This is a genomic window from Actinoplanes sp. URMC 104 (assembly GCF_051386375.1).
Classification (GTDB): Bacteria; Actinomycetota; Actinomycetes; order Mycobacteriales; family Micromonosporaceae; genus Actinoplanes.
The window spans coordinates 222,967-333,638 of record NZ_JBPQTO010000012.1; the positions used below are offsets into that span (position 1 = coordinate 222,967).

Below are 110,672 nucleotides of genomic sequence, written 5' to 3' on the forward strand. Positions count from 1 at the left end.
TCGCCGGCCTGCTGCGCGTGCTGCCCCGCACGTCCACGGGCCTCGCCGCGACCGCGTTCATCGCCTCGGTCGTGTCGGTGGTCGTCGCCTCACAGGGGTTCGTGCTCGAGTACGCGCTGGGCGGCACGACCGACCTGTCGCTGCCCGCGATCTCGGGCACCATGGCCGGCGTCCACGTGCTGATCGGCATCGGCGAGGGCCTGATCGCCGCCACCACGGTCGCGACCGTCGCCAAGGTCCGGCCCGACCTGGTGTACGCCCTGCGGCGCTTCCGCAAGCCGGCGCCGGACGTCAAGACGGGAGTCAACGCGTGAGCAAGCGACTCGGCTGGTTCCTCGCCGGCGGGCTGCTCGTGGCCCTGCTGCTGGCCGGCGTGGTGAGCAACTTCGCCTCCAGCAGCCCCGACGGGCTCGACTACGCCGCCCGCGAGGGCTGCACGTTCAACGCCGACGGCGAGATCACCGGCGGCACCTGCATGGCGCAGCGGGAAGGCGAGCACCAGCTGGGCGGCTCGCCGCTGGCCGACTACGGCATCCGGGGCGTCGGCAACAGCTTCCTGTCCACGGCGCTCGCGGGCACGGCGGGCGTGCTGATCACCTTCGGCGTCGGAGCCGGCCTGTTCTGGGTCGCGCGCCGCCGCCGTCAGGACGCCTGAGGTGGGCGCCGGGCACGCCCACCCGTTGCACCTGGACCGGCCGAGCCCGGTGCACCGCCTCGCCCCCGAGGTGAAGATCGCCGCGGTCCTGCTCTTCACGATCATCGTGGTGGTGACCCCGCGGACGGAGTTCTGGGCCTTCGGCGGGTACGCCCTGCTGCTCGCCGGCGTCGCGGCCGCGGCCCGCGTGCCGGCCCTGTGGCTGGGCAAGCGCGCCACGATCGAGCTGCCGTTCGTGCTGCTCGCAGTCGCGCTGCCGTTCGCCGGCCACGGCCCGCGCACCGAGTGGCTCGGCCTGTCGCTGTCGATCGACGGCCTGCACGGCGCGTGGAACATCTTCGCCAAGGGCACGCTCGGCGTGCTCGCGTCGCTGCTGCTCGCGGCGACGACAACGATGCGCGACCTGATCGTCGGGCTCGACCGGCTGCACTGCCCCGCCGTGTTCACCCAGATCGCCACGTTCATGCTGCGCTACCTCGACGTGCTCGCCGACGACGCCCGCCGGATGCGGATCGCCCGGCTGGCCCGCGGGTACGATCCCCGCTTCCTGTGGCAGGTCAAGGCGTTCGCGGTCAGCGTGGGCGCCCTGTTCCTGCGGGCGTACGAGCGGGGCGAGCGCGTCTACCTCGCGATGGTGTCGCGCGGCTACACGGGCCGGCTGCCGCGCGCGCAGGGCGAGCGGGCCCCGGCCGGGCAGTGGGTGGCCGCCGCCGCGCTGCCGGTCGCCACCGCCGGGATCGCGCTGGCCGCGGCCCTAGGATGATGGGATCATGAGCGACCCCTCCGAGCCGGCCCTGCGCGTGCGCGACCTGCACTTCGCCTACCCCGACGGCACCCCGGTCCTGCACGGCGTCGACCTCACCCTGGCCCGCGGCGAGCGCGTCGCCCTGCTCGGCCCGAACGGCGCCGGCAAGACCACCCTGGTGCTGCACCTCAACGGCATCCTGCACGGCGGCCCCGGCACGATCGACGTCGCGGGCGCCCGGGTGAACCCCGCCGACCGCGCCGCGCTGGCCGAGATCCGCCGCCGCGTCGGCATCGTCTTCCAGGACCCCGACGACCAGCTGTTCATGCCCACGGTCGGCGAGGACGTCGCCTTCGGCCCGCAGAACCTGGGCGTCCGCGGCGACGAGCTGCGCCACCGCGTCGACGAGGCGCTGGCCGCCGTACGGATGAGCGAGCACCGCGACCAGGTGCCGCAGCACCTGTCGTTCGGCCAGCGCCGCCGGGTCGCGGTCGCCACCGTCCTCGCGATGCGCCCCGAGATCCTGGTCCTGGACGAGCCGTCCTCCAACCTCGACCCCGCCAGCCGCCGCGAGCTGGCCGAGATCCTCGAGCCGCTGCCCGTCACCGTCCTGATGGTGACCCACGACCTGCCGTACGCCCTGCAACTCTGCCCCCGCGCCGTGATCCTCGACGCCGGCCGCATCGTCGCCGACGCCCCCACCCCCGAGGTGCTCGCCGACGAGGCGCTGCTGCGGGCCCACCGTCTCGAGCTGCCTTTCGGCTTCGACCCGACCGCCGCCGCAGCCCGAGCCGCCCGCTGACCGCACCGCCCACCACACCCCACCGCCCGCCGGATCGCGCCCGCCTGCAGCCCGCGCCGCCCACCGCACCTCATCGCCCGCGCACCGCACCGCGCCACCCGCCGCACCGCCCGCCCGCGCCCGCGCCGCCCGGCGGCTGACATGCGTCCGCCCGGCGGCTGACATGCGTCCGCCCGGCGGCTGGCACGCGCCGCTAGCGCTGCGCCGAGCCGGCGAGCCGTGCCGCGCCCGGCCCCTTAGAAGCGGCAGCGCCGCGCCCGGCCGGTCGGTGAGCAGCAGCAACAGCGCCGAGATCGGGCCCGACAAAGCCGCGCCGGAGCGGTCCGCCGGGAGACGTCGGTGGCGCTCAGTTCGAGCCCGCGCAACCGCCGCCGCGCGAAGACCGGCCAGCCCATCGACCACACCCGCTCGGCGCCCGCCCGCGCGGCCTCGACCGGCATCGGGTGCTCCAGGCCGAGCGGCAGCGCGATGTCCTGACCGTGCACCAGGACGTCGAAAACGATGTTGCGGTAGTTCGTCACGAACGGAAGCCGGCGCGACCCGGCGTCTCGGCGCAGCACGGCGACGATCTGCGCCGGCCCGGCGAACGACCGGATCGCCAGCTCGCGGTTGACGCGGTCGAAGCTGCCCCGCGCCCGCACGGAGTCGCGCGCCAGCCCTGGTCGACCAGCTCGAACGCGCCGGCTACGTCGAACGCGTGCCCGGCCCCCACGGACGCGCGGGCGCGGCTGGTCCGCATCGCCGAGCGCGGCGCCCGGGCCGTCCCGATCGCCGCCGCGGCCGTGGCCGAGGTGGAGGCCGAGTGGACCGCGCACCTGGGCGCCGGCCGCACCGACATGCTGCGTGTGATCCTGGCCGACCTGCGGACGATCACCGACCCGTACGATGGGTGACCTCGACGGCCGCCGGAGGACCTGACCCGTGGACCTGCCCACCGATGACGAGATCCGCGCGCTGCACGAGCGGCTCGCGCCCGACGAGGACGCGTTCGAGCGGGTCTGGACCCACAGCCTGATCGTGAGCGAGATGGCCACGGGCCTGCTGGACACCGACCTGGTCCGCGCGGGCGCGCTGCTGCACGACGTCGGCGTCCATCGGCTGCGCCCCGGGGAGTCGTACCTGCGCCACGGCATCCTCGGCCACGAGCTGCTGCTCGCCGAGGGCTACCCCGAGCACCTGGCCCGCTTCTGCTCGCACCACACCGGCGTGGGCCTCACCCGCGACGACATCACGCGTCAGCATCTGCCGCTGCCGCCCGCGGACTACCTCGCCGAGACTCCCGAGGAGACCGTGGTCATGTACGCGGACAAGTTCCACAGCAAGACGACTCCGCCGCGGTTCTACACGGCCGCCTCGTACGCCGCCCGGATCGCCCGCTTCGGCGCCGACAAGGCCGCCGCGTTCGCCGCCCTGGTGGACCGCTACGGCGAGCCCGACCTGGAGACCCTGGCCCGCCGCCACGGTCACGAGCTGCACTGAGGCCGTACGGGAGGTCGTCAGCTCAGCGTGAACGTGACGTCGTCCAGGTCGTACGTCGTGACGCCGCCCCCGGCCATCTCACTGCTCACGAAGGAGATGATCGCCGTGCGCTCCGCGGCGCCCGCGCCGGACGAGGTGCTGTACTGGTACCAGTACGCCGGACCGTCGGAGTGCAGCGCGTGCCGGGTCTTCGGCGGCTCCCCCGAGACGGCCATCCCCATGTTGAGGTAGTCGCTGGTGCCGCCCGCGGTGGTGGTCGTCCGGACCCAGAACCGCACCGTGAGGTTGCAGCCGGCCGGCACGGTCACCTCCGTGCGCAGCAGGTCGGTCCGGCTCACGTCGAGGCCGCCGAAGGTGGCGTACGCCCGGCCGCGGTGCGCGGGCCGGGTCTCGTCGCCGAGCACGACCATGCGGGGCCCGGCGGTCCAGCCGGTGGCGCCCCGCTCGAAGCCCGGGTTGGGGTGGATCTGCCCGGCGCACGGCGCGTCGGCCCGGGCCTGGTCGGCGTGAAAGGCGCTGCCCGCGGCGAGCAGCAGGGCGGCGGCGGCAAGAGTCTTCATGGATTCAAGACTATCGATGCATGCCGGTCGGCGTGGCCCGGCAAATGGGGCTATTACGCGGCCGGTCCGACGTGGACGTCGAGCCACTCGCGCAACGGCCGGCTCGCCCGCAGGAACTCCTCGACGCGCTTGCGGGCGGCGGCCGTGCCGAGCCACGGCGCGGGCTCCCACTGCCGCCACGTGGTCAGCCCCTTGTGGCGCAGCAGGTCCGCGTGCGGATGGTCCCTGGGAAAGCCGCGCGGCACGGTCTTGAGCGACCCGTGCCCGTGCACGCCGATCCCCTGCTTCTCGATCGCCGCGATGACCTCGAGCAGCTCCGTGCCCGACAGGTCCCCCGCGACCGCCTTGCGGTACCGCTCGAGCTGGTCGGGCGCGAGCTGCCACATCCCGCACCCCGCCGCGAGGCCCTCGGCGGACAGCTGCACGTAGCCGCCGCGTTCGAACCAGGCGCCGAGGTGCGTCTTGTACGGCGACTTGTCCTTGCTGAACCGCACGTCGCGGTAGGGCCGGAAGACCTTGCCCGGCCCGAACTCCGGCTCGAGCTCGGCCAGCAGCTCGAGCATCGGCCCCCGCACCCGCTCCTCGTAGAACGCGAGGTGCCCGGTCCAGTACGTCTTGGAGTTGTCGGCCTCGAGCCCCTCGTAGAACTCGAGCGCCTCGCTGGGCCAGCCACGAAACGTCATACCGCGGACCCTATTCGCCGGGCTTCTTGAACTCCACGGGTTCGGTGCCCTCGAGGTAGTCGGCGAGCGTGCGGTACACGACCGGGTTGACGATGTCGTGGCGCATGTCGTCGCTGTGGTTGGCCCAGTCGGGGTTGACCATGTAGCCGGCCACCACCAGGCTGGTCGCGCCCACCACCAGCGACGCGGTGCGGTTCGCGTCGGTCGTGCCGGTCTTGCCGAAGATCGGGTGCCGGATGGTGGCGTACGCGTCCGGCTCGGTGGCGCCCGAGCAATTGCCCAGTTGGGCCCGGTCGCCGACCGGGCAGCGCGCGGCGTCGAGCGCCTTGCGGGCCACGTCGGGGTCGGTGGCCCGCCGGCACGACGGCTGACCGGCCTTGATCTTCGTGCCGTCCGCCTCGGTGATCTGCTTGATCGGGGTCGGGGCGCAGTACATGCCGTCGCCGGCCAGGGTGGCGTACGCGTTGGCGATGTCCAGCGGCGTGGACGAGGTCACGCCGAGCGTGAACGCGCCGAACTGGTGCGCCGCCTCCTCGGTCTTCATCAGGTCGCGGTCGCTGGAGGAGCGGTAGACCATGCCGAACCGCTTGGAGACGTCGATGACCTTCTCGGCGCCGACCTGCTCCTGCAACGGCACGAAGTACGTGTTCACCGACTTGCCGAAGCCCGACCACATATTGAAGGTGCCCTTGGTGTTGGGCGAGGAGTTCGACGGGCAGTAGTTGGTCGTGCCGGGGCACGCCGCGGGCGATCCGGCCGCGACCGGATAGTTCGACTTGTACGTCGATCCGGACGTGATCGGGTGGTCCAGCTCGAAGCCGTTCTCGAGCGCGGCGACCATGGTGAACATCTTGAACACCGAGCCGGCCTGGTAGCCGTCGATGTCGCCGCCGCCGGTGATGATCGGGTTGGTGGTGTTCGGATAGGTGGCCCGGGCGCCGGCCCGGCGCGCGGCCGGGTTGGAGCTGGGCGGGTTGCTGCCGTCGTCGAGCTTGAACTTGCGGTTGGTCGCCAGCGTCTTGACGTGGCCGGTGCCCGGCTCGACCCCGGCGAGCACGACGGCGTTGCGGTTGGTGTCCTTGATCTTGCGGGTGATCTCGTGCCGGGCGGCGTTCTGCGCCTTCACGTCCAGCGAGGTGACGATCTTGTAGCCGCCCGTCTTGAGCCGGCGTTCCCGCTCGTACGCGTTGGCGCCGAACGCGGGCTGCTCCAGCCACCAGCGATAGAAGTAGTCGCAGAAGAAGCCCCAGCTGTTGGTCGCCACGGACGTGCAGCCGTTGCCGGGCCGGTTGGCCGTGCGGCCCAGCTTCACCTTCTTGGCCGCCTCGCCCTCGGCCTTGGTGATCTGCCCGAGCGCGACCATGTTGTCGATGATCCAGTTGCGCCGGTCGAGCGCCTGCGGATAGCCGCCCGGCGTGGTCGGGTCGAACGCCGTCGGCGCCTTGACCATGCCGGCCAGCAGCGCGGCCTCGGCGATCGTCAGGTCCTTGGGCGACTTGCGGAAGTACACCTGGCTGCCGGCGTAGACGCCGTACGCCCCGTTGCCGAACGGCGCCAGGTTGAGGTAGCGCCGCAGGATCTCCTTCTTGTCGAGGTCCTTCTCGACCTGGAGCGCGTACTTCATCTCGGCGATCTTGCGCTCGGGGCTGTCCTTGGTGGCGTCGATCACCTCCTGCGCCGTGCGGGCGCCGTAGGCCTGCGCCATCCGCACGTACTGCATGGTCAGCGTCGAGGCGCCCTGCTGGTCGCCGCCCTGGCTGTTGTTGACGAACGCACGGGCGATGCCCTTCACGTCGACGCCGTTGTGCTCGTAGAACTTGTGGTCCTCGGCGGCGACGATCGCGTTCTGCATGTTGACCGAGATCTGCTTGATCGGCACGTCGCTGCGGAACTCGTCGTAGATCACGGCGATCGGCGTCTTGCCGTCGGCGGCGAACACCCGCGTCACCTGCGGCGCCGACTGCTGCACGATGGTGCTGGGCAGCGACGCGAACTCCTCGGCGCCCGCCTTGGCCACCAGGCCGCCCAGCGCGACCGCCGGGAACGCCGCGGCGGAGAGCACCAAGGCGGTCAGCAGACCGCACATCAGCAGCAGGCCGGATTTCGTGACGAAAGATCGGTTACCGCTGGGCACGGGTCGCCGGACCACCTTCCTGGACGCCTTTTTGGGACGCCGAGGAACGTACCCGATCGGACTGTGGCATACCTGAATGCCCTCACCCGATGCGATAGCCGACACCCGGCAGCGTCGCGAGGACGGACGGGTCGCCCAGCTTGCGCCGGAGCCGGCCGACGGTCACGGTCACCGTGTTGGTGAACGGGTCGGCGTTCTCGTCCCAGACCTGCTCCAGCAGCGCCTCGCTGCTCAGGTAGCCCGGCGCCGCCCGCAGCAGCGCCTCCAGCACGGCGAACTCCTTGACCGACAGCGGCAGCGGCACCCCGCCGCGCGTAGCGACCCGGGTCACCGGGTCCAGCTCGACGCCGCCCGCGCGCAGGACCCGCGGCCGCGCCGACGGGCGGCGCCGCGCCAGCGCCCGGACCCGCAGCACGAGCTCGGGGAAGTGGAACGGCTTGGCCAGATAGTCGTCGGCGCCCAGGGTCAGCCCGCGCACCCGGTCGTCCGCGCTGCCCGAGGCGGTGAGCATGAGCACCATGGCGCGGTCCTCGCGGGCGGTGATCATCTGGCAGAGCGTGTCGCCGTGCAGGCCCGGCAGGTCCCGGTCGAGGACCACCACCTCGTACGGGGTGAGATCGAGCTTCGCCGCGGCGCTGAGCCCGTCGAGCGCGACGTCGACGGCCATCCCCTGGTCGCGCAGACCCTCCGCGACCACCTCGGCGAGCGCGGTCGCGTCCTCCACCACGAGCACCCTCACGGCCGCTCCCCGTCCGCGGGCAGCGACACGGTCAGCCGCAGCCCGCCGCCCGGGCGGGGCTGCAGGTCGAGGGCGCCGCCGTGCGCGGCGGTGACGGCGGCGACGATGGCCAGGCCGAGCCCGGTGCCGGGTCCCGTGCGGGCCGGGGCGACCCGCTGGAACGGGCGGCCCAGCCGGGACAGCGACGCCGGGTCCAGCACCGGGCCGTCCGACTCGACGGTCAGCACGGCCGCGGACGCCGAGGCCGCGCCGGACACCCAGATGCCACCGCCGGGCACGTTGTGCGTGACGGCGTTGTCGACGACGTTGTCGACCAGCCGGGCGAGCAGGACCGCGTTGCCCGGCGCGAGCAGCGTCGCGGGCGGGTCGGCGTACACCCGCAAGCCTTTGACCTCGATGGCCGGCCCGCGGGCGCTCAGCGCGGCGGCGGTCAGCGACGACAACGAGACGACGGTGCGGTCGTCGAGCGCGCCGTGCTGCGCCCGGGCCAGCATCAGCAGGCCGTCGAGCAGACCGTCCATGTGGTCGAGGGAGCCGCGCAGCCGCTCGGCCAGCGGCGCCGGCACGGGTTCGGGCTTGGCCATCGCCACGTCCAGCGAGGCGCGCATCGTAGCCAGCGGGGTACGCAGCTCGTGCGAGGCGTCCGCGACGAACCGGCGCTGCGCGGCGAACGACTCCTCGAGCCGGGCGAGCAGGTCGTCGATGGTGTCCGCCAGGTCCTTCACCTCGTCGGCGGGCCCGGCCACCGCCAGCCGCGAGTGCAGGCTGTCCGCGGTGATCCGCCGGGTCGCCGAGGTGATCGTGCGCAGCGGACGCAGCACCCGGCCGGCGGCCGCGCGGCCCAGCACCAGCGAGAACAGCAGCATGACCAGGAACGCGACGACGGCGCCGAGCAGCAGCCGGCGCGAGGCGGACGCGTCCGCTTCGGCGAGCTGACGTTCCAGCTCGGCGACCCGCGCCTGGCCCACCGACGTGACCGGCGTGCTCTGCCGCGTGTTCTGCAGCCCCAGCACGGCCACGATGGCGATCAGCCCCGCGCCGGACAGCAGGAACATGACCCCGTAGAGAAGCGTGTAGCGCATGCGGACGCCCATGCGGACAGCATGCCCGCCGCGACCTAACAGCGGGGTGACGGCCGCCGTGCCGCCCGCGTTAGACGCCGGTCCGTAGAACTGCGGCCATGGATGCCACCATCGAAGTCCGCGGGCTGCGCAAGCGCTACGGCCCCACCGTCGCCCTCGACGGCATGACGTTCACGGCCGGGCCCGGACGGGTCACCGGCTTCGTCGGGCCCAACGGGGCCGGCAAGTCGACCACGCTGCGGGTGCTGCTCGGTCTCGACCGCCCCGACGCGGGAACGGCCCTGGTCGGCGGCCGACGGTACGCCACTCTGGACCGCCCGCTGACCGGCGTCGGCGCGCTGCTCGACGCCGGCGCCCTGCACCCCGGCCGGTCGGGCCGCGACCACCTGCTCTGGATGGCCCGCTCGCAGCGGATCGCCGCCGGGCGGGTGGACGAGCTGCTCGACGAGGTGGGGCTGCACGATCAGGCGCGGCGCCGGGCGGGCGGCTACTCGCTGGGCATGCGGGTGCGTCTCGGCGTGGCCGCGGCCCTGCTGGGCGACCCGCCGATCCTGCTGCTGGACGAGCCGTTCAACGGCCTCGACCCGGCGGGCTTCGTCTGGATGCGCGAGCTGCTGCGCGGCCGGGCGGAGAGCGGCCGTACGGTGCTGGTCTCCAGCCACCTCATGGGCGAGCTCCAGGACCTCGCGGGCCAGGTGATCGTCGTGGCCGGCGGGCGGGTCGTCGCCGACGTCGCGACCCGCGACCTGCGCGACCGGTACGGCTCGCTCGAGTCCGCCTATCTGGAGCTGGTCCGATGATCCGCGCCGAGCTCACCAAGCTGCGCACCGTCCGCGGCTGGACGCTGGGCCTCGCCGCCGCCGTCGTCGCCTTCGTCGGGCTGGGTCTGCTGATCGCGAGCGGCACGGTCATGTCCTGCGGCGACCGGGCCTGCGAGCCCGCGCCGGTGGGTCCGGAGGGTCAGGGCGTGGAGGACCGGTTCGCCTTCGCCCACCAGCGCCTGGACGGCGACGGCAGCCTCACCGCCCGGGTCGCGGACCTCTCCGGCATCATCACCTATCCGCCGCCGGACCACGACCGGATCGTCGAGGGGCTGGTGCCCTGGGCCAAGGCCGGCCTGATCGTCAAGGACGGCACCCGGCCCGGTTCGGCGTACGCCTCGGTGCTGCTCACCCCCGCCCACGGCGTGCGCCTGCAGCACAACTACGTGCACGACAAGGCCGGCCCGGCCGGCGCCCGGTGGCTGCGGCTGACCCGCTCCGGGGACGCCGTCACCGGGTACGCCTCCCCCGACGGCACGACGTGGACGGCGGTGGGGACCGCCGAGCTGCCGGACCTGCCGCGCACGGTCGAGATCGGCTTCCTGGTCGCCTCGCCCGGCGACGTCACGGTGAAGGAGAGCTCGACCGCCGGCCACGCCGTGCAGTCCCGCTTCACCCAGGCGACCGCCGTGTTCGACCGCATCGACAGCAGCGTGTCCGGCGCGTGGCGCTACGACGCGGTCGGCGCCGACGGCACGCAGTCCGACTGGGAGAGGTTCCACCGCCCGGCCGGCCTGCGCGTCGCGGACGGCACGCTGACGCTCACCGGCAGCGGCGACGTCGCCCCCGCCACCGGCATGGTGCTGGGCCCCGTGCCGGCCGGCTCCGTCCCCGCGCTGCTGCTGTTCGTCGTGGTGGCGGTCCTGTATGTCACGACCGAGTTCCGCAGCGGCCTGATCCGCACGACCCTGCTCGCCGCCCCGCGCCGCGGTCGCCTGCTGGCCGCCAAGGCGCTGGTGATCGGCGCCGTCACGTTCGCCGCCGGCCTGCTCGCGGTCGCGGTCGCCCGGCTGGTCGTGGTGCCGGTGCTGCGCGGCAACGGCAACGTGCTGCTCCCGATCGGCCTCGCCACCGAGCTGCGCGTCGAGGCCGGCACCGCCGCACTGCTCGCCGTGTCGGCCGTGCTCGCGTACGCCCTGGGAGCCCTTCTCAGACGCGGGCTGCCCGCCGTCCTGCTGGCCGTGACGCTGATCGTGGTGCCGTACGTGGTCGCCGTCCTGTCCGTGCTGCCCGCCGGGGCGGGTGAGTGGCTGCTGCGGATCACGCCGGCCGCGGGCTTCGCCATCCAGCAGACCCTTCCCGCGTACGCCCAGGTGCTGCTCCCCTACCACCCGGCGGAGGGCTACTTCCCGCTCCCGCCGGTGGCCGGCCTCGCCGTGACGGCCGGCTGGGCGCTGGCGGTCCTGGCGCTGGCCGGACTGCGCCTGCGGAGGTCAGGCGCATGATGGCCGCCGCCCTGCGCGCCGAGTGGGCGAAGGCGCGCACCGTGCCCGACCTCGCCGCATACCTCGTGGCGGCCGTCGTGCTGACCGTGGCCGCCGGAGCAGCCGGCGTCGGCCTCCTGGGCGTCCACCTGGGTCAGGCGGTCGTCGCCGTGGCGGGCGTTCAGCTCCTCGCCGGCGAACACGGCACCGGCCTGATCCGGCCTACGCTGCTCGCCGTCCCACGCCGGGTCACCGTGCTGGCCGCCAAGGCCGTCCTGCTGACCGCCGGCACCGCCGTCGCCGCCACCGCCTCACTGCTCGTCGCCCACCCACCGCTCGACGGCGCCGCCGTGCGGGCCGCCACCGGCTCGGTCCTCCACCTGTGCCTGATCGCCCTGCTGTCGCTGGGCGCCGGCGCCCTGCTCCGCAGCGCAACCGCAGCCGCCGGCGTCGTGCTGGGCCTGCTCTACGCGGTGCCGCTGCTCGCGATCTGGCTTCCCGACCCCGACTGGATCCGCACCCTGCACCGGATCGCGCCGTCGACCGCCGGCCTGACCATCCAGTCCACAGCCGACGCCGCCGCCCTGCCGATGGTCCCCTGGCCGGGCCTGGCCGTCACCGCAGCCTGGACAGCTGTCTCCCTCGCCGCCGGCGCCTACGCCCTCACCCGCCGCGACGTCACCGTCTGACTCCGCCGGCATTCCCCGTCGCCGGCAAGTCGTCCCCGGCCCGGCAGCACGCCACCCGTCCACCGCACTTGCCGGCGTGACGTTGCCGGGACAGCTCACCCTGGGACGGGTCCCTAGGATCGCGTCGGCCTCGATGCCGGCAAGCACGGCCACCACGCCGTCGCGCTCGACCCGGTTCACAAGCCAGCCGGGCCGTGTTGTTGCAGCACAGCGAGCAAGGCGCAGCCGGCCGAGTTCGGTCAAGGGTGCATCAGCGTGGGGGCGCGAGGACCTCCTGGGTGGTGCGGAACCTTCGACAAGCTCCAGCTCACCCGGAGGTCCTCACCCATTTCAAGATCTGACCGGCGCTACCAACGTCCATGCACACAACGGCTAGGGCTTGCGGGCGACGCCGCCGTACGAGTCCTGGTGGGTGGGCTCGCCGTCGGCGCCGGGGCGCCAGTGGGACACCGACACCACGCCGGGGTCGACGAGCTCGAGGCCGTCGAAGAAGCGGCTGATGCGTTCGGGGCTGCGCAGGTGGTAGGTGTGGCCGCCCTCGCTGGAGATGCGCGCGCCCTCGACGATCTTCTCGCTGGTGTCGGTGCCGTCGTAGAAGGCCAGGTAGCTGCCGGACGGCAGGAGGTCGAGCAGGCTTTTGACGATCCCCTGGGCCTCGTCGTCGGACTCGACGTGGCCGAGGATGCCCATCAGCATCAGCGCGATCGGCTTGCCGAAGTCGAGCGTGCGGGCGGCCTCGCGCCGGATCGTCGCCGTGTCGCGCAGGTCGGCGTCGATGAAGTCGGTGGCGCCCTCGGGGCCGCTGCTGAGCAGGGCCCGGGCGTGCACCAGCACGAGCGGGTCGTTGTCGACGTAGACGATGCGGGACTCGGGCGCCAGCCGCTGAGCGACCTCGTGGGTGTTGTCGGCGGTGGGCAGCCCGGTGCCGATGTCGAGGAACTGCCGGATGCCCGCCTCGACCGCGAGGTAGCTCACCGTGCGGCCGATGAAGGCGCGGCACGCGCGGGCGTTCTCGGCGATGGCCGGGAACACTTGGAGCACCGAGTCGCCGACCTCGCGGTCGACGGCGTAGTTGTCCTTGCCGCCCAGCCAGTAGTTCCACACCCGGGCGCTGTGCGGCACGGTGGTGTCGAGCTTGGGGGCGCCGGCGTCCGGCGAGGCGCTGGTCATGGCTGGTGCCTCTCGTCGGCGGGCGGCGGGACGATCATGGTCGTCCAGTGTAGACACCGGACGACCACGATATCGACCCCGGTCAGTCGAGCCAGCGCAGCGGCACGGCTCGCGCGATCGCCCCGTACCCGGCCGGGTTGAGGTGCAGGTGGTCGCCGGTGTCGTACGCCGGGAGCAGCTGCCGCGGCTGCGCCGGGTCGCGCACCGCGGCGTCGAAGTCCGCCACGCCGTCGAAGATCCGCCCGTGCCGCACGGCCTCGTTGACCGCGAGCCGGGTGGCCTCGCGCAGCCCCGACGGGTCGTCGTACGACGTGTTGCCGCCGAACGGCGTGATCGTGGCGCCGTACACCCGGAGGTCGACGGCCCGGGCGCGCAGCGCGATCTGCTCGTACGCGATGAGCAGGTCGGTCAGCACGGCCTTCTGGTCGGCCGCGGTGGCGGGCGCGGTGCCGATGTCGTTGACCCCCTCGAACAGCAGCATCCGGTCGACGCCGCTGGTGGCGAGCACGTCGCGGTCGAGCCGCGCGAGCACGTTGGGGCCCAGCCCGTCGTTGAGGACCCGGTTGCCGCCCGCGGCCTGGTTGAGGATCGCGGCGCGCGGGCCCCGCGCGAACAGCTGGTCGGGCCAGCGGTCGTTGCCGTCGGTGGTCGAGCCCCGCCCGTCGGTCAGCGAGTCGCCGACGACGGCGAGCGCGGGCACGTCCGCCTCGACCTCGACCCCGCTGATCAGGTACCAGTGCGCGACGCCCACGGCGCCCGGCAGCGACGCGTCGGCGTGGTGGTCGCCGCCCAGCAGGTACGAGGTGGTCCGCGACCCCGGGTGCGAGGTGAGCGACAGCGAGGCCTGACCGGTCGCCAGGTACGTGGTGACGGTCAGGTTCTCGCCGCGGGCCACCGGCAGCGGCACCGGGTCGGACACGATCTGCGCGCCGACCGGCACCGTCACCGAGCGCCGCCCGCCGAAGGTGAGCGGCCGGCTCGACCCCGGCACGATGTCCGCCACGCCGGCCCGCCCACCGGCCGGGCGGCCCAGCGCCGCCGCGGTCAGGGGCAGGGCCGAGCCGCCGAAGGCGTTGGAAAACCGCACCCGTACGCGGGGACCGCCTGCAGTCACGTGGAGGGTCTGGCGCAGCGTGGTGTCCACCAGCACCGCCGCCTCCCCGGTGAACGGCGGCGGCGGCAGGTTGCCCGGCTCGGTGAGCTGCGGCATCGCCGTCCACGTGTGGATCCACCGCTTGCGGCCCCGCGGGAGGGCCGACGCCGCGGGCACCCCGGGGACCAGGGCGGCGGCGCCCAGCAGCGTCCGGCGCCTCATCGCGACCACCGGCTCTCGGGCGGCCCGAGGTAGCTGTCCTTCACGCCGCCGGTGTCGACGACCAGCCGCTGCACGATCACGGTGGGGTCGACGGCGTGGAACGTCAGCGTGTGCGTGCCCGGCCCGGCGACCGTGTGCGTGGTCGTGGTGCGGTTGATGTTGTCGGACGTGTTGCGCGCCCACTGCCGGTTCATCGTGGTGTCGTTCGCGCCGGTCGCCTTGGTGATGTTGACGACCTGCGGCGTCTGCCCGTCGATCGACACGGCGTACCGCAGGCCGTCGCCGGGCAGCACGTTGTTGCGCGGCGACAGGTACGCGGTGACCCGCACCGGCCCGCTGCTGGTGAGCGTCATCCGGTAGTCGAGCCGTGCGCCCTCGCCGAGCGGCGTGAGCCCGTTGCCGGTCCTGCCGATGCCCGGCAGCAGCTGCCACCGGCCGGTCTTGCGCGTGTAGTGGTCGGCCTCCACGGCCACGTACCCGTTGGCCTCGAGGAAGCCCTCGGGCCGCTGGACGGGGTTGCGGACGGGCGCCTGCACCACGACCGACGAGCCGGCGCCGGTGACCGTGATCGGCACCGTGGTGGTGCCCTTCGGCGCACGCCGCCAGTCGACGGTGACGGTGGCCCGCACCTCGTCGCCGACCACGCCCGAGGCCGGCGCCACGCGCACCCACGAAGCGCCCGTGGTGATCCGGTACGGGAACGGCGTGGTGCCCTTGTTGTAGACGTCGATGTACTGCGGCCGCTGCGCCTGCCACGGGCTGAACTCGGGCAGCCGCTGAGCGTCGCCGCCGTCGAGCGCCACCCCCATCGCCGCCTGCTCGGGCACGGTGATGCGCCTGAGGTGCGGGTAGATCGCGTCGGGCAGCGCGACGTTGTCGAGCTCGGGCTGCTGCCAGGGCGCGTTGGGGCCGTAGCGCTCCACGTCGCCGTACCCGATCTTGGGTTGCAGCTGCCAGTTCTTCCACTTCCCGCCGGCGAGCACGGTGTTGTAGTAGTCGCTCATCGCCTGGTCCTCGGCGAACAGCCGCTCGGCGGTGTCGGCGAGCCCGTTGGTGGAGGCGCGCCCCTGGGCCGCGTACGCGAGGTTGGTGAACTGCGCGCGACGCAGCTCGTAGATGATCGCCGTGTCCTTGATCTGGTAGTAGGCGAGCTGGTAGAACGCGTCCTGCCAGGCCCGCGGGACCTTCTGGCGCAGCCGGTCCGCCCGGCGGGCCAGGTCGATCCACTGCTCGGTGACGCGGTCCATCTCGGCGTAGTCGGTGAGGCTGAACGGGGTGGCCCGGTCGTCGTAGACCACCGCCGCCGGGTCGGTCGCGAGGTCCTTGGCCGGGTCGACGGTGATGCGCCGGTTGAGCAGCTCCGGCTTGCGGCGCGACTGCAGGAACCCGTACTCGTCGAGCAGGTCCGCCAACGCCGGGGCGAGCTCGTCGCCGAAGTTCTGCGCCGCGTACTGCTCGGTCCACTCCCCCAGCCGCTCGACCGGCCAGGCGTCCGGGTTCCACGCGTAGTCGAGGAAGAACTGGGTGGGCAGCTCCTCGTTCTTCAGGTCGCCCACGTTGACCATCCAGAGCCGGTCGACCCCCCTGCCGTACGCCAGATGCAGTTGCTCCCAGGTGTTGGTGAGGTTGACCGTGTCGGCCCACTTGTAGTTGCGGCCGTCGCCGACGTAGTCGAAGTGGTAGTACATCCCGTAGCCCCCGCTGCGGGCCGGCAACGACGGGTCGGGCAGCTTGCGCAGGTTGCCCCAGTTGTCGTCGCAGAACACGACCGTGACGTCGTCCGGCGGCCGGTAACCGTTGTCCCAGTAGCGCTGCACCTCCTTGTAGAGGGTCTGCACCTGGGGCCGGTCGATGAGCCCGGTCTCGCGCAGGATCTGCCGCTGGCTGTCGATGATGGACGACATCAGGTCGATGCCGTCGCCGTCGGGCAGCGAGACGTCGCCGTTGCCGCGCATGCCCAGCGTGATGACGCCCTCGATGTTCTGATCGCGCATGCGTTCCGCGCCGTCGCGCCAGTACGCCTTGATCGCGTCGGCGTTGCGGCGGAAGCTCCACTCGCCCGTGCCGGTGGGGTGGCGGTTCCACTCCTCGATGCCGCGCATCATCGGCGCCTCGTGCGAGGTGCCCATGACGACGCCGTAGAAGCTCGCGGTGGCGTGGTTCTGCGGGTCGTCCTCGGCGAACGCGCGGCCCCACACGGCGGGCCACAGGTAGTTGGCCTTGAGCCGCAGCATGGTCTCGAACACCTTGGCGTAGTAGGCCGCGTTGAGCCCGCCCGGATAGCCGGGCGCCTTGCCCGGGCCGAAGTAGCCGGGCGCCCACGTGCCGGTCGCGGGGTTCTCGTCGTTGATGAAGAACCCGCGGTACTTCACCTTGGGCGTGCCCTGGGTGTGCCGGCCGGGCAGCACGTACAGCTCGGCCTTGCGCTGCACCGGCACGTCGTCCCAGAAGTACCAGGGCGAGACGCCGATGGCGCGCGACAGGTCGTAGGCGCCGTAGATGCTGCCCCGCTGGTCGCTTCCGGCGATGACGAAGGCACGGCGTACGCCCGGGAGCGGATCGGTGACGACCTGCTCGACCGTGGTCTCCCACTTGCCGCGCAGGCCGCGCACGTCGAGCTTGCCGCGCGCGACGATCCGGTCGATCAGCGGGCTCTTGCCCAGCGTGCCGACGATGACCGGGTCGCGGCCCGCGGGGATCGTGTCGTGGCCGACCGCGGGGCGCACGCCGGTCACCTTCTCGATGTCGGTCTGCAGGTCGTCGACGACCCGGATGACGCCCGCGTGGTCGTCCTTGCTGACCACGACGGGAGCGGCCCGGCCGCCGGCGACCAGCGGGAACCGGCCGGGGCCGGGCTCCGTGGCGACGTACCCCCGGGTCTCGCCCCTGCGGTCGGCGGCCGCCTGCGCGGGGACCGGCGCGACGACCAGCAACGCGGCCGCGGCCACCGAGGCGAGCACGGCTTTCATCGGAACAGGCCCAGCGGTACGGCCTCGGCCATCGCGGCCATCCCGGCGTCGTTGGGGTGCAGGTGGTCGCCGCTGTCGTACGCCGGGTTGAGGCGCAGCGGATCGGCCGGGTCGCGCATCGCCCGGTCGAAGTCGACGACCGCGTCGTACTCGCCGCCGGCCCGGATCCAGCGGTTGAGCACGTCGCGCTTGCGCTCGTTGGCCTCGGAGAAGAAGCCGAGCGTGTCGCCCTTGAACGGCAGGATCGTGCCGCCGATCGCCTTGAGCCCGCTCGTGTGCGCGCGGGCGATGAGCTGGCGGTGCCCGGCGATCAGGTCGTCCGCCGAGACGGTCTCGGAGACGGGCGCGACCGTGCCCGGGTGGCCCAGGTCGTTGACGCCGAGCAGCACCACGAGGTAGCGGGCGCCGGGCTGGGCGATCACGTCGCGGTCGAAGCGCCGCAGGCCGCTGTGGCCGAAGTACGCGGCGAACGTCTCGGCGTCGCTGCCGGGCGCGGGGTTGGGGTCGTGCAGCAGGCGGTTGCCGGAGATGCCGACGTTGGCCACACCGCGGTGCAGCCCGGCCGCGCGCAGCCGCGCGGCGAGCAGGTCGGGCCAGCGGTGGTTCAGGTTGTTCTGGGTGTTCGCGCCGTTGGTGATCGAGTTGCCGAGCGTGACGATCGCGGCGGCGCGCGCGTAGACCGAGACGCCGGAGAGGAACAGGTACTGCCCGATCGTCGCGGTGGGGGTGATCGTGCGCGCGGCGGTGACGTCGCCGTCGGCGATGACGTTGTCCTGGAACGCGAACGCGGCGACCGTCGTCACGGGCGTGCGCGCGGGCAGGTAGAGGCTGATCGCCAGGTCGCTGCCGGGCGGGACGTGCAGCCGCACCGGGTCGCTGACCAGCGGCGAGCCGGCCGGCACGGTGACCGCGGCGCGGTTGCTGAACGTGACCCGGCGGTCGGTGCCGGGAACGATCGCGGTGCTGGCGCCGTCGCCCGCACGCAGGGCCACGCGGACCGCGCCGAGGCGCAGCGGGCCGTTGCCGAACTCGTTGGTGACGCGGATGCGGACCTGGTCGCCGCCGGCGCTGCAGTGGACGATCTGGCGCACGGTCTGGGCGGTCAGCACGGTGGGCGTGGTGGGCGGGATGGTGGTGGGGGCGGCTGCCCAGGTGGCGACCCAGCCCGGGGCGACGTAGTCGCCGTCGGAGTCGCGACCGGCCTCCTGCGGGGCGCCGGCCTGGGCGGGGGTGGGGGAGGCGAGACCGGCCGCGGCCGCGGTGACCGCGGCCCCGGAGGTGAGTAGCTCGCGACGGGTGGGCATGGGGAGCTCCTTCTCGACCGCCGGGTCAGCAGACGCCGAAACTCCGTGGTGGCCGGAAGTTTCGGAAACACATCGGACGGACCCTCGTAACGTAAAGGCGACGATCTATGTCGTCAAGAACGCATCCCTTGATCGATACCGCTTTCCGTACGGGGTTCGGCGTGAGAAACATCGGAACTTTCGGTTGTGCCGATCGGAAGGTTCATCTTGGCCGTGCGGTCAAATTCCTGCTAGGTTGTTGACTATGCAACTAAGTGACACCGGGCGGGACGACGGCCTCGCCGATCCCGTGCCCTCGCCGCAGCTCACTGCGCCTCCGGACGTGCCCTCCCCCACTTCTTTGATCATTCTGGAGCCGGCGGACGACTCCGGTGTGTGCGGCCCCGACGGGTGGTGCAACTGATGAGCGCCGGCGCCTTCGGCCCCGCCGCCGAGCCGATCGTGGTGGACGTCTGGAGCGACGTCGTCTGCCCGTTCTGCTATCTCGGCCACGCCGTCCTGCACGAGGCCATCGAGCAGTTCCCGTACGGCTCCTCGGTGCAGGTCCGCTACCACAGCTTCCAGCTCAACCCCGGCTTCCCCCCGGGCGAGGCCGTGCTCGCCGACGACTACCTCGCCCAGCAGCACGGCATGCCGAAGGCGCAGATCGAGGCCTCCCACGCGCAGCTGACCGCGCGCGGCGCCCGGTCCGGCCTCGACTACCGCTTCGCGTCCTCGCTGATGATCAACACCCTGGACGCCCACCGGATGATCCACCTGGCCCGCGAGCACGGCCAGGAGCTGCCCATGGTCGAGCGCCTGTTCCGCGCCGAGTTCACCGACGGACTCAACCTCGCCGACCACGCGGTGCTCGCCGACCTCGCCACGTCGCTGGGCCTGGACCGCGCCGACGCCGTCAAGGCCCTCGAGACCCGGGCGTACGAGGACGCCATCAACGCCGACCTCGCCCAGGCCCGCGGGTTGGGCATCAGCGGCGTCCCGTTCTTCGTCTTCGACAACAAGCGCGCCGTCTCGGGCGCCCAGCCGGTCGAGCTCTTCCGCCGCGCCTTGGACGTGACCTGGCAGGACCGGACGGCCGCCCCGGCATGACCCCACCCCCGGCGCGTCCGGTGCCGCGCCCCCAGCCGGGCGCGGCAACGGCTGCGGAACCGGGCGCGGCACCGCCCGCGCATCGGCTGCGCGCGGACGCCCGGCGCAACGTCGAGGGCATCCGCCGCGCCGCCCTGGACGTCTTCCGCGCCGGCGGCCTCACCACCCCGCTCGACGAGGTGGCCCGGGCCGCCGGCGTCAGCAAGGGCACGATCTACCACCGTTTCGGCAGCCGCCGCGCCCTCATCGACGCCGTGGTGGACGACCTGGTCGCCGCCCGCCTCGACGACATCGTCGACGCCGTCGACGCCCTCGAGGGCCCGCTCGTGCGCTTCGAGGAGTACCTGCTGCGCACCTGGCTCCTCCAGTACGACGAGCCCGCCGCCAACGACGTCCTGATGCGCGCCCTCCCCGACTCCGAGCCCCTCACCACCCTGTTCGACCGCGCCTGCTCCTTCGGCCGCCGCCTGCTCACCGACGCCCAGTCCGCCGGCGCGGTCCGCCCCGACCTCACCCCCGACGACCTCGTCCACCTGATCCTCGAGCGCGGCGTGATCGTGCGTTCCTGCCCCCACCAGTCCCGCCCCGACTACCTCCGCCGTCTCGGCTTCGTCCTGCACGGCCTCCGGGCGTGAGCGCGCAGCGTGGGCAGGTTGCCCGGCAGCAAGAGGTAGACCGCCGGCGCCACCGTAGCCACGACGAGAAGCATCCCTCAGCAGGGGTAGCGGTTGACGGCGCCCGCAGCACGGCCGCGGGGTGCGGCGAAGGCGGGCACGAGCCGGCGGCGGCGCGGAACAGGCGCGCCGCCGCCGGGTTTCTCGGAGCGGGTCAGGTCAGGTGGTGGTGCAGGCGAGGTTGTTGACCGACGGGGGTGGTGTGCCGTTGCCCAGCAGGCCGAAGGTGACGTGGTTGCCGGCGGCCACCGTGCCGTTCCAGGAGACGTTCTTGACGGTCACCAGGGAACCGGTGGCGCTGGCGGTGCCGTTCCACGCCTGTTGCAGGGTCTGCGAACCGGGCCAGGTCCAGGACACGGACCAGTTGCTGATCGCCCTGGTGTCGGCGTGCACCATCACCTCGGCCTGGAAGCCGCCGTTCCACGTGCTCGTGATGTTGTACATCGCGTAGCAGGCGCTCGTGCCGGGCGCCGGGGTCGTGGGCGGGGTGGTGGGAGGCGTCGTCGGCGGGGTGGTGGGCGGCGTCGTCGGCGGCGTGGTGGGTGGCGTCGTCGGGGGCGTGGTCGTGCCGCCTCCGCCGATGCCGGTCACCTGGCCGTTGCCGCCGTCGAAGACGACGTCGGAGCAGCCGTAGAACGTCTCGTTGCTGTCCGAGCGCTGCCACACCGAGTAGATCAGGTGACGGCCGCTCTTGCCGGACGGCAGCGTGGCGTTCCAGTAGTAGTGACCCTCGTCGGTGCCGGGGCCGCCGTTGGCGGGCGGGTTGGTCACCGTGTCGAACGGCGTGGACTCCAGGTCGCTCCAGGCGAGCGGACGGGTCGGGCTCCAGCTGTCCTTGGTGATGTAGAGCCGGAACGTGCCCGGGTGCTTGGCCCAGTTGTTGTACTGGATGCCGAGCTGCGCGCCCGAGGTCAGGTGGGTGACCGGCCAGTCGTTGCGGGCCAGGTTGAAGCCGGTGAAGTTGTACGGGCCGCCGGTGCCGCCGGAGCAGAGCTGGCCGTCGGGGATGTACCCGGCCATCCGGCCCGCGCCGTCGGAGCGCAGCACGGCGAACCAGTTGTAGAGCGAGGTCGTCCCGCTCTGCGCCACCGCGGCGGCGCAGGCCGGGTTCTTCGGCTCGATCGCGCCCGTGCTCGGGTTGCGGCCGTCCTTGTAGCAGAGCCACGTGCGGCTGCCCGGCACCATGATGGCGCCGTGTGCCTGGGCCGCGCTCGGCGGCATCGCCACCACGGCCACACCGGCAGCAACGAGCGCGCTGACGGCGTACATCAGGAACTTTTTCCTCATCGATTGACCCTTCAGCCGTTCGGGAACAGGCGCGCGAAGTCGGCGTAGCCGGTGGCCACATCGACCTGCGCCCAGAAGCGGTGGTAGTTGAACGTCGGGGCCGGACCGCCCTTGAGATAGGCGTCGACCTTCGGGTAGTCCGGGTCGTTCTTGTAGAAGGAACGGATGTCCAGGAAGGACACTCCCGGCTTGATGACGTCGCCGTTGGGCATCTTGCCGGTCCAGCCCGGCGGGATGTAGATGCCCTGGCCGGTCGACGCGTCGTAGGTGTCGTCCATCCGGCTGTAGTCGGCGCGCGTCTCGGTGACCGACACGCCCTTGGCGTCCTTCTTGGTCCAGATCGCGTCGAGCAGGTTCTTCGCCGCGGTCTTGGCCGCGGTGCTGCCGGACTTGGCCGCGTAGTAGGTGAGCAGCTTGGCCAGCGAGCCCGCCACGCCGAGATCCTGGCCCTTGCTGGTGACCGTGACGTGCAGGTTGGTGTTCGCCGCGGGGGCGGACGGGTTCCAGGTGGCGGGCGCGCCCGACCACTCCATGTCCGACGGGATCGAGAACTCGGTCGCCGTGATGGTGCTGTTGGCCAGCGCCCACGGGACCCACTTGTCGAGCACCGCCTTGGCCTTGGCGTCACCGGTCGTGTAGTAGTACTCGGCCAGCCGCTCGAGCGACCAGGTCTGCATGCCGAACCAGCGGTTGGACGGCGGGTCCTCGTACACCGGAGCCTCGACGTACGCGAGCCCGTAGAACGTGGGCACACCGGCCGGCCGGGCCGAGTAGTTGCCGTTCCAGCTGTTCGTCGCGCCGCCGGCGATCGCGCCCTCGGAGGACTGCAGCCACTGGTAGAACTCGAGCTGCCGGTTCAGGCTGGCCTGCCAGTCGGCCTTCGCGGTCGGCGACTTCGGCGCGAACGCGCTCACGTTGGACAGCACGTACGCGGCCATCGGGTTCTGGTAGCCGAAGTGGCTGGTGCTCGAGCCGATGCGCCACGCCCAGCCCGCGCTGGTGTCGTAGGCGCCGCCCCACGCGTAGTACCACGACATGAGGTTGTTCGAGCTGCTCTTGCCGCTGCCCGCCGCGCACGACGTGGACGCGCAGCCCGGGTTCTTGAAGTACTTGTCGTAGAACGAGTAGCGCAGGTAGTCGCCCATCTTGGCGGCGTTGGCCACCGCGGACGAGATCTGCGACTGCTTGCCCTGCTCGGTGGCCCAGGTGTACGCCCAGTACGCCGCCTGCACCGCACGCGAGTCCGCGTCGGGCGCGTTGGTGTACTTCCACTGCCGGGCGTAGCTCGAGTCCTTGGTGAACAGGTCGAGGAACCCGTTGGGGCCGCCGTGCTTGAACGTGTCGCAGGCCGGCTGCGGCACGGTCTCGAACGTGGACTCCTGCGGGCCGCGCTGGAAGGTGTTGATGTAGACGTTGCGCGAGGTGCCGTCGCCGCACCGGCCGAAGCCGTACGTGTTGTCGACGTCGAGCAGCCAGTGCATGCCGTAGATGTCGTCGGTGCCGTACGCGCTCTTCAGCTCCGATGCCAGCGGGTCGCTGCCGACCGACACGCTCTGGTCGAGCTGCGACGGGTACTGCGAGGGCAGCGGGTACTCCGCCGCGTAGGTCGCCGGCTTGGACGCGTTGTAGTTGGCGTTGGTCGGCTGGTCGGCGTGCGAGGGGATGATGTACTTCTCCATCGTCGCCCAGGCGCTGTTGAACGGCGCCCAGTCACCCGACGCGTGGCCGTGCTCCGCCTCGAGCCACAGCCAGTAGCTGAACGCCTCGGAGGTCGTCTCGTGGCCGTGGTCGGGCGCCTCGTCGATCAGCGTCTCGATCGAGTGGTAGGGCACGCCGTCGGGGCTGAAGTAGCCGTTCGCCGGGTTCTTGATGTCGTTGTAGAGCTGGGTGAACCGGGCGTCGGCCGCACCCTCGCGGACGACGGTCGCGTTGACCGTGGCCGCGGTGTGCCCGCTCGCGGTCGCCGAGAATGCGGCCGTGGCGCCGATCGCCGCCGACTCGGCCGCCGCGATCGTGACGGTCTGACCGGTGTTCCAGTTCGACGGCGTGAACGTCAGCGACGCCGGGGTGGCCGTCACCGCCGTCGAGCCGCTGCTGCGGGCCACCGCCACGGTCACGTTCGCCGCCGGGGCCTTGGACAGCGCCAGCTTGACGGAGGCCGAGGCGCCGGGCGACACGCTCACCGAGGTGGCGTCGGTGACGATCGCCGGCGTGGTGGCCGCGTCGACGAAGACCGGCACGTCCGCGGTGTTGCTCTTGGTGCCCGCAGCGTCGTACGCGATGGCCTGCAGGTGGTAGGCCGCGGTCTGGGTCGGGACCCCGGTCCAGGTGTACGTGTACGGCGCGGCCGTGTCGGTGTTGAGCAGCAGCCCGTCGTGGTAGAACTCGACCTTGGCGACCGTGCCGCCCGGCACCGCGGTGATCGGGATCGACGCCGGGGCGGTGTAGCGGGTGTTGGCCGCCGGACTGGTGATCTCGACCGTCGGCGCGGTGGCGGGGCCGTTGCAGCGGGTGCCGTTGAGCGTGAACGCGGTGGGCACCGGGTTGGCCGAGCCGAACGTGCCGTTGAAGCCGGTGCCGACGGTCGCGTTGGTCGCGAGGTTGCCGTTCCAGGCCGCGTTGCTGACGGTGACGTGCTGGCCGCTCTGCGCGTACGTGCCGTTCCAGCCCTGCGCGACCCGCTGCGAGCCGTCGGGGAAGTCGTATTCGAGCTTCCAGCTGGAGACGGGGTCGCCGGTGTTGGTGATGGCGATGTCGCCGGTGAAGCCGCCGGACCACTGGCTCTGCACCTTGTAGACCACGGTGCAGCCCGCCGCGGCGAGGGCCGGGACGCCGGCCGCGAGAGCCGCGCCGGCGCCGAGGACGGCGGCGCCGGTGACGGCCAGCCCGCGACGCAGTCGGCGTCTCGTTCTGGGTCTCACTTGCACGTCGGTGTTCCTTTCTGTGGGGAGGGCGCGCTACGCCGGGGCGCAGGTGACCGGGGAGGGGACGGGGTTGCTGCCGCTGGAGCTCCCGAGGAAGCCGAACGTGGTGCTCGCGCCCGCGGCCAGGGCGCCGTTCCAGGAGGCGTTGCGCACGCCGACCGCGGTGCCGGTCTGCGTGAGGGCGCCGCCCCACAGCTGGGTCACGCTCTGGCCGGCGGCGAGCGTCCAGCCGACCGTCCAGGCCGTGGTCGGGGTGGAGCCGGTGTTGGTGACGGTCACCTCGCCCTGGAAGCCGCCGCTCCACGAGCCGGTCAGCTTGTAGGTGGCCGTGCAGCTCCGGCCCGGACTGCCGGTGGGCGTCGGAGTCGTCGGCGTCGGAGTTGTCGGCGTCGGAGTTGTCGGCGTCGGGGAGGTCGGCGACGGCGTCGCGGTGGGCGAGCTCGTCGGGGCGCCGCCCGCCCGGTCGGCGTACAGGATGCCGCGGCCGTTGGTGCCGAGGTAGACGCGGCCGTACACCCGCGGGTCACCGGCCAGGGCGTCGCCGGCGTTGCCGTACTGGTGCTGGTCGTCGTTGATCCGCACCCAGGAGGCGCCGCTGTCGTCGGAGCGGAACACGCCCGTGACCCCGTCGACCGTGCCTACCAGGAAGACCGTGGGGCGGGTGGCTCCCGGCGCGGCCCTGCCGAACGCCACGTTGATGCCGGAGGTCACCGACGCCACCTTCGTGAACGTCGCCCCGTGGTCGGTGGAGCGCAGCAGCCCGCTCTCCCCCGCGAACCACACCTCCCCCGCCGCGCCCGGGACCGCCTTGAAGTGCAGCCGCCCGCTCGTGGGCAGGGTGGCCGCCGACGCCGCGAAGGAGGCTCCGCCGTCGCGGCTGGTGTAGAGCTTCCCCGCGGCGTACGCGTAGAAGGTCCTGGGGTCGACGCGGTCGGACTCCACGATCGCGCCCGCCGGGACGCCGCTCGACGCCGTCCACGAGCTCCCGCGGGTGGTCGAGAAGTGCACGCCCGCGCCGGCCGGCGACCACACCATCGCGTTCGCGTCGGCGCCGACCGCGATCGTGCCGCCGCCGGTCACGCCCGCCGGCTCCTGGCCCGCGTACCAGTTCTTGCCGCCGTCGGACGAGATGCCGAGGTGCGGGGCCGCGTCCGCGTTGCCCACCCGGGCGAACACGGCGGGGCTGAGCTCGGCGAAGTCGAGGCTGGTGTTGCTGCCCAGGGCGGGCGTGTCGTGGAAGCCCGGCGGCACGGCGTCGAGGGCGGCGTGGTGGAAGCCGCCGATGTCGCCCAGGGCACTGACCAGCGGCGCGCCCGAGGGTGGGCTGGCGAGGTCGAGGACGGCGGTCTCCTCGAGCCCCTTGGCGTACGGCCGGATCGTGAACGTGGTGTTCCGGTCCCAGTTGGTCAGCTGGGTGGTGCCGTAGATGGTGGCGCCGGTGCCGTAGAACAGGCGGTCGGAGTCGAACGGGTCGATCTCGAGCGACTCGTTCATCCAGCCCAGTTTGGGTGTGGACTCCGGCGGCTGCGGGTTGGTGTTGAAGTCCAGCCACGGGTCGGCCGAGATGTCCATGGTGTAGCGCCGGGAGACCGACGGGTAGCCGGCGAAGTCCCAGATGCGGGTCCAGGTGGCGCCGTTGTCGGTGCTGCGGAAGAAGATCGCGTCGGGCCACCAGGAGATCTGGGTGGCCACCATGAGCGTGCCCGGGTGCTGCCGGTCGACGGTGAGCCCGGAGTAGCCGTAGTAGGCGTCGGCGGCCGGGGTGGGCGAGATGTCGGTCCAGGCGCCGGTGGTGAGGTCGAGGCGCTGCACCTGCCCGGAGCCACCGTCGTACGGGCCGCCGGTGTCGCTGGTCGCGACGAACAGGTAGTTGCCGGCGACCACGCCCTTGTGCGGGAGGTAGCCGGTCGGCTGGCCGGGGATGCGCTCCCAGGTCGCGCCGCCGTCGAGCGAGCGGTAGAGCGGGTTCTCCTTGTCGGCCACGCCGACGTAGATCTGGTTCGCCGCGCCGAAGGTGACCCAGGTCAGGCCCTGATTCCGGTCGAGGTAGCCGTTGGGGTCGGCCGGGTCCTGCACGTAGTTGCCGGCGTTCGGGAAGTTCGTGACCTTGGCCCAGGTGGCGCCGTGGTCGGTGCTGCGCCACAGCCCGTTCCCGCCCTCGGCCGCGAAGTAGACGTTCCGGTTGTCGTGCGGGTCGACGGCCAGCCGCTCCCCCATGCCACGGCCCGGCATGTTGCCGCCGTTCTTGAACGGCAGCTCGGTGACCTGCCAGGTGGCGCCCTTGTCGGACGAGCGCAGGATCGCGCCGTTGTTCGGGTCCCAGGAGTTGGTGTACATCCCGACCGCCGCGTACACCCGCTCGGTGTCGACGGGGTCGGGCGCGATGCTCAGCACGCCGTTGTAGCCCCAGTCGTCCTGGCCGACCCAGTCGAGCAGCGGCATCCAGCTCTGGGAGCCCTCGTTCCAGCGGTACGCGCCGCCGATGTCGGTGCGGGCGTAGACCAGGTTGCGCTCGCCGGGGTTGAACACGATGCCGGGCACGAAGCCCCCGCCGTCGATGCGCACGTTCTTCCACACGTACGGATCGGCGGCCGCGGCGACGGCCTCCGGCGACCGGGCCAGGGTCAGTCCGGTGGCGCCGAGCACGGCAGCGGTGACGACCGCCACCAGGGAGAACCTTCGCATCCGGGGCCTTCCATCGATGAGCTTCCACATGGGAGCGCTCCCAGAAGGGTCGGGTTTGCGTCACACCGTTGTCAAGCCCCGGCAACGAGGAGTTGACAATCGCGCATATCGGGACGCGTTCACGGAGGACCGGACCGCCGGCGCGCGCGGCCGAGGTTGATCACCCGGCGACGCGGGTACTCGCGATGCGGATCAACAGCCCGCGGTATAGAAAGATGCGAATAGCAGAAAACGCTCGGCAACTCTATGGAATGAACCCATAACCGTACGTCAAGGATTTGCCCGGTGTTTTTCTACGCTGTGTATCATCTGGCGGTGCTTAAGGGAGCGGCGCGACGGACCCCCGGTCGCCTGCGGCGGAGGAGCGTTTGATGAAGGTTTGCGTTGTCGGCACGGGATACGTCGGGCTGACCACCGGGGTGAGCCTGGCCTTCCTGGGACACCAGGTCACCTGTGTCGACCTCGACCAGGAGAAGGTCGACATGCTCCGCGGCGGGCGCTGCCCGATCTACGAGCCGGGCATGGAGGAGCTGCTCGCCGAGGCCGCGCAGAACCTGACGTTCACCACCAGCTATGCCGAGGGTGTGCCCGGCGCCGACGTCGTGTTCGTCGCGGTGCAGACGCCGTCCGCCGCCGACGGCAGCCCGGACCTGCGCTACCTGCGCTCGGCGGCCGAGAGCGTCGCGCAGAATCTCGACCACGACTTCACCGTCGTGGTGAACAAGTCGACCGTTCCGATCGGCAGCGGTAACTGGGTCGACGCCATTCTGCGCGATTCGTTCGCCCAGCGCGCCGACCGCCCCGGGAAATGTGAATTCTCGGTGGCCTCGAATCCGGAGTTCCTGCGCGAGGGCAATGCCATCCACGACACGCTCTTTCCCGACCGCATCGTCATCGGTTCGGACAATCCGCGCAGCCTCGAGGTGCTCAACCAGCTCTATCGGCCGCTGATCAACCAGACCTTCACGCCGCCGTCGTTCTCGCCGCGGCCGGACGACACCACGGCCGTGCCGCTGGTCTCCACCGACCTGGCGTCGGCCGAGCTGATCAAGTACGCGGCCAACGCGTTCCTGGCCCTCAAGATCAGTTACGTGAACGAGATCGGCCAGCTCGCCGGCAAGGTGGGCGCCGACATCACCGAGGTGGCCCGGGGCATCGGCCTCGACCAGCGCATCGGCTCGCGGTTCCTGGAGCCCGGCGTGGGCTGGGGCGGCTCCTGCTTCGGCAAGGACACCAAGGCCCTGATCGCGACCGCGTCGGAGTACAACTACGACATGCCGATCGTGCGGGCCGCGCGCGACGTCAACGACCGGCAGCGCGCCATCGCCGTCGAGCGCCTGCAGGACGAGCTGCGCATCCTCAAGGGCCGCAAGATCGGCCTGCTCGGCGTCGCGTTCAAGCCCAACACCGACGACCTGCGCGACTCGCCGGCGCTGGACATCGCGGGGCTGCTGATCGCCCGCGGCGCCCGGGTGCGGCTGCACGACCCGATCGCGGGCGAGCGCTTCCGCCGCGAGTACCCCGACATGGCCCCGTTCCTGAGCGAGACGCTCGACGGCGTCTTCGACGACTGCGACGCGGTCGTGCTGGTCACCAAGTGGGCGCAGTACCTCGAGCTCGACTGGGGCAAGTTCGTCGGCCTCATGCGCACGCCGATCGTCCTGGACGGGCGCAACGTGCTCGACGCCGACCGCATGGCGCGGCTGGGCTACAAGTACCTCTCCATGGCCGGCTGACGCCTCCGGCCGCTCCGCGCGCACGCGCGCATCCACCGATCAGGCCACCCCGCCTCGGATATTCGCCGATATCCCGGGCGGGGTTGCCTGTTCGACGCTAGGGTCGTTTCGAAGCGCTTTTCGCCGCCTGACCAGGGGCTCCGGCTTAACCGGTTAAGGTCATCGGAGCAGCGACGCCGTATCGTTATCTAGGCTCTTCCGCGGAAATCATTGCGCAACGTGCCGGTTACCTCTTGACTGTGATCCAAGTAGCGCTTCGGACGGCGACGTCTCCGGACGTCGGAAGCGCGATTTGACATAGGGAGCGGTATGTTCGGTCAACCTACGAGCCCGCGTCTTCGGGCGGCGCTCGCCGGCACGCTGAGCGCCGGGCTTGTGCTCGGTCTCGCAGCCTGCGGCGGCGACGACTCGGACAGCGGCGCGAGCACCGACGCCTCGGCGTCGGCCATCGACTGTGCGCCATACACCAAGTTCGGCGACCTCAAGGGCAAGACGGTCACGATCTACACGGGCATCGTGACGCCGGAGGACACTCCGCACATCGAGTCCTACAAGCCGTTCGAGAACTGCACCGGCGCCAAGATCAAGTACGAGGGCGACAAGTCGTTCGAGACCCAGATCCTCGTGCGTGCCCGCGCCGGCAACCCGCCGGACCTCGCGATCGTGCCGCAGCCGGGCCTGGTCAAGCAGCTGGTCGCCACCGGCAAGGCCGTGCCGGCGCCCGAGGACACGGCGGCCAACGTCGACAAGTTCTGGGACAAGGCCTGGAAGGCCTACACCACAGTCAACGGCAAGTTCTACGGCGCCCCGCTGGGCGCCAGCGTGAAGTCGCTGGTGTGGTACTCGCCGTCGGAGTTCAAGGACAGCAACTACACCGTCCCCACGACGCTGGACGAGCTCAAGGCGCTGAGCGACAAGATGGTGGCCGACGGCAAGAAGCCGTGGTGCGCCGGCATCAGCAGCGGTGACGCGACCGGTTGGCCGACCACCGACTGGATGGAAGACATGATGCTCCGGACGAGCGACCCGGAGACGTACGACAAGTGGGTCAGCCACGAGATCCCGTTCAACGGTCCCCAGGCGACGGCCGCGCTGGACGCCGTCGGCGCGTACCTGAAGAACGACAAGTACGTCAACGGCGGTCTCGGCGACGTCAAGAGCATCGCGACCACCACCTTCCAGGACGCGGGTCTGCCGATCCTGGAGGGCACCTGCTCGCTGCACCGCCAGGCCAGCTTCTACGCGGCCAACTTCCCCAAGGGCACCAAGGTGGCCGAGGACGGCGACGTCTTCGCGTTCTACCTGCCCGGCAAGGACGCCGCCACCAAGCCGGTCCTCGGCGCCGGTGAGTTCGTGGTCGCGTTCGCCGACCGTCCCGAGGTGCAGGCGTTCCAGACCTACCTGTCCTCGGACGTGTGGGCGAACACCAAGGCGAAGCTGTCGTCGGGCTGGGTCAGCGCCAACAAGGGCCTCGACCCCAACAACCTGACCAACCCGATCGACAAGCTCGCCGGCACGATCCTGCTCGACCCGAAGGCCACGTTCCGCTTCGACGGCTCCGACCAGATGCCGGCCGCGGTGGGCTCCGACGCGTTCTGGAAGCAGGCGACCGCCTGGATCACCGGTCAGGACACGAAGACCACGCTGGACAACATCGAAAAGGCATGGCCCAAGTGATCTGAGCACCATCCGGGGCCGGTCGGGTTTTCGAACCTGACCGGCCCCGAACCTCTCTCCACTCCAGCGCACCAAGGAGGTCCGGGCCGCGTGTTCAACACCGCCTCCACCACCCCCGAAAAAATCCTGCAGATGCTCTCGGCGTTGCTGCTGTTCGCCGCCATCATGGGCCTGATCCTGTTCATCGCCGGACGGTTCGGCGGCCGGCGCGGTGACAAGGTCGTCGCGTATCTCTACCTGCTGCCCGTCGTCCTGATGCTGGGCGTCGGCCTGGTCTACCCCGGCCTGCGCACCATCTACGAGTCGTTCTTCGACGCCGCCGGCAAGGCGTTCATCGGGTTCGACAACTACGGCACCATCTTCAGCGACCCCGACCAGCTCACCGTGCTGCGGAACACCGTGATCTGGGTCGTGCTCGTGCCGTTCCTGGCCACCGCGATCGGCCTGGTCTACGCGATCCTGGTCGACAAGTCGCGGTTCGAGTCGTTCGCCAAGACACTCATCTTCCTGCCCATGGCGATCTCGATGGTGGCCGCGGGCGTCATCTGGAAGTTCGTCTACGAGTTCCGGCCGGACCAGGGCAACGTCAAGCAGATCGGCCTGATCAACCAGCTCCTCGTGTGGCTCGGCGGGAAGCCGCAGCAGCTGCTGATCGACTCCCCGCTCAACACGCTGCTGCTCATCGTCGTGCTGATCTGGATCCAGGCCGGCTTCGCGATGACGATCCTGTCCGCCTCGATCAAGGCGATCCCGGACGACATCATCGAGGCCGCCCGCCTCGACGGCGTGAACGCGTGGCAGATGTTCCGCAGCATCACGCTGCCCAGCGTGCAGCCCACGGTCGTGGTCGTGCTGACCACCGTCGGCATCGCCACGCTGAAGGTCTTCGACATCGTCCGCACGATGACCGGCGGCAACTTCAAGACCAGCGTCGTCGCCAACGAGTTCTACCGGCAGACGTTCAACGCCGACAACCAGGGTCTCGGCGCGGCGCTGGCGACCCTGCTGTTCGTCCTGGTCATTCCGATCGTCTGGTACAACGTCCGTCAGCTGCGTCGATCGGAGGCTCGATGACCGCCGTCACTCCGGTAACCAGCACACCCCCGCTGGTCGCCGACAAGCCTTCGGCCGCGAAGATCGCCAAGAAGCGGCTCAGCTCGCCCTGGGCGTCCCTGGCCGCGATCGTCCTGGCCGTGCTGTGGACGCTGCCGACGTTCGGCCTGCTGGTCTCCTCGTTCCGCCCCGAGCGGGCGATCAAGACGACCGGCTGGTGGACGTTCTTCAGCAACCCGACGCTGACGCTGGACAACTACCGCGGCGTGTTCGGCGGCGACGGAGGCGTCAACCTCGCCAACTTCTTCGTCAACTCGCTGATCATCTGCATCCCCTCGGTGCTGATCCCGCTGACGCTGGCGGCGCTGGCGGCGTACGCCTTCGCCTGGATCAACTTCCCCGGCAAGAACATCCTGTTCCTGGCGGTGTTCGCGCTGCAGATCGTCCCGCTGCAGGTCACCCTGATCCCGCTGCTCGAGATCTTCGTGAACGTGAAGCTGACCGGCACGTTCTGGACGCTGTGGCTGTCGCACTCCGCGTTCGCGCTGCCGCTGGCGATCTACCTGCTGCACAACTTCATGCGGGAGGTCCCCGCCGGCCTGATCGAGGCGGCCCGCATCGACGGCGCCGGCCACGTGTCGATCTTCTTCAAGGTCATGCTGCCGCTGCTCACCCCCGCGCTGGCGGCGTTCGGCATCTTCCAGTTCCTCTGGGTCTGGAACGACCTGCTCGTGGCCCTGGTCTTCGCCGGCGGCGGCGACGAGGTGGCCCCGATCACCCTGCAGCTGGCCAACCTCAGCGGAACGCGCGGAACGGCGTGGCAGCTGCTGTCGGCCGGGGCGTTCGTGTCCATCGTGGTGCCGGTGACCGTGTTCCTGCTGCTGCAGCGCTACTTCGTGCGCGGCCTGCTGGCGGGCAGCGTCAAGGGCTGAGCCCGCTCCCACCTCGAGGGGCCGCGTCCACGTCCGGGCGCGGCCCTTCGCCTTCCCCCCGCCGCGCCGCCCCGCACACGCAGCCCGCCCTCCCAGGGGGCCCCCACCTTATAAGGAAAGCGGGCGCGGAAACTCGGCGTCGTCCACAGGCTCCCGTCCGCGGCCGCCGGCAGTTGTCCACAGGCCCGTCCGCGGCGTCCCGGCGCGGGCAGGATGGACGCCATGACGAGCCCCGCCCTCGAGCACACCTACCGGTCGTACCTGCAGGCCCTCAACGACCGCCGCCTCGACGACCTGGTCCACTTCGTCCACGACGAGCTCACCTACAACGGCGAGCCGATGACCCGGGCCGACTACCGCGACCTGCTCGCAGCCGACGCCGCCGCGATCCCGGATCTCGTCTACGACGCCCGCATCGTCGTCGCCACCGCCGACCGCGTCGCCTGCCGGCTGGTCTTCGACTGCACGCCGCAGCGCGAGTTCCTGGGCTTCACTCCCAACGGCGCGCGGCTCACCTTCGCCGAGCACGTCTTCTACGACTTCCGCGACGGCCGCATCGCCGCCGTCACCTCGATGATCGACCGCTACGCCATCGAGCGGCAGCTCACATGAGCCGCTCCAGGACCCGCAACACGCCGGCGGCGCCGTCCTCCGCGGCGAGGCCGGCGGCGACCTGGCCGGCCCGGCGCCGATAGGAGGGATCATGGACGGCTCGGGTCAGCCCGGCGGCGAGGCGATCCGCGGTCAGGCGCCGGAACGGGATGGCGTCCGGAGCGGCGCCCAGGGCCTGCAGGCGGCGGGCCCAGAACGGCTGGTCGACCATGAGCGGCACCGGGACGGCGGGCACGCCGGCGCGCAGACCGGCGGCCGTGGTGCCCGCGCCGGCGTGGTGGACCACCGCCGCCATGCGGGGGAACAGCCACTCGTGCGGCACCTCCGCGACGGTGAGGATGTCGTCGCCGGAGGCGTGCAGCCCGGCCCAGCCCTCGCTGACGACCGCGCGTACGCCGGCCCGCCGCACGGCCTGCGCGACGAGCTCCGAGAGCGCCTCGCCGTCGGCGGCGGGCATGCTGCCGAAGCCGACGTAGACCGGCGGCGGCCCGGCGGCGAGGAAGGCGGCCAGCTCCTCGGACGGCGTGAAGCCCGGCTCGGGAGCGGCCCACCAGTAGCCGACCGTCGTGCACGAGGACGGCCAGTCCGCGGGCTGCGGAACGACGCTCGCGCTGTAGCCGTAACAGATCGGCCAGCCGGACGCGTCCAGGTTGCGCAGCCACGTGCGGTGGCCGACCGGTGGCAGGCCCAGCTCGGCGCGGATCGCGCGTACGGCGCGCCGGTACGGCACCTGGCCGAGCTCGAGTACCGCCCGGGCGGCGGCCCGGTTGCCCCGGGCGCCCAGCGAGCGGGTCGTGACCGTGGACGGCGGAAACTCGCGCGTGGGCGTCATCGGCTGCAGGTAGGCGCCCATACTCGGCAGCCGGAGCCCCTCGGCCACGTGCCCGCCGATCCAGCCGGCGGGCGTGAGCAGCAGCACGTCCGCCGGCCGGGCCGCCTCGACCATGGCGCGGGCCAGCGGCAGCGCCTGCGCCGCCACCGACCGGTTGACCGCCAGGATCCCGGCCATCGGGCCGCCACCGGCGGCGGCGCTCAGCTCCTCGCGCGTGTCCAGCGGCAGCAGCGCGTACCCGAGGCCGTGCCCGGTCACCAGCTTCTCGAACACCGCGTGCGTGGCCACCGTGACCTCGTGACCCGCCTGCTCGAGCCGCACACCCAGCCCCACGTAGGGCACGACGTCGCCGCGGCTGCCCACCGCCATGATCGCGATCCGCATGTCCGATCCCCCCGTTCTCCGCCACCCATTGACACACGTACCCGCTGTCAGGACGCTGAGGCCCCGCGGGCAGGCACACTGCGGCGGTCACTGCGGGCTGCCATCAGGACGACCCCGACCGCGTACGCCCACCCGGCCGCGCGACGGCGAGACCGGTCCACACGGCTGCTGCGCGGGTGCGGGGCGCGGGACGCGGGCGCGGGGTGCCGGGCGCGGGACGCGGCGCGGGGTGCGGGACGCGGCGCGGGGTGCGGGGTGCCGGGTGCGCGGCGCGGGACACGGGCGCGGGGTGCCGGGTGCGCGGCGCGCGACACCGGCGCGAGGTGCCGGGGGCGGGATGCCGGGGGCGGGGTGCGAGTGCGGGGCGGGTGCGGAGGTCGTGCCCCGGGCGGCAGGCGTTCGGGCGCGCGCCCGTGCGAGATCAGTCCCGCAGGTTGGTGGGGTCGTCGATCGTCGTGCGCTCGTGCCGCACGTTGCGGTTGTAGAGGTAGGTGATCAGCCAGAGCACGAGGCCGATGATCAGCAGGACGCCCGCGATGCGGTAGTCGGCGGCGGCCCGGCCGGACAGCGGGCTGGCCAGGTACGCGCAGGCGACCGCGCCGATGATCGGGATGACCGTGGGCGCCTTGAAGTGGTCGTGGTCGACGCGGTCGCGGCGCAGCACCAGCACGGCGATGTTGACGACCGTGAAGACGCACAGCAGCAGCAGCGACGTGGTGCCGCCCAGCGCGGACAGGTCGGCGAACCAGATCAGCCCGAAGGCGATCACCGTGGTGAAGACGATGCCGACCCACGGCGTACGCCTGCCGGGGTGGACCTTTCCGAGCACGCGCGGCAGCACGCGCTCGTTGGCCATGCCGTAGAGCAGCCGCGAGGCCATCAGCATGTTGATCAGGGCGGAGTTGGCGACCGCGAACATCGTGATGAACGCGAAGATCCACAGCGGGAACGCGGAAGCGCCGGCCTCGACGACCTTGAGCAGCGGCGCGTCGCCCTCGCCCAGGTCCGCCGGCGCCACCAGCGCGACCGACGAGATCGAGACCAGCACGTAGATGAGCCCGGTGATGCACAGGCCGGTCAGCATGACCTTCGGGAAGATCCGTACCGGGTCCTTGGTCTCCTCGGCCATGTTGACCGAGTCCTCGAAGCCCACCATCGCGAAGAACGCCAGGGCGGTGGCCGCGGTGACCGAGAAGAACGCGGACTCGCCCTCGGCCGCCGTGAAGTCGGTGAGCCGCGACAGGTCGCCGTTGCCGCCGCCGAGCGCCCACGCGCCGATGCAGATGACGATCAGCAGACCGCTCAGCTCGACGCAGGTGAGCACCACGTTGAGCTTGACGCTCTCGCCGACCCCCCGGAAGTTGATCAGGCCGACCAGCAGGATGAAGCCGAGCGCGATGGCGGTCAGCGCGGCGCCGTCGCCCAGCGACAGGTCGAACGCCTCGTCGAAGTTCGACGCGAACGCCTTGGACGCGCTGGACGCCGAGGTGAGGCCCGAGCACATCACGGCGAACGTGACGATGAACGTCAGGAAGTGGATGCCGAACGCCTTGTGCGTGTACAGCGCGGCGCCGGCCGCCCGCGGGTACTTGGTCACGAGCTCGAGATAGCTGAACGCGGTCAGCAGGGCGACCGCGAACGCGATGAGGAACGGCAGCCACACCGCACCGCCCACTTCGGACGCCACCCGGCCGGTCAGCGCGTACACGCCCGTACCGAGGATGTCGCCGACCACGAAGAGCAGGAGCAGGCCGGGCCCCATGACCCGCTTGAGTTCGGGTTCGCTTCGCGTCCCGTTCAGCACCGCGTCGTCCGCCATAACCGCGAGCATGGGACAGATCGGCGCATCTGTCGAGGGGAAGCTATCGACGAGTCGCGATCACGGCTACCGTGCAGTGATGCGCATCGTCGTCGCCGCCAAGCCCGAAACCGACCAGCCGTGGCTCGCCGACGCCGTGGTGGGCCTCGCCCGGCAGACCGGCGCATCGGTCGCGGTGGTCGCCGCCGACGAGGTGGAGCTGGAGCGTCTCGCCGCCGTGCCGCGCCAGGTGTTCGCCGACAAGGCGTACGCGGCCGCCGCCTCCCTGGCCCGCCGCCTCGCCGAGGCCGGCATCGAGGCGAGCACGACGGTCCTGCCGGGCCGCCCGGTGCAGGCCATCCTCGACTTCGCCCGCCAGCACAACGCCGACCTCATCGTGGTGGGTTCGAGCACCCGCCCGAAGGTGGCCGAGCGGCTGCTGGGCAGCGTGCCGCTCGACCTGATCAAACAGTCCCTCAAGCCGGTCCTGGTGATCACCCATCCGGGTCACCCCGCCTGAGGACGGTCATCCGACGGGAACGCCGACGCGCTTCTCCTCCAGCGCCAGGCGCAGCGCGGCGAGGGTCGCCGCCGCGGCGTCGAGCTGGTCGGCGCTGACAGCGGGCGAGGTCAGTTCGCGCAGGTGGTCGGTGAAGGTCCGCTCGGCCCGGGCCACCAGGGCGGCGCCCTCGGGGGTGAGGCTCAGCAGCGACGACCTCCGGTCGGCGGGGTTCGGCAGCCGGGTGGCCCACCCACGGGCCTGCAGCCGATCCATCATCTTGCTGATGGCGCCGATCCCGGCGGCGAAGGTCGTGGCGACGTCGGCCACGCGCGACCCGGGGTGGTCGCGTAGGTGACGCAGCAGCTCGAACTGGGACGTGACGATGCCGTGTTCGGCCCGCAGCTTCTCGCCGAGGGCGTTGTAGAGGCGGGTCTCACAGCGGACCAGGTCGTCGAAGAAGCCGGCGAGCCCGTCGCTTGCCGAAGTATATGCCATGGCATACATTCTACGAGAAACATGCCATGGCATGTAGTTGCCCCAGAGCCTCGGGAGAGCGCGTGAGCCGGAAACAACGAGAAGCGCTGGACTCGGTCCTGCGCCAAGCCCCACGGCCGGCCGGGCCGGAGTCCGTCGAACAGATGCGGGAGGGCTTCGCCGCGTTCATGGGGTCGTTCCCCGTTCCGGCCGACGTGCGCCGGACGCCGATCGAGGTCGCCGGACGGCCGGCGGTCCTGGTGGAACCCGCGGCCGATTCCCGGCCGGGGACCATCCTGTACTTCCACGGCGGCTCGTTCTCGCTGGGATCGCCGCGGACGGCGATGACCGTGACCGCCAACCTGGTCCGGCGGACCGGGGTCCGCGCGATCTCGCTGGACTACCGGCTCGCCCCCGAGCATCCGTTCCCCGCCGCGATCGAGGACTGCGTTGCCGCGTACCGCGCCCTGCTGGACGCCGGCATCGACCCGGGAACGGTCGTGCTCGCCGGCGACTCGGCCGGTGGCGGGCTCACGGTGACGACGTGCCTCGCCGCCCGCGATGCCGGACTGCCGATGCCGGCGGCGATCGTGGCGTTCTCGCCCGGCCTCGACCACACGCGCACCGGCAGGACGATGGACACCAAGCAGGGCGTGGACCCGTTCTTCACCAAGCAGGCCATGGAGCGCACCGGGGAGATGTATCTCGCCGGCCAGGATCCGCACCGGCCGCTGCTGGCTCCCGCGGTCTACGCGGACCTGACCGGGTTCCCGCCGATCCTGCTGCAGGCCGGCACCAACGAGCTGCTCCTGGACGATGCGGTACGGCTGGCCGACCGGGCGCGGGAGGCGGACGTCGACGTGATCCTCGACGTCACCGCGGGGGTGCCGCACGTGTTCCCGGCCTTCGTGGGCACCCTCGACGAGGCGGAGCAGGCGCTCGACCGGGCAGCCCTGTTCGTCACGCAGCACCTCCGGGCGCGCTGATCCGGAAGCGACCGTGGCCGACGGGTCTCGTCCGGTCCGGACGGACATCCGCGGCACCGTCCACTGTCGGCTTCCGGTCAGCAACGGGGCGATCATGTCCGGGATGGTGCAGTCTTCCCTTCGAGATGGTTGAAAGCAACACCAAATCCGGAAATTGGCCGTCCGGTGGGCACGGAAGGGACCGATCGCGCTCGATGCGGGTGGATCGTCCGGTCACTCATCCATAACAGCGGATATGCAGATGGTGACGGAAGCGTTTAGGTAGATCTCGCTCGGGGACATCGAGAATCATGACAGGCGAGGGGGACAGCCCGGTGATCAACGCGGTGATCTACGTGCGGCCGGAGAACTACAGCGCCAGCGCTGCCCGATGTCTGGACTACTGCGCCGCCCGGCAGTACGAGGTGGTCGGGCTGATCCCGGGCGACTGGGAGGCCGCGATGCGGCTGCTGGGCGAGGGTGTCGCGCAGGTGGTCGTGGTGTCCTCGGCGGAGCAGGTGGAGCCGCAGCCGGGTGTGGAGATCGCCCCCAAGCCGTCCTCGCGCCGCCGCGCCGGAGCCAACGCCGCGCGCAACCGCTGGCAGAGCAAACCGTCCACGCCGTCCTCCGAGCCGGCCGCCGCGCGCCACTACCGCTACTGAGGCCCGCGCGGGGCGATACTGGGGCGCATGACTGAACCCGTCGGCGAGCTTGACGCACGTTTCAGCGACCCGGACGCCACGGCACGACCGTGGTCCGATGTGGACGACGTCCTGACCTCGGGCAAGATCTTCTGGCTGTCGACGGTACGCGCCGACGGCCGCCCGCACGTCACTCCCCTGCCGGCCGTCTGGAGAGGCGGCGCGCTGCACTTCTGCACCGGCGCCCGCGAGCAGAAGGCCCGCAACCTCGAGCAGAATCCGCACGTGGCCGTCACCACCGGCACCGACCGGCAGGACGCGGGCCTGGACGTGGTCGTCGAGGGCACCGTCGCGCGGGTGACCGACGCCCCGCTGCTGCACGAGCTGGCCGCCCTCTGGAAACAGCGCCACGGCTGGGACTTCAAGGTGCGCGGCGACGTCTTCACACAGGACGACGAGCACGAGGCGCTCGTCTTCGCGGTCACCCCGGCCAAGATCCTCGCGTTCGGCAAGGGCGACCCGTACACCCAGACGCGCTTCCGCTTCGCCTGATCGCCGGCAGCCCGGTCCGGGCCGCGCGGGATGCCGATAGGGTCGCGGCATGACGTTCTCGATCGTGGCCCGCTCCGCCGACGGCAAGGCGCTCGGCGTGGCCGTGGCCAGCAAGTTCCTGGGGGTCGGCGCCGCCGTGCCGGCCGCGCTCGCCGAGGTCGGGGCGGTGGCCACCCAGTCGTACGCGAACCTCGCCTACCGGCCGCAGGCGCTGGCGCTGCTGGGCACGGGCGTGGCGGCGACCGAGACCGTACGGGCGCTGATCGCCGGGGACGCCGGGCCGGTCGAGCACCGGCAGGTCGGCGTGGTGGGGCCGGAGGGGCCGGGTGCGACGTTCACCGGCGAGCAGTGCCACGACTGGGCCGGCGGCGCGGCCGGCGACGGGTACGCGATCCAGGGCAACATGCTGGCCGGGCCCGACGTGGTGGGCGACATGGAGAAGGCGTGGCTGGCGGGCGCCGACCACACGCGGCTGGCCTACCGGCTGCTGGCCGCGCTGCGCGCCGGGGACCTGGCCGGCGGCGACCGGCGCGGGCGGCAGAGCGCGGCGCTGCTGGTGGTGGCCAAGGGCATGGGGTACGGCGGCACCAGCGACGTGTGGGTGGACCTGCGCGTCGACGACCACCCTGACCCGGTCGCCGAGCTGGGCCGGCTGCTGGAGATGCACAGCCTCTACTTCGAGTTCCCCGACCCCGCGACGCTGCTGCCGCTGACCGGCGAGCTCGCCGACGAGGTGGCCGCGCTGCTGGCCGCCGCCGGGCACACCGGGCCCGACCTGGACGAGTCGCTGGCCTCGTGGGCGGGCGTGGCGAACCTGGAGATGCGGATCGTGGCGGGCAGCATCGACCCGCTGGTGCTGGCGGAGCTGCGCTCAAGCGGCGGCGCGGCCGGCTGAGGCGCACAGCTGCGCGAGCCCGGCGGCGCTCAGGTCCCGTACGTCCGCGGGATCCAGGGGCGGCGTGGGCACGTGCGCGATGAGCGGGTGGTGCGGGCGGTGGTCGCGCTCGCCGGCGCCGAACAGCACCTCGGCGAGGCGTTCGCCGGGGCGCAGGCCGGTGAACACGACGTCGATGTCCCGGCCGTCGAGCTGCACCATCTGGGCGGCCACCTCGGCGATCCGCACCGGCTCGCCGAGCTGGAGCACCAGCGTCTCGCCGCCGGCGCCGACGGCCGCGGCGTGCAGCACCAGCCCGACCGCCTCCTGCGCGGTCATCAGGTAGCGGCTGACCTCGGGGTGGGTGACGGTGACCGGGCCGCCGTCGGCGATCTGCGCGGCGAACGTGGCCAGCACCGAGCCGCGGCCGGAGAGCACGTTGCCGAAGCGGACGTTGACGTGGGCGCCGGGCCGGTCGCGGTCGAAGCCGGCGGTGAGCCGCTCGGCGATGCGCTTGGTGCGGCCCGCGACGCCGACCGGGTCGGCGGCCTTGTCGGTGGAGATGTGCACGAACCGCTCGACGTCCGCGGCGGCCTCCAGCACGGCCAGCGTGCCGAGCACGTTGGTCTTCACCGCCTCGTCCGGGTGCCGTTCGAGCAGCGGCTGGTTCTTGAGCGCGGCCGCGTGGAAGACCACGTCGGGCCGGTGCGTACGGAAGATCTCGCGCACCCGTCCGGCGTCGCGCACGTCGGCGAGCAGCACGTTCGGGTCGTGCAGCTCGGCGCGCGGGTCGACGGCCAGCTGCACGGCCTGCAGCGCCGCCTCGTCGTGGTCGAGCATCAGCAGCTCGGCCGGCTCCCGGCGGTGGATCTGCCGGCACAGCTCCGAGCCGATGGTGCCGCCCGCACCGGTGACCAGCACCCGCTTGCCGGTGACCAGCGCGCCGGCCACGGCCGGGTCGGTCCGGATGCGGTGCCGCCCGAGCAGGTCGGTCACCTGCACGTCGCGGATGTCCCCGGCGCCCAGCTCGTGGTCGAGCACCTCCCCCGGCTCGGGCACGACGAGGAACCGCACGCCGCAGGCCACGGCGAGCGCCCGGATCTCGCGCACGAGCACGGCCTCGGCGTTGCTCACCGCGAAGACGACCGCCTCCGCCTTCGTCTGCTCGACCGCTCGCGGCATGTCGTCGCGCCCGCCCAGCACCGCGACGCCGGCCAGCCGGGTGCGCCGCTTGCCCGGGTCGTCGTCGAGGATCCCGACCGGCTCGTACGGGCTGGCCGGGTCGAACACCATGCTGTGCAGCAGCGTGCTCGCCGCGCTGCCCGCGCCGAACACCAGCGCCGGCGCCCGCCGCGGCCCGGCCCCGCCGCGGGCGCGCCGGAACCGCTCGTAGCGCAGCGCCAGCAGATACAGCAGGCTCTCGCTCCGCGTGTCCCCCTGCCCGCGCATGCCTTGGATTCTGCCCCCTCCGCGGCGCCCGCCGGAGCCGATGGGCACTATCGGACGTCCGGCTCTCCCGATCGGCACGCCGGCCTGGTGTACTGCGACACGTGATCATGCAACGTGCGGACGGCACGGACTTCCGCGCGAACGTCCCCCTGGCGCTCCTGGCGCCGCCGCTCGCCGCGGCGGCCGGGGTGGCGACGCTCCGGCTGCTGCTCGCCGCGGTGACCGGCCGCGGCCCGCAGTGGGCGGATCTGGCCGGGTCCGTAGGCCCCGCCGCGCTCGGCGCGTTCCTGGGGTGTGCCGTGGTGGCGGCGGCGAAGGGCTGGCATCGCGGCCGGGTGACCGTCTCGGACGCCGGACTGCTGCTGGCGGCGGCGCGCTCCCGCGGCGTGCTGATCGGCTGGGACGACGTCGTCGCGGCCCGGGTGCGCCGCCGGGGGCTGCTGGCCGTGCTCGAAGTCGTGCCGCGCGACCTGCACGCCCTGCGCGCCGAACTGCCCAGCCGGGATCTGCCCCGGATCCGGCAGGCCGGTGGCCGGCCCGTGCTGAGCATGGACGTGGGCTTCCTGCGCCCCGGCCCCGCCGAGCTGCGCGCCGCGCTGCGGCGGCACGCCCGGTAGCACGGGAGCGAAACACGACCGAAACGGAGGGTTTCTCAGGTCGGCGGGGCGTGCTGGGATGAGACGGCAGTCACGCCGACGCCGCGAAGGGGAACGACCGCATGCTCAACCTCTCGATCCTGCTCGAGGACAGCGCCCGTAACCACCCGGAGCGGGCGGCCGTCGTCCTCGGTGACCGGCGCCTGACCTACGCGCAGGTCGACGCGGCCGCCAACCAGGTGGCCAACCTGCTCGTCGAGCGTGGGATCCGCCCCGGCGACAAGGTGGCGCTGTCGTGCCCCAACCTGCCGTACTTCCCGGTGGTCTACTACGGCATCCTCAAGGCGGGCGCCGTCGTGGTGCCGCTCAACGTGCTGCTCAAGGGCCGCGAGATCGCCTACCACCTGCGCGACTCGCAGGCCAAGGCGTACCTGTGCTTCCAGGGCACCCCGGAGCTGCCGATGGGCGCCGAGGGGTTCACGGGCTTCCAGCAGACCGACGGCTGCGAGACGTTCCTGCTGATCACCGCGGACCCGGCCGCGCCGTCGCCGATCGAGGGCGCCGAGACGCTCGGGTCCGCGCTGGCGGGGAAGGCGCCGGTGTTCGAGGCGGTGCTGCTGCCCGAGACCGACCCGGCGGTCATCCTCTACACCAGCGGCACCACCGGGCAGGCCAAGGGCGCCGAGCTGTCGCACGCGAACCTGCTGTTCAACGCGCTGACCTGCAACCGGCTGTTCGGCGGCGAGCCGGGCACCGACACCCACCTGCTGGTGCTGCCGCTGTTCCACTCGTTCGGCTCGACGGTCAACATGAACGCGGGCTTCGCCACCGCGGCGACGCTCGTGCTGCTGCCCCGCTTCGACGCCGCCGCGGCGGTCAAGCTGCTGCAGGACGAGGACGTCACGTTCTTCGCCGGCGTGCCGACGATGTGGTGGGGGCTGCTCAACGCGCTCACCGAGGGCGTCGACGTCGAGCGGATCGCGCGCAACATGCGCGTGGCCGTGTCCGGCGGCTCCAGCCTGCCGGTCGAGATCATCAAGGAGGTCCGGGAGCGGCTCGGGGTGACGATCCTCGAGGGGTACGGGCTCTCGGAGACCTCGCCGGTCGCCACGTTCAGCAAGCCGGGCGCCGAGCCGCGGCCGGGCTCGATCGGCGTACCCATCTGGGGTGTCGAGCTCAAGCTGATCGACCCGGAGTGGAACACCGTCGAGGGCGCCGACGAGATCGGCGAGATCGCGATCCGCGGCCACAACATCATGCGCGGCTACTACAACCGGCCCGAGGCGACCGCCGAGGTGGTGCGCGACGGCTGGTTCCGCAGCGGCGACCTGGGCCGGCGCGACAAGGACGGCTACTACTACATCGTCGACCGGGCCAAAGACATGATCATCCGCGGCGGCTTCAACGTGTACCCGCGCGAGATCGAGGAGGTCCTGCTGACCCACGAGGCGGTGTCGCTGGCCGCGGTCATCGGCGTGCCGCACCCCAGCCACGGCGAGGAGGTCAAGGCGTTCGTGATCCTCAAGCCGGGCGCCACCGTCACCGAGGCCGAGCTGGTCGAGTGGGGCAAACAGCAGATGGCCGCCTACAAGTACCCGCGGCTGGTCAGCATCGTGGAGTCGCTGCCGATGACCGCGACCGGCAAGCTGCTCAAGCGCGAGCTGAGCTGACCCCGCGCCGGCCGGTTGCGCCGATGCCACACAGTGGAAGGCCGCACGACGACGGGGGGAAGTTTGAGCACTGCCCTGGCGGCGCGGCCGGCCCCGGCCCTGCGCCGGCTGCGTGAGCTGCGCCGCACCTCGCCCGGCCGGCTGCAGCTGCTGATCGCCCTGCTGGTGTCGCTGGGCCTGCTCAGCGGCCTGCTGGCGGGCATCACCGGCGCCTCGGCGCGGGCCGGCACCGACGACCTGGGCGACCGGGCGCAGCCGCTGCTGATCGAGGCCGAGACGGTCTACTCGGCGCTGGCCGACGCCGACACGACCGCCGCGCAGGCGTTCCTCGCGGGCGGGCTCGAGCCGGCGGCACTGACCCGCCGCTACGACGACGACCTCGCCCGCGCCACGACCGCGCTGACCTCGGCGGCCCGGCGCGCCCCGGACGACGGGCGGGCGGCAACGGCCGTACGGTCGCTGTCGGCCGGCATCGCCGAGTACGCCGAGCTGGTGGCGACCGCCCGCGCCAACAACCGCCAGGGGCTGCCGATCGGCGCCTCGTACCTGTCGGAGGCCTCCCGCCTCAACCGCGACACGCTGCAGCCGCAGGCGCGCACGCTGTTCCGCGACGCGCAGGACGAGGTGGACGACGGCTACCACCGGGCCGCGGCGGTCGGCTGGATGGGCCTGCTGGTGGCCTCGTTGCTGGCGCTGCTGTTCGCGCTGGTGCTCACCCAGCGCTACCTGAGCCGCCGGACGCGCCGCACGTTCAACGTGCCGCTGCTGGCGGCCACCGCGGTGGCACTGGTGCTCACCCTCGGCGTCATGACGATCTTCATCTCGCAGCAGACCCGGCTCAACAGCGCCGCAGGCTCCGGGTCGGGGCCGATCGCGTCGATCGCCGAGAGCCGCATCCTGGCGCTGCAGGCGCGCGGCGACGAGGCGCTCACCCTCGCCGCCCGCGCGGGCAGCGGGCCGTACGAGGTCGACTTCGACACCGTCGCGGGACTGCTCGGGCAGACCGGCGGCCCGATGGTCAACGACTACGGCCGGCTCGATCCCGGGCTCGGCGACACGATGGCCGGCGCGGCGCGGGAGTTCCAGCGCTACGAGAAGCTCCACGAGGACGTGCGCGCGCTCGACGACAACGGCCAGTACGACCGGGCGGTCGCGCTGGCGGTCGGCACCGGCACCACCCAGGCCTTCGAGTCGGTGCGGGCCCACCTGGACAGCGCGATGGAGAACCGCAAGGCGTTCTTCACCGACGAGATCGACGCGGCAGGCGACGGGCTCGGGGCGCTGACCGTGCTCGGGCCGCTGCTGGCCCTGGCCGTCTGCGTCCTGGCCTTCGCCGGGCTGCGCGCGCGACTGGAGGAGTACCGCTGATGCGCCTTCGAGCCGCACTCGCCGCCGCCGCGCTCGCCGCGACCGCCGCCCTCGCCGGCTGCTCCGGCGACACCAGCCCGCTGCCGAGCGTCACCGTCCAGCCCGGCGAGGCGAGGGCCACCACGGTTCCGCCGACGGACTCGCCGCCGGTGCCCGCGTGCAACCCCCGCGCCAGCCTGCGCCCGGCCGGGGCCCTGCCCGCGCCCGGCGCGATGCCCGCCGGCACCTACATGGAGACGATCCTCAAACGCGGCCGGCTCGTGCTCGGCACCAGCCAGGACACGCTGCTGTTCAGCTCGCGCAACCCGTTCACCGGCCGGATCGAGGGGTTCGACGTCGACATGGGCCGCCAGATCGCCCAGGCCATCTTCGGCGACCCCGGCAAGCTGCAGATCAAGGTGATCGGCTACGACAAGCGGGTCAGTTCCGCCGCCGACGGCAGTGTCGATATCGTCGCGGACACCATGACGGCGAACTGCGAGCGCTGGCGGGACGTCGCCTTCTCCAGCGTCTACTACGAGGCCGGGCAGCGGGTGCTGGTCTCCTCCACCTCGACCGCCCGCAGCATCGAGGACCTCGGCGGCAAGAAGGTGTGCTCGGTGGCCGGCTCCACCTCGTTCGAGAACATCGGCAAGGTGCGCTCCAAGCCCGTCCCGGTCGCCAGGGCGGCCTTCGGCGACTGCCTCGTCGCGTTCCAGCGCAACGAGGTCGACGGCATCTCGACCGACGACACGATCCTGGCCGGGATGGCCGCCCAGGACCCGTACGCCCGGGTCGTCGGCCCGCGGTTCACCGAGGAGCCGTACGCCATCGCGATGTCGCCGGCGCACCCCGAGTTCACCCGCTTCGTCAACGCCGTCCTCGAGCGCAACCGCGCCGACGGCACCTGGAAGCGGACGTACGAGAAGTGGCTGGGCGACTTCGGCCCGGCGCCCGCGCCGCCGAAGGCCGTCTACCGATGACCGCTCGGCCCGAGGACGAGCTCCTGCGCCTGGAGACGGCGGTCGCAGCCATCGCGGCGAACCTGGTCGACCTCGACGACAACCCGGCCCGCAAGGAGCTCGACCGGTCGCGGCTGTCCGGGCGCACGGCCGCCGCGTGGGCCGACGCGACCGAGGCGCTCACCGAGCTGTGGGACGGCTACCGGCTGCTCACCGAGACCATCGCCCGCGCCCGGGAGCTGCGCGACGTGCGGCGCCCCGGCGACGCCGAGCGCGCCCGCTTCCGGCACAAGGTGCTCGGCGCGTCGATCACGCTGTCGACCACCACGGTGCCGCTGGCCCAGCGCGGGCTGCTCGGCCCCGGCCGGGTCAGCGCCACCTGCACGCCCGGCGAGCTGCTGGCCGCGATGGAGGCCGCGTTCGCCACCGCGGTGGGGGTCGTCACCGGCGCGAGCGAGGCGTGGGACCGGCTGCTGCCGGCCGCGGCGCAGGCGGCGAGCGCGCTGGAGACCGTACGGGAACTGACCCGGCGATCGGGTGGGAGCACGGCCACCCTCGACGAGGCCGACCGGCGGCTGCGGCAGTTCACGGCGGCGCTGGCGAGCGATCCGCTCGGCGTGCAGGAGCGCGACCTGGCGGCGGTCCGCACGCTGATCCAGCGCGCCGACGCCGAGCGGACCTCGGCCGGCGAGCTGCGCGAGACGCTCACCCAGCGGCTCGCCGACGCGCACCGCCTCGCCGCCGAGCTCGCCGCGGCCACCGAACAGGCGCACGCCGCCGCCGACAACGCCGCCGACCGGTTCCCGCCGCACGAGATCGCCGCCGTGCCCGCCGGCGACCTGCGCCCCGACCTCGCCGCGATCGACGCGCTCGCCGCCGCCGGGCACTGGTCGCTGATCAGCCCCCGGCTCGCCGACTGGACCCGCCGGGCCCGGCTGCGGCTGACCCAGCTGCGCGACGGCGCCGCCCGCAACGCCGGGCTGCTCGCCACCCGCAACGAGCTGCGCGGGCGCCTCGACGCCTACCAGGCCAAGGCGCTGCGGCGCGGGCTGGCCGAGCACACCGAGCTGGCGCCGCTGGCCGCGGCCGCCCGCGAGGCGCTCTCCGTCGCGCCGTGCGAGCTGACCGCCGCGAGCCGGGCCGTCGCCGCCTACCAGGACGCGCTCACCGCCACGATCGCGAGGACCAGCCGATGAAGTGCCAGCGCGACTGCCCCGGAACGATCGAGGACGGCTACTGCGACACCTGCGGGCTGGCGCCCCGGGCCGCGGTGCCCAAGCCGCGCGAGGCCACCGCGCCCTCGGTGCGCTCGGCCGCGCTGTCCACCCGTACGTCCGCCTCGGCCCGCACCGGCAGCTCCCGCACCGGAACCCGGCGCCGCTTCGGCGGCGGGCTGGTCGACATCGCGCCGATCACCCAGCCGGACCCGGCGACCGCCGTCATGGCCGGCGCCGAGGTGCCCGAGTCCAAGCGGTACTGCGCCAAGTGCGGCACCGCCGTCGGCCGCGCCCGCGGGGACCGGCCGGGGCGCACGTCGGGCTTCTGCCCGGCCTGCGGCGAGCCGTTCAACTTCACCCCGAAGCTGGTCAAGGGCGACCTGATCGGCGGGCAGTACGAGGTGGTCGGCGCGCTGGCGCACGGCGGCCTCGGCTGGATCTACCTGGCCGTCGACAAGAACGTCTCGGACCGCTGGGTGGTGCTCAAGGGCCTGCTCAACGCAGGCGACGAGGACGCGCTGGCCGCCGCGGTCGCCGAGCGGCGCTTCCTGGCCGAGGTCGAGCACCCCAACATCGTCAAGATCTACAACTTCGTCGAGCACGACGGCGCCGGCTACATCGTGATGGAGTACGTGGGCGGCGAGTCGCTCAAGGGCATCCTCAAGGCGCGGCGCGCGGCCAACGGCGACAGCTCCGACCCGCTGCCGGTCGACCAGGCGCTCGCGTACCTGCTCGAGATCATGCCGGCGTTCGGCTACCTGCACGACCGCGGGCTCATCTACTGCGACTTCAAGCCGGACAACGTCATCCAGGCCGGCGACCAGATGAAGCTGATCGACCTCGGCGGCGTCGTGCACGTCGACGACCAGGACGCGGCGCTGTACGGCACGGTCGGATTCCAGGCGCCCGAGCTGGCCACGCTGGGCCCGTCGGTGGCCTCGGACCTCTACACCATCGGGCGTACGCTCGCCGTGCTCACGACGGACTTCCGCGGCTACCAGACCACGTTCGCCGACAGCCTGCCCGACCGCGGCGAGTTCGAGGTCTACCGGCGGCACGAGTCGTTCTACCGGCTGCTGCTGCGGGCCACCCGGCCCGCGCCCGCCGAGCGCTTCGTCGACGCGGCCGAGATGGCCGAGCAGATGCTGGGCGTGCTGCGCCAGGTGCTCGCCGCGAGCGGCACCCCGCACCCGGCCGCGTCCCGGCTGTTCACCGGCGAGCTGCGCACCGACCCGCGCTCGGACACCGCACGCTGGCAGGACCTGCCGACCCCGCTGATCGACCTCGCCGACCCGGCCGCCGTGTTCCTGGCCTCGGTGACCGTGACCGACCCCGCCGAGGTGCTGACGCTGCTGGCCTCGGCGCCCGTGGACACCGTCGAGGTGCGGCTGCGCGCGCTGCGGGCCCGCATCGACCTGGCCGCCCGGTCGGGCTCGTTCGGCGAGGCGCGCCAGGCCTGCGACCGGCTGCTCGCCTCCGACCCGGCGGACTGGCGGGTGGCCTGGTACGACGGGCTGCTGTCGCTGGCCGGGGGCGACCACGCGGCGGCCCGGCAACGGTTCGACGCCGTCTGGTCGGCGCTGCCCGGCGAGCTCGCGCCGCAGCTCGCGCTGGGAATGGCCCTGGAGCTGGCCGGTGACCCGGCCGCGGCCGCCCACTACGACGTGGTCAGCCGCACCGACCCGTCCTACACGGCCGCGGCCGCCGGGCTGGCCCGCTGCCGGCTGCGCGCCGGCGACCGGCCGGGCGCGGTCGAGGCGTACAACCGGGTCCCCGGCACCTCCTCCGCCTACCGCACCTCCCAGGTCGGGGCGGTCCGGGCGCTCGTGCAGGCGCACCCGTCCGCGGCGCCCGACGTCGACGCGCTGTCCGCGGCGGCCGCGCTCATCGACCGGCTCGAGGTGGAAGCGGCACAACTGGCCGCTCTGCGCGCCGAACTGCTCGAACAGGCGCTGCGCACGGTCACCGGCGGCGCTACGCTGCCCGCGGCGGTGCTCGGGGCGGACCGCAGCGGCAGCGTCCGCGAGCGCGACATCCGGTTCGCGCTCGAGGAGGCGTACCGCGAGATGGCCCGCGCGGCGCACGGCGCCGAGAAGATCCGCCTGGTAGACCTGGCGAACGCGTCGCGCCCCCGGACGCGCACATGAGCTCCCCTTTGGTGACTGGTGAACGAAACAGCGAGGCCCGATGACGATGACTGACTGCGCCTCGTGCGCCGACGAGCGTGCCGCCGGAGCGACCTTCTGCGAGGTCTGCGGACGATCCCTGCTGCCCGAGCCGCAGTGCCCCCACTGCGGCGTGGCCGGGGGCGTGGGCGAGGACGGGTACTGCGGCACCTGCGGCATGCTGGCCGGGCGGGAACGCGACCACCTCGAGACCGACTGCGGCGCGGTGGCCGCGGCGGTGACCGACCGGGGACTGCGCCACCACCGCAACGAGGACGCGATGTGGCTGGCCACCCGCGGCGCCGACGTCGACGTGGTGGTCAGCGACGGCGTGTCCTCGTCGTTCGACCCGGACGTGGCCTCGCTGACCGCGGTGACCGCCGCCGGCTCCGCGCTGCCCGCCGGCGACGTGGCCGCCGCGATCGGGTCCGCGCAGACCGCCGTGGCCGCGCTGGCCGCCGAGGGCGACCCGCGCCGCGCCGCCTCCAACCCGGCCTGCACGATCGTCGCGGCGACCGTGCGCGGCAGCAGCGTCACGGTCGGATGGATCGGCGACAGCCGGGCCTACTGGGTCCCCTCCGAGGGCGCCGCCGAACAGCTCACCGAGGACGACTCGTGGGCCACCCACGTGATCGCCCTGGGCGCCGACCCGGAACAGGCGATGCGCGACCCCAAGGCCCACGCGATCACCGCGTGGCTCGGCGCGGACGCGGGGGCGATCACGCCGCGTACGGCGGAGTTCGTCGTCGGCGACCCCGGGCACCTCGTGCTGTGCAGCGACGGATTGTGGAACTACCTGACCGACCCGGCCGCCTTCGCCGCGGCCGTGCGCGAGGGGTTGCGCGACCAGGGCACGCTGATCTCCGCCGCCCGCTGGCTCACCGACTACGCGATCACCGCCGGCGGCGCGGACAACATCACCGTGGCCCTGATCCCGCTCACACCGTCGAAGGGACAGCGATGACGTACACCGCCGAGGCCTTCCAGAACGAGTTCCTCGCGCTCGGGGCGACCGAGGTCAACGCGATCGTGACGGTCACCTCGTCGGGCGCCGCCGGCACCGGCGTGGTCCGGCACGGCGCCGGCTCCACCGAGATCATCATCGTGGACGCGTCCGGGTCGATGCAGGCCGAGGGGCGCATCGCCGCCGCCCGGCAGGCCGCCAAGGCCGCGGTCGCGTGCATCGACGACGGCGTGCACTTCGCGCTCATCGCCGGCGTGGGCGTCGCGCAGCAGCTGTTCCCCGCGCCCGGGCAGCTCGCCGTCGCGTCGGCGCAGACCCGGGCGGAGGCGACCTGGGCCATCGACCGGCTGCACGCCAACGGCGGCACCGCCATGGGCGCGTGGCTGCTGCTCGCGGCGCAGCTGTTCGCCCAGCGGCCCGGCGCCATCAACCACGCCATCCTGCTCACCGACGGCGACAACGGCGAGCGGACGGGCTACCTCGACAGCGTGCTGCAGAAGATCGGCGGCAGCTTCACCGTCGACTGCCGCGGCGTCGGCACCAACTGGAAGGTCGCCGAGCTCCGCAAGATCGCCGACGCGATGCTGGGCACGGTCGACATCGTGGCCCGCCCCGCCGGCCTGACCGCCTCGTTCGAGCAGATGATCACGTCCGCGATGGGCAAGACCGCGGCGGACGTGCAGCTCAAGGTGTGGACGCCGGTCAACGCCACGGTCCGCTTCGTCAAGCAGGTCGAGCCGCAGGTGGCCGACCTGACCGGCAAGCGGGTCGCCGACGGCGCGCGGGCCGGGCGCTACCCGCTGGGCTCGTGGGGCGCCGAGAGCCGCGACTACCACATCTGCGTCGACGTGCCGCCCGGCGCCGCGGGCGACGAGATGCTGGCCGCCCGCGTCTCGGTCGTCGAGGGCGACACGGTGCACACCCAGGCGCTGGTGCGCGCGGTATGGACCGACGACGCCGCGCTGTCCACCCGGATCAACCGGCAGGTCGCCCACTACACCGGGCAGGCCGAGCTCGCCGAGGCGATCCAGGCCGGCATCGAGGCCCGCAAGTCCGGCGACGACCGCACCGCGACGATCAAGTTCGGCCGGGCGGCGCAACTCGCGCACGAGAGCGGCAACAAGGCCACCTCCGAGCTGCTGGCCACCGTGGTCGAGATCGAGGACCCGGCGACCGGCACCGTACGGCTGCGGCGCAGGGTGTCCGCGGAGGACGAGATGGCGCTCGACACGCGGTCCACCAAGACCGTGCGGGTGGGACGCGGCCAGTGACGACGTACGCCTGCCCGAAGGGTCACGCCTCCGAGGAGAGCGACTTCTGCGACACCTGCGGCGCGAAGATCGCCGTCGCCGTGCCCGCCCCTGTCCCCCGAGCCGAACCCGACCCCGTGGACGCGCAGCCCTGCCCCAACTGCGGCACCCCGCGAACCGGCACGGCCCGCTTCTGCGAGGACTGCGGCTTCGACCACGACACCGGCCGCGTCCCCACCCTGACCCCGCCCACCGCGGTCCCTGCGACCGGCTGGACCGTGACGATCGCCCCCGACCGCGCGTACTTCGAGGAGAACGCGATCGAGAACCTCGACTTCCCCGCCGGCGCCCGGCCCCGGACCGCCGCCCTGCCCCCGCCCCAGGTCCGCATCGGCCGGCGCAGCTCGTCGCACGGCACCCACCCCGAGATCGACCTGTCCGACGAGGACCCCGGCGTCTCCCACTCCCACGCCCTGCTGACCCTGAGCGTCGACGGGGTCTGGCTGGTCTCGGACGTGGGGTCCACCAACGGCACCTACGTCAACGACGAGCAGCAGCCCCTGACCGCCGGGCAGTCGCGGGCCCTGGACGACGGGGACCGGGTGCACGTGGGGGCCTGGACCACGCTGACCCTGCACGCCCCGGTGACCGCACAGGGCTGAGCCCCTCACCGGGGCCTGAGCGCTGTGGGCGCCCGTGGGTCGTTGGCGTGCGTGCGGCGGGGCGCTCGGCATTGGGGTCTCCGCGGCGATGAAGCCGCGGGCCGTTGCGCTTGAGGGCGCGAGCTCGAGCTGCTGTAGGCACGTCCTCGCCCGCTTGCAGCGCACCTCGGCACGCTTTGCTTCGTCGGCGTAGCACATGCCGTAAGGCATCCTAGGAGGCTAGGTGGCTTGGTATTGGACGCTGGTGGCGCCGACGGTTCGAGCACCGGAGCTGGGTGCATGGCGGGATATGGCGTGGGGCGGGATGCCGAGGTTGGGAGCCGGGCTGGGTGAGGAATGCCGGGTGCGGGAGGCTCGCGGCCGGATGCGGGAGGCTGCGGCCGGATGCGGGAGGCTGCGGCCGGATGCGGGAGGCTCGCGGCCGGATGCGGGAGGCTCGCGGCCGGATGCGGGAGGCTCGCGGCCGGATGCTGAGCTGCTGATCGGGTGACGGCTGACTATGGCGATTCGATGCTGCGGGTGGTTAAGGCGCATTGCCGCAGTTCGGGCGGCTCCGCGTCGCGTTCCGGTCGCACGGGTCGCCAGCCGGGCGCGGGCGCGGCCGCATCAGCGCGCGCGGAGCGGGTACCCCGTCTGCATGACCCACACGCCGAACGCCGGATCCAGCACCGACCAGAACGTGTCCGGGCTGCCGGAGACGAACGACTTCCCCGTCGACGGGCCGCCCACCGGCGAGACGCCCGCGGAAGGCAGCAGCAACGCCGGCATCAACGAGCTGCGGTCCAACCGCGCCGAGGGCGAGGAGCAGGACGACGCCCTGCCGGACTGACGCTCACGACGTGAACACGATGTGCATGGCGGCGACGCGGCCGTCCGCCCAGCCGAGCGTCAGCACGCCGGTGCCGCCGCGGGTCCACTCGAAGACGACCCGCTCGCCGTCGGACGTGACCACGCGCATGGTGTCGGTGGGCGGGTTCGCGGCGTAGGCGGCCGCGATCGCGTCGCGGCCGACGAACGGCGGCACGCCGACGAAGGTCATCACGGCGTCGGGGTGCAGTGCGGCGACGAAAGGCCCCCAGTCGCCGCTCGTGACGGCGGCGTTGAAGCGCCCGATGTGGGCGGCCACGGCATCCATGCACGGCACTCTATGCGCGGTGTCCGGCAGAATGGGGGCGTGTTCGTCGGAGTCTGTCAGACCCCGGAGATCCTCGGCGACGTCGAGGCCGCGCTCGACGTCGTGCACGACTTCGCCCGGCGGGCCGACGGGGTCGATCTGCTGGTCTTCCCGGAGTGCTTCCTGCAGGGTTATCTGGTCACGGCGAACCACGTGCGCGAACACGCCCTATCCGCCGATCTGCGCCTCGCGCTGCGGCCGACGGTCGTGCTTGGCATGATCGAGCGGCGGGCCCGGGGCTTCGCCAATACGGCGGTCGTCCTGCACGGCGGGCGGACGGTCGGGGCGTACCGGAAGACGTTCCTGACCCGGGGCGAGCGCATCTTCGGCGCGGGCGACGACTATCCCGTGTTCGACTGCGCGGGCGTACGGTTCGGGATCAACATCTGCTTCGACGCGCAGTATCCGCGCGCCGCGGCGGCCGTTGCGGAGCGGGGCGCACGGCTGCTGGTGCACCCGGCGCAGAACATGATGCGCCGCGACCGGGCGCTGCACTGGCAGAGCCGGCACAACGAGCTGCGCCGCCGGCGGGTGCTGGAGACCGGCATGTGGCTGGCCGCGGCCGACGTGACCGGCTCGCGCGGCGCGACGCATCTGGGCCTGGGCCCGACCGTCGTCATGAACCCGTCCGGGGAGGTCGTCGCCACGGTGCCGGCCGGCGTGGTCGGGATGGCGGTCGCGGAGGTCCGCTGACGGACGTTCGACCGGCGGGAGCGGGTGACATGCCCCGCGCGTCGCTCGGGGTGACCGCCGGCGAAAGGCAGGATGGGTACGTGGAGACGGATCTGCAGCTTGCGCAGCGCGCCGCGATGACCGGCGCCGCGGTGGCGTTGCCGCACTTCGAGGCGCTCGCCGACCTGCCCCGCGAGGTCAAGGCCGACGGCTCGGTGGTGACCATGGCGGACCGGGCGGTCGAGTCGGCGATCCGCGACGTGCTGACCGCCGCCCGCCCGGGGGACGCGATCCTCGGCGAGGAGGAGGGCCAAACCGGCGCCGGCGGCCGCCGCTGGATCATCGACCCGATCGACGGCACGGCGCTGTTCGTCGCGGGCGACAACCGCTGGCTGATCCTGATCGCCCTCGAGGAGGACGGCGAGATGGTCGCCGCGGTGGCCGCGCACCCGGCCCAGGGCAGCCTGTGGTGGGCCACCCGCGGGGGCGGTGCGTTCGAGGGCCGCGTGGTGGGCGGCCGGGTGGTCGCCGAAACCCCGGTGCACGTCGGCTCGGGCGAGGACACGGTGGCCGGCAGCCGCCTCGGCGTCGTCCCCGAGGACTGGGCCCGCGAGCTGGTGGCGCCGCTCAAGGAGGTGACGCCCGCCCTGCCGTGGCCGATCCACCCCGCGCTGATGGTGGCGCGCGGCGACCTCGACCTGGCCGTGCAGACCGGCGGGCAGATCTGGGACTTCGCCGCCACCTCGCTGATCGTGCTGGAGTCGGGCGGCAGCTACAGCGGTATCGACGGCCGGCCGCGTCCGGGCCCGGGCGCCTCCGTGTACGCCCGCAGCGACGCGCTGCGCCGGGCCGCGCTCGAGCTCGTCGGCGACCCCGCCGCGCGCGCGACGAGCTGACGCTCACCGGGTCGCGGTCAGCAGGACGGTGTGCCGGCGCACCCGGAAAGCGCCGTCCGCCGCCACCCGCCGAGCCACGTGGTCCCGTACGGCGGCCTCCTGGTCTGCGGTGAGCGGCGCTCGGCCGAGGCTCGCCAGGTAGGCCAGAACCGGCTCCGCGGCCGGGATCTCCAGGGTGCCGGGACAGCGCTCCGCTCTCACGTCGCCGAAAAGCTCACCGATGTACGCGGCCGCGCTCTCGGCGGTGACGGTGTGGTCCGGCGCCGGCCGCAGGTCCGGCCGTCCCACCGCGGACCCGAGCGCGGCGAGCTCGGCCAGGTGCTCCGCGCCGTTGAGGGCCACCGCCAGCCGGCCGCCCGGCCGCAGCACCCGGGCGAACTCCCGCAGAGCCACCCGCGGGTCGTCGAGGTGGTAGAGCATGTGGTTGGCGACCAGCCCGTCGAAGACGCCCGCGGCGAACGGCAGCCGGCCCGCGTCGGCGCGTACCACGGCCGCGCCCGGCACCGCGCGCAGCCGTTCGCACATGGCCGACGAGAAGTCGGCCAGCGTCAGCCGTATGCCGTCGTGGCGCACGTGGGTCCACAGTGCCCCGGTGCCCGCGCCCACCTCCAGCACCGCGCCGCTCAGGCGCAGCCGCTCCCCCAGCCACGCGTACCAGCTCTGCGGGTCCGTGCTGTGCTCGTAGATGGCGATGCGGGCGGACAGGTTGGCGGTAGTGGACGCGTACTGGTCGACGGCGCGCGCTGACGGTCGGGTCATGTCTGCATCGTCGCCTCGTCCCGGCCGCCGCCGCCAGGGTCGACGCCGCGGCTGTCGCCTACCGGAGGCCCGGCCGCCGCCGCCGCGGTCCCGCCGCGGCTGTCGCCTACCGGAGGCGGACGAGCATCTTGCCCGTGTTCTCGCCGCGGAGCAGGCCGATGAAGGCGGCGGGCGCGTTCTCGAGACCCTCGACGACGGTTTCGCGGGCCTTGAGGCGGCCGTCGCGCACCCAGGGGCCCACCTCGGCGAGGAAGTCGGGCATGCGCCGGTTGTGGTTGGAGACGATGAAGCCGCGCAGGGTGAGCTCCTTGCCGATCGCCAGGCCCAGGTTGCGCGGCGCGGACGGCGCGGACGTCTCGTTGTAGGCCGCGATCGCGCCGCACAGCGCGACCCGCCCGTACTTGCGCAGCGAGCCGATCGCCGCCTCGAGGTGGTCGCCGCCGACGTTGTCGAAGTACACGTCGATGCCGTCCGGAGCCGCCTCGCGGAGCTGACGCCGTACGGGACCGTCCTTGTAGTTGAAGGCCGCGTCGAAGCCGAGCTCGTCCACCAGGTGGCGCACCTTGTCCGCGGAGCCCGCACTGCCGATCACCCGCTTCGCACCGCGCAGCCTCGCGATCTGCCCGGCCACGCTGCCGACCGCGCCGGCCGCCCCGGACACGAACACCGTCTCCCCCTCGGCGAACCGCGCGATGTCGAGCAGGCCGACGTACGCGGTGAGCCCCGTCATGCCGAGCACCCCGAGGTACGCCGTGAGGTTGTCCGCCGCCGGCACCACGCGGGCCCGCGCCGCGTCGACCGCCGCGTACTCGCGCCAGCCGAGCCCGTGCACGACGTACGCCCCGACCGGCACCTCGGGAGCCTCGGAGGCCACCACCTCGCCGACCGCCGCGCCCTCGAGCGGCGCACCCAGCTGGAACGGCGGCACGTACGACTTCACGTCGTCCATCCGGCCCCGCATGTACGGATCGACGGACATGACCAGGTTGCGCACGAGCACCTGACCCGGCCCCGGTTCGGGCGTCGGCGCCTCGGCGATCTCGAACGTCTCCGCGGTGGGCCACCCGTTCGGGCGCGCGGCGAGCCGTATCTCTCTCACCCGAGCTACGGTACGGTGCGGAATGGCCAGCACGATCCCCACCGCCGACCTTTCCGGCGCTCGGCGCGCCGCCATCCGCCGGCTGCTCGACGAGGCCTTCGCCGGCGGTTTCGACGACGACGACTGGGACCACGCCCTCGGCGGCCTGCACCTGCTCGTGTTCGACCGCGGCAACCTGGTGGCGCACGCCGCCGTGGTGCAGCGCAGCTTCCTGCACGGCGACCGGGCCTGGCGCTGCGGCTACGTGGAGGCCGTCGCCGTGCACCCCGACCGCCGCGGCCACGGCTTCGCCGCGCAGGTGATGGACGCCGCCGAGGCGGTCATCGACCGCACGTACCACCTGGGCGCGCTCTCCGCGTCGGCCGCCGGCCGCGGGCTGTACGAGGCGCGCGGCTGGCTGCCGTGGCGCGGGCGCACCGCCGTGCTCGCCCCCTCGGGGCTCACCCGCACGCCGGAGGACGACGACAGCACCTTCGTCCGCCCGGTTGCCGGCGGCGCCACGTTGGACCTCGACAGCACCCTCGCCTGCGACTGGCGCAACGGCGACGTCTGGTGAGCGCCCGTCAGGTCACGTCGCCGAGGCGGTCCCGCAGCCGCCGCGCGCCCCACTCGCCGCCGCCCAGGCAGGCCGACGCGAGGTGCGCGATCGATGTGCGGCGCCGGTCTACAGGGCGCCCTGGTAGGCGAGGATGCCCCGGTTGATGGCGGTGATCGCCTTGCGGGCCGTGTCGCGCAGCGACTCGGAGGCGGCGGAGGCCTCGCGGAGCTGGCCGAGCAGGTCGAGCACCTGCCGCGCCCAGCGGACGAAGTCGCCGGCGGGCATGTCGGCGTCGTAGTTGTGCCCGCTGGCCAGCACCTTGGCCAGCGGCTCGCCGCGGGCCCACCGGTACATCGGCCAGACGAAGCCCGGGTCGGGCTCGCGGGTCAGCGACAGGCCGTGCTCGGCCTCGTCGGCGGCGATGTCGGCCCACAGCTTGCCGCAGGCGTCGACGGCCTCGGTGATCGCGCCCTTGGGCACCGAGGCGCGGTCGTCGCCCTCGCGGCGGGACTCGTAGAGCACCATCGACACCGCCGCGGCCAGTTCCTCGGGGGCCAGCTGGTCCCACAGGCCCAGCCGCAGGCACTCGGCGACCAGCAGGTCGGCCTCGCTCCAGATCCGGCCCAGCATGCGGCCGAGCTCGCTGACCTCGCCGTCGCCGGACAGGTAGCCGCGCTCGGCCAGCACGGCGCAGACCTGGTCGAACGTGCGGGCCAGCGACCCCGTGCGGCCGGCCACCTTGGCGCGCAGCGCCTCGGTGTCGCGCTGCAGGCGGTGGCGCCGCTCGGCCCAGCGGGCGTGCTCCTCGCGGTCGGGGCAGGCGTGGCACGGGTGCTGGCGCATCTGCACCTTGAGCAGCGCGATCTCGGGGTCCTCCCCGTCGGCGCCGCCGCGGCTGCGACGGCGGCCGCTGCCGTGCCGGTCGAGGCCGGTGGCGCTGATCTGGGCGGCCAGGTCGCGGCGGGCGCCCGGCGAGCGGTGGTTGAAGTGCTTGGGCACGCGGATGCGCTCGAGCACCTCGGCCGCGCCGGCGAAGTCGGCGGGGCTGACCCGGCCGGCCCAGCGGTCCTGGGTGAGCACCAGCGGGCGCGGCTCGCCGAACCCGCCGTCGGGCGCCTCGAGCACCACGGCGAGCCCCGCGCGACGGCCCTGCGGCACCCGGATCACGTCGCCGACGCGCAGCCGCTCCAGCGACGACACGGCGGCGGCGCGGCGCTGCGTCGCGCCCTGGCGGGCCATCGCGCGCTCCTGGTCGGCGATCGCGACGCGGATCGCGAAGTACTCGTCGAAGTCGCCGTGGTGGCAGGCCTCGTCCTGGGCGTAGGTCTGCATGGTGTCGACGTTGCGCTGCACCTGGCGGGCCAGGCCCACCACCGAGCGGTCGGCCTGGAACTGGGCGAACGACGACTCGAGCAGGTCGCGGGCCTTGTCGGCGCCGACCGTGCCGACCAGGTTGACCGCCATGTTGTACGACGGCCGGAACGAGGAGCGCAGCGGATAGGTGCGCGTGGAGGCGAGCCCGGCGACGTGCCGGGGGTCGACCTCGGGACTCCACAGCACGACCGCGTGCCCCTCGACGTCGATGCCGCGGCGCCCGGCCCGGCCGGTGAGCTGCGTGTACTCCCCCGGGGTGAGGTCGACGTGCGCCTCGCCGTTGAACTTGACCAGCCGCTTCAGCACCACGCAGCGGGCGGGCATGTTGATGCCCAGCGCGAGCGTCTCGGTGGCGAACACCGCCTTGACCAGGCCGCGGACGAAGCACTCCTCCACCGCCTCCTTGAAGGCGGGCAGCATGCCGGCGTGGTGGGCGGCGACGCCTCGCTCGAGCCCGTCGAGCCACTCCCAGTAGCCCAGCACGGACAGGTCCTCGCGCGGGATCGAGGCGACCCGGGCCTCGGCGATCGAGCGGATCTCGGCCCGCTCGTCGGCGTCGGTCAGCCGCAGGCCCGCGGACAGGCACTGCTGCACCGCGGCGTCGCAGCCGGCCCGGCTGAAGATGAACAGGATCGCGGGCAGCAGGTCGGCCCGCTCGAGCCGCTCGACCACCTCGGCGCGCGGCGGGGGCTGCCACCGGCGGGACCGGCCGCCGCGGCCGGGACCGTAGGACCGGTCGGTCATCTCGAGGCGCCGCAGCATCTCGCGGGTGTAGCGCAGCAGCTCGGGGTGCACGTCGTGCTTGCGCGCCGCGTCGGGGTCGTGGAACAGGTCGAACATGCGGCGGCCGACCAGCATGTGCTGCCACAGCGGCACGGGCCGGTGCTCGCTGACCACCACCTCGGTCTCGCCGCGGACGGTGACCAGCCAGTCGGCGAACTCCTCGTAGTTGCTGACCGTCGCCGACAGCGAGACCAGCGTGACCGAGGCCGGCAGGTGGATGATGACCTCTTCCCACACCGCGCCGCGGAACCGGTCGGCCAGGTAGTGCACCTCGTCCATCACCACGTACGCCAGGTTCTTCAGCGCGGCGGAGCCCGAGTAGAGCATGTTGCGCAGCACCTCGGTGGTCATCACGACCACGGGGGCGTCGCCGTTGATCGCGTTGTCGCCGGTCAGCAGCCCGACCTTGTCGGGGCCGTAGCGCTGCACCAGGTCGTGGTACTTCTGGTTGGACAGCGCCTTGATCGGCGTGGTGTAGAAGCACTTGCGCTCGCCGGCGCGCAACGCCAGGTGCACGGCGAACTCGCCGACGACCGTCTTGCCGGCGCCGGTCGGCGCGCACACCAGCACGCCGCTGCCCCGTTCGAGCGACTCGCAGGCGGCGCGCTGGAAATCGTCGAGGTCGAAGCCGACGTCGAGCATGAAATCCTCGAGCGCCGGAAACTCGGCCACCCGGGCCGCCCGCCGCTTGGACTGTGCATACCGTTCGGCGGGACTCGTCATGACCACAACGGTAGTTCCTGGGTGTGACAGAAAGGAGCAGGGGCGCGCTTAGGTATGGTGCTCGCGTGCCGGATGCCGCATCGACCGATCACCCTCCCCATCGGCAGCGCCGTGAGGTGCAGGCCGTGCTGTTCGACTTCCACGGCACGTTGGCGCAGGTGGAAGACCCGGTGACGTGGGTGCTGGCCGCCGCCGGGGCGTGCGGTCACACGCTCGACCGGGGGCGCGCCACCGTGCTGGCGGACAGGTTCGTCACAGCGGGCCGCGCCGGCGGGCCGCTGCCGGCCAGGGTGCCGCCGCACCTCGCCGAGCACTGGGCCGACCGGGATCTCTACGCCCACAGCCACCGCGCGGCCTACACGGGCCTGGCCGCCACCGTCACCACGGACGTCGAGGGGTTGCCGGACGCCCTCTACGACCGGCTACTGGGGCCGGACGGCTGGCTGCCGTACGCGGACACCGCCTCGACGCTGCGCACGCTGCACGACGCCGGGATCAAGGTGGCCGTGGTCAGCAACATCGGCTTCGACATCCGCCCGCACTTCGCCGCCTGGGGCATGCACGAGCTGATCGACGCGTACGCCCTGAGCTTCGAGGTGGGCCGGATCAAGCCCGACCCGGCGATCTTCCTGCGGGCGTGCGGAATGCTCGGCGCCGACCCGGAGCGCACGCTCATGGTCGGCGACTCGCCGGCCGACGCGGGCGCGGTGCAGGCCGGCTGCGCGGCGCTGGTGCTGCCCGCCGCCGAGCCGGGCCGCCCGAACGGCCTCGGCGCGACCCTCGCGCTGGCCGGATGCGCCGCCTGAGCGCTCAGGGCCGGTACGGCGGGGCCACACCCCAGCCCCAGCGCGGCACCGGCGCGTCGCGCACCGGCTCGGCGCCCGGCTGCGAGTTGGCCAGCGCGAGCCGGGTGCCCCACTCCAGGTAGCCGGCGAACGCGGCGCGGAACTCCGGGTCGGCGGGCAGCCCCACCTCGTCGGCGGCGTCCATCATCAGGTTGACCCACCGGCGGCGCTGCGGCTCGGTGATGGCCTTGCCCAGGTGGTGGCGCAGCATCGTCGGGTAGCCGCCGCGCTCGGCGGTGTAGCGGGCCGGCCCGCCGAAGACCTCGGCCAGCCACATCGCCACGTGCCGCGGATGATCGGGGGGCATGGCGGCGAACAGCGGCGCGAGCAGGTCGTCGGCGCGCACCCGGCGGTAGAACGCCTCGCACAGCCGCTCGAGCGCCGCCGTGCCGCCCGCCCAGTCGTGCAGGGTGGTGGTGTACTCGTCAGTCACGGGTCGAGCCCACCATCCGGCCCGCGACCCGATCAAGTACGCACTTTCCGGTGCGTGCCCGAGGAGGCGCCATGGCCAACGCGTACCACTGCCCGGTCGAGCTCACCGTCGACGTGGTCGGCGGCAAGTGGCGGGTGGTGATCCTCGCCCACCTCAAGGAGGGCGTGCACCGCTACGGCGAGCTGCGCCGCCGGATGCCGGGCATCAGCGAGAAGATGCTGTCGCAGCGGCTGCGCGAGCTGGAGGGCGACGGGCTGGTCGCGCGCTGCGACCTGGGGACCGTGCCGCCGCACGTGGAGTACCGGCTGACCGAGGAGGGGCGCAGCCTCGAGCCGGTGCTGCAGGCGCTGTACGACTGGGGTGCGGCCCGGGCGGCCCGGACCGGCACCCCGATCGAGCAGGCCTAGATCAGAGCCAGTCGTCCCAGCGGTAGTACCAGTCCGCGTCGATCCGCACGTGCACCGTCTCGCCCGGCCTGTCCTCGGGCAGCGTGTACCCGGGGTCGTAGACGAGCGTGTCCCGCTTGAACTTGTTGATGCCGTCGACCGACAGTTGCGCCGCGCGGATCCCCCCGTCGGGCCGGTACGAGATCTGCACCCAGTCCACGTCGTAGGGCAGGGCGTCCAGCCGGTCGCTCAGCTCGCGGTACCGCTGCTCCGACGCGTCGTCGAACCGCTCGAAGCCGTCCCCGAGCGTGCAGGTCTCGCGGAGCTCGTTCGCCCGCCGTTCCCGGGCGTCCACGTAGGCGCGGCACCAGTCCTGCACCCGCAGGAACCTCACGTGGTCGCGGGCCAGCGCCTGCAGCACCGGCAGCGACTTCGCCGCCTGGTTGTAGGGGATCACCGGTTCCCGCGCCCGCCCCCAGCCGGAGGCGAACCCGAAGATCCCCAGGCCCAGCAGCGACAGGAAGGCCAGCGCGAGCAGTCCCAGGGCCGTTCCCGGCTTCACCGACATGCCGCGAGCGTAGGAACGAAGGTCAACTTCCAGCGGCTTAGGGACGTACGGTCTCCCGGCGCACGGTCTCCGCGCCGAGGTCGGGGGCGCTGCGCAGGGTCGCCGACGGGGTGGGGTCGTCGGCGCAGCCATGCCCGGCAGGCTGACGGGCAGGTGGAGTCGACCTTGAAGTGAGGAAAAAACCGCCTCAGGCGTACGCGTCCAGGCTGACACCCTGACGCTGCCCCTGCACCCGCTTGGGCGCTTCGGCCGTTTCCGCGGCAGGCTGGTCCGCGGCCGGCTTCTCCGCCGCGGGGGCGGGCGGCGCGGCGGCGGCCTCGGCCATGCTCCTGAGGTTCGCGCGGGCGGTGTCGAAGGCGGCGTTCGCGAGCGAGCTGAGCGAGGAGGTGATCGGCATGCCTCCCCGATCGGCGGGATCCGCGCGATCTGACGACAACCTCAGCGGAGCAACCGAACCGCACCCGGCGAACACGTCACCTCGAGGTCGAGCGGGCCGAGGCGCTCGCCGTCGGCGTACGCGACGATGCCCTCGCTGCGCAGCCGCACCCGGCGGGCCCGGAAGACGGTGACCCGCGGGTCGGTGACGTGGGTGCCGCGGCGCAGCCGGGGCTTGAGCCGGGCCAGCCCCGCGCGCCCGAACGGCGCGGCGGTCACCACGTCGAGCAGCCCGTCGGCCGGGTCGGCGCCGGGCAGGATCCGCATGCCGCCGCCGTAGCTGGCGCAGTTGCCCACCGCGACCAGCATGCCCTCGAAGCTGTGGTCCACCCCGTCCAGTTCCAGGGTGTACGCGCGGGGCCGCAGGCGGGCCAGCTCCAGCAGGATCGCCAGGTCGTAGCGGCGCGGGCCGCGCGGCCGGCGCATCAGGTTGGCGCGCTCGTTGACCAGCGCGTCGAACCCGCCCGCGAGCACCGCGCCGAACCAGCGCCCCGGCCCGTCGCCGGCCACCGTGCGCGCCGGGTCGTCCGCGCGGCCCGGCCCGCCGGCGGGCACGGCGTGCGCCAGGTCGATCGGCGCGTGCCGGCCCGCGTGCAGCGCGGCGGCGACCGTCTCGGCGGCGAGCAGCGGGTCGGCGGGCATGCCGACGCCCGCGGCGAAGTCGTTGCCGGTGCCGGCTGGGACCACCCCGAAGCTCACCGGCCGCTCGGCGACGGCCTGCAGCGCCCGGTGGATCGTCCCGTCGCCGCCCACGGCGACCACCGCCGCGGCGCCGCCGGCGACCGCCTCGTGGCAGGCCGCCTCCGCCTCGGCGCCGGTGTGGGCGGTCAGCAGCCGCACCGGGCGCCCGCCGTCCTGGAGCCGGCTCAGCACCCCGGACAGCAGATCGCGGTGCCGGCCGCGCCCCGCCGTGGGGTTGGCCAGCACCGCGATGTCGTCGCTCGTCACAGCCGGGCAGCATAGCCGCCCGGCCGGCCGTCAGGTCATGTCGTCGAAGCGGCCCTCCAGCGGGCGGGGCCGGGCGACCGGGGTGGGCGCCTCGATCGGGGTGGGCGCCTCGATCGGGTCGGACGCGCCGACGGGCACCCGCTCGTCGGCCAGCGGCGAGATCTGGTCGTCGTCGAGGCCGGCGTACAGCTCCTTGCCGCGGCCCTTGCGCCGGTCGTAGAGGAACGCCACGCCGGTCGCTATCAGGTAGAGCACCACCAGGCACAGGGCCAGCAGCGTCATGCCGAACGGTCCGGGGTCGGGCGTCGCGATGGCGGCGAAGGCGAACGACAGGAACACCACGATCCGCCACCAGCCGAGGAGCTTGCGGGCGCTGACCACGCCCGTGAAGTTCAGCATCAGCAGGATCAGCGGGAACTCGAACGCCACCCCGAACAGCAGGATCATGCTGGTGACGAACGAGATGTACTTGGTGACCTCGAGCTGGGTGGTGCCGCCGATCACGCCCGCGTCCATGATGAACGCCAGGCTGTGCTTGACCACGAAGAACGCGAGGACGGCGCCGCCGATGAACAGCGGCGCGGCGATCGCCACGAAGACGTACGCCCACTTGCGCTCGTGCTTGTGCAGGCCCGGCGCGATGAACGCCCACAGGTTGTAGAGCCAGATCGGGGCGCCCACCACCAGGCCCACCCACAACGCGATCTTCAACCGCAGGATCAGCTGGTCGGCCACGCCGAGCGTGATGAAGCGGCACTCGAGCTTGTTGGTGACCGGGTTGATCGCCCACGACGTGTCCAGCGAGCAGTACGGCTGGCTGAGCATGTCGAAGGTCCACTTGCTGATGACGAACCCGACGATCAGACCGGCGACGATCCCGATCGACGCCCAGAAGAGCCGGTTACGCAGGTCCCGGATGTGGTCGAGCAGCGTCATGGAACCGTCGGCGGCCTGCTCGAACTTGCTGGGCCCCTGACGGCGAAGGGTCAGCTTCATGACGGTGCGTCAGCGGTCGTTGGTGCGCTGCTGGAACGTCGGGTCCGCGTAGGGCTGCGCCGGCGGCGGCTGGTAGCCCTGCGGCGGCGGGGCCTGCTGGTAGCCGGGAGCGGGCGGGGCCTGCTGGTAGCCCTGCGGCGGGTAGGGCTGCTGCACGTCGCCCTGCAGCGGCTGGCGCGAGTACTGCGGCTCCGCCTTCTCGGCTACGTCGTTGTTGTCGTCGACCAGGCCCTTGGTCTCGGCCTTGATGATCCGCAGCGACCGGCCCAGCGACCGCGCCGCGTCCGGCAGCCGCTTCGCGCCGAACAGCAGCACGAGGACGACCACGAAAACGATGATGTGCCATGGCTTGAGGGCGCCCATGGGAGTACTCCAGTCGGTCGGATCAGGTGTGCGGGGTCCATCGTACGTGTCAAATCTGGTGATGCGGCCCACGGACCCTCGCGGGTTTGCCACCCCGGCGGCGAATCCTTGGACAACAGGGAAGGAACGCCGCACGCTACCTTCACCGGCGGGCGAAGGGAAGATCCTCCACGTGCTCCCGGATCTCGTCGGCCCGCTGCTGCACCTCGAGCACCTTCTGCTGCAGCTGCACCGCGCCGGCCTGCAGCTTCGCGACCTCGAGCTGCCGGTTCCGCAGCCGCCGGGCGGCGGCGTTGAGCCCGCCGAGCCGGCCGAACAGGCGCCCGCCGGCCACGGCGAGAACGATCAGGGCGACCACGACCACGGCGATCCAGATCCACATCAGCACCGGGCCACCCTACCGGCCGGGGCTGCTGTACTGGTCGAGCGCCGCCGTGGCCTGCTCGCGGATGCGGGTGAGCAGCTCGGGCGGCCCGAGCACGGTCACGTCGGGGCCCAGGCCCAGCAGCAGCCGCTGCGCCCAGCCCAGGTCGGTGACCCGCATCGTCACCACCCACTCGTCGCCGCCGGAGCGCCGCACCTCCTCGACCGGGTAGTACTCGGTGATCCACCGGCTGCCCCGGCCGACGCGCAGGGTGACCAGCTGCAGCTCGGGGCCGGGCTGGAAGACGCCGCGGCTCAGGTCGTGCGGCACCGCGTCGGCGGGCGGCCGGGACGGCTCGGCGAGCTCGGTGAAGTCGTCGATGCGGTCGATGCGGAACAGCCGGGTGCCCTCGGCGCGGCGGCACCACGCCTCCAGGTAGGCCTTGCCGCCGAACACCAGCACCCGCATCGGGTCGACGACGCGCTCGGTGGTCTCGTCGCGCGCCGCCGTGTAGTAGGTCATCCGCAGTGCGTGCCCGCTCTCCACCGCGGCGCGCACCCGCTCGACGCGCTGCGAGTTGGCCGGCAGCCGCACCGCGACCGGCGCGTCGGCGAGGTCCCCCGCGGCGTTCTCGATCTTGGCGAGGGCGCGCTCGACGACGTCGCGGTGCCCGGTGCCGGGGGTCTCGGCCAGCATCCGCAGCGCCACCACCAGCGCGAGCGCCTCGTCCTGGGTCAGCCGCAGCGGGCGGTCGATGCCGGCGTCGTGGCTGATCGTGACGCGGTCGCCCTCGAGCGCCATGTCGATGAGGTCGCCGGGGCCGTAGCCGGGCAGGCCGCAGACCCAGAGCAGCTCCAGGTCCTCGCGCAGCTGCTTCTCGGTGACGCCCAGGTCGGCGGCCGCCTCGGCGACCAGGATGCCGGGGCGGGCCAGCAGGTACGGCACCAGCAGGAGCAGCCGCCCCAGCCGGTCCGCGGACTGTCGGGGCCCGGTCATCAGACGGTCACCTCGTGGCGGGCGACGACTTCCTTGAGCAGCTGGATGACGGCCTCGCGGACCTCGGGCGGGCCGTCGGCGCGCACGTCCGGCCCGTAGCCGACGATCGTGGCGGCCAGCCGCTCGGCGTCGGCGTACGGGATGGTCAGCCGGTCGCCGTCCGGGCCGGGCACCGACTCGGTGGCCCAGCGGCGCAGCCCCGCGGCCCTGCCGGGCCGCACGGTCACGGTGGCCCGGCCGTTGTGCGGCACCGGGCCCGACCAGCGGGCGACGTGGCTGATCAGGTCCTCGTTCTGCGGCGGGGTGAACGCGCCGGGACGGCCCAGCGGCTTGACCGGGCCGACGATGCGCGAGAGCCGGAAGCAGCGGGTGGCGTGCCGGTCGCGGTCGTGGCCCACCACGTACCACCGGCCCTGCCAGCAGACCACGCCCCAGGGCTCGAGCCGGCGGGTGTTCGGGTCGTCGACCTCGGGCACCCGGTAGCTGAAGGTGACCGCGCGGCGGTCGCGGGCGGCGCTGGTGAGCGGGCCGAACGCGGGGTCGACGGTGACGACCGGCTCGACGCCGAGGGTGGCCTGCGGGTCGACCTCGACGCCGGCGGCGCGCAGCTTGGCCAGGCCCGACGACGCGGCGGCGGCCAGCCCGGCGTGCTGCCACAGCCGGGCCGCGATGCCGACGGCGGCGGCCTCGTCGGGCTCGAGCAGGATGTCGGGCAGCGCGTACTCGCGGTGCGCGATGCGGTAGCCGGGCTCCTGGTCGAACACGCTGGCCGTGCCGGTCTCCAGCGGGACGCCCAGCTCGCGCAGCTCGGCCTTGTCGCGTTCGAACTTGCGCTGGAACGCCTCGTGGTCGCGCGGGTCCTCCGGGTCGTGCTCGTAGCCGGGCACCGTCGCGGCGATCTGCGCGGCGGTCAGGAACCGCCGCGTGGAGAGCAGGCAGATCACCAGGTTCACCAGGCGCTCGGTGCGGGTCCGCGACACGAGTGGCAACGCTAGCAGCCCGGCCGCCGGAAGTGACGCACGCCGAGCGCCGGGCCGGTTTCCGCCGCCCCGTGCGGGGGAAGCACCGCCGGGTGACCTCCTCGCAGAACCCCGACGACCAGCTTCCGGTCGGTCTGGCCGCGGCCGAGCCGCTCGCGCTGCCCGATTCGCCCGAGCAGTCGGAAGAACCAGAGAACGAGAGTGTCGGCACGGTGATCGTCGCCGGCTGCGCCAACCTGGCGATCGCGGCGGCCAAGCTCTTCGCCGGCCTGGTGTCGGGCTCGGCGGCGATGGTGTCGGAGTCGGCGCACTCGCTGGCCGACACCATCACCGAGGTGTTCCTGTTCGTGGCGCTGCGCCGGGGCACCCGCGCGGCCGACGAGGAGCACCCGTTCGGCTACGGCAAGGAGAGCTTCGTCTGGGCGTTCATCGCCGCGGTCTTCACCTTCGTGGGCGGCGCCGGGTTCTCGATCTACCACGGCGTGATGACGATCGTCGAGGGCGAGGAGATCGGCGACTTCCGCTGGTCGTACGTCGTGCTGGTGGTCTCCTTCGTCGCCGAGGGCACCTCGTTCCTGCGCGCGCAGCGTCAGGTCGCCGGCGAGTCGCGGCGCTGGGGCATCACCCGGTCGCGGTTCCTGCGGCTGACCCCGGACACCACGGTCAAGGCGGTCTACTTCGAGGACTCGGCGGCGCTGATCGGCCTGGTGCTGGCGGCCGCCGGCCTGGCGCTGACCCAGCTGACCGGCAACGCGATGTGGGACGGCGTCGCCTCCATCGCGATCGGCGTGCTGCTGTTCCTGGTAGCGGCGATCCTGGCGAAGACCAACGCCTCGCTGCTGGTCGGCCGCGCGGTGCCGCGCCGCATCCACAACCAGATCGCCGCCGACCTGGCTTCGATCCCGGTCGTGGTGTCCGTGCCCACGCTGCTGACCATGCAGCTGGGGCCGGGCGACATCCTGGTCGCCGCGAAGGTGGACTTCCGCGACGACGTGAGCGGCGGCGAGATCGAGGCGGCCTCCGACGACGCCGAGCGGCGCCTGCGCTCGCGCTTCCCCGCCATCCGGTACGTGTTCCTCGACCCGACGCACGGCGCGGCGGGCCGCAACCACATCGACGGCGGGGTCGACTTGTAGGGTCGGCGCCATGGTGCGGTGGCGGTCCGGGACGGTGCAGGCGGTTCGGCGGCGGTGGCACGGCGCGGCCGAGCTCGACGTGGTGACCGCCGAGGGCCCGCTGCGCGCGCTGGCCTACGTCGAGCTGGTCGGCGAGCCGGAGCCGGGCGACCGGGTGCTGCTCAACGTCGGCGCGCTGGTCATGGGGCTGGGCACGGGCGGGTACGCGCTGGTGGTGGCGCTGCCCGACCGGCTGCCCGCCGACCCGGCCGGCGACGGCGCGACCCGCGACGCCGGCCACCTGGTCAAGGCCCGCTACACGCCGCTGCAGGCGATCCGGCTCGGCGTCGACGAGGAGGCCTCCCCGCACCGCGCGGTCATGGCCGCCGCCACCTCGCTGGAGGGCATGCCGGTGGTCACCGCCGACCTGCACTCCGCGCTGCCCGCGATCCTGGCCGGCCTGCACGCCACGTCGCCGGGCCTGCGGGTCGCGTACGTCATGACCGACGGCGGGGCGTTGCCGGCGTGGTTCTCCCGGACGCTCGACGGGCTGCGCGGGCGCCTGGCCGGCACGGTGACGACCGGTCAGGCGTTCGGCGGCGACCTCGAGGCGAGCACCGTGCACACCGGGCTGCTCGCCGCGCGGCACGTGCTGCGCGCCGACGCCGCGATCGTCGCCCAGGGGCCGGGCAACCTGGGAACCGGCACCGCGTGGGGGTTCTCGGGGGTGGCGCTCGGCGAGGCGGTCAACGCGATCGGCACGCTCGGCGGGCGGCCGGTCGGGTCGCTGCGGCTGTCCACCGGCGACGGCCGGCCGCGGCACCGGGGCGTGTCGCACCACAGCCTCACCGCGTACGGGAAGGTGGCCCTGCTGCCCGCCGACCTGCCGGTGCCCGACGGCCTCGACCCCCGCCTGGCCGCCGAGATCGACGCGGCGCTCGCGCCGCTGGCGGAGCGGCACCGGCTGCCGCGCGTGCCCGTCGACGGGCTCGACGAGGCGCTGCGGGCGAGCCCGGTGCCGCTGTCGACGATGGGCCGTAAGCTCGACGAGGACTACGTCTACTTCCTGGCGGCCGCCGCGGCGGGCCGGTTCGCGGCCTCCCTGATCTGATTGCGCCCGCCCGCCTTCGCCTCGTAGAGCGCCAGGTCGGCCCGTTCGATGAGCTGGTCGGAGGTCTCCTGCCCGTCCCACACGGCCACGCCCGCCGAGAACGTCTGCCCGAGCGGGGTGGCCGCGAGGGCGCGGCCGAGCACGTCGCGGGCCTCGTCGCCCTCCGCCCCGGGCAGCAGCACGACGAACTCCTCGCCGCCGTAGCGGGCCAGGGTGTCGGCGGCGCGCAGGCTGCCGTGCCACGCGGCGGACGCGGACTTGAGCAGCCGGTCCCCCGCCGGGTGGCCGTACGTGTCGTTGAAGGTCTTGAACCGGTCGAGGTCGAGCAGCGCCACGGCGACCGGCCGGCCGTCGCGGCGGGCGTGCTCCAGCGCCCGGGGCAGCTCGTCGTTCCAGGCCCGGCGGTTGGGCAGCCCGGTCAGGTCGTCCTGGCGGGCCAGCTCGCGCACCTGCTGCGCCTGCCGCTCGACCTCGCGCAGCAGCTGGGCCATCCGCGTGACCACGAGCAGGAACAGCGTGGCCGAGCCGATCACGATCGCCATGCCGTTGGTGACCTCGCCGGTGGCCAGCTGCACCGCGAGCAGGGCGGGCGCGATCAGCGACGCCAGCGTCATCAGCACCAGGTGCACGCGGCCGAGCCCGGCCACCGCGGCACCGGCCGGCGCCCCGAGCAGCCGCGCGTCGGGGTGCAGGGCGCCGATGCCGAACAGCACGAACGCGGCCAGAAAGACCGAGTCGATGCCGCGGGTGACCGGCAGGTGCGACTCGACGTCGAAGCCGAGGTCGCCCAGGTTGCCGACCACCACCCAGGCGACGTCGCCGACCAGGAACGCGGCCAGCGAGCCGGTCACCCACCAGAACGGCGCGCCGCGGCGCCCGCCGCCGCGCAGCAGCCGGGTCATCATCGCGATCATGATGAGGTCGCCGATCGGATAGGCCACCTGCGTCGCCTCGCCCAGCATCGAGATCTCGCCGCCGTGCGCGGCCGGCGCGATCACGTAGACCCAGGCGAGCAGCCCGAGCCCGGTCGTGATCGTGGTGGCGTCGACCATCGCGGTCCAGTTGCGGCCCGACTCGCGCCGCCGGATCAGCACCGCGATGCCGGCCGCGCAGAACGGGTAGAGCAGCAGGAAGAACGGGTCGGACGGCGTCGGCAGGTCGGCCCACTGGAACAGGGCCTCGCCGAGCACGGACACGCCGATGCCGGTGACGTTCGCGGCGACCCCGGCCGCGAAGCACCACCACGGCAGGCGGTCGCGGCGGGGCAGCCGGCGGGCGCCCACCAGGATCGCGGCCACGCCGGCGTACCCGATCGTCATCTGCCAGCCGCTCACCCACCAGGGGTTGTCGGGCAGCACCTGGTAGACGGCGATGGCCAGGGCGGCGGCCACCGCGAACAGCTTCGACATTCCTCCAAGGACACGCCCCGCGGGTTGGTTTCCCGGTCGCGGACGGGTGCAGTCCGGTTGCTATCGGCGCCTGCGCACCAGCGTGACCCCGTCGCGGACCGGCAGCATCACCGACTCGACCCGCTCGTCGGCGACGATGCGGTCGTTGAGGTCGCGGACGACGACGTCGCCCTCGTTCGCGGGGGCGAGCACGCGGCCGCCGCGCAGCACGTTGTCGAGCACGATCAGCGCGCCCGGGCGCATCCGCGGCACCAGCTCCTCGTAGTAGGCGGGGTAGCCGGTCTTGTCGGCGTCGACGAACGCGAAGTCGATCACCGGGTCGCGCTCCAGGGCCCGTACGGTCTCCAGCGCGGGGCCGAGCGTGAGGTCGATCCGGTCGGCGAGCCCGGCCCGCTGCCAGTAGCGGCGCGCCACGTCGGTGAACTCCTCGGAGACGTCGAAAGCGAGCAGCCGGCCGTCCGCGGGCAGCCCGCGCGCGATGCAGATCGACGAGTAACCGGTGAACACGCCGATCTCCACCGCGAGCCGGGCGCCGGTCAGCCGCACCAGCATGGTGAGCAGCTCACCCTCGTCGTGCGAGATCTGCATGCCGGCGTCGTCCGCAAAGGCGCGGCGGGTCTCGGCGGCCAGGTCGCGCAGCACGTCGTCGGCCGGGGTGCAGTGTGCCAGCAGGTAGTCGCCGATCGCCGGATCGATGATGTCGGTCATGGGTCCACCGTCGTGGGCCCGTGCCGCCGCGCGCAACCCTGTGAGTCTCGTGCGTCTCACTCCTGCGGCCTCGCTCGCCCGAGATACATAAGCGCCTTATGCTTTAGCCGTACGCCATCCGTCCCTGGAGGTTCCGCGGTGAGTGCTGCGTCCGGCACCAGCCTGTTCCACCAGCCGAAGGCCGTCTTCGCGGTCGCCTTCGCCTGCGTCGTCAGCTTCATGGGCATCGGGCTCGTCGACCCGATCCTGCCCGCCCTGTCCGAGCAGCTCGACGCCACCCCGAGCCAGGTGAGCCTGCTGTTCACCAGCTACCTGGTCGTCACCGCGGTCGCCATGCTCGGCGTCAACTGGGTGTCCAGCCGCATCGGCCCCAAGCGCACGCTGATCGCCGGCCTGGCCGTCATCGTGGTGTTCAGCGCGCTGGCCGGCCTGTCCGGCTCGATCGGCGGGATCGTCGGGTTCCGCGCCGGCTGGGGCCTGGGCAACGCGATGTTCATCGCCACCTCGCTGGCGGTCATCGTCGCCTCCGCCTCGGGCGGGTTCGCCGGCGCGATCGTACTCTACGAGGCCGCGCTGGGCCTGGGCATCGCCGCGGGGCCGCTGATCGGCGGCCTGCTCGGCGACATCAGCTGGCGGGGCCCGTTCTTCGGCGTCGCGGCGCTGATGGCCATCGCCCTGATCGCGACCGTCACCCTGCTCGACAAGACTCCCCCGCCGCCGCGCCGGATCTCGCTGTCGGAGCCGCTGCTGGCGCTGCGCCACCGCCCGCTGCTGACCATGTGCATCGCCGCGCTGTTCTACAACTGGGGCTTCTTCACGATGCTCGGCTACGCGCCGTACCCCATGGAGCTGTCCGCCGTCCAGCTCGGCTTCGTCTTCTTCGGCTGGGGCCTGCTCGTGGCGATCTTCTCGATCACCGGCGCCCCGTGGCTGCAGCGCCGCTTCGGCACCGCCCCGTCGCTGTACGGCGCGCTCGGCTCGTTCGCCGTGCTGCTGCTGCTCATCGGCCTGTTCACCGACACCCGCTGGGCGCTGATCACGTGCGTCGTGCTCAGCGGCATCATGGTCGGCATCAACAACACGCTCACCACCCAGGCCGTCATGCTGGTCTCGCCGGTCGAGCGGCCCATCGCGTCGGCCACGTACGGCTTCGTCCGCTTCATCGGCGGCGGCCTGGCCCCGTTCGTCGCCGGCAAGATGGTCGACCACTGGAACATCCACGTCCCGTTCGTGGCCGGCGCCTTCGCCGTGCTGCTCGGGGTGCTCGTGCTGGCCACCGGCCACCGCATGCTCGCGGCCGCCGACACCCGCATGGCCGGCCACGCCGAGCCCGAGGTCGCCGGCGAGGTGGCCGACGAGTTCGGCGGCGCCCCCGACGCCATCGACGCCGAGCTGCAGCACGAGCGCGCCGCCCGTTCCTGACCCGCCCTTTCTGCCGGCACGCGCTAGCCTGAGCGCGTGCCGGCAGCCGCGTCACCCCGCATCCGCGAGTTCGTCGACGCCCTGCCGCTGCGGCCGCACCACCGCGTCCTCGAGATCGGCTGCGGCCCCGGCGTGGCGGCCCGGTTGGTGGCCGCCCGCCTGGACACCGGCCACATCCTGGCCGTCGACCGTTCCGCCGCGGCCACGGCCCAGGCCACCGCCGGCTCGGCGGATCAGATCCGGTCCGGCCGCATGAGCGTGCGGCGGGTGGCCGCGGAGGACCTCGTCCTGGCCGACGGCGAGGAGCCGTACGACCTGGTCTTCGCCATCCGCGTCGGCGGCCTGGACGGCCGGCACCCCGACCTCGGCCGGCGGATCCTGCGCCGGGTCGCCGCGGCCACCACCGCCCGGGCCCGGTTGTTCATCGACGGCGGCGACCCGCTGCGCGAGCTGCCGATCCCCCGTCCCTAGGCTTCGCGCGACCCCCGGCCCCTCCGCCTACGGAACGCCGGCCAGCACGATGTCGGCCAGCGCCTCCGGTGACGCGGTGGCGTCCAGCGGCACCGCCCCCGCGGCGAGCATCCGGGCCTGGAGCACCGGCCGCCCCTCGCGGATCTGCTGCTTGACCCCCTCGGTACGCTGCGCCGACGTCGCCCGGGCGAGCCGCTCCTCCTGGGCCTCGGCGTCGAGCACCAGCAGGAACACGCGCTCGAACAGGTCGAGCATCTCCTGCTGGTTGACGGCGATCCCGCACACGAACACCGGCCCGGCCGCGTCGCCGGCGGCCGCCACGACGCGCGCCCGGCTCCACACCCACCGGTGCGTGAGCTGCCACGCCTCGTCGAGCTCGGCGGGTGGCTCCACCGGGACGCCGCGACCGTCCTCCCACGACGCCAGGTCGTCGGCGTCGATCGCCCGGTGGCCGCGCCGGGCCAGCTCCGCGGCCAGCGTCGACTTGCCCGACCCGGGGTTGCCGGTGACCAGATACATCCCCATGACGCCAGCCTGCCGCATCACGCCCGCAGTGTCCCGGGCGCCACCGTCACGGCCGGGAGGTCTCGCCGAGGCGGCGCCGGGCGGCGTCGAACGGGACCCGGTCGAACAGGAACCGGCTGTGGACGATCCGGCCGGCGCGGACGGTGACGCACTCGGCGCCCGGCGCGGACGGCACCAGGGTGGTCTCGGTGTCATACATGACCAGCGCCGTCTCGTCGTCGCCGAACGCGGCCAGCAGGGTGGCGGACCGCAGCATCCCGGCGAACGGGCCCAGGAAAGCCCGGTAGGCCGCCACGCCCTCGATGCGGCCCGCCGGGGCGTCGCACACGATGTCGTCGGCCACGTACGTCATGGCCCGGTCGAGGTCCCCGCCCGTCCACGCCCGGTGGTAGGCGAGGGCGGTCTCCAGTGCTGCGCTCACGGTGTCTCCTTCGTCGAACAGCGGTCGTCACGGGGACAGACACAGCCGGGAGCCGAAACGGAACGGTGGCGTGGCAGGATTTCCCGATGGACCTCGCCGCGCCCGACCGGGCCGTGCTCGAGCGGGCCCGCGGCGGCGACGGGGACGCCTTCCGCGAGCTGACCGCGCCGCACGAGCGGGAGCTGCTGCTGCACTGCTACCGGATGCTGGGGTCGCTGACCGACGCCGAGGACGCGTTGCAGGAGACGATGCTCGCGGCGTGGCGGGGGCTGGCGGGCTTCGAGGGGCGGGCGTCGCTGCGGACGTGGCTCTACCGCATCGCCACGAACCGGTGCCTCAACGCCGTACGGAGCCGGCCGCCCGAGCCGGTGGCGCCGTTCGCGGTGCCCGAGCCGACGCGGCGCGGCGAGATCACCTGGCTGCAGCCCTATCCGGACGCGCTGCTGCCGGAGGACCACTACGAGAAGCGGGAGGCGGTCGGGCTCGCGTTCGTGGCCGCGCTGCAGCGGATGCCGCCCCGGCAGGCCGCCACGCTGATCCTGCGCGATGTGCTCGGCTTCCCGCCCGGCGAGGTCGCGGCGATGCTCGGCACCACGCCGACCGCCGTGAAGGGGGCGCTGCAACGCGCGCGGGCCGCCGTCCCGGCCGATCGCGATCCCGGGCCGGGCGGCGACGCGGTCGCCCGGCGGTTCGCCCGGGCCTTCACCGCCGGCGACGTCGACGGGGTGGTCGCGCTGCTCACCGACGACGCCTGGCTGAGCATGCCGCCGGCGCCGCACGAGTACCACGGTCGTGCCGCGGTGGCCGCATTCCTGGCAGCGAGCACGGCGTACGCCCAGGGGCGCGGCCTCGTGCTGGAACCGGCGCGGGCGAACGGGCAGGCCGCGTTCCGGGCGTTCCTCGACGGCAGCCCCGCGGGGATCATCGTCGTGACCACCGACAAGGACCGGATCGCCGGCATCACCCGTTTCCACGACCCGGCGCTGACCTCCCGGTTCGGGGCGCGGGCTCAGGACGTGACGACCAGGTAGAGCCAGCCGAGCAGCACGGCGCCCAGGAGCGCGGCGAACACCCACGTCGGCACGCGGTGCCCGCCCTCGCGGTTGCGGTCGAGCTCGGCGCGGATGCGCTCGCGGCGGCGCTCGGCGCGGGTGCGCGGGGACTGGTCGGGCAGGCTCATGGCCCGACCAGCCTAACCCGCGTCACATGCTGGCGATCAGCCGCTCCACCCGCTCGTCGTAGGCGCGGAACGGGTCCTTGCACAGGACCGTGCGCTGCGCCTGATCGTTGAGCTTGAGGTGCACCCAGTCGACCGTGAAGTCGCGGCGCTTCTCCTGGGCGTGCCGGATGAACTCGCCGCGCAGGCGGGCCCGCGTGGTCTGCGGCGGGGTCTCCTTGGCCTCGAAGATCTCCAGGTCGTTGGAGACCCGATCGACCTGCTTGCGCTTCTCCATCAGCGCGTAGAGGCCGCGGCCCCGGCGCACGTCGTGGTAGGCGAGGTCGAGCTGGGCCACCCGCGGGTGGCTCATCGGGATCTCGTGCTTGGCCTGGTAGCGCTCGATCAGCTTGTACTTCGACACCCAGTCGATCTCGCGCGACACCGGGTCGAGGTCGCCGCTCTCGATCGCGCTGAGCACCCGGCCCCACAGCTCGACGACGCGCTTGGCGGTCTGGTCGCCGCCGCGGCGCTCGACGAACTCGGTGGCCTTCGCGAGGTACTCCTGCTGGATCTCCAGCGCGCTGACCTCCTTGTTGTTCGCCAGGCGGATCTTGCGGCGGCCGGTGATGTCGTGGCTGACCTCGCGGATCGCGCGGATCGGGTTCTCCAGCGACAGGTCACGCATGACCACGCCCGCCTCGATCATGCGGAGCACGATGTCGGCGCTGCCCACCTTGAGCAGCGTGGTGACCTCGTTCATGTTCGAGTCGCCGACGATCACGTGCAGGCGCCGGTAGCGCTCGGCGTCGGCGTGCGGCTCGTCGCGGGTGTTGATGATCGGGCGCGAGCGCGTCGTCGCGCTGGACACGCCCTCCCAGATGTGCTCGGCGCGCTGCGACAGGCAGAACACCGCCCCGCGCGGGGTCTGCAGCACCTTGCCGGCGCCGCAGATCAGCTGACGGGTGACCAGGAACGGGATGAGGACGTCGGCGAGCCGGCCGAACTCGCCGTGCCGCGACACGAGGTAGTTCTCGTGGCAGCCGTACGAGTTGCCGGCCGAGTCGGTGTTGTTCTTGAACAGGTAGATCTCGCCCGCGATGCCCTCGTCGTGCAGCCGCTTCTCGGCGTCGACGAGCAGGCCCTCCAGGATCCGCTCGCCGGCCCGGTCGTGGGCGACCAGGTCGGTGACGGAGTCGCACTCGGGCGTCGCGTACTCGGGGTGGGAACCGACATCCAGGTAGAGGCGGGCGCCGTTACGGAGAAAGACGTTACTGCTGCGTCCCCAGGACACCACTCGGCGGAACAGGTAGCGGGCCACTTCGTCCGGGGACAGCCGCCGCTGACCCCGGTACGTGCACGTGACTCCGTACTCGGTCTCGAGTCCGAAAATTCGCCGTTCCATAGCGAAACACTAGCCGCACAAGCGACCCGATGGCAGTCACCCGACGCCGGTAGAGTCGTTACATGTGAACCTCCTGGTGACCGGGGGCGCCGGCTTCGCCGGCTCGCACTTCGTGCGCGCCGTGCTGGGCGGCACGCTGCCGGGCCTGCAGGGCGCGCGGGTCACGGTCCTGGACAAGCTGACGTACGCGGGCAGCTTCGACAACCTCGCCGAGGTGGCCGAGAACGAGCGGCTCGACTTCGTGCCGGGCGACGTGGCCGACGCGGCGCTGGTCGGCGTGGTGATGCGCCGGCACGACGCCGTGGTGCACTTCGCGGCCGAGGAGCACGCCGACGCGTCGGTCCTGGCGGTCTCCAACCTGCTCGGCACGCAGACGCTGCTCGACGCCGCCCGCTACGGCGGGCTGGTCCGCTTCGTGCAGATCTCGACCGGCGAGGTGTACGGGCCGGCCGCCTCGGGCGCGGCCACCGAACGCTCCCCGCTGTCGCCGGTCACGCCGTACGCGGCCACGAAGGCGGGCGCGGACCTGCTGGCGCTCGCCGCCCACCGCAGCCACGGCGTGCCCGTCACGATCCTGCGGGCCGTCACCACGTACGGCCCCCACCAGCACCCGGAGAAGCTGCTCCCCCGCTTCGTGACCCGGCTGCTGACGGGCCGCACGCTGCCGCTGCACGGCGACGGCGGGCAAGTCCGCGACTGGCTGCACGTGCACGACCTGACCCGGGCCGTCGCGCTCACGCTGACCGCCGGGCGCCCGGGCGAGGTCTACCACGCCGGCGGCAGCCTCGAGCTCAGCAACCGCGACCTGGCCGGTCTGGTGCTCGCCGAGTGCGGCGCCGGCTGGGACCGCGTCGAGCAGGTCGCCGACCGGCCGGGCCACGACCAGCGCTACGCCCTCGACGACGACAAGATCCGCGAGGAGCTGGGCTGGCACCCGCGCGTGGAGTTCAGCTCCGGGCTCACCGCGACGGTCCGCTGGTATCGCGAGCACCCCGACCGGTGGCAGCCGCTGCTGTGAGCGCGCCGGTCAGCCGCTCGGCGACCTCGGCCACCGCGGCGCGCAGCTCCGGGCCCTCCTCGACGGTGAACCGCACCGGGATCGCGGCGAGCCACTCCGCGGCGTACATGGCCGGGTTGCCCGTCGTCCCGGTGAGCACGCACCGGTCGTCGCCGTCCGGCTCCAGCCGGCCCATCGGCGGCCGGACCCACGGCGCCACCCGCTCGTGCGGCGCGTGGAACACCACCCGGGTCCGGAACTCCCAGCCCGCGCCCAGGTTCTCCTCCAGCGCCGCCACCGGGTCCAGGCCCTCCGGTGGTGTGAACCGCTGCGGGCACTGCCGCACGCCGCGGATGCGGTCCAGGCGGTACGTGCGGATCGCGCCCGCCCGGTGCGAATGGCACAGCAGATACCACCGGCCGAACCGCACCACCACCGCCCACGGGTCCACCTCGGCGTCCCACTGGCCGCCGCTCTCCCCGCGGTACGTGACCTCGATGCGGCGCCGGTCCGCGACCGCCGCGACCACGACGCTCGTGACGGCCGGGTCCACCCGCGCCGCCCGCCGGTCGGGCGCGGCCGAGGCGTACGCCCGCAACGCCGCCGCCTGGCGCCCCACGCTCTCCGGCAGCGCCCGGATCACCTTGCCCAGCGCCGAGCCCACCAGGTCGTCGCCGTCGATCGCGGCCGGCTGGCCGTCCAGCACCGCCATCACCAGCGCCAGCGCCTGCTCCTCGGTGAACACCACCGGCGGCAGCCGGGCGCCGCGGCCCAGCCGGTAACCCCCGTACGGGCCGCGCACCGCCTCCACCGGGATGCCCGCCTCCCGCAGGATCCCCACGTAGCGGCGCGCCGCCCGCTCCGTCACCCCGAGCAGCCCCGCCAGCTGGTCGGCGGTGATGCCCGGCCGCGTCTGCAGAATCTCCAGCGTGCGCAGCGCCCGCGCGGTAGGGCTCGATCCGTCCGCCATAACCGGAAGGCTAACGTCCGGAACCGGCACTAGGTTGACCCCATGACTGCTGAACAACTCGTGCTGGTCGCCGGCCTGTGGCTGGACGCGCCGGTGTGGACCGGGGTCGTCGACGACCTGACCCGGCACGGCCGCCGCGCCGTGCCCGTGTCCCTGCCGCCGACCACCCTGGACGACCAGCTCGCCGCCGTGCTGGCCGTCGTCGACGCGCAGGCCGGCCCGTCCGTGGTGGTCGGGCACTCCGCCGCCGCCACGCTCGCCTGGCTGGCCGCCGACCGCCGCCCCGACCGGGTGTCCAAGGTGGTCCTCATCGGCGGCTTCCCCACCGCCGACGGCGAGAAGTACGCCGACTTCTTCCCCGTCACCGACGGCGTCATGCCGTTCCCCGGCTGGGAGCCCTTCGAAGGCCCCGACGCCGCCGACCTCGACGAGCACGCCCGGCAGTCCTTCGCGGCCGCCGCCGTCCCCGTCCCCGAGGCCGTGGCCCGCGGCGTCGTGCGGCTGACCGACGAGCGCCGCTACGACATCCCGGTGGTGCTGGTGTGCCCCGAGTTCACCCCCGCCCAGGCGCGCGAGTGGATCGGGGCGGGGGCCTTGCCGGAGCTGTCCCGGGCCAAACACGTGGACCTCGTGGACATCGACTCCGGCCACTGGCCCATGCTGACCCGCCCCGCCGACCTGGCGGCCATCCTCGCCGCCCTCTGACCGGCCGTCACCCCTGAGAGCCGGCGGCCCTCCGCCCCTTCGCCGCCCGGGGTCGCTCCGCCGTCCACCAACCCGCCGGCTTCGGCACGGACAGCCGACCGCAGCCACCGACGCTCGCAAGGCGCCCAACCCACGAACTGGGCGCCCTCCAGCAAGCCACACGCCGGCCGACGGGGCTCTCACAGGCCTGGGAGCCCCGCCCGGCCGTCGCTCTCACACCCTCGAAGCCACGATCCCTCGCAGCCGCTCTTACACCCCGGAGCCCCGACGCAACCACCGGCCACGCGCCTGTGGACAACCGGCATCGGCGTTGTCGCAAGGCGTAGGATCGAGCCCGCCCCGGGTGGGCGGGGGTGGCGGCGGGCCCACCGGTGATCAACTCCAGGTGCGGCGCACCGTACAGCGATCGATTCTGATCCAGCGGCAACCGCGGCAGCGACCGGCTCAGGTGCGGCGCAACGGCCCAGCGGCAGCGGCCACCGCCACCGCACCGGCTGCGGCGACCACACGCACACCACGCGGCCGCGAAGACGTGAGCGCCACCGTCACCAGCCCCCAAGCCGACGTCGAAGCGAACGCCACAGCCCCCCGCCGGCTGCGCACCACTCCCCCCGCCACTGCGGCCGCGGCGACAGCCAGGCCGGCGGTTGAGGCGGCGACCAGCCGGGGCGAGGACTTGCCGGCGGCCACGGCGCCCGCGGCGAGGTTGACGGTGCTCGCCAGGGCGGTCCAGCCCAGCAGCAGCGCCGTGCTGACGGGCGTGATCGTGGCGCCCCGGGTGGTGGGCCGGACGCGCTGCACAAGGCCGTGCGCGGCGGCGGCGAAGGCGGTGGCGAAGGGCAGCAGGGCGGGCGTCAGCGCGAACCGGTCGCTCTGCGCGGCGAATCGACCAGGCGGTGTTGGCGGCGTACGCCCCGGACAGGGGCCAGCCCGTACGGCGGCTCATCGGATCGCCGCGGCCGCCGGGCAGGCACTAGGCGACCGTCGACGCGACGCAGCCGGCGAAGATGGGGCCCCACACGGCGAACGCGTAGTCCGGCGGGGTGATGACGGTGTCGTACCGCTCGGTCTGCTCGCCCTCGCCGAGCACCGCGCCGAGCGTGGGCACGGCGACGAAGGCCGTGCAGGAGGAGGCGAGAGCCAGGGAACGGATCAGGTCCTTCGCGGGGGAGTCCACTCCCGACTCCTACCGCACGCGACAGGGCGCGGCCAGAGCCGCGCCCCGCCGCACACGTCAGGAACCGTCGCCGTTGACCCCGTCGGCCGGCGCGGCCGGGTCACCCTCGGACGAACCCGAGGACGAAGGAGCGGACGGCGACGACGGCGTCGCCTTGTCGGCGGCGTCCTCCTCGGCGGCCGCGGACACGGTCGGCTTGTCGGTGGCCGGCGACGGCGGAGCGGCATCCACCCCGCCGAGATCCTGCTCCGGTACGGCCTCCTCGCCGCGCAGCAGCGTGATCAGCGACGCGCCCTGAATGCGCCGGAACGCGCGACCCTTGCGACGGCGGTCCAGAACCGCAACCTCGAGCTGCTTGGCGTCGAGCTGACGGGTCTGCCCGTTCTCGCCGCCCACACTGCCCAGCGCCTCGGCCGCCAGCGCCAGCGCCGCCGGCAGATCGGCCGCCGCGTCGTGCCGCTCGCGCAGCACGTTGGAGATGGCCTCGGCCTGCCCGCCCATCGCCATGAAACCGGGCTCGTCCATCACCGAACCGTCGTACGTGATCCGGTACAGCTCGTCGGTCTCCGGCGACGCGCCCACCTGCGCGATGCAGATCTCCACCTCGTACGGCTTCTGCGTCTCGGTGAAGATCGCGCCCAGCGTCTGCGTGTACGCGTTCGCCAGGAACCGCCCGGTCACATCGCGCCGGTCGTAGCTGTAGCCGTTCACGTCGGCCATCCGGATGCCCGCACGGCGCAGGCTCTCGAACTCGTTGTAACGCCCCACGGCAGCGAAACCAATCTTGTCGTAGATCTCGCTGATCTTGCGCAGGGTCGTGATGTTCTCGGCGACCAGCAGGATGCCACCCTCATAGGTGAGCACCACGGCGGAGCGGCCGCGGGCGATGCCCTTACGGGCGTACTCCGAACGGTCCCGCTGGACCTGCTCGGGCGAAGCGTAGAACTGCATGGCCACGGGTGGCTACTCCCTCTCGTCCCTGGTGAAGTCGGCTGTGAGCAACAACCGGACTCAGCCGCCCGGATTCTCCATACGCCCGGCGACGACCTGCTCGGCCACCGCGGTGATCTCGGACTCGGTCAACCGGTGCGTGCCGTTCGCCGTCGCCGTCATCACCACCGGGAAGATCTTGCGGGTGAGGTCGGGGCCGCCCGTCGCGGTGTCGTCGTCGGCCGCGTCGTACAGCGCCTCCACCGCCAGCCGGACCGCCTCGTCGGTGCTCAGCCCCGCCCGGTACTTCTTCTTCAGCGCCGACTTCGCGAACAGCGACCCCGAGCCGATCGCGTCGTAGCCGGTCTCCTCGTAGAGCCCGCCCGCGACGTCGAAGCTGAAGATGCGGCCCACCTTGGCCGGGTCGGCCGGCGCGAAGTCGTAGCCGGCGAACAGCGGCACCACCGCGAGACCCTGCATCGCCGCGCCCAGATTGCCGCGGACCATGCCGGCCAGCCGGTTCGCCTTGCCGTCGGTCGAGAGCATCGTGCCCTCGATCTTCTCGTAGTGCTCGAGCTCCACCTGGAACAGCCGCATCAGCTCGATGCCGATGCCCGCCGTGCCCGCGATGCCGATCAGCGAGTACGCGTCCGCAGGGTGCACCTTCTCGATGTCGCGGCTCGCGATCAGGTTGCCCATCGTCGCGCGCCGGTCGCCGCCCATCACGACACCCTCCGCCGTGGCGATGGCGACGATCGTCGTGGCGTGCGGCGCGATGTCCGCCGACAGGCCCGGAGGCAGCGGCCGGCGCCCCGGCAGCAGCTCGGGGGACACATGCGTCAGGAACTGCGTGAAGGAGGACGTACCCGCATTGACGAAGTAATCCGGTAGACGCCCGGATGGATCAAAGTCCTTTGCCACGTGGTTCCCTTCAGATATCTGATCGCGGCGGCGAGGCGGTCCGGGTCGTCCCGGAACTGCCCCAGGCCGCCGTTGCAGTTGAAGCACAATATCCCGCGCACCGCGCCGGTGCGATGATCGTGATCGACGTGTTGGGGGTCGGCCACGCCACAGATCGCGCACACCCCGCCCTGCCGCCACAGCAGCTCGTCGAACCCGGCCTGGCCGATGCCGTAGCGCTCGCGGAGGTGGTACTCACGGGAGCCGCCGTAGAGGCGCTTCCTCGTTTCCTGTCCGCGGGCGTTGTGACAGGGAAGGCAGTACGAGTGATAGCCGCTCACCGCGGCTCGCGTCCTCGCGAACTCGGTGAGCGGCTTGATCGTGTCGCAGTCAGGACACCACTTGGAGCCCGGTGGAACCGTCTCCGGAGGTCGACGTTGCTTCCGGATGCCACGCTTGCGGCGGCTCTGCTCGGACCGCTCAGCCGCACACCGCTTGCAGTAGTACGCCAGGCCGTCCGAGCGTCGCTTGTTGCTGTGGAATTCAGTAACCGGCAGTGTCCGACCACACTGAGGACAAGGCTTCACGCCCTGACCCCCTAAATCGGACATACCGGTCACTGACCCCCTTTCTGCACGTATCCCCTCACGAATTCTTCTGCGTTCTCCTCAAGAACGGAGTCGATCTCGTCGAGCAGGTCGTCGACGTCCTCGGTGATCTCGGCGTGCCGCTCGGCTACCTCAGGGTTGGCCTCAGTGGTGACGTCCTCGATCTCCTGGTCCTGCCGGCCCTTGCCGGATTGCGACTGTCCGCCGGTGTCCCGAGTTGCCATCGCTGTCCCCCTTCTCAAGCCACCCGAAGCCTGCGACAACGGGTTGAGAAAAACCTACCTCGCGGTTGTGACAAAACCACTCAGCGGGCGGTGATGACTTCCAGAAGGTCCTTGGCGCTCTCGCACCGGTCGAACAGCGCGCCCACGTGCTTCTTGGTCCCCCGCTCGGGTTCCATCATCGGCACCCGCACGAGCGACTCGCGGCCGACGTCGAAGATCACCGAGTCCCAGCTGGCCGCGACCACTTCGGACGCGTACTGCGCCAGGCACCGTCCGCGGAAGTACGCGCGCGTGTCCTCCGGCGGCTCGGCCATGGCGCGCTGCGTGTCGGCCGGGTCGAGCAGCGTCTTCATCGAGCCGCGCGCGACGAGCCGGTGGTAGAGCCCCTTCTCGGGCCGCACGTCGGCGTACTGCAGGTCGACGAGTTGCAGCTTGGGCGAGGACCAGCCGAGCTCCTCGCGTTCGCGGTAGCCCTCGAGCAGCCGTAGCTTGGCGACCCAGTCGAGCGTGTCGGCGCATTCCATGGGGTCGCGGCCGAGCTTGTCGAGGGTGTCCTCCCAGCGGTTGAGCACGTCGACGGTCTGCTCGTCGGCGTCGGCGCCCTGGCGTTCGTCGACGAAGGCGCGCGCCCGCTCGTAGTACGCCCACTGCAGGTCGAGGGCGGTGAGCTTGCGGCCGTCGCGCAGCCGGATGAGGTGCTGCAGGGTCGGGTCGTGGCTGACGGCCTTGAGTTCGCTGACGGGGTCGGCGATGCCGAGGTCGCCGGAGAACACCTTTTCCTCGATCATGTTGAGCACCAGCGAGGTGGTGCCCATCTTGAGGTAGGTGGCGATCTCGGAGAGGTTGGCGTCGCCGATGATGACGTGCAGCCGGCGGTACTTGTCGGCGTCGGCGTGGGGTTCGTCGCGGGTGTTGATGATGGGCCGCTTGAGCGTGGTCTCGAGGCCGACCTCGACCTCGAAGAAGTCGGCGCGCGAGCTGATCTGGAAGCCGGCGCCGGAGCCGTCCTGGCCGAGGCCGACGCGGCCGACGCCGGTGAAGATCTGCCGGGTGACGAAGAACGGCGTGAGGTGGGCGACGATGTCGGCGAACGGGGTCTGCCGGCGCATCAGGTAGTTCTCGTGGGAGCCGTAGGAGGCGCCCTTGTTGTCGGTGTTGTTCTTGTAGAGCTGGATGCGGTGGGTGCCCGGGATGGTCGCCGCGCGCCTTGAGGCTTCGGCCATGACGCGTTCGCCGGCCTTGTCCCACTTGACGACGTCGAGCGGGTTGGTGCACTCGGGGGTGCTGTATTCGGGGTGGGCGTGGTCGACGTAGAGGCGGGCGCCGTTCGTCAGTATCACGTTGGCCAGGCCGAGGTCCTCGTCGGCGAGGGCGTCGGCGGGGTCGTAGGCGGCTCCGCTGTAGGTGAAGCCGCGGGCGTCGCGCAGCGGCGACTCCTCCTCGTAGTCCCACCGGGCGCGTCCGCCGCGGTTGAGCTCGGGCCGGGCGCCGTACGCGTTGACCACCTGTGAGGAGGTGACCATCGGGTTCGCGCCGGGCTGGCCGGGAACGCTGATGCCGTACTCGACCTCGGTGCCCATAATCCGTCGAACGCTCATGCGACCACCCCGCCTGCCACGCTGCCCCTGTTGCTCATGTATCGAGCCTAGACGCTCTCGCGCGTGTTCTCGCCCCGCCCCGTGCCCGGCGCGGCACGCTGGGTGGCCGTAATCGGCCTCGGCGCTCCAGCAGTGTTGATCTTGTGGAGCAGCCGCTGGGCCGGTTGTTCCACGATGCGGTACGAGGCTTCGGCAAGCGCGAGGGCGATCGCGAGATACGCCAGCGCGGTAACCATCCGTACGGGTAGGGGTTGCGTCCCGGGATCCGGGACGACGTGAGGGAGCAGGAACAGCACGATCACGTGTTGCAGGTACAGCGAGTAGCTGATCCGACCCAGCCAGGTGAGCGCGCGGGGCATCGGCCGGGTCCGCAAAAAGTAGGCAAAAAGGTATGTCGCGGCGGCGGTGAGGACGGTCAGGATCCAGGCGGGCCGGGTCCATTGCGTACCGATGGCGCTGCCCGCGACGACGGCGAGCGACGTCAGCGCGGCGCCCCGCCCGATCTGCCCGTGCTGCCACCGGTAGGTCACCGTGCCGGCGAACATGACCGCGAGCAGCAGCAGGCCCTGCTGCGACGACGTGACGGTGCTCGCCGCGGTCGGATGCCCGTTGACCGCGGGCAGCAGCACGTACGCCATCCCGAGCGCCCCGGTGACGAGGACGAGGCGCTGCTCGATCTGCAGCCCGAGGATCAAAAGCGTTCCGAGCACCAGTACGCCTCCCAGCACCCGGCGGTCGTGGGCAGTGCCCGCGAGCAGCGCGCCGGGCAGGTGCGGTCCCGCCAGCCAGGCCACCAGCGCGAGCCCCGCCGCGTACCAGCCGCTGTGCCGGTGCAGCCGCCACGCGTACAGCCCGGCCACGACCAGGTAGAAGACCATCTCGTACGTCAGGGTCCAGAACACCCGCACGACGCCGCGCACGCCGACCAGGTCGGGCATCATCGTGACGTGCGCGAGCAGCCCGGCGCCCGTCTCGGCGCGCAGCGACGCCGGCCAGTGCAGCAGGCCGGCGCCGGCGAGCAGCGCGAACAGCGCGATGGTGGCCAGGTAGGCCGGGTAGATGCGGCAGATCCGCCCGAGCCAGAAGCGGCGCAGCGAGCCGTGCCGTTCCAGCGACATCGGGATCACGTAGCCGCTGACGAGGAAGAACACCAGCACGGCGGCCCTGCCGAGGTCGACGTGCCGCATGATCGCCAGGTGCGCGCCGGCGCCGATCACCTGCGGGCTGAGGTGGAACAGCACGACGGTGATCGCGGCCAGCCCTCGAAGGGCGTCGAGCCAGTCGGCACGCCTCATGCGTGGTGCAACGACAGCGCGGGCCGGGGGAAACCCCCGGCCCGCGCCGACAACCGTGCTTTACAGGTACTGACCGGTGTTGCTGGCCGTCTCGATGGAGCGGCCGGCCTCGGCGCCCTTGCCGCCGGAGACGAGCGTGCGGATGTAGACGATCCGCTCGCCCTTCTTGCCGGAGATGCGGGCCCAGTCGTCGGGGTTGGTGGTGTTGGGCAGGTCCTCGTTCTCGCGGAACTCGTCGACGCAGCTGTCGAGCAGGTGCTGCAGGCGCAGCCCCTTCTTGCCGGAGGTGAGGAACTCCTTGATGGCCATCTTCTTGCCGCGGTCCACGATGTTCTGGATCATGGCGCCGGAGTTGAAGTCCTTGAAGTACAGGACCTCCTTGTCACCGTTGGCGTAGGTGACCTCGAGGAAGCGGTTCTCCTCGGACTCCGTGTACATCCGCATGACCACGGCGTCGATCATCGCGGCGACCGTGACGTCGGCGTCGTTGCCGTGCTCGGCCAGGTCCTCCGCGCTCAGCGGCAGGCCCGGCAGGATGTACTTGCCGAAGATGTCCTTGGCGGCCTCGGCGTCCGGACGCTCGATCTTGATCTTCACGTCGAGGCGGCCGGGGCGCAGGATCGCCGGGTCGATCATGTCTTCCCGGTTGGAGGCGCCGATCACGATCACGTTCTCCAGGCCCTCGACGCCGTCGATCTCGCTGAGGAGCTGGGGGACGATCGTGTTCTCCACGTCGCTGGAGACACCGGAGCCGCGGGTGCGGAAGATCGAGTCCATCTCGTCGAAGAACACGATCACCGGCGTGCCCTCGCCGGCCTTCTCCCGGGCCCGCTGGAAGACCAGGCGGATGTGCCGCTCGGTCTCACCCACGTACTTGTTGAGCAGCTCCGGGCCCTTGATGTTGAGGAAGTAGCTGGTGTGCTTCTCCTCGCCGCGCCGCTCGGCGATCTTCTTCGCCAGCGAGTTGGCGACCGCCTTGGCGATCAGGGTCTTGCCGCAGCCGGGCGGGCCGTAGAGCAGGATGCCCTTCGGCGGGCGCAGCTGGTGCTCCCGGAACAGGTCGGCGTGCAGGAACGGCAGCTCCACCGCGTCGCGGATCTGCTCGATCTGCGAGTGCAGACCCCCGATGTCGGTGTAGTCGACGTCGGGGACCTCCTCGAGGACGAGCTCCTCGACCTCGCTCTTGGGGATCCGCTCGTAGGCGTACGCCGACCGTGGTTCGATCATCAGCGAGTCGCCGGCGCGCAGCTTGCTGATGTCCAGCGAGTCGGCGAGCGAGACGATGCGCTCCTCGTCGGCGTGCGAGACGACCAGGGCGCGGTCGGTGCGCTCGCCGTGGGGGCCCGCGAGGACCTCCTTGAGGGTGACGACCTCGCCGGTGCGCTCGAAGCCGAACGCGTCGACCACGTTCAGCGCGTCGTTGAGCAGCACCTCCTGCCCGCGCTGCAGCTCCTCGACCTCGAGGGACGGGGAGACTGCCACGCGGAGCTTACGGCCGCCGGTGAACACGTCCACCGTGCCGTCCTCGTGGGCGGTGAGGAAAACGCCGTAGCCGCTCGGCGGCTGGGCGAGCCGGTCAATCTCTTCCTTGAGAGTGACGATCTGGGCCCGGGCTTCCTTGAGGGTCGCCACGAGCCGGTCGTTGTTCTCGGTCAGTCGGGCCAGCTGCGCCTGCGTTGCCGCGAGCCGTTCCTCGAGCTGCCGGACGTGTCGTGGGCTTTCGGTCAACTTCCGCCGAACAAGGGCGAGTTCCTCTTGCAGGAACGCGACCTGGCTGGAGAGATCGTTGGCCTCTTTCTCCCAACGTGCGGCTCGTGAGTCCGCCTCGTCGCTACGTGCCACGTCCCACCTCCCCGGGGGCTCGAACGTCTTGGAACAACACTAGCCGCTGCGGACGGGATTTCGACCCATGCAACACCGTCGTCACCGAGTCTTGATCCATTCGGCCGGTGCTCGCAAGAAGTTTGTCGGAGGGTCCCGATACGGTCGGGCGGGCCCCTTTCCGGGCGCGGCGCGGCATCGGCGGGCACCCGGGACGGCGGGCCGCAGATCGGGGCGGATCAGGATGTTTGCCCGTCCGGGCCGCTCCGGCGGGCTCCGCGGCGCGGCTCGGCTGCCGGGAGGCGTACGCGGAAGGAAAGACCCCGGCAACGGCGCGCCCGGCCCACGATGTGACACGAAAAAAGTCACATGCTGGAAACGCTCTAGAGTGTCGGCCGCCCGACGAGCGAGGCGACCACGCGCGAGAACTCCTCCAGCCGGGCGATCTGGCCGGGGCCGCCGTCGTCGAGGGTCTTGCCGAAGCGCAGCGCGTCGTGGCGGATCGTGGCCCGCGACTCGCCCTCGTCCATGCCCGGCGGCGGCACGGCGTCGTCGACCGAGCTCAGCAGCAGGTAGACGTCGATGCTGTCGACCCGGGCCTGCCCGTTGGAGGTGCGGGTCAGCCGCCGCCGGCAGCCCACCTCGGTGACCGTCGACAGCGGCACCACGCGCAGCGACGAGGTCATCGAGCCGACCGGGCCGTCGCCGGGCGCCACGTCCTCGCCGTGCCAGAGCACCAGGCGGCTGCCGTCGCAGATGACGACCTCCTGCCAGACGCCGTTGACCTCGTTGACGAAGCGCTCGAGGGTGAAGCTGAGCACCGACGCGCCCCGCAGCACCCCGAACAGCGCGTCGAGCGCCACCTCGGGGTCGCGCAGATAGGCGCGGGCGGCGGAGTCGAGATCCTGGTAGGGCGACCAGTCCGGGAAGACCGCCGGCATCTCGCTGCTGCCGCCGAACGGCGGAGAACTCATCGCGCCCACCCGATCCTCCCCGAGCCGTGCCACTGCCGAACAGGAAGCTACCCGACCACAGCGCGTCGCGTCACATCTCCGGAGAGGGACGCTCGCCGGCCGGCTCCTCGTCGATGTCCGCGGCCGCCGCGAGCGCCGCCTGGGCCGCGCGGCGCAACGCGTACGCCTCGGCGCCCTTGCTGGGTTTGCGGCGCCGCGGCGGCGCCGTGACCCCGGGCGCGAGCTTGCGGGCCGACACCAGGAACGCGGTGTGCGCGATCATCCGGTGGTCGGGGCGCACCGCCAGGCCCTCGGCGTGCCAGTCGCGCACCAGCGACTCCCAGGCGCGCGGCTCGGTCCAGCCGCCGCGCTCGCGCAGCGCCTCCACCAGCTCGGACAGCTGCGGCGTGGTCGCCACGTAGCCGACGAACACCCCACCGGGCACCAGGGCGCGCTCGACCATGTCGAGGGCCTCCCACGGGGTCAGCATGTCGAGGACGATCCGGTCGAAACCGGTCTCCGGGTTGCTCGCGACGTCGCCGGCGTGCAGGTGCCAGGCCGGGTGCGGGCCGCCGAAGAACGACTCCACGTTCTTGCGGGCGATCGCGGCGAAGTCGTCGCGCAGCTCGTACGAGTGCAGTTCGCCGGACGTGCCGACGGCGCGCAGCAGCGAGCAGGTCAGCGCGCCCGAGCCGACACCGGCCTCGAGCACCTTGGCGCCGGGGAAGATGTCGCCCATCGCGACGATCTGCGCGGCGTCCTTCGGATAGATCACCTGCGCGCCGCGCGGCATGGACAGCACGTAGTCGCTGAGCAGCGGGCGCAGCGCCAGATAGGCCGTGTTGCCCGACGAGGTGACGACGCTGCCGTCGGGCAGGCCGATCAGCGCGTCGTGCTCCAGCGCGCCGCGGTGGGTGTGGAACGACTTGCCCGGCTCCAGCACGATCGTGTGCATCCGGCCCTTGGGGTCGGTGAGCTGGACGCGGTCACCCGCCCGGAACGGCCCGCGGTGCGCGGGCTGCGATTCGTCGACGACCGTGGCAGGTGAAATGGTCACTACTTCTCTTTCTGCTTCGCTTCGTTTCCCGGGCCGGGGCGGCGCGGCTCGAGCACCTGGGCGACGTCGCCCACGCGCAGCACCCCCACCACATCCTCGCCCGAGGTGACGACGTACTGCGCGGCAGGGTGCGCCTGCAGCGCGCGCACGACCTGCTCGCCGCTGAGCCCGAGCGGCAGCGCGGGCACGGCGTCACGCGAGCGGGCCACGGTGTCGACCGCCACCCACGGGCGCCGGTCGACCGGCACGCGCTCGGCGGCGACCGGGTCGACCAGTGCGGTGAGATTACCGGCCGCGTCCGACACGGCCAGCACCACGCCCGGCCGCGGGTCCTGCGAGCGGCGCCGCTGGGCCTCGCCGAGCGGGGTGCCGGCCGGCACGGTCAGCAGCGGACGGGCCAGCTTGCCGAGGTCGACCAGCGGGAACCGGCGGGTCATCCGGGCCAGCCGGATCGACTGCCCGGCGCCCTGCCACAGGGTGAACACCACCAGCAGCACGAACAGCAGGCCCACCAGCGTGAGCGAGCCGAGCCGGTAGAACCAGAACGCCACCATGCCGGTGCCGAAGGCGATGAGCCGTCCCGACCAGCCGGCCAGCTCGGTGGCCCGGTTGCGGTCCTTGAAGATCGCCCACAGGCCCGCGCGCAGCGCCCGGCCCCCGTCGAGCGGCAGCCCCGGCAGCACGTTGAAGATCGCGACCAGGATGTTGCTCGCGGCCAGCTGGAACGCGATCTGCCCGGCCATCGTACGGTCGGGAAGCACCACGAACGCCGCGGTGGCGACGCCGCCGAGCACCAGGCTGACCGCCGGGCCGGCGAGGCTGACCAGGGCGTCGACGCGCGGGGTGGGGGCGTCGCGGTCCATCTCGGTCCAGCCGCCGAGCAGCTCCAGCGTGATGCCTCGGACACCGATGCGGAACCGGCGGGCGGTCAGCGCGTGGCCCAGCTCGTGCAGCAGCACCGACCCGAGCAGGCAGACGACGAAACCGAACCCCACCAGGTACGACACCGGGCCCGGCAGGTCGAGCTGCCCGCGCACGTAGTTGCCGTAGACCAGCGTGACCAGCGCGGCCAGCAGGATCATCGAGGAGTTCACGAAGATCGGGATGCCCAGCACCAGGCCGACCGGGCGGGCGGCGCGGCCCGTCCGGCGCCGCTGCCGCGCCCCGTTGCTGCCCGCCGTGCTGTCATCCACCCGGTCGATGCTACGGAGGCTTCCTGGGAGGGGCCGCGGCGCGGTTTTGTCGTACCCCTGCCCTAGCCTTCTTCGCATGACAGCAGAGACGGTCTCCCCCGCCGAAGCGCAGGCGCCCCACCTGGGGCCCTCGCTGTCACCGTCGCGCGCGGCCGACTTCAAGACCTGCCCGCTGCTGTTCCGCTTCCGCACCGTCGACCGCCTGCCCGAGCAGCCCAGCGCCGACCAGGCGCGCGGCACGCTGGTGCACGCGGTGCTCGAGAGCCTGTTCGACCTGCCCGCCGCCGAGCGCACCCCCGAGGCGGCGGCCGCCCTGGTCGCCCCGTCGTGGGCGCGGCTGCTCGCCGAGGAGCCGGCACTGGCCGAGATCTTCGCCGCCGCCACCGACCCGGCCCAGCCCGCGCTGATCGACGCGGCCGCGCTGGCCGCCGAGGCCGACGCCACCGGCGGGGCCGGCGCCGCGTCCGAGGGCGACCGGCTCGCCGCCTTCCTGGCCAGCGCGCAGGCGCTGCTGCCCGGCTACTTCGCGGTGGAGGACCCGCGCCGCCTCGAGCCGGCCGAGCGCGAGACGCTGGTGTCCACGCTGATCGACGACGAGCTGCTCATCCGCGGCTACATCGACCGCCTCGACGTGGCCCCCGGCGGCGAACTGCGCGTGGTCGACTACAAGACCGGCGGCGCCCCGCGCGAGGCGTTCGAGGGCCGCGCGCTGTTCCAGCTCAAGTTCTACGCGCTGGTGCTGTGGCGCACCCGCGGCGTGGTCCCCCGGGTGCTGCGGCTGGTCTACCTCAAGGACGCCGAGGTCTGCGACTACAGCCCCGACGCCGAGGAGCTGGAGCGGTTCGAGCGCACCCTGGTCGCCCTGTCGCAGGCCATCGAGCGCGCCAAACGCGAGCGCACCTTCCCGCCCAAGCCCAGCCGTCTCTGCGGCTGGTGCAGTCACCAGGCGTTGTGCCCCGCTTTCGGCGGCACTCCCCCGCCCTACCCCACCGCCCCCGACGACCTGCTCGACCCCGATCCCGCCGCCGACGACGACCGCCTGGGCTGACGGCCACGCCTCTGCTCGTCGCGCGGGTCGGGAGGTGACCACCGCGGTGCGGATCGCCGCGCAGGCCGTAGGGTGACCGCCATGCAAGCCGTCCGCGCCGGAGGCCGCCGGTGACGCCGCTGCGCCCCGTGCGTGTGCTGCTGGCCGACGCCGCGCCGCTGCAGCGTTCCGGTCTGCGGGCCATCCTGGTGGCCGCGCCGGCCGGGGGTGGCGTGGCCGAGATCGTGGTGGCGGGCGAGACCGGCGACGGCGACGAGGCGATCCGGCTGGCGCGGCGGCTGCTGCCCGACGTGCTGATCACCGACCTCGTCCTGCCCCGCGCCGACGGCCTGCAGGTCACCCGGGCCGTCGCGGCGTCCGGCCTGCCGGTGCGGGTGCTGGTGCTCGCCGACGCCGGCACCGACGAGGACGTCCTGGCCGCCGTCACCGCCGGCGCGGCCGGCTTCCTGCACAAGGACGCCCCCGCCGACGAGCTGGTGGCGACCGTCCGCGCGCTCGCCGCCGGCGGCGCCGTCATCACGCCCCGGGTGCTGGCCCGCATCCTGGCCCGCGTGGCCGAGGCGCTGCCCGCTCCCGAGACCACCAGCTCGGCCCAGCTCGACGCGCTCACCGAGCGCGAGCGCGAGGTTCTCGTGCACGTGGCCCGCGGACACTCCAACGCCGAGATAGCCGTCGCCCTGCAGGTCAGTGAGACCACCATCAAGACCCACGTCGGCCACGTCCTCACCAAGCTGCGCCTGCGGGACCGCACCCAGGCCGTCGTCCTCGCCTACGAGACCGGCCTGGTCAAGCCCGGCGCCTGACCGGTCGCCCCGAGCCGGGCCGGGCCGGGCCTGGCCGGGCCGGGCCTCGCCGGGCCGGGCCTCGCCGGGCCGGGCCTCGCCGGGCCTCGCCGGGCCGGGCCTCGCCGGGTCGGGCTGAGCCGACCGAGCCCGGCCGCGCCGAATGAGGCGCAGCCGGGCGGGGTCGAGCCAGGCCGAGCGAGATCGCTCAGCTCGGCGGATGCGGGACCGGCGTGGGGCCGCGGCTCCGGGGCCGGTCCGGCGGTGTGCGGCATCCGGCGCGCATGTGGACGGCGTTCCCGATCGGCCGGCTCTTGTGACGTGCCATCAGGCGGCCATCCCCTCGGCGGCGCGGTGGATGTGGATGTCGCCGCTGGCGGTGCGGACCTTCAGCTCGACCGTGGCGTCGGAGGCGGCGACCGGCTCGGTGTCCGGCCGCGGAGCGAGATCGCTGGTCATCCGGCCGGAGACGGCGTTGAGGTCGAGCCAGATGCCGGTGCCGGCCGCGATCCCGACGCGGACGTCGCCGGACGCGGTGCTGATGTCGCTGCGGCCCTGGTGCAGGCGGCCCACGCGCACCTCGCCGCTGGCGGTGGACGCCTTGACCGAGCCGCCGACGGCGCCGAGGTGGATGCCGCCGCTGGCCGACTTGGCCTTGACGTCACCGGTGACGTCATCGGCGCGCAGGTCGCCGGAGGCGCCGTCCATCTTCAGCGCGCCGCCGACGCGGCCGACGGCCAGGTCGCCGCTCGCGGCGTCGAGGGACACGTCACCCGTGACGGCGTCGATCCGTACGTCGGCGGAGGCCACGTCCAGCTTGACCGCCGACCACACACCCGACGCGCGGACGTCGGCGGCCGCGCTCTTGCCGGTCAGCGCGCTGCCGGCGGGGACCCGGGCGGTGATCGCCAGCCTCGGGGAGCGCCGCAGCCGCCACGTCTCGGCGCGGGGCACCTCGATGACCAGGGTGTCGCCCTCGAGGACGACGCGGGTCTTGTCGGCCGCCTCGCGTGCGGCGTCACGGTCGTCGAGGGGTTCGACGACGACCTCCACCGTGTCGCGGTCCTCGGCGGCGATCTCCACCACGCCGCTGATGGCCTGCAGGGCGACGGTGACGGGGCGGGGGTGCTGGAACTCGTACATGAGGGGTCCTCTCTCAGGCTTGGAAGAAACCGGTGACGCGCCGGGGGTGGCGGCCGGTCGGCAGGGGTTGCTGCGCCGGGGCGTTGACGGCCGCGGTGACCGCGCGCACCAGCCATGCGTTGACCGAGACGCCCTCGGCCGCCGCGGTCTGCTCGACGTGGGTCTTCAGCGACTCGGGCATCCGCAGAGTCAGGCGGGTCAGGTCGCCGCCGTCGGCCGCGGCCGGCGCGACGGGAGCGGCCGGCGGGTCGGGCGGCGGCGGGGCGTGCCGGCTCACCGCCAGGTCGGCGTCGCGGCCGCGCAGCCGCACCTCCACGGTCGCGTCGGGCAGCCGGGTGGTGATCTCGGCGGCCGCGTCGGAGAGCGCCTCGAGCAGCGCCAGCCGGGCGGACGCCTCCAGCGAGTGCCCGAGCAGCTCGGCGGCGCGCTGGATCTCCGGGCCGGCCGGGGCCGCGGCGGCGGCGAGGTCGGCCCGCAGGCTTTCGAGGTAGGGCGTCAGGTCCATGACACCACTATGACGTCACAGACGACGTCAGTCAACCGTCATGTCGCCGTCGCCATGACATCTCAGGGTCGACCCTGAGGAGCCCCTGGGTGCTTCCCGTACCGAATCTCCGCGTCGGTTTCCACCCGTGGGTTGACGTCTTCGCGCCGTCACTTCGGAAAACTGACCCGGCGAACGAAACACGGACGGGCCGGCCGACGGGGGCGGCCCGCACGAGCCACCAGCCGGACGAGCCGCACGGAACACAGGACACAGGGGGCAGCAGATGATCGGGACCAAGGCACCGGAGCCGGTGGCGGCACGCGCCGACGACGTGTGGAAGGTGTACGGCTCCGACGAGGCCCGCGTGGTCGCCCTGCGCGGCGTCAGCGCGAGCTTCGCGCGGGGCCGGTTCACCGCCATCATGGGGCCCTCGGGCAGCGGCAAGTCCACGCTCATGCACTGCCTCGCCGGGCTCGACACGGTCACCCGCGGCACGGTGCACATCGGCGGCACCGAGGTCACCGGGCTCGGCGACCGGGCGCTGACCCGGCTGCGCCGCGACCGGGTGGGCTTCATCTTCCAGCAGTTCAACCTGCTGCCCACGCTGAGCGCCGCGGAGAACATCCGGCTGCCGCTCGACATCGCCGGGCGCCGGCCCGACCCGCAGTGGTGGGACACCGTGATCGGCACCGTCGGCCTCGGCGACCGGCTCGGCCACCGGCCCAGCCAGCTCTCCGGCGGCCAGCAGCAGCGGGTGGCGTGCGCGCGGGCGCTGATGAGCCGCCCCGACGTGATCTTCGCCGACGAGCCGACCGGCAACCTCGACTCCAAGGCCGGCGCCGAGATCCTGTCGTTCCTGCGCAGCAGCGTGCTCGAGCACGGGCAGACGATCGTCATGGTCACGCACGACCCGGTCGCCGCCTCCTACACCGACCGCGTGATCTTCCTGGCCGACGGCGCGGTCGTCAGCGAGCTCGACAACCCGACGCCCGAGTCGGTGCTCGAGGCGATGAAGGCCGGGGAGGTGCTGGTCTGATGCTGCGCGCGACGCTCAGGAGCCTGCTCGCCCGCAAGCTGCGGCTGGTGCTCTCGGGGCTGGCGGTGGTGCTCGGCGTCATGTTCGTGGCGGGCGCGTTCGTCACCACCGACACGCTGGGCCGCACGTTCGACAAGCTGTTCGCCGAGGGCTACTCGCAGCTCGACGTGGCGGTCTCCGCCAAGCCGCAGGTCGCGGTGTCCGAGATGGAGGGCGAGCAGGTCGCCACCCCGCTGCCGGCCTCCGTGGTGGACCGGGTCGCGCGGGTGCCCGGCGTCGCCGAGGCCACCGGCGTGGTCTCCGACGACGGCGCCCGGGTGATCGGCTCGGACGGCAAGGTGGTGACCAGCTACGGCCCGCCGCGCATCGGCATGAACTGGGTGGGCACCGACGACCTCATGCAGCTGCGCGAGGGCCGCGGCCCCCAGCGCGACGACGAGATCGCCGTCAACCAGGCCGTCGCCGAGGCCGCCGGCATCCACGTCGGCGACCGGGTGGGCGTGCTCACCCAGCTGCCGAAACAGACGTTCACGCTGGTCGGCATCTGGGGTTACACCGAGGGCCGCGACAGCATCGGCGGCGTTCAGGAGGTGGCGTTCACCGAGCCGGTGGCGCAGCGATCCATGCTCGGCAGGACGGGCGTGTTCACCCAGGTGACGGTGCGCGCCGCCGACGGCGAGGACTCCGCGGCCGTCCGCGACCGGGTCGCCGCCGCACTCGGTGCGGGCTACGAGGTCAAGACCGGCGAGCAGCTCGCCGAGGAGAGCTCGGCGCAGTTCAAGGAGGCGCTCGGGTTCTTCAACAACATCCTGCTCGGCTTCGCCGGGGTGGCGCTGTTCGTCGGCACGTTCCTCATCCTCAACACGTTCTCGATCATCGTGGCGCAGCGGACCCGCGAGCTCGCGCTGATGCGCGCGCTGGGCGCCGGCCGCCGCCAGGTGATCACCTCCGTGCTGGTGGAGGCGCTGGCCATCGGGCTGATCGCCGCCGTGCTCGGCCTGGGGGCGGGGATCGGCGTGGGCGCGCTGCTGGTCACGCTGTTCGGCTCGCTGGGCGGCGGGCTCGACCCGGCGCCGGTGGGGGTGCCGCTCGCGGCGGTGCTCAGCTCGCTGATCGTCGGTGTGGTGGTGACCGTGGTCGCCGCCGTGCTGCCGGCGATGCGCGCGTCGCGGATCTCGCCGATCGCCGCGATGCAGGACGTCGCCACCCCCGACCGGCCGCTGACGCGCATCACGGTCACCGGCACGGTCATCACTGCGGTGGGCGCCACCACGCTGGGCATCGGCCTGTACGGCACGAGCTCGCTGTGGCTGATCCTGACCGGCGTGCTGATCTCGTTCGTCGGCGTCGCGCTGCTCACCCCGCTGATCGCCAAGCCGGTCGTGGCCGGGCTGGGCCGGCTGTTCTCGTGGTCGGTGCCGGGGCGCCTCGGCCGGCTCAACTCGGGGCGCAACCCCCGGCGTACGGCGATCACCGCGGCGGCGCTGATGGTCGGCATCGGGCTGGTCACCGGCGTCACGGTGGTCATCGACTCGGCCAAGCAGAGCATAGCCGCGCAGGCGGAGAGCACCGTGAAGGCCGAGATCGTGATCGGCGGCGACCAGAACGGGCCGCGCCCGCCGGTGTTCGACACGGCGGTGCTCGGCCGGGCCGCCGAGGTGCCGGGCGTCCGCGCCGTGGCGGGGGTCTGGAACGAGCAGGTGCTGCTCGACGGCGACCGCGCCTACGTCAACGCCACCGACAACCTGGCGAAGCTCGCCGAGGCGTACGGGTCACCGGCCCTGCCCGCGCTGCGGGCCGACCAGATGGCGGTCAGCACGCAGGAGGCGGCCGAGCACGGCTGGACCACGGGCAGCGTCGTGCGGGTGCAGATGCCCCGCGGCGGCGAGCACCGCTACACGATCGCCGCGACCTACGACGAGGACCGGATGCCCGGCAGCGTCATGCTGCCGCTCGCCGCGACCAGGGAGTTCGGGCTCACCCAGCCGGTCCTCGGCTTCGTGCGCCTCGCCGAGGGCGCCACCGTCGCCCAGGTGCTGCCGCAGGTCAAGCAGCTGGTGGCGGACAGCCCCGAGGTCACCGCGACCGACCGCAGCAGCTACATCGACCAGCAGGTCGGCTCCTTCGACACGGTGATCCTCATGGTGCAGGTGCTGCTCGGGCTGGCGATCCTCATCGCCGTGCTGGGCGTGGTCAACACCCTCGCCCTGTCGGTGCTCGAGCGCACCCGCGAGCTGGGCCTGCTGCGCGCGGTCGGCCTGGGCCGCGCGCAGACGATGCGCATGGTCACGGTCGAGGCCGTCGTGATCTCCGTGTTCGGCGCGCTGCTCGGCGTCGTGGTGGGAGCGGGCCTGGGCGCCGCCGTGGTGCAGGCCCTCGACGGCGAGGGCATCACCGAGCTGGCGCTGCCGTGGACCCAGATGGGCCTCTACCTGGGCCTGGCCGCCGTGGTGGGCGTGCTGGCCGCGGTGCTCCCGTCCATCAAGGCGGCGCGCCTCAACGTTCTGGCAGCGATAGCCCAATACGAGTAACGGAGCGGCCGTGACCAGTGCAGTTCCCGCTGAGCCTGGTCACGGCCCCGCCGATCGCGAGCGGCTCGGTCGTGGACGACCAGACGGCCGGCGGCCGCGGATCCGCCGAGAGAGTGATGTCCGGCCGTATGCCGGTGAAAGCGCTCCCGGCGATCGTTACCGTCAGGATCGAGGGCCTTGTATCAGCAGGCCCCCTGCGGACTCAGCCGATGGCGCCGAACCCGGTCCACCGCGGCCGGACGTCCCCGATCGCTATGGAGGAGCCGCGGCTGTGACCGCCACTGTCAAATCGGTCGACCTGCCCGACGGCACGACCGCCCATGATGAAACCCTTGACCGCTGGTATGTCAAAAAGCCTGCCGGCCTCTTTCCGTGGCGGGCCGTCAACGGAGAAAAGCTGACCGATTTCGAGGTCGACAACTTTCTTCGATCCGGCCGCGTCGTCGTCACGTTGCCGGAACGGGACTCCACGCCGCTCAGCTGTTTCGACCCCGGTCTTTTCGGGGAGCCTTGAGCCGGTCGCGCCGAAGGTCAGCTGTTGTCCGGCTGCAACAGCGCACGACTGACCAGCAGCTGCGCCAGGAAGGCGAGGTCCACGCCCTCCAGCGAGGTGCGCAGGTGGACCCCGTCGGTCGGCGCGAGCTCCAGCTCCGACGGCACGGCCAGCACGGTCGCCCCCGAGGCGAGCGCGCTGGCCACGCCGGTCGGCGAGTCCTCGATCGCGACGCAGTCCTCGACGGGGACGCCGAGCAGCTTGGCCGCCGTGCGGTAGGGCTCCGGGTCGGGCTTGGGCAGCGACACCTCGTCGCCGCAGACGATCACGTCGAAGTTCTCGCGGCCGAGCGTGTCCAGGGCCACCTCGACCAGCCGGCGGCCGGTCGACGTCACCAGCGCGGTGGGCAGGCCCGCGGCCCGGACCGCCTGCAGCAGCGCCTGCGCGCCCGGGCGCCACACCAGCCCCTCGCCGAACAGCTCGAACACCCGGTTCGTCAGCCACTGCACGTCGGGCGCCTCGGGCCGGTCGGGCTGGCCGAGGTCGTCGCGCAGGATCTGCATGCTGGCGCCCATGCTGCTGCCGATCATCGCGTGCCGGGCCTGCGGTGACAGCGTGCCACCGGCGCGGGCGGCCAGCTCGTGCAGCGCGACCTCCCAGACCTTCTCGCTGTCCACCAGCGTGCCGTCCATGTCGAAGAGCACCGCGGCTGGTTGTCGCGCGTTCAGGATGAGCCTCCGCAAGTCGTGTGGTCGGGTCCCCGACCATTCTCCCCGCGGGCCCGCGCCGCGGGGTCGTTAGCTCGGTCACTGCTGCCGGGCGTACGTTCGGCGGGTGGACCCCGAGATCGACATCAGCCGCGCGGACCCCGAGATCGTCACCGTCAGCACGCCCCGGCCGGTGAGCCGGTCGCTGCTCGTGCAGCGCTGGGCCGACCTGGCGTTCCTGCACTGGCCGGTCGACCCCGCGCTGGTCGCGCCGCTGCTGCCCGCCGGCACGGTGCCCGACACGTTCGACGGGGTGACGTACGCCGGACTGATCGGCTTCCGCATGGAGGGCGTCGGCTTCCTGAACGGCCCCGGCGTGCCCTACCTCGGCACGTTCTGCGAGACCAACGTCCGGCTCTACAGCGTCGACGCCCAGGGCCGCCGCGGCGTCGTGTTCCGCTCGCTGGAGGCCGAGCGCCTGCTGCCCGTGCTCGTCGCCCGCGCCACGCTGCGCCTGCCGTACATGTGGGCGCGCATGCGGCTGACCCGCCGCGGCGACGTGCTGACCTACAGCTCCCGGCGCCGCTGGCCCGGCCCGCGCACGGCGGTCAACGAGATGTCGATCCGCGTCGGCGAGCCGCTGAGCGACCCGTCGCCGCTCGAGCAGTTCCTGACCGCCCGCTGGGGCCTGCACACCACGGCGTGGGGCCGCACCATTCACCTCTCCAACGAGCACCCGACCTGGCCCCTGCACCGCGCCGAGCTGCTGTCGCTGTCCGACACCCTCGTCGCGGCCGCCGGACTCCCCCAGCCCACGACGCCGCCGGTGAGCGTCCTCTACTCGCCGGGCGTGGCCGTCACGTTCGGCGGGACCCACCCGCTGGCCCCCACCTGAGCGAGGTGATGCGACGGATGCGCACGCTGCACTACGCCCACTGAGCCGGCTGGGACCTGCGGACCGAACGCCCACAGCCGGCGTACAGGAAGGCGACGCACAGTGGAGGGGTCGTTCCGACCGGTCACCTGGAGGTCTGCGTGATCCTGGCCCTCGTGAGCTTTCTGCTCCTGCTGCTGCAACTGCTGCTGGTGGCGCGGGCCCTGCTCGACTGGAGCACGGTGCTGGCCGGTCCGGCCACCGCCGGCGGCGCCCGCGCGCGGCTGATGTCCGGCGTCCACGCGGTGACCGAGCCGATCCTCGCTCCCGGGCGGCGCGTCGTCCCGCCGTTGCGCGTCGGCGGCATGGCGATCGACCTGGCGTTCATCATCGTGTTCTTCGGCGTCGCGCTGATCCGGTCACTGATCGGCTGACACCGGGCGCGTGCGCCGGGACGCGCGGAGCAGACGCGGGTGGCGAGACGCCCGGCGACTCGGGGTCCGGCGCCCCGCGCCCGGGTCAGCGCGGAAACGAGACGCCGGCGGCCCGGGTGAAGGTGCCCCGCGCCCGGGTCAGCGCGGAAACGAGACGCCGGCGGCCCGGGTGAAGGTGCCCCGCGCCCGGGTCAGCGCGACAAAGAGACACGGGCGACAAGGGCGAGGTGCGCCACGCCCAAGTCGGCGCGGAAACGAGACGGGCAGCGGCATGCCGCCCCGGGTTCGGCGAGGGATGAGATAGCGGCGCGCTACACGAAGAGGCCGCCGGTGGCGCGGATGTTCTGGCCGGTCACCCAGCGGCCCTCCGCCGAGACCAGGAAGGCGACGACCGCGGCCACGTCGTCGGGCTGCCCCAACCGGCCGAGCGCGGTGCTGCGCGCGGCGCCGGCGAGGGCCTCGGGCGGGTTGGCGCCGCGCAGCATGTCGGTGTCGGTGGCGCCGGGCGAGACGGTGTTGACCGTGATGCCGCGCGCGCCGAGCTCGCGGGAGGCCACGACGGTGATCTGTTCGAGGGCCGCCTTGCTGGCGCAGTAGAGGCTGAGCCCGGCCGCCGGCAGCAGCGTGTTGAGCGTCGACACGTTGACGATGCGGCCGCCGTCGCGCAGCAGCGGAGCGGCCCGCTGGATCGCGAACAGCGGGAACTTGGTGTTGACCGTGAAGACGCGGTCGAAGTCGTCGGCGGTGAGCTCCGCGATCGGGCACGACCCGGTGACGCCGGCGTTGTTGACGAGGATGTCCAGGCCGTCGCGTACGGGCTCGAACATGTGCTCCAGCGTGGCCAGGTCGGCCTGATCCGCCCGTACGGCCGTGGTTGCGGGGTTGAGTTTCTCGACCTGCTCGGCCGCGGCCTCGTCCCGGCGGTAGGTGAACACCACGGACGCGCCCCGGGCCGCCAGCTGCTCGACGATCGCCCGCCCGATGCCGCGCGAGCCGCCGGTGACCAGCGCCGTCTTCCCTTCGAGAGTCATGCGGGCACGGTAGGCGCCCCGGCCGCGGCCCGTCTTGAACGAATGCGCACCGGCGGCGTCGCCAGGTGCGCCGCGAGCCCCGTCGGCGTCAGGCCGGCCATCGCGCGGGTCTCCCGCGCCAGGTGCGAGTGGTCGGCGTACCCGCTGTCGGCCGCGGCCGCCGAGAGGGTGGCGCCCGCGCCGAGGCGGGCGACGACCCGCTGGAACCGGGCGATCCGCGCCACCGTGGCCGGGGACATGCCGATGTGCCGCCGGAAGTCCCGCTCCAGCCGGCGGCGGCTCACGCCCAGCTCCGCCGCAAGCGCGCCGACCCGCGGCCGCTCCGGCGCCTGCAGCCTCCGCCAGGCCGCCATGACCACCCGGTCCGGCCCCGCCCCGCCGCTCCCCTTGCGCCTGCGCAACGCCGCCCCCAGCCGCTCCGCCGCCCACAGCGCCGCCTCGCCGCCCGCCTCCCGCTCAGCCCCGCAACCCGGGCCCAGCCGCGCCCCGCCGCACAGAACCGGCCCCGCCTCGCCGCCCGAAGCCGGCTCCGCCCCGCCGAGGCAGGCCGCCATCACGGTCTCGATCACGTCGAAGCGGTCCTCCCAGCCGGGCGCGGCGCCGAGCATCCCCGGCAGCTCGGTGGCGGCCGGCCCCAGCAGCTCGTGCAGCGCGACCGTCCCCACCGACCCCATCGGCACGCCGAGCAGCGCCTGCGCGCCCAGCGGCGTCAGCCCGACGCTGATGCCGTGCCCCCACGACGTCGGCCCGCGCGTGGTCGCCTTCTCGCGCCCGTCCATGACCAGCCCGGACCGGGAGCCGAAGTCGACCACGACGGTCGTGGACGCCAGCGGCAGCAGCAAGTGGTCGAACGGCTCGCCCGACCACGACCGGAAACCCGAGAACCCCAGCACGTACGGCCGCAGCCGCGCACCCGCGGCCCGCAGCGCCACCTCGCAGGGCTGCCCGGTCACGACCGCCGGCACGGAGTGGTTCTGCGCTCCCATGACGGCCTACTTGCGGCCGCACGCCAGCATGTGGATGGAGGCGTCCGGCAGCCGCGCGATCTTCAGCATGTGTTCGTCGAGCGACGGATCCCTTCGCGCCGCCGCGATCAGGTGCCGGGCACAGCGTCCGGGCCCGCCACCGACGGCGGGCGCGGGTGGCAGCCGGCGGCCGAGCAGCTCGCGGGTGCGGTCCCACTCGTCGCGGTCGAGGGTCATCCGGCTGTCCTCGTCGCCCGCCGTGTAGTGGCCCACCACGTCCATGAGGGACATCGTCGGCGACGCGCGGGCGGCTCGTCCAGCGGGATCGCGCCGGACCGGGCGTCACACCTTGGTGGGCAGGCGGCGGTGCAGCTCGGCGATGAGCACCTCGGGCGCGGGCGACATCAGGCCGACGTCCACCAGGTACGCCACCCGGTCGCCGCGGCGGCGCATGCGGGGCGGGCGGCCGGGGCCCTCGCCGGGCTCGGCGAAGTCGGCGTCCACGGGGGTGATGATCAGCTCGGTGAACGGGCCGCGGTAGCGCAGCGCGACCTCGCCGATGCCCGCCCACGGGATGTGCACGGGGCGGCGCCCGGTCGCGGCGAAGTCGAGCCCGCGCATCGAGCTGTGCAGCCACCCCAGCCGGTTCCACACGGCGAGCAGGATCAGCGCCGCCACCACGACCGGGACGATCAGCGCCAGCTCGCAGTAGACGACGAGGTCGGCGCCGGTGGGCGGGGTGCCCAGCGCGAGGCGCAGCAGCGTGAACAGGCCCAGCGTCGTGATCCAGACCGCCGCCACGACCCAGAGCATCGTCACGTAGACCATGGCCCGCGGCTGGAAGAACGTCACGGTGTCGTCGTCCGGTCCGAGCACCTCGTCGATGTGGGCCACGGGCAAATTATGCCCGCTTTGCAGCGAGATAGGAGGGATTATGGGTGGGTGACCGTGACGCGGCTGGGGAACGACGGGCAGGCCTCGTGGGAGGCGGCGGCCCGGCTGCTCGACGAGTACCGCCAGCACTACGGCGCGAACCCGGCGCCGGAGGTGGTGGCGGCCTGGCTGCGCGAGCAGGTGGAGGCGGCGCGGGCCCGCGTCTACCTCGCGGGCGACGCGGACGGCATCTGCACGGTGGCGGTGGTGCCGGCCGCGCTGACGCTGCGCACGGCCTGGCTGGTGCGCGACCTGTACGTGCGGCCGGCGGCCCGCCGCCGGGGCCTGGCCCGGGCGCTGCTCGAGGCGGTCGCGGACGAGGCCCGGGCGAGCGGGGCGCACCGGCTCTCGCTGCAGAGCGAGTCGGCGAACGTCCGGGCCATCGAGTTGTACGCCACCTGCGGCTTCACCGCGCTCACCGAGGTGACGGTGATGGACAACGTCCTCTAGACGGCGACCGGGACGGCGATCTGCTCCACCCGTGCCGCCGCCGCCGCCTTGCGCTTCGCGTACGCGTAGAGCCGGTAGATCAGCAGCAGCTCGAACGCCACCATGAGCACCGAGGACAGCACCGCGACCTCGGTGACGAGCGTGGTGACCGGGCCGACGATGAACACGAACATCATGAACTCGATGCCGCTGAACAGGTGCGGCCGGATCCGGTGCCGCACCAGGAAGTTGCGCAGCCGCCACACGGCCGACTCGTTGCCCGTGGCCGCCGCGACCGTCACGGGCCCCGCCTCGGAGTCCTCGTCGGTCATGACCCTGGCGTCCTGGTTGAGCTCGGCGCGCACCTTGCCCATCTGCAGCGCGTTGAGGTAGCGGAACATGTCCAGGAACATGACCAGCCCGCCGAGCACGAGGTACGTCAGGTTGTGCGTCGCCGCGTACTGCCCGCCGAACAGCCCCACGGCGCAGACGGCCACGCGCAGCCGGTCGAGCACGTAGTCGAGCCACGAGCCGAACGGCGAGCCGGTCCCGTTCAGCCGGGCGATCTTGCCGTCCATGCAGTCGAGCACGAAGCTGAGGTGGAACAGCAGGGCGCCGGCGAGCAGCCACGGGTAGTCGGCGCGCCAGAAGCAGTACGCGCTGTCCAGCCCGACCACGAACGCCAGCAGGGTGAGCCGGTTCGGCGTCACGGAGCGCCACGGCGAGACGAGCCACACCAGGCGCGAGGCCAGCGGGTCGACGAGTCCGACCGTCCACCACGCGTCCTTCTGCTTGTACGTGCGGTCGCGGATCACTGCGAGGGGAAACCGCTGCACCATGCCACTACTCCTGGTGAGACGCGAAACGTGAACGATCAACCGCGCGGACCTTACTAGACGATGAACGCACCTGGAAGGCAACGTGTGGCGTGTCGGAATTGAAGATCTTTGTCCGTCACACGCCGTTAATCCACCGGTGACGATCGTTCCGCCGTCGCGCAGCGCGGTCACCACGCTGGGTGGCCGTGCGCCGCCGGTGCGGCGCGGCCGCCGAGTGGTACGCCGCGCCCGCACGTAGGCTGTCTGCATGACTGAGTTCGACGGCCTCCCCATTCTCCGGTCGCCCGTGGCCATCGCCGCCTTCGAGGGCTGGAACGATGCAGCGGACGCATCGACCGCGGCCGTGGAACACCTCGAGCAGGTGTGGCAGGCCCGGCAGATCAGCACCATCGACCCGGAGGACTTCTACGACTTCCAGGTCAGCCGGCCCACGATCACGATGGCCGAGGGCGAGACCCGCAAGATCGAGTGGCCCACCACCCGCTTCACCGTCGCCAGCCCGCCCGGCGCCGACCGCGACGTCGTGCTGATCCGCGGCATCGAGCCGAGCATGCGCTGGCGCACGTTCTGCGAGCAGGTGCTCGAGCTGTGCCACAGCCTCGAGGTCACCCGCATCGTGCTGCTCGGCGCGCTGCTCGCCGACGTGCCCTACACGCGTCCGCTGCCGATCAGCGGCTCGGCCACCGACCGTGAGGCCGGCGAGCGCTACAACGTGGTGCCCACCCGCTACGACGGCCCCACCGGCATCGTCGGGGTGCTGCACGAGGCCGCCGGCCGCGCCGACGTCGACGCGCTGTCGTTCTGGGTGCACGTCCCGCACTACGCGAACAACCCGCCGTGCCCCAAGGCGACGCTCGCGCTGCTGAGCCGGCTCGAGGACGTGCTCGACCTGCCCGTGCCGCTGGCCGACCTCGCCGAGGAGGCCGACGAGTGGGAGAAGCGCGTGCGCGTGGCCGCCGAGCAGGACGCCGAGCTCGGCGAGTACGTCCGCGAGCTCGAGGAGCGCGTCGGCGACGAGGGCATCCAGCCGCTGACCGGCGACGAGATAGCGAGCGAGTTCGAGAAGTACCTGCGCCGCCGCGGCGGTTCCGCGGGTCCCACCGCCGGTTCCTGGTGAGCCCGGCCGGGCGTGTCGACACGCCCGGCCGTACGGCGGTGCGGCATCCTAGGAACCTAGGGTCGAGGAGGTCGCCATGACGATCAACCCGGGGGCCGCGGAGTTCCCGCATCGGCAGATCGCCACCCAGCTGCGCGAGCGGATCCGGCGCGGCGACTGGCAGCCCGGCGAGCGGCTGCCGTCGATCCCCGCGATGGCCGAGATGTTCGGCGTGGCCAAGCAGACCGTGCAGCGCACCGTCGACCAGCTCCGCGTCGAGGGCATCCTCATCACCAAGCCGGGCTCGGGCACGTACGTGCGCGGCACCCGGCGCCGGCTCAACCGCCTGTCCCGCGGCCGCTACGGCGCGCACCGCGGCTATCACGCCGACCTCGCCGCCCGCTACCGGCAGCAGCTGGTCGCCGTACGCCGCGAGCCCGCCCCGCCCGAGGTCGCCGACGCGTTCGGCGTGCGCGACGGCACCGAGATGCTCGTCCGGCGCCACCTGGTCAAGACCGACGACGCCACGGTCGAGATCGGCGCCTCGTGGTTCCGGGTGACCGACGCCAGCGGCACCTCGCTGGAGCGCGCCGAGGCGTTCGGCCGGCCGCTGTACCAGGAGGCCGAGGAGGTTCTCGGCAAGCGGTACGCGTCGGCCACCGACACGATCAGCGCCCGCCAGCCCAGCCGCGACGAGGCCGAGGTCCTGCAGATCCGCCCCGACACGCCCGTGCTGCACCTGCTGCACGTGGCGTTCGACGAGACCCGCAAGCCGATCGAGGTGGCCCAGGCGACCTGGCCCGGCCCGATGACCACGCTGACCGAGGAGTACAAGATCCCCGCTCCGCTGCCGGACCCCGACCCCGATCCGGGGCTGGCGCTCGCCTGACCTGGCCGGCCCTCAGAGGCGGATGCCGAGCAGCGCGTCCACGGTGCGGGCCATCAGCGCCGGCGCGGCGTCGTCGTCGCCGGCGCCGGCCAGCGCCGCCTCGGACCAGGCGTCGACCACGGCCAGCGCGGTGGGCGAGTCGAGGTCGTCGGCCAGCGCCTCGCGCACGGCGGCCAGCAGCCCCTCCCCCGACGGGCCGGCGGGCGCCTCCGCGGCCGAGCGCCACCGCGCGAGCCGCTCCTCGCCGGTCTTGAGCACCTCGTCGGTCCACTCCCGGTCGCTGCGGTAGTGCCCGGCGAGCAGCCCCAGCCGTACGGCCATCGGGTCGACGCCGTCGCCGCGCAGGCGCGAGACGAACACCAGGTTGCCCTTGGACTTCGACATCTTCTCGCCGTCAAGCCCGATCATGCCGGCGTGCACGTAGTGCGAGGCGAACGGCGCCTTGCCGGTCAGCGTCTCGGCGTGCGCGGCCGAGCACTCGTGGTGCGGGTAGAGCAGGTCGCTGCCGCCGCCCTGCACGTCGATCGTGTCGCCGAGGCGGCCCAGCGCGATCGTGGCGCACTCGATGTGCCAGCCGGGTCGGCCGGGGCCCAGGTCGCCGCCGTCCCAGGCGGGCTCGCCGTCGCGGGCGCCGCGCCACAGCAGCGGGTCGAGCGGGTCGCGCTTGCCCTCGCGGTCCGGGTCGCCGCCGCGCTCGGCCGACAGCACCCGCATCTCGTCGCGGGACAGATTCGACTCGTAGCCGAACCGGGGGGCCGCGGCGATCGAGTAGTAGACGTCGCCGGTGCCGTCGTCGAGCGTGTACGCGGCCCCGGCGGCGATCAGCTCGCGGACGTGCTCGACGATGGCGGGGATCGACTCCACCGCGCCGACGTAGTGGGCCGGCGGGATGATCCGCAGCGCCTCCATGTCCTCGCGGAACAGCGCGGTCTCACGCATCGCCAGCACGACCCAGTCCTCGCCGTCGCGCTGGGCGCGCTCGAGCAGCGGGTCGTCGATGTCGGTCACGTTCTGCACGTACGCCACCTCGTGACCGGCGTCGCGCCAGGCCCGGTTCACCAGGTCGAACGCGATCATCGTGGCGGCGTGGCCGAGGTGGGTGGCGTCGTAGGGCGTGATGCCGCAGACGTACATCTTCGCGGTGGAGCCGGGCGCACTGGCCTCCAGCGAGCGGCGGGCCGAGTCGAAGAGGCGCGGCGGCTGCGCCGTGCCCGGCAGGGTCGGCACGTCGTGCCCGGTCCAAGCATCCATGGCCAGGAGCCTATCCAGCGACCCCGGGCGCTGCCCCGGGAGCGTGGGCAAAACTACACGGGCGGCCAGGGGATCGCGGGCCAGTCCTGCGGCGGGTCCGGGAAGCGGCCCTTGCGCAGCAGCCGCCGGATGCGCAGCCGCACGTGCTGCACCTCGGAGATCGTCAGGTGCTCCTCGAGGGTCTCGCCCAGCTCGCCGTCGAGCTGCGACAGCAGCGCCGGCAGCACCTCGAGCGCCTCGGGCACCAGCTGCTTGCCGGTCCAGCCCCACAGGACCGTGCGCAGCTTGTTCTCCACGTGGAAGCTGACCCCGTGGTCGACCCCGTGGATCGAGCCGGTGGCCGGGTAGAGCACGTGGCCGCCCTTGCGGTCGGCGTTGTTGATCACCGCGTCGAACACCGCGAGCCGGGCGAGCCGCGGGTCGTCGGCGTGGGCCAGGGCGTACGCGTCCCCGTCCTCGTCGCGGGCGTTGGCGACCGGCAGCCAGCCGTCGGGCACGTCCCACGCGGGCACGAAGCCGATCAGCGCCTCGGCCGTGCCGGGCTCGTCGATCCACAGCTGCAGCGCGCCGCTGCCCAGCGGCCCGTCGCGCAGGATCGTGGGCGGCACCAGGTTCCACCCCGTGGCCCGCGAGACCAGGTAGGCCGACACCTCACGCCCGGCCAGCGTGCCGTCCGGGAAGTCCCACAGCGGCCGCTCGCCCTGCACCGGCTTGTAGACGCAGCGGCGGGTGAGCCCGTCGAGCGTGATCTCGGCCCGCAGCGTCGTGTTGGAGGCGTCGACGAGCCGGCCCTCGATCTCGAGCCGGCCGTAGGTCAGCAGCTCGAGGGCGTCGGCCTCGGCCAGCGCCGCGGCGGGCTCGGTGGTCACCGGTGGTAGCCGTTGTGCCGGGGGCAGAGGTGGCCGGCCGGGTCGAGCGGCTGGCCGCAGAGCGGGCAGGGCGGACGTCCGGCGGCCACCACGCGGCGGGCGCGGTCGATGAACGCGCGGGTCGCCTCGGGCGTCAGCCGCACGCGCAGCCGGTCGAGGTCGTCGTCGGGCTCGTCGTCCTCGTCCTCGTCGTCGTCCTCCTCGTCGACGGCCGGGTCGTCGTCGCCGAGCTCGATCTCCACCTCGGCCTCACCGGCCTCGATCGCCTCGATGACCACGGTGCTGGTGTCGACGTCGAACGCGAGACCCAGCGTGCCGACGCGGAACTCCTCGTCGACCGGGGTGTCGAGCGGCTCGTTGTCGTGCACGGCGATCACGGGCGCGTCGGGCAGCGACACCCCGAAGCGCTTGTTGGCCTCGACGAGCAGCTCCTCGAGCTTCTCGGCGAGCAGCGACACCTGGACCTTCTCGAGCGCGACGCTGACCACCCGGCCACCGCCGCGGGCCTGGAGGAAGAACGTCCGATCGCCGGGCTCGCCCACCGTCCCGGCGACGAACCGCTCCGGCGGCTCGAACGAGTACACCTGGTGGGTCATGCCGACAACCCTATCCACGAACGCGGGGCGTCGCGCATCCCAGGGACCCCGGTTCGCCCTCGGCGCAATGCGCGGCACCCTGCGGTAACACGCTGGTCACCCAGTGCAGTCAGCTGCCGGAGCCGGCGCCTCCGCCGACCGCGGCGTCCGACCGGTTGCCGTCGGCCGCGGCCGACGGGGCCGGGATCAGCG

113 protein-coding genes (2 of these 113 only partly in view) are annotated in these 110,672 nt (G+C 72.8%); 53 read left to right on the top strand and 60 right to left on the bottom strand.

What is annotated here, in order from left to right; genetic code table 11:
* The 6 genes from ACSNN8_RS39905 to ACSNN8_RS39930 form a co-directional block, all read left to right on the top strand.
* Window positions 1–314, top strand: partial view of an energy-coupling factor ABC transporter permease gene (locus ACSNN8_RS39905; protein WP_436656017.1) — the 3' portion only. It extends 388 nt beyond the left edge of the window; the window shows 314 of its 702 coding nt (coding positions 389–702); its start codon lies off the left edge, out of view; its stop codon occupies window positions 312–314.
* Window positions 311–655 (top strand): PDGLE domain-containing protein, encoded by a 345-nt coding sequence (locus ACSNN8_RS39910; protein ID WP_436656019.1) that lies wholly within the window; start codon window positions 311–313, stop codon window positions 653–655. The genes ACSNN8_RS39905 and ACSNN8_RS39910 overlap by 4 nt, the downstream gene beginning before the upstream one ends.
* Window position 656: 1 nt before the next feature.
* The gene (gene cbiQ / locus ACSNN8_RS39915) at window positions 657–1,418 is read left to right on the top strand and encodes a cobalt ECF transporter T component CbiQ (RefSeq protein WP_436656021.1); all 762 of its coding nucleotides are present in this window, start codon (window positions 657–659) and stop codon (window positions 1,416–1,418) included.
* A 7-nt stretch (window positions 1,419–1,425) separates the two neighbouring features.
* Window positions 1,426–2,202 (top strand): energy-coupling factor ABC transporter ATP-binding protein, encoded by a 777-nt coding sequence (locus ACSNN8_RS39920; RefSeq protein WP_436656023.1) that lies wholly within the window; start codon window positions 1,426–1,428, stop codon window positions 2,200–2,202.
* Between the two features lie 443 nt (window positions 2,203–2,645).
* Complete coding sequence (locus ACSNN8_RS39925; protein ID WP_436656025.1) at window positions 2,646–3,095, top strand: hypothetical protein; 450 nt, start codon at window positions 2,646–2,648, stop codon at window positions 3,093–3,095.
* 28 nt (window positions 3,096–3,123) lie between these two features.
* Window positions 3,124–3,681 (top strand): HD domain-containing protein, encoded by a 558-nt coding sequence (locus ACSNN8_RS39930; protein WP_436656027.1) that lies wholly within the window; start codon window positions 3,124–3,126, stop codon window positions 3,679–3,681.
* A 17-nt stretch (window positions 3,682–3,698) separates the two neighbouring features.
* On the opposite strand, the gene ACSNN8_RS39935 is transcribed toward ACSNN8_RS39930, so the two are convergent.
* From ACSNN8_RS39935 to ACSNN8_RS39955, 5 genes are all read right to left on the bottom strand, one after another.
* Complete coding sequence (locus ACSNN8_RS39935; protein ID WP_436656029.1) at window positions 3,699–4,241, bottom strand: hypothetical protein; 543 nt, start codon at window positions 4,239–4,241, stop codon at window positions 3,699–3,701.
* A gap of 53 nt (window positions 4,242–4,294) precedes the next feature.
* Complete coding sequence (locus ACSNN8_RS39940; RefSeq protein WP_436656031.1) at window positions 4,295–4,924, bottom strand: DUF2461 domain-containing protein; 630 nt, start codon at window positions 4,922–4,924, stop codon at window positions 4,295–4,297.
* Window positions 4,925–4,934: 10 nt separating this feature from the next.
* A complete protein-coding gene (locus ACSNN8_RS39945; protein ID WP_436656741.1) occupies window positions 4,935–7,010 on the bottom strand; it encodes a transglycosylase domain-containing protein in 2,076 nt (691 codons plus the stop codon).
* Between the two features lie 130 nt (window positions 7,011–7,140).
* Window positions 7,141–7,797, bottom strand: coding sequence for a response regulator transcription factor (locus ACSNN8_RS39950; RefSeq protein WP_436656033.1), 657 nt, complete (start codon window positions 7,795–7,797; stop codon window positions 7,141–7,143).
* Window positions 7,794–8,891: a sensor histidine kinase gene (locus ACSNN8_RS39955; RefSeq protein ID WP_436656035.1), complete on the bottom strand. Its 1,098-nt coding sequence runs from the start codon at window positions 8,889–8,891 to the stop codon at window positions 7,794–7,796. Before ACSNN8_RS39955 ends, ACSNN8_RS39950 begins: the two co-directional genes overlap by 4 nt.
* Before the next feature lie 86 nt (window positions 8,892–8,977).
* Here ACSNN8_RS39955 and ACSNN8_RS39960 point away from each other — a divergent pair, with 86 nt between their 5' ends.
* Genes ACSNN8_RS39960 through ACSNN8_RS39970 form a run of 3 tightly spaced genes read left to right on the top strand, consistent with a single transcriptional unit; the run spans window position 8,978 to window position 11,813 of the window.
* Window positions 8,978–9,679: an ABC transporter ATP-binding protein gene (locus ACSNN8_RS39960; protein ID WP_436656037.1), complete on the top strand. Its 702-nt coding sequence runs from the start codon at window positions 8,978–8,980 to the stop codon at window positions 9,677–9,679.
* Window positions 9,676–11,145, top strand: coding sequence for an ABC transporter permease subunit (locus ACSNN8_RS39965; RefSeq protein WP_436656039.1), 1,470 nt, complete (start codon window positions 9,676–9,678; stop codon window positions 11,143–11,145). Before ACSNN8_RS39960 ends, ACSNN8_RS39965 begins: the two co-directional genes overlap by 4 nt.
* Entirely contained in the window at window positions 11,142–11,813 is a 672-nt protein-coding gene (locus tag ACSNN8_RS39970) for an ABC transporter permease (protein ID WP_436656041.1), read from the top strand. The genes ACSNN8_RS39965 and ACSNN8_RS39970 overlap by 4 nt, the downstream gene beginning before the upstream one ends.
* A gap of 372 nt (window positions 11,814–12,185) precedes the next feature.
* Here ACSNN8_RS39970 and ACSNN8_RS39975 read toward each other — a convergent pair whose 3' ends face one another.
* The 4 genes from ACSNN8_RS39975 to ACSNN8_RS39990 form a co-directional block, all read right to left on the bottom strand.
* A complete protein-coding gene (locus tag ACSNN8_RS39975) occupies window positions 12,186–12,983 on the bottom strand; it encodes an SAM-dependent methyltransferase (RefSeq protein WP_436656043.1) in 798 nt (265 codons plus the stop codon).
* Between the two features lie 82 nt (window positions 12,984–13,065).
* Entirely contained in the window at window positions 13,066–14,298 is a 1,233-nt protein-coding gene (locus tag ACSNN8_RS39980; protein ID WP_436656045.1) for an SGNH/GDSL hydrolase family protein, read from the bottom strand.
* Window positions 14,295–17,267, bottom strand: coding sequence for a glycosyl hydrolase 115 family protein (locus ACSNN8_RS39985; protein ID WP_436656047.1), 2,973 nt, complete (start codon window positions 17,265–17,267; stop codon window positions 14,295–14,297). Before ACSNN8_RS39985 ends, ACSNN8_RS39980 begins: the two co-directional genes overlap by 4 nt.
* Window positions 17,264–18,571, bottom strand: coding sequence for an SGNH/GDSL hydrolase family protein (locus ACSNN8_RS39990; RefSeq protein ID WP_436656049.1), 1,308 nt, complete (start codon window positions 18,569–18,571; stop codon window positions 17,264–17,266). The genes ACSNN8_RS39985 and ACSNN8_RS39990 overlap by 4 nt, the downstream gene beginning before the upstream one ends.
* Window positions 18,572–18,973: 402 nt before the next feature.
* Here ACSNN8_RS39990 and ACSNN8_RS39995 point away from each other — a divergent pair, with 402 nt between their 5' ends.
* Together ACSNN8_RS39995 and ACSNN8_RS40000 are read left to right on the top strand one after the other, a co-directional pair.
* Window positions 18,974–19,660, top strand: a complete 687-nt coding sequence (locus tag ACSNN8_RS39995) for a DsbA family oxidoreductase (protein WP_436656051.1) — start codon at window positions 18,974–18,976, stop codon at window positions 19,658–19,660.
* Window positions 19,657–20,295, top strand: a complete 639-nt coding sequence (locus tag ACSNN8_RS40000; RefSeq protein ID WP_436656053.1) for a TetR/AcrR family transcriptional regulator — start codon at window positions 19,657–19,659, stop codon at window positions 20,293–20,295. The genes ACSNN8_RS39995 and ACSNN8_RS40000 overlap by 4 nt, the downstream gene beginning before the upstream one ends.
* A 198-nt stretch (window positions 20,296–20,493) precedes the next feature.
* On the opposite strand, the gene ACSNN8_RS40005 is transcribed toward ACSNN8_RS40000, so the two are convergent.
* Genes ACSNN8_RS40005 through ACSNN8_RS40015 form a run of 3 tightly spaced genes read right to left on the bottom strand, consistent with a single transcriptional unit; the run spans window position 20,494 to window position 27,230 of the window.
* A complete protein-coding gene (locus ACSNN8_RS40005) occupies window positions 20,494–21,621 on the bottom strand; it encodes a lytic polysaccharide monooxygenase auxiliary activity family 9 protein (protein ID WP_436656055.1) in 1,128 nt (375 codons plus the stop codon).
* Window positions 21,622–21,632: 11 nt separating this feature from the next.
* Window positions 21,633–24,542: a glycoside hydrolase family 48 protein gene (locus ACSNN8_RS40010; RefSeq protein WP_436656057.1), complete on the bottom strand. Its 2,910-nt coding sequence runs from the start codon at window positions 24,540–24,542 to the stop codon at window positions 21,633–21,635.
* Between the two features lie 36 nt (window positions 24,543–24,578).
* Entirely contained in the window at window positions 24,579–27,230 is a 2,652-nt protein-coding gene (locus ACSNN8_RS40015) for a cellulose binding domain-containing protein (RefSeq protein ID WP_436656059.1), read from the bottom strand.
* A gap of 371 nt (window positions 27,231–27,601) precedes the next feature.
* Between ACSNN8_RS40015 and ACSNN8_RS40020 the strand changes: the two genes are divergently transcribed.
* From ACSNN8_RS40020 to ACSNN8_RS40040, 5 genes are all read left to right on the top strand, one after another.
* On the top strand, window positions 27,602–28,966 hold the full coding sequence (locus tag ACSNN8_RS40020) for a UDP-glucose dehydrogenase family protein (protein WP_436656061.1): 1,365 nt from the start codon (window positions 27,602–27,604) through the stop codon (window positions 28,964–28,966).
* A gap of 309 nt (window positions 28,967–29,275) precedes the next feature.
* Window positions 29,276–30,643 (top strand): ABC transporter substrate-binding protein, encoded by a 1,368-nt coding sequence (locus ACSNN8_RS40025; RefSeq protein WP_436656063.1) that lies wholly within the window; start codon window positions 29,276–29,278, stop codon window positions 30,641–30,643.
* Window positions 30,644–30,775: 132 nt separating this feature from the next.
* Window positions 30,776–31,717 carry a carbohydrate ABC transporter permease gene (locus ACSNN8_RS40030; protein ID WP_436656743.1) on the top strand — a complete coding sequence of 314 codons (942 nt, stop codon included), beginning with the start codon at window positions 30,776–30,778 and terminating at the stop codon, window positions 31,715–31,717.
* On the top strand, window positions 31,714–32,628 hold the full coding sequence (locus tag ACSNN8_RS40035; protein WP_436656065.1) for a carbohydrate ABC transporter permease: 915 nt from the start codon (window positions 31,714–31,716) through the stop codon (window positions 32,626–32,628). The genes ACSNN8_RS40030 and ACSNN8_RS40035 overlap by 4 nt, the downstream gene beginning before the upstream one ends.
* Before the next feature lie 222 nt (window positions 32,629–32,850).
* The gene (locus ACSNN8_RS40040) at window positions 32,851–33,240 is read left to right on the top strand and encodes an ester cyclase (RefSeq protein WP_436656067.1); all 390 of its coding nucleotides are present in this window, start codon (window positions 32,851–32,853) and stop codon (window positions 33,238–33,240) included.
* Here ACSNN8_RS40040 and ACSNN8_RS40045 read toward each other — a convergent pair.
* Together ACSNN8_RS40045 and ACSNN8_RS40050 are read right to left on the bottom strand one after the other, a co-directional pair.
* Complete coding sequence (locus ACSNN8_RS40045) at window positions 33,233–34,456, bottom strand: glycosyltransferase (RefSeq protein ID WP_436656069.1); 1,224 nt, start codon at window positions 34,454–34,456, stop codon at window positions 33,233–33,235. The genes ACSNN8_RS40040 and ACSNN8_RS40045 overlap by 8 nt on opposite strands.
* A gap of 421 nt (window positions 34,457–34,877) precedes the next feature.
* Window positions 34,878–36,275 (bottom strand): APC family permease, encoded by a 1,398-nt coding sequence (locus ACSNN8_RS40050; protein ID WP_436656071.1) that lies wholly within the window; start codon window positions 36,273–36,275, stop codon window positions 34,878–34,880.
* 79 nt (window positions 36,276–36,354) lie between these two features.
* Here ACSNN8_RS40050 and ACSNN8_RS40055 point away from each other — a divergent pair, with 79 nt between their 5' ends.
* On the top strand, window positions 36,355–36,774 hold the full coding sequence (locus tag ACSNN8_RS40055; protein WP_436656073.1) for a universal stress protein: 420 nt from the start codon (window positions 36,355–36,357) through the stop codon (window positions 36,772–36,774).
* Window positions 36,775–36,780: 6 nt separating this feature from the next.
* Here ACSNN8_RS40055 and ACSNN8_RS40060 read toward each other — a convergent pair whose 3' ends face one another.
* Window positions 36,781–37,251 carry a MarR family winged helix-turn-helix transcriptional regulator gene (locus ACSNN8_RS40060; RefSeq protein ID WP_436656075.1) on the bottom strand — a complete coding sequence of 157 codons (471 nt, stop codon included), beginning with the start codon at window positions 37,249–37,251 and terminating at the stop codon, window positions 36,781–36,783.
* A 62-nt stretch (window positions 37,252–37,313) separates the two neighbouring features.
* Between ACSNN8_RS40060 and ACSNN8_RS40065 the strand changes: the two genes are divergently transcribed.
* The 4 genes from ACSNN8_RS40065 (at window position 37,314) to ACSNN8_RS40080 (ending at window position 40,283) form a co-directional block, all read left to right on the top strand.
* Window positions 37,314–38,216 carry an alpha/beta hydrolase gene (locus ACSNN8_RS40065; protein ID WP_436656077.1) on the top strand — a complete coding sequence of 301 codons (903 nt, stop codon included), beginning with the start codon at window positions 37,314–37,316 and terminating at the stop codon, window positions 38,214–38,216.
* Window positions 38,217–38,506: 290 nt separating this feature from the next.
* Window positions 38,507–38,857, top strand: a complete 351-nt coding sequence (locus ACSNN8_RS40070) for a hypothetical protein (protein ID WP_436656079.1) — start codon at window positions 38,507–38,509, stop codon at window positions 38,855–38,857.
* A 27-nt stretch (window positions 38,858–38,884) separates the two neighbouring features.
* Window positions 38,885–39,388 (top strand): pyridoxamine 5'-phosphate oxidase family protein, encoded by a 504-nt coding sequence (locus ACSNN8_RS40075; RefSeq protein ID WP_436656081.1) that lies wholly within the window; start codon window positions 38,885–38,887, stop codon window positions 39,386–39,388.
* Between the two features lie 49 nt (window positions 39,389–39,437).
* Window positions 39,438–40,283, top strand: a complete 846-nt coding sequence (locus ACSNN8_RS40080) for a DUF1028 domain-containing protein (protein WP_436656083.1) — start codon at window positions 39,438–39,440, stop codon at window positions 40,281–40,283.
* Here the strand turns inward: ACSNN8_RS40080 and ACSNN8_RS40085 are convergent.
* Complete coding sequence (locus ACSNN8_RS40085) at window positions 40,260–41,711, bottom strand: polysaccharide biosynthesis protein (protein WP_436656085.1); 1,452 nt, start codon at window positions 41,709–41,711, stop codon at window positions 40,260–40,262. The genes ACSNN8_RS40080 and ACSNN8_RS40085 overlap by 24 nt on opposite strands.
* Window positions 41,712–41,812: 101 nt before the next feature.
* Between ACSNN8_RS40085 and ACSNN8_RS40090 the strand changes: the two genes are divergently transcribed.
* The 10 genes from ACSNN8_RS40090 (at window position 41,813) to ACSNN8_RS40135 (ending at window position 53,373) form a co-directional block, all read left to right on the top strand.
* Entirely contained in the window at window positions 41,813–42,328 is a 516-nt protein-coding gene (locus ACSNN8_RS40090) for a hypothetical protein (RefSeq protein WP_436656087.1), read from the top strand.
* Window positions 42,329–42,429: 101 nt separating this feature from the next.
* Complete coding sequence (locus ACSNN8_RS40095; protein ID WP_436656089.1) at window positions 42,430–43,977, top strand: long-chain-fatty-acid--CoA ligase; 1,548 nt, start codon at window positions 42,430–42,432, stop codon at window positions 43,975–43,977.
* A 63-nt stretch (window positions 43,978–44,040) separates the two neighbouring features.
* Complete coding sequence (locus ACSNN8_RS40100) at window positions 44,041–45,345, top strand: hypothetical protein (protein ID WP_436656091.1); 1,305 nt, start codon at window positions 44,041–44,043, stop codon at window positions 45,343–45,345.
* Window positions 45,345–46,307 (top strand): glutamate ABC transporter substrate-binding protein, encoded by a 963-nt coding sequence (locus ACSNN8_RS40105; protein ID WP_436656093.1) that lies wholly within the window; start codon window positions 45,345–45,347, stop codon window positions 46,305–46,307. Before ACSNN8_RS40100 ends, ACSNN8_RS40105 begins: the two co-directional genes overlap by 1 nt.
* Window positions 46,304–47,482, top strand: a complete 1,179-nt coding sequence (locus ACSNN8_RS40110; RefSeq protein WP_436656095.1) for a hypothetical protein — start codon at window positions 46,304–46,306, stop codon at window positions 47,480–47,482. The genes ACSNN8_RS40105 and ACSNN8_RS40110 overlap by 4 nt, the downstream gene beginning before the upstream one ends.
* The gene (locus ACSNN8_RS40115; RefSeq protein WP_436656097.1) at window positions 47,479–49,650 is read left to right on the top strand and encodes a tetratricopeptide repeat protein; all 2,172 of its coding nucleotides are present in this window, start codon (window positions 47,479–47,481) and stop codon (window positions 49,648–49,650) included. The genes ACSNN8_RS40110 and ACSNN8_RS40115 overlap by 4 nt, the downstream gene beginning before the upstream one ends.
* Window positions 49,651–49,690: 40 nt before the next feature.
* The gene (locus ACSNN8_RS40120; RefSeq protein WP_436656099.1) at window positions 49,691–50,632 is read left to right on the top strand and encodes a protein phosphatase 2C domain-containing protein; all 942 of its coding nucleotides are present in this window, start codon (window positions 49,691–49,693) and stop codon (window positions 50,630–50,632) included.
* On the top strand, window positions 50,629–51,903 hold the full coding sequence (locus ACSNN8_RS40125) for a VWA domain-containing protein (protein WP_436656101.1): 1,275 nt from the start codon (window positions 50,629–50,631) through the stop codon (window positions 51,901–51,903). The genes ACSNN8_RS40120 and ACSNN8_RS40125 overlap by 4 nt, the downstream gene beginning before the upstream one ends.
* A complete protein-coding gene (locus ACSNN8_RS40130) occupies window positions 51,900–52,544 on the top strand; it encodes an FHA domain-containing protein (RefSeq protein ID WP_436656103.1) in 645 nt (214 codons plus the stop codon). The genes ACSNN8_RS40125 and ACSNN8_RS40130 overlap by 4 nt, the downstream gene beginning before the upstream one ends.
* A gap of 637 nt (window positions 52,545–53,181) precedes the next feature.
* The gene (locus ACSNN8_RS40135) at window positions 53,182–53,373 is read left to right on the top strand and encodes a hypothetical protein (RefSeq protein WP_436656105.1); all 192 of its coding nucleotides are present in this window, start codon (window positions 53,182–53,184) and stop codon (window positions 53,371–53,373) included.
* A 3-nt stretch (window positions 53,374–53,376) separates the two neighbouring features.
* On the opposite strand, the gene ACSNN8_RS40140 is transcribed toward ACSNN8_RS40135, so the two are convergent.
* Window positions 53,377–53,679: a nuclear transport factor 2 family protein gene (locus ACSNN8_RS40140; protein ID WP_436656107.1), complete on the bottom strand. Its 303-nt coding sequence runs from the start codon at window positions 53,677–53,679 to the stop codon at window positions 53,377–53,379.
* Window positions 53,680–53,718: 39 nt separating this feature from the next.
* On the opposite strand from ACSNN8_RS40140, the gene ACSNN8_RS40145 reads away from it, so the two are divergent.
* Together ACSNN8_RS40145 and ACSNN8_RS40150 are read left to right on the top strand one after the other, a co-directional pair.
* Window positions 53,719–54,411 (top strand): carbon-nitrogen hydrolase family protein, encoded by a 693-nt coding sequence (locus ACSNN8_RS40145; protein WP_436656109.1) that lies wholly within the window; start codon window positions 53,719–53,721, stop codon window positions 54,409–54,411.
* 80 nt (window positions 54,412–54,491) lie between these two features.
* Window positions 54,492–55,286 (top strand): inositol monophosphatase family protein, encoded by a 795-nt coding sequence (locus ACSNN8_RS40150; protein WP_436656111.1) that lies wholly within the window; start codon window positions 54,492–54,494, stop codon window positions 55,284–55,286.
* 3 nt (window positions 55,287–55,289) lie between these two features.
* On the opposite strand, the gene ACSNN8_RS40155 is transcribed toward ACSNN8_RS40150, so the two are convergent.
* Together ACSNN8_RS40155 and ACSNN8_RS40160 are read right to left on the bottom strand one after the other, a co-directional pair.
* Complete coding sequence (locus tag ACSNN8_RS40155; RefSeq protein ID WP_436656113.1) at window positions 55,290–56,045, bottom strand: class I SAM-dependent methyltransferase; 756 nt, start codon at window positions 56,043–56,045, stop codon at window positions 55,290–55,292.
* Between the two features lie 106 nt (window positions 56,046–56,151).
* Window positions 56,152–57,144, bottom strand: coding sequence for an NADP-dependent oxidoreductase (locus ACSNN8_RS40160; RefSeq protein WP_436656115.1), 993 nt, complete (start codon window positions 57,142–57,144; stop codon window positions 56,152–56,154).
* 22 nt (window positions 57,145–57,166) lie between these two features.
* Between ACSNN8_RS40160 and ACSNN8_RS40165 the strand changes: the two genes are divergently transcribed.
* Window positions 57,167–57,700 carry a GNAT family N-acetyltransferase gene (locus tag ACSNN8_RS40165; protein WP_436656117.1) on the top strand — a complete coding sequence of 178 codons (534 nt, stop codon included), beginning with the start codon at window positions 57,167–57,169 and terminating at the stop codon, window positions 57,698–57,700.
* Window positions 57,701–57,808: 108 nt separating this feature from the next.
* Here ACSNN8_RS40165 and ACSNN8_RS40170 read toward each other — a convergent pair whose 3' ends face one another.
* Window positions 57,809–60,562 (bottom strand): DEAD/DEAH box helicase, encoded by a 2,754-nt coding sequence (locus ACSNN8_RS40170; protein ID WP_436656119.1) that lies wholly within the window; start codon window positions 60,560–60,562, stop codon window positions 57,809–57,811.
* A gap of 65 nt (window positions 60,563–60,627) precedes the next feature.
* Between ACSNN8_RS40170 and ACSNN8_RS40175 the strand changes: the two genes are divergently transcribed.
* The gene (locus ACSNN8_RS40175) at window positions 60,628–61,368 is read left to right on the top strand and encodes an HAD family hydrolase (RefSeq protein WP_436656121.1); all 741 of its coding nucleotides are present in this window, start codon (window positions 60,628–60,630) and stop codon (window positions 61,366–61,368) included.
* 4 nt (window positions 61,369–61,372) lie between these two features.
* Here ACSNN8_RS40175 and ACSNN8_RS40180 read toward each other — a convergent pair whose 3' ends face one another.
* Window positions 61,373–61,840 (bottom strand): group II truncated hemoglobin, encoded by a 468-nt coding sequence (locus tag ACSNN8_RS40180; protein WP_436656123.1) that lies wholly within the window; start codon window positions 61,838–61,840, stop codon window positions 61,373–61,375.
* 71 nt (window positions 61,841–61,911) lie between these two features.
* Here ACSNN8_RS40180 and ACSNN8_RS40185 point away from each other — a divergent pair, with 71 nt between their 5' ends.
* Window positions 61,912–62,247, top strand: coding sequence for a winged helix-turn-helix transcriptional regulator (locus ACSNN8_RS40185; protein ID WP_436656125.1), 336 nt, complete (start codon window positions 61,912–61,914; stop codon window positions 62,245–62,247).
* Window position 62,248: 1 nt separating this feature from the next.
* On the opposite strand, the gene ACSNN8_RS40190 is transcribed toward ACSNN8_RS40185, so the two are convergent.
* The 8 genes from ACSNN8_RS40190 to ACSNN8_RS40225 form a co-directional block, all read right to left on the bottom strand.
* A complete protein-coding gene (locus tag ACSNN8_RS40190) occupies window positions 62,249–62,794 on the bottom strand; it encodes a hypothetical protein (protein ID WP_436656127.1) in 546 nt (181 codons plus the stop codon).
* Between the two features lie 187 nt (window positions 62,795–62,981).
* Entirely contained in the window at window positions 62,982–63,191 is a 210-nt protein-coding gene (locus ACSNN8_RS40195) for a hypothetical protein (RefSeq protein WP_436656129.1), read from the bottom strand.
* 41 nt (window positions 63,192–63,232) lie between these two features.
* The gene (locus tag ACSNN8_RS40200; protein ID WP_436656131.1) at window positions 63,233–64,177 is read right to left on the bottom strand and encodes a diacylglycerol/lipid kinase family protein; all 945 of its coding nucleotides are present in this window, start codon (window positions 64,175–64,177) and stop codon (window positions 63,233–63,235) included.
* Window positions 64,178–64,207: 30 nt separating this feature from the next.
* Complete coding sequence (gene tatC, locus ACSNN8_RS40205) at window positions 64,208–65,173, bottom strand: twin-arginine translocase subunit TatC (RefSeq protein ID WP_436656133.1); 966 nt, start codon at window positions 65,171–65,173, stop codon at window positions 64,208–64,210.
* Window positions 65,174–65,182: 9 nt separating this feature from the next.
* Entirely contained in the window at window positions 65,183–65,536 is a 354-nt protein-coding gene (gene tatA / locus ACSNN8_RS40210; protein ID WP_436656135.1) for a Sec-independent protein translocase subunit TatA, read from the bottom strand.
* A 142-nt stretch (window positions 65,537–65,678) separates the two neighbouring features.
* Window positions 65,679–65,918: a hypothetical protein gene (locus ACSNN8_RS40215; RefSeq protein ID WP_436656745.1), complete on the bottom strand. Its 240-nt coding sequence runs from the start codon at window positions 65,916–65,918 to the stop codon at window positions 65,679–65,681.
* Window positions 65,919–65,933: 15 nt separating this feature from the next.
* Entirely contained in the window at window positions 65,934–66,896 is a 963-nt protein-coding gene (locus ACSNN8_RS40220) for a helix-turn-helix transcriptional regulator (protein WP_436656137.1), read from the bottom strand.
* Window positions 66,896–67,876: a helix-turn-helix transcriptional regulator gene (locus ACSNN8_RS40225; RefSeq protein ID WP_436656139.1), complete on the bottom strand. Its 981-nt coding sequence runs from the start codon at window positions 67,874–67,876 to the stop codon at window positions 66,896–66,898. The genes ACSNN8_RS40220 and ACSNN8_RS40225 overlap by 1 nt, the downstream gene beginning before the upstream one ends.
* A gap of 92 nt (window positions 67,877–67,968) precedes the next feature.
* Between ACSNN8_RS40225 and ACSNN8_RS40230 the strand changes: the two genes are divergently transcribed.
* Window positions 67,969–69,012 carry a cation diffusion facilitator family transporter gene (locus ACSNN8_RS40230; RefSeq protein WP_436656141.1) on the top strand — a complete coding sequence of 348 codons (1,044 nt, stop codon included), beginning with the start codon at window positions 67,969–67,971 and terminating at the stop codon, window positions 69,010–69,012.
* A gap of 10 nt (window positions 69,013–69,022) precedes the next feature.
* A complete protein-coding gene (locus ACSNN8_RS40235) occupies window positions 69,023–70,102 on the top strand; it encodes a DUF3866 family protein (protein WP_436656143.1) in 1,080 nt (359 codons plus the stop codon).
* Here ACSNN8_RS40235 and ACSNN8_RS40240 read toward each other — a convergent pair.
* A complete protein-coding gene (locus ACSNN8_RS40240) occupies window positions 70,051–71,511 on the bottom strand; it encodes a GGDEF domain-containing protein (RefSeq protein ID WP_436656145.1) in 1,461 nt (486 codons plus the stop codon). The genes ACSNN8_RS40235 and ACSNN8_RS40240 overlap by 52 nt on opposite strands.
* A 60-nt stretch (window positions 71,512–71,571) precedes the next feature.
* Window positions 71,572–72,219 carry an O-methyltransferase gene (locus ACSNN8_RS40245; RefSeq protein WP_436656147.1) on the bottom strand — a complete coding sequence of 216 codons (648 nt, stop codon included), beginning with the start codon at window positions 72,217–72,219 and terminating at the stop codon, window positions 71,572–71,574.
* Between the two features lie 138 nt (window positions 72,220–72,357).
* Between ACSNN8_RS40245 and ACSNN8_RS40250 the strand changes: the two genes are divergently transcribed.
* Together ACSNN8_RS40250 and ACSNN8_RS40255 are read left to right on the top strand one after the other, a co-directional pair.
* Window positions 72,358–73,641 (top strand): MFS transporter, encoded by a 1,284-nt coding sequence (locus tag ACSNN8_RS40250; RefSeq protein WP_436656149.1) that lies wholly within the window; start codon window positions 72,358–72,360, stop codon window positions 73,639–73,641.
* 36 nt (window positions 73,642–73,677) lie between these two features.
* Window positions 73,678–74,112, top strand: coding sequence for an SAM-dependent methyltransferase (locus ACSNN8_RS40255; RefSeq protein WP_436656151.1), 435 nt, complete (start codon window positions 73,678–73,680; stop codon window positions 74,110–74,112).
* Window positions 74,113–74,139: 27 nt separating this feature from the next.
* On the opposite strand, the gene ACSNN8_RS40260 is transcribed toward ACSNN8_RS40255, so the two are convergent.
* Window positions 74,140–74,637, bottom strand: coding sequence for a hypothetical protein (locus ACSNN8_RS40260; RefSeq protein WP_436656153.1), 498 nt, complete (start codon window positions 74,635–74,637; stop codon window positions 74,140–74,142).
* Window positions 74,638–74,683: 46 nt separating this feature from the next.
* The gene (locus ACSNN8_RS40265) at window positions 74,684–75,058 is read right to left on the bottom strand and encodes a nuclear transport factor 2 family protein (protein WP_436656155.1); all 375 of its coding nucleotides are present in this window, start codon (window positions 75,056–75,058) and stop codon (window positions 74,684–74,686) included.
* A gap of 86 nt (window positions 75,059–75,144) precedes the next feature.
* Between ACSNN8_RS40265 and ACSNN8_RS40270 the strand changes: the two genes are divergently transcribed.
* Window positions 75,145–76,089, top strand: coding sequence for an RNA polymerase subunit sigma-70 (locus ACSNN8_RS40270; protein WP_436656157.1), 945 nt, complete (start codon window positions 75,145–75,147; stop codon window positions 76,087–76,089).
* On the opposite strand, the gene ACSNN8_RS40275 is transcribed toward ACSNN8_RS40270, so the two are convergent.
* Together ACSNN8_RS40275 and pafA are read right to left on the bottom strand one after the other, a co-directional pair.
* Window positions 76,068–76,238, bottom strand: coding sequence for a hypothetical protein (locus ACSNN8_RS40275; protein ID WP_436656159.1), 171 nt, complete (start codon window positions 76,236–76,238; stop codon window positions 76,068–76,070). The genes ACSNN8_RS40270 and ACSNN8_RS40275 overlap by 22 nt on opposite strands.
* A 22-nt stretch (window positions 76,239–76,260) precedes the next feature.
* Window positions 76,261–77,619, bottom strand: a complete 1,359-nt coding sequence (gene pafA, locus ACSNN8_RS40280; RefSeq protein WP_436656161.1) for a Pup--protein ligase — start codon at window positions 77,617–77,619, stop codon at window positions 76,261–76,263.
* A gap of 64 nt (window positions 77,620–77,683) precedes the next feature.
* Here pafA and ACSNN8_RS40285 point away from each other — a divergent pair, with 64 nt between their 5' ends.
* Window positions 77,684–78,637, top strand: a complete 954-nt coding sequence (locus ACSNN8_RS40285) for a dTDP-glucose 4,6-dehydratase (RefSeq protein WP_436656163.1) — start codon at window positions 77,684–77,686, stop codon at window positions 78,635–78,637.
* Here the strand turns inward: ACSNN8_RS40285 and ACSNN8_RS40290 are convergent.
* Window positions 78,579–79,586 carry a helix-turn-helix transcriptional regulator gene (locus tag ACSNN8_RS40290; RefSeq protein ID WP_436656165.1) on the bottom strand — a complete coding sequence of 336 codons (1,008 nt, stop codon included), beginning with the start codon at window positions 79,584–79,586 and terminating at the stop codon, window positions 78,579–78,581. The two genes, ACSNN8_RS40285 and ACSNN8_RS40290, sit on opposite strands and share 59 nt — an antisense overlap.
* A gap of 42 nt (window positions 79,587–79,628) precedes the next feature.
* On the opposite strand from ACSNN8_RS40290, the gene ACSNN8_RS40295 reads away from it, so the two are divergent.
* Complete coding sequence (locus tag ACSNN8_RS40295; RefSeq protein ID WP_436656167.1) at window positions 79,629–80,291, top strand: alpha/beta fold hydrolase; 663 nt, start codon at window positions 79,629–79,631, stop codon at window positions 80,289–80,291.
* A 444-nt stretch (window positions 80,292–80,735) separates the two neighbouring features.
* Here ACSNN8_RS40295 and ACSNN8_RS40300 read toward each other — a convergent pair whose 3' ends face one another.
* From ACSNN8_RS40300 to ACSNN8_RS40355, 12 genes are all read right to left on the bottom strand, one after another.
* Complete coding sequence (locus ACSNN8_RS40300) at window positions 80,736–81,092, bottom strand: hypothetical protein (protein WP_436656169.1); 357 nt, start codon at window positions 81,090–81,092, stop codon at window positions 80,736–80,738.
* Between the two features lie 172 nt (window positions 81,093–81,264).
* A complete protein-coding gene (locus ACSNN8_RS40305) occupies window positions 81,265–81,468 on the bottom strand; it encodes a hypothetical protein (protein ID WP_436656171.1) in 204 nt (67 codons plus the stop codon).
* A 57-nt stretch (window positions 81,469–81,525) separates the two neighbouring features.
* Window positions 81,526–82,425, bottom strand: a complete 900-nt coding sequence (gene prcA / locus ACSNN8_RS40310; RefSeq protein ID WP_436656173.1) for a proteasome subunit alpha — start codon at window positions 82,423–82,425, stop codon at window positions 81,526–81,528.
* Window positions 82,426–82,479: 54 nt separating this feature from the next.
* Window positions 82,480–83,319 (bottom strand): proteasome subunit beta, encoded by an 840-nt coding sequence (gene prcB / locus ACSNN8_RS40315; protein WP_436656175.1) that lies wholly within the window; start codon window positions 83,317–83,319, stop codon window positions 82,480–82,482.
* Window positions 83,238–83,639: an endonuclease VII domain-containing protein gene (locus ACSNN8_RS40320; RefSeq protein ID WP_436656177.1), complete on the bottom strand. Its 402-nt coding sequence runs from the start codon at window positions 83,637–83,639 to the stop codon at window positions 83,238–83,240. The genes prcB and ACSNN8_RS40320 overlap by 82 nt, the downstream gene beginning before the upstream one ends.
* Window positions 83,640–83,914: 275 nt before the next feature.
* Window positions 83,915–84,130, bottom strand: coding sequence for a ubiquitin-like protein Pup (locus ACSNN8_RS40325; RefSeq protein ID WP_436656179.1), 216 nt, complete (start codon window positions 84,128–84,130; stop codon window positions 83,915–83,917).
* 80 nt (window positions 84,131–84,210) lie between these two features.
* On the bottom strand, window positions 84,211–85,728 hold the full coding sequence (gene dop / locus ACSNN8_RS40330) for a depupylase/deamidase Dop (RefSeq protein ID WP_436656181.1): 1,518 nt from the start codon (window positions 85,726–85,728) through the stop codon (window positions 84,211–84,213).
* Window positions 85,729–85,775: 47 nt separating this feature from the next.
* Complete coding sequence (locus ACSNN8_RS40335) at window positions 85,776–87,023, bottom strand: acyltransferase family protein (RefSeq protein ID WP_436656183.1); 1,248 nt, start codon at window positions 87,021–87,023, stop codon at window positions 85,776–85,778.
* A gap of 60 nt (window positions 87,024–87,083) precedes the next feature.
* Complete coding sequence (arc, locus tag ACSNN8_RS40340; RefSeq protein ID WP_436656185.1) at window positions 87,084–88,865, bottom strand: proteasome ATPase; 1,782 nt, start codon at window positions 88,863–88,865, stop codon at window positions 87,084–87,086.
* Window positions 88,866–89,227: 362 nt separating this feature from the next.
* Window positions 89,228–89,818 (bottom strand): hypothetical protein, encoded by a 591-nt coding sequence (locus ACSNN8_RS40345; RefSeq protein WP_203379879.1) that lies wholly within the window; start codon window positions 89,816–89,818, stop codon window positions 89,228–89,230.
* 70 nt (window positions 89,819–89,888) lie between these two features.
* Entirely contained in the window at window positions 89,889–90,854 is a 966-nt protein-coding gene (locus ACSNN8_RS40350; protein WP_436656188.1) for a tRNA (adenine-N1)-methyltransferase, read from the bottom strand.
* Complete coding sequence (locus ACSNN8_RS40355) at window positions 90,854–91,969, bottom strand: site-2 protease family protein (protein WP_436656747.1); 1,116 nt, start codon at window positions 91,967–91,969, stop codon at window positions 90,854–90,856. The genes ACSNN8_RS40350 and ACSNN8_RS40355 overlap by 1 nt, the downstream gene beginning before the upstream one ends.
* Before the next feature lie 154 nt (window positions 91,970–92,123).
* Between ACSNN8_RS40355 and ACSNN8_RS40360 the strand changes: the two genes are divergently transcribed.
* The gene (locus ACSNN8_RS40360; RefSeq protein ID WP_436656190.1) at window positions 92,124–93,095 is read left to right on the top strand and encodes a RecB family exonuclease; all 972 of its coding nucleotides are present in this window, start codon (window positions 92,124–92,126) and stop codon (window positions 93,093–93,095) included.
* A 110-nt stretch (window positions 93,096–93,205) separates the two neighbouring features.
* Window positions 93,206–93,898 (top strand): LuxR C-terminal-related transcriptional regulator, encoded by a 693-nt coding sequence (locus tag ACSNN8_RS40365; protein WP_436656192.1) that lies wholly within the window; start codon window positions 93,206–93,208, stop codon window positions 93,896–93,898.
* A 306-nt stretch (window positions 93,899–94,204) separates the two neighbouring features.
* On the opposite strand, the gene ACSNN8_RS40370 is transcribed toward ACSNN8_RS40365, so the two are convergent.
* Complete coding sequence (locus ACSNN8_RS40370) at window positions 94,205–95,020, bottom strand: DUF4097 family beta strand repeat-containing protein (protein WP_436656194.1); 816 nt, start codon at window positions 95,018–95,020, stop codon at window positions 94,205–94,207.
* Window positions 95,021–95,033: 13 nt separating this feature from the next.
* The gene (locus ACSNN8_RS40375) at window positions 95,034–95,525 is read right to left on the bottom strand and encodes a hypothetical protein (protein WP_436656196.1); all 492 of its coding nucleotides are present in this window, start codon (window positions 95,523–95,525) and stop codon (window positions 95,034–95,036) included.
* Between the two features lie 265 nt (window positions 95,526–95,790).
* Here ACSNN8_RS40375 and ACSNN8_RS40380 point away from each other — a divergent pair, with 265 nt between their 5' ends.
* From ACSNN8_RS40380 to ACSNN8_RS40390, 3 genes are all read left to right on the top strand, one after another.
* Window positions 95,791–96,543, top strand: a complete 753-nt coding sequence (locus ACSNN8_RS40380) for an ABC transporter ATP-binding protein (RefSeq protein ID WP_436656198.1) — start codon at window positions 95,791–95,793, stop codon at window positions 96,541–96,543.
* Window positions 96,543–99,074 (top strand): ABC transporter permease, encoded by a 2,532-nt coding sequence (locus ACSNN8_RS40385; RefSeq protein WP_436656200.1) that lies wholly within the window; start codon window positions 96,543–96,545, stop codon window positions 99,072–99,074. Before ACSNN8_RS40380 ends, ACSNN8_RS40385 begins: the two co-directional genes overlap by 1 nt.
* A 271-nt stretch (window positions 99,075–99,345) precedes the next feature.
* Entirely contained in the window at window positions 99,346–99,588 is a 243-nt protein-coding gene (locus ACSNN8_RS40390; RefSeq protein ID WP_436656202.1) for a hypothetical protein, read from the top strand.
* A gap of 17 nt (window positions 99,589–99,605) precedes the next feature.
* On the opposite strand, the gene ACSNN8_RS40395 is transcribed toward ACSNN8_RS40390, so the two are convergent.
* The gene (locus ACSNN8_RS40395; protein WP_436656204.1) at window positions 99,606–100,271 is read right to left on the bottom strand and encodes an HAD family hydrolase; all 666 of its coding nucleotides are present in this window, start codon (window positions 100,269–100,271) and stop codon (window positions 99,606–99,608) included.
* A 169-nt stretch (window positions 100,272–100,440) separates the two neighbouring features.
* Between ACSNN8_RS40395 and ACSNN8_RS40400 the strand changes: the two genes are divergently transcribed.
* Together ACSNN8_RS40400 and ACSNN8_RS40405 are read left to right on the top strand one after the other, a co-directional pair.
* Complete coding sequence (locus tag ACSNN8_RS40400) at window positions 100,441–101,169, top strand: YqjF family protein (protein WP_436656749.1); 729 nt, start codon at window positions 100,441–100,443, stop codon at window positions 101,167–101,169.
* Between the two features lie 155 nt (window positions 101,170–101,324).
* On the top strand, window positions 101,325–101,582 hold the full coding sequence (locus ACSNN8_RS40405) for a YggT family protein (RefSeq protein ID WP_436656206.1): 258 nt from the start codon (window positions 101,325–101,327) through the stop codon (window positions 101,580–101,582).
* Window positions 101,583–101,893: 311 nt separating this feature from the next.
* Here the strand turns inward: ACSNN8_RS40405 and ACSNN8_RS40410 are convergent, their stop codons facing one another.
* The 4 genes from ACSNN8_RS40410 to ACSNN8_RS40425 are packed head-to-tail and all read right to left on the bottom strand — an operon-like array spanning window position 101,894 to window position 104,472.
* Window positions 101,894–102,613: an SDR family oxidoreductase gene (locus ACSNN8_RS40410; RefSeq protein ID WP_436656208.1), complete on the bottom strand. Its 720-nt coding sequence runs from the start codon at window positions 102,611–102,613 to the stop codon at window positions 101,894–101,896.
* On the bottom strand, window positions 102,610–103,599 hold the full coding sequence (locus tag ACSNN8_RS40415; RefSeq protein ID WP_436656210.1) for a helix-turn-helix domain-containing protein: 990 nt from the start codon (window positions 103,597–103,599) through the stop codon (window positions 102,610–102,612). The genes ACSNN8_RS40410 and ACSNN8_RS40415 overlap by 4 nt, the downstream gene beginning before the upstream one ends.
* A 6-nt stretch (window positions 103,600–103,605) precedes the next feature.
* A complete protein-coding gene (locus tag ACSNN8_RS40420) occupies window positions 103,606–103,860 on the bottom strand; it encodes a hypothetical protein (protein WP_436656212.1) in 255 nt (84 codons plus the stop codon).
* A 60-nt stretch (window positions 103,861–103,920) separates the two neighbouring features.
* The gene (locus ACSNN8_RS40425; protein WP_436656214.1) at window positions 103,921–104,472 is read right to left on the bottom strand and encodes a hypothetical protein; all 552 of its coding nucleotides are present in this window, start codon (window positions 104,470–104,472) and stop codon (window positions 103,921–103,923) included.
* Between the two features lie 48 nt (window positions 104,473–104,520).
* Here ACSNN8_RS40425 and ACSNN8_RS40430 point away from each other — a divergent pair, with 48 nt between their 5' ends.
* The gene (locus tag ACSNN8_RS40430) at window positions 104,521–104,961 is read left to right on the top strand and encodes a GNAT family N-acetyltransferase (RefSeq protein WP_436656216.1); all 441 of its coding nucleotides are present in this window, start codon (window positions 104,521–104,523) and stop codon (window positions 104,959–104,961) included.
* Here ACSNN8_RS40430 and ACSNN8_RS40435 read toward each other — a convergent pair.
* Window positions 104,958–105,779 carry a CDP-alcohol phosphatidyltransferase family protein gene (locus ACSNN8_RS40435; RefSeq protein ID WP_436656217.1) on the bottom strand — a complete coding sequence of 274 codons (822 nt, stop codon included), beginning with the start codon at window positions 105,777–105,779 and terminating at the stop codon, window positions 104,958–104,960. The genes ACSNN8_RS40430 and ACSNN8_RS40435 overlap by 4 nt on opposite strands.
* Before the next feature lie 247 nt (window positions 105,780–106,026).
* Here ACSNN8_RS40435 and ACSNN8_RS40440 point away from each other — a divergent pair, with 247 nt between their 5' ends.
* Window positions 106,027–106,896 carry a PAC2 family protein gene (locus tag ACSNN8_RS40440; protein WP_436656218.1) on the top strand — a complete coding sequence of 290 codons (870 nt, stop codon included), beginning with the start codon at window positions 106,027–106,029 and terminating at the stop codon, window positions 106,894–106,896.
* 76 nt (window positions 106,897–106,972) lie between these two features.
* Complete coding sequence (locus ACSNN8_RS40445; RefSeq protein WP_436656220.1) at window positions 106,973–107,764, top strand: GntR family transcriptional regulator; 792 nt, start codon at window positions 106,973–106,975, stop codon at window positions 107,762–107,764.
* Window positions 107,765–107,776: 12 nt separating this feature from the next.
* On the opposite strand, the gene mshC is transcribed toward ACSNN8_RS40445, so the two are convergent.
* From mshC to ACSNN8_RS40465, 4 genes are all read right to left on the bottom strand, one after another.
* Window positions 107,777–109,015, bottom strand: a complete 1,239-nt coding sequence (mshC, locus tag ACSNN8_RS40450) for a cysteine--1-D-myo-inosityl 2-amino-2-deoxy-alpha-D-glucopyranoside ligase (protein ID WP_436656222.1) — start codon at window positions 109,013–109,015, stop codon at window positions 107,777–107,779.
* Between the two features lie 53 nt (window positions 109,016–109,068).
* A complete protein-coding gene (locus ACSNN8_RS40455; protein WP_436656224.1) occupies window positions 109,069–109,884 on the bottom strand; it encodes an SCO1664 family protein in 816 nt (271 codons plus the stop codon).
* Entirely contained in the window at window positions 109,881–110,480 is a 600-nt protein-coding gene (locus ACSNN8_RS40460; protein WP_436656226.1) for a DUF3090 domain-containing protein, read from the bottom strand. Before ACSNN8_RS40460 ends, ACSNN8_RS40455 begins: the two co-directional genes overlap by 4 nt.
* Before the next feature lie 109 nt (window positions 110,481–110,589).
* On the bottom strand, window positions 110,590–110,672 hold the final stretch of the coding sequence (locus ACSNN8_RS40465; protein ID WP_436656228.1) for an MSMEG_4193 family putative phosphomutase. Its footprint extends 607 nt past the window's final position; only the last 83 of its 690 coding nucleotides appear in the window; its start codon lies off the right edge, out of view; the stop codon is at window positions 110,590–110,592.

Excerpts from the sequence above, each read along its gene's own strand:
- ACSNN8_RS39920 (WP_436656023.1), top strand. The coding sequence starts at position 1,426 with ATGAGCGACCCCTCCGAGCCGGCCCTGCGCGTGCGCGACCTGCACTTC.
- ACSNN8_RS39935 (WP_436656029.1), bottom strand. The coding sequence starts at position 4,241 with ATGAAGACTCTTGCCGCCGCCGCCCTGCTGCTCGCCGCGGGCAGCGCC.
- ACSNN8_RS39940 (WP_436656031.1), bottom strand. The coding sequence starts at position 4,924 with ATGACGTTTCGTGGCTGGCCCAGCGAGGCGCTCGAGTTCTACGAGGGG.
- ACSNN8_RS39945 (WP_436656741.1), bottom strand. The coding sequence starts at position 7,010 with ATGTGCGGTCTGCTGACCGCCTTGGTGCTCTCCGCCGCGGCGTTCCCG.
- ACSNN8_RS39955 (WP_436656035.1), bottom strand. The coding sequence starts at position 8,891 with ATGGGCGTCCGCATGCGCTACACGCTTCTCTACGGGGTCATGTTCCTG.
- ACSNN8_RS39960 (WP_436656037.1), top strand. The coding sequence starts at position 8,978 with ATGGATGCCACCATCGAAGTCCGCGGGCTGCGCAAGCGCTACGGCCCC.
- ACSNN8_RS39965 (WP_436656039.1), top strand. The coding sequence starts at position 9,676 with ATGATCCGCGCCGAGCTCACCAAGCTGCGCACCGTCCGCGGCTGGACG.
- ACSNN8_RS39970 (WP_436656041.1), top strand. The coding sequence starts at position 11,142 with ATGATGGCCGCCGCCCTGCGCGCCGAGTGGGCGAAGGCGCGCACCGTG.
- ACSNN8_RS39975 (WP_436656043.1), bottom strand. The coding sequence starts at position 12,983 with ATGACCAGCGCCTCGCCGGACGCCGGCGCCCCCAAGCTCGACACCACC.
- ACSNN8_RS39980 (WP_436656045.1), bottom strand. The coding sequence starts at position 14,298 with ATGAGGCGCCGGACGCTGCTGGGCGCCGCCGCCCTGGTCCCCGGGGTG.
- ACSNN8_RS39985 (WP_436656047.1), bottom strand. The coding sequence starts at position 17,267 with ATGAAAGCCGTGCTCGCCTCGGTGGCCGCGGCCGCGTTGCTGGTCGTC.
- ACSNN8_RS39990 (WP_436656049.1), bottom strand. The coding sequence starts at position 18,571 with ATGCCCACCCGTCGCGAGCTACTCACCTCCGGGGCCGCGGTCACCGCG.
- ACSNN8_RS39995 (WP_436656051.1), top strand. The coding sequence starts at position 18,974 with ATGAGCGCCGGCGCCTTCGGCCCCGCCGCCGAGCCGATCGTGGTGGAC.
- ACSNN8_RS40000 (WP_436656053.1), top strand. The coding sequence starts at position 19,657 with ATGACCCCACCCCCGGCGCGTCCGGTGCCGCGCCCCCAGCCGGGCGCG.
- ACSNN8_RS40005 (WP_436656055.1), bottom strand. The coding sequence starts at position 21,621 with ATGAGGAAAAAGTTCCTGATGTACGCCGTCAGCGCGCTCGTTGCTGCC.
- ACSNN8_RS40015 (WP_436656059.1), bottom strand. The coding sequence starts at position 27,230 with ATGCGAAGGTTCTCCCTGGTGGCGGTCGTCACCGCTGCCGTGCTCGGC.
- ACSNN8_RS40020 (WP_436656061.1), top strand. The coding sequence starts at position 27,602 with ATGAAGGTTTGCGTTGTCGGCACGGGATACGTCGGGCTGACCACCGGG.
- ACSNN8_RS40025 (WP_436656063.1), top strand. The coding sequence starts at position 29,276 with ATGTTCGGTCAACCTACGAGCCCGCGTCTTCGGGCGGCGCTCGCCGGC.
- ACSNN8_RS40030 (WP_436656743.1), top strand. The coding sequence starts at position 30,776 with ATGCTCTCGGCGTTGCTGCTGTTCGCCGCCATCATGGGCCTGATCCTG.
- ACSNN8_RS40035 (WP_436656065.1), top strand. The coding sequence starts at position 31,714 with ATGACCGCCGTCACTCCGGTAACCAGCACACCCCCGCTGGTCGCCGAC.
- ACSNN8_RS40040 (WP_436656067.1), top strand. The coding sequence starts at position 32,851 with ATGACGAGCCCCGCCCTCGAGCACACCTACCGGTCGTACCTGCAGGCC.
- ACSNN8_RS40045 (WP_436656069.1), bottom strand. The coding sequence starts at position 34,456 with ATGCGGATCGCGATCATGGCGGTGGGCAGCCGCGGCGACGTCGTGCCC.
- ACSNN8_RS40050 (WP_436656071.1), bottom strand. The coding sequence starts at position 36,275 with ATGGCGGACGACGCGGTGCTGAACGGGACGCGAAGCGAACCCGAACTC.
- ACSNN8_RS40055 (WP_436656073.1), top strand. The coding sequence starts at position 36,355 with ATGCGCATCGTCGTCGCCGCCAAGCCCGAAACCGACCAGCCGTGGCTC.
- ACSNN8_RS40060 (WP_436656075.1), bottom strand. The coding sequence starts at position 37,251 with ATGGCATATACTTCGGCAAGCGACGGGCTCGCCGGCTTCTTCGACGAC.
- ACSNN8_RS40070 (WP_436656079.1), top strand. The coding sequence starts at position 38,507 with ATGACAGGCGAGGGGGACAGCCCGGTGATCAACGCGGTGATCTACGTG.
- ACSNN8_RS40075 (WP_436656081.1), top strand. The coding sequence starts at position 38,885 with ATGACTGAACCCGTCGGCGAGCTTGACGCACGTTTCAGCGACCCGGAC.
- ACSNN8_RS40080 (WP_436656083.1), top strand. The coding sequence starts at position 39,438 with ATGACGTTCTCGATCGTGGCCCGCTCCGCCGACGGCAAGGCGCTCGGC.
- ACSNN8_RS40085 (WP_436656085.1), bottom strand. The coding sequence starts at position 41,711 with ATGCGCGGGCAGGGGGACACGCGGAGCGAGAGCCTGCTGTATCTGCTG.
- ACSNN8_RS40095 (WP_436656089.1), top strand. The coding sequence starts at position 42,430 with ATGCTCAACCTCTCGATCCTGCTCGAGGACAGCGCCCGTAACCACCCG.
- ACSNN8_RS40105 (WP_436656093.1), top strand. The coding sequence starts at position 45,345 with ATGCGCCTTCGAGCCGCACTCGCCGCCGCCGCGCTCGCCGCGACCGCC.
- ACSNN8_RS40110 (WP_436656095.1), top strand. The coding sequence starts at position 46,304 with ATGACCGCTCGGCCCGAGGACGAGCTCCTGCGCCTGGAGACGGCGGTC.
- ACSNN8_RS40115 (WP_436656097.1), top strand. The coding sequence starts at position 47,479 with ATGAAGTGCCAGCGCGACTGCCCCGGAACGATCGAGGACGGCTACTGC.
- ACSNN8_RS40120 (WP_436656099.1), top strand. The coding sequence starts at position 49,691 with ATGACGATGACTGACTGCGCCTCGTGCGCCGACGAGCGTGCCGCCGGA.
- ACSNN8_RS40125 (WP_436656101.1), top strand. The coding sequence starts at position 50,629 with ATGACGTACACCGCCGAGGCCTTCCAGAACGAGTTCCTCGCGCTCGGG.
- ACSNN8_RS40135 (WP_436656105.1), top strand. The coding sequence starts at position 53,182 with ATGACCCACACGCCGAACGCCGGATCCAGCACCGACCAGAACGTGTCC.
- ACSNN8_RS40140 (WP_436656107.1), bottom strand. The coding sequence starts at position 53,679 with ATGGATGCCGTGGCCGCCCACATCGGGCGCTTCAACGCCGCCGTCACG.
- ACSNN8_RS40155 (WP_436656113.1), bottom strand. The coding sequence starts at position 56,045 with ATGACCCGACCGTCAGCGCGCGCCGTCGACCAGTACGCGTCCACTACC.
- ACSNN8_RS40165 (WP_436656117.1), top strand. The coding sequence starts at position 57,167 with ATGGCCAGCACGATCCCCACCGCCGACCTTTCCGGCGCTCGGCGCGCC.
- ACSNN8_RS40170 (WP_436656119.1), bottom strand. The coding sequence starts at position 60,562 with ATGACGAGTCCCGCCGAACGGTATGCACAGTCCAAGCGGCGGGCGGCC.
- ACSNN8_RS40185 (WP_436656125.1), top strand. The coding sequence starts at position 61,912 with ATGGCCAACGCGTACCACTGCCCGGTCGAGCTCACCGTCGACGTGGTC.
- ACSNN8_RS40190 (WP_436656127.1), bottom strand. The coding sequence starts at position 62,794 with ATGTCGGTGAAGCCGGGAACGGCCCTGGGACTGCTCGCGCTGGCCTTC.
- ACSNN8_RS40195 (WP_436656129.1), bottom strand. The coding sequence starts at position 63,191 with ATGCCGATCACCTCCTCGCTCAGCTCGCTCGCGAACGCCGCCTTCGAC.
- tatC (WP_436656133.1), bottom strand. The coding sequence starts at position 65,173 with ATGAAGCTGACCCTTCGCCGTCAGGGGCCCAGCAAGTTCGAGCAGGCC.
- tatA (WP_436656135.1), bottom strand. The coding sequence starts at position 65,536 with ATGGGCGCCCTCAAGCCATGGCACATCATCGTTTTCGTGGTCGTCCTC.
- ACSNN8_RS40215 (WP_436656745.1), bottom strand. The coding sequence starts at position 65,918 with ATGTGGATCTGGATCGCCGTGGTCGTGGTCGCCCTGATCGTTCTCGCC.
- ACSNN8_RS40220 (WP_436656137.1), bottom strand. The coding sequence starts at position 66,896 with ATGACCGGGCCCCGACAGTCCGCGGACCGGCTGGGGCGGCTGCTCCTG.
- ACSNN8_RS40235 (WP_436656143.1), top strand. The coding sequence starts at position 69,023 with ATGGTGCGGTGGCGGTCCGGGACGGTGCAGGCGGTTCGGCGGCGGTGG.
- ACSNN8_RS40240 (WP_436656145.1), bottom strand. The coding sequence starts at position 71,511 with ATGTCGAAGCTGTTCGCGGTGGCCGCCGCCCTGGCCATCGCCGTCTAC.
- ACSNN8_RS40245 (WP_436656147.1), bottom strand. The coding sequence starts at position 72,219 with ATGACCGACATCATCGATCCGGCGATCGGCGACTACCTGCTGGCACAC.
- ACSNN8_RS40260 (WP_436656153.1), bottom strand. The coding sequence starts at position 74,637 with ATGGGGATGTATCTGGTCACCGGCAACCCCGGGTCGGGCAAGTCGACG.
- ACSNN8_RS40270 (WP_436656157.1), top strand. The coding sequence starts at position 75,145 with ATGGACCTCGCCGCGCCCGACCGGGCCGTGCTCGAGCGGGCCCGCGGC.
- ACSNN8_RS40275 (WP_436656159.1), bottom strand. The coding sequence starts at position 76,238 with ATGAGCCTGCCCGACCAGTCCCCGCGCACCCGCGCCGAGCGCCGCCGC.
- pafA (WP_436656161.1), bottom strand. The coding sequence starts at position 77,619 with ATGGAACGGCGAATTTTCGGACTCGAGACCGAGTACGGAGTCACGTGC.
- ACSNN8_RS40290 (WP_436656165.1), bottom strand. The coding sequence starts at position 79,586 with ATGGCGGACGGATCGAGCCCTACCGCGCGGGCGCTGCGCACGCTGGAG.
- ACSNN8_RS40295 (WP_436656167.1), top strand. The coding sequence starts at position 79,629 with ATGACTGCTGAACAACTCGTGCTGGTCGCCGGCCTGTGGCTGGACGCG.
- ACSNN8_RS40325 (WP_436656179.1), bottom strand. The coding sequence starts at position 84,130 with ATGGCAACTCGGGACACCGGCGGACAGTCGCAATCCGGCAAGGGCCGG.
- dop (WP_436656181.1), bottom strand. The coding sequence starts at position 85,728 with ATGAGCGTTCGACGGATTATGGGCACCGAGGTCGAGTACGGCATCAGC.
- ACSNN8_RS40335 (WP_436656183.1), bottom strand. The coding sequence starts at position 87,023 with ATGAGGCGTGCCGACTGGCTCGACGCCCTTCGAGGGCTGGCCGCGATC.
- ACSNN8_RS40345 (WP_203379879.1), bottom strand. The coding sequence starts at position 89,818 with ATGAGTTCTCCGCCGTTCGGCGGCAGCAGCGAGATGCCGGCGGTCTTC.
- ACSNN8_RS40360 (WP_436656190.1), top strand. The coding sequence starts at position 92,124 with ATGACAGCAGAGACGGTCTCCCCCGCCGAAGCGCAGGCGCCCCACCTG.
- ACSNN8_RS40370 (WP_436656194.1), bottom strand. The coding sequence starts at position 95,020 with ATGTACGAGTTCCAGCACCCCCGCCCCGTCACCGTCGCCCTGCAGGCC.
- ACSNN8_RS40375 (WP_436656196.1), bottom strand. The coding sequence starts at position 95,525 with ATGGACCTGACGCCCTACCTCGAAAGCCTGCGGGCCGACCTCGCCGCC.
- ACSNN8_RS40380 (WP_436656198.1), top strand. The coding sequence starts at position 95,791 with ATGATCGGGACCAAGGCACCGGAGCCGGTGGCGGCACGCGCCGACGAC.
- ACSNN8_RS40385 (WP_436656200.1), top strand. The coding sequence starts at position 96,543 with ATGCTGCGCGCGACGCTCAGGAGCCTGCTCGCCCGCAAGCTGCGGCTG.
- ACSNN8_RS40410 (WP_436656208.1), bottom strand. The coding sequence starts at position 102,613 with ATGACTCTCGAAGGGAAGACGGCGCTGGTCACCGGCGGCTCGCGCGGC.
- ACSNN8_RS40415 (WP_436656210.1), bottom strand. The coding sequence starts at position 103,599 with ATGGGAGCGCAGAACCACTCCGTGCCGGCGGTCGTGACCGGGCAGCCC.
- ACSNN8_RS40420 (WP_436656212.1), bottom strand. The coding sequence starts at position 103,860 with ATGGACGTGGTGGGCCACTACACGGCGGGCGACGAGGACAGCCGGATG.
- ACSNN8_RS40435 (WP_436656217.1), bottom strand. The coding sequence starts at position 105,779 with ATGGTGCAGCGGTTTCCCCTCGCAGTGATCCGCGACCGCACGTACAAG.
- ACSNN8_RS40440 (WP_436656218.1), top strand. The coding sequence starts at position 106,027 with ATGACTGAGTTCGACGGCCTCCCCATTCTCCGGTCGCCCGTGGCCATC.
- ACSNN8_RS40445 (WP_436656220.1), top strand. The coding sequence starts at position 106,973 with ATGACGATCAACCCGGGGGCCGCGGAGTTCCCGCATCGGCAGATCGCC.
- mshC (WP_436656222.1), bottom strand. The coding sequence starts at position 109,015 with ATGGATGCTTGGACCGGGCACGACGTGCCGACCCTGCCGGGCACGGCG.
- ACSNN8_RS40460 (WP_436656226.1), bottom strand. The coding sequence starts at position 110,480 with ATGACCCACCAGGTGTACTCGTTCGAGCCGCCGGAGCGGTTCGTCGCC.